Here is a 115,343-nt window from a genome sequence, read left to right as displayed (position 1 = left end):
AGGGCCTGCAACAGGAACTGGAGCGGGCTCTCAACGATCATGAACTGATCAAGATCAAGGTGGCGAGTCCAGACAGAGACCGGCGCCAGGAGGCGGTCGCCGCCCTGTGCGAGGCGTCCGGTGCCGAACTGGTACAGACCATCGGCAAAATTGCCGTGATCATGCGCCGCGCCTCCAAACCGAACCCTAAGCTGTCCAACCTTCAGCGTTACAGGCAAGCCTAAGCCCAAAGCCTATTCGCGGACCCTGAGGCTCAAAAAAAAGCCGGCCCGGTTCTACCGGGCCGGCTTTTTTAACTGACAGACCTACAGGTGTTCGACCGTCTCAATCTCATATTCTACGGTGCCGGACGGAACCCGAATGGCCACCACATCGCCTTCGCTCTTGCCAATCAGGGCGCGAGCAATAGGTGACGACACCGAGAGCTTGCCTGCCTTGATATCGGCCTCATCTTCGCCGCAGATCTGGTAAGTTACCTGCTCTTCGGTGTCAAGGTTATACAGCTTTACGGTAACCCCGAAGATGACTTTGCCCGTGTTTTCGATGTTGTTCACATCGATAACCTGGGCCGCTGACAGCTTGGACTCGATTTCCTGGATCCGGCCTTCGATAAAGCTCTGCTGTTCGCGGGCGGCATGATACTCAGCGTTTTCCTTCAGATCGCCGTGTTCGCGGGCATCCGAAATCGCCTGAATCACCCGCGGACGCTCTACGGATTTCAGCTGTTTGAGCTCATTGCGCAGGCTGGCTTCGCCATCGACGGTCATGGGTACTCTGGTGGTCATAACGTTCACTTTCCTGCGTGCAGTTCCTGGAGCCGGCGTACCGTGCGTTCAGGACCGAATTTAATGGCTCGACAGAAGGCCTCGCCTCCTGCCAGCGTGGTGGTATAGGTCACTTTGTGACGAAGCGCCGACTGGCGGATCTGGGACGAATCCGAGATCGCCTTGCGGCCTTCTGTGGTATTGATAATCAACTGGACCTGCCCGTTCTTGATGTCATCCACAATATGCGGACGCCCTTCCCGGACCTTGTTCACCCGCTCTACTTCAATGCCTTCTGCCTTAAGGGCTTTGGCAGTTCCTGTGGTGGCGACCAAACGGAAGCCAGCGGCAATCAGGTCTCGCCCAAGGCGCATTGCACCAGCCTTGTCGACATCCCTCACCGAAATGAACGCGGTACCGGTCTCAGGCAAACGCTCTCCAGCAGCCAGGGCGGCCTTGGCGAAGGCTTCGTCAAAGCTGTCGCCCAGGCCCATCACTTCACCGGTGGACTTCATCTCGGGCCCAAGGATGGGATCGACCGCCGGGAACTTGCCAAACGGGAAAACAGATTCCTTCACCGCATAGTAAGACGGAATAATCTCCTGGGTGAAGCCCTGTTCCGCCAGGGAGGTCCCGGCCATACACCGCGCGGCTATCTTGGCCAGAGAGACGCCGATGGCCTTGGACACAAAAGGCACGGTACGGGAGGCCCGCGGGTTCACTTCGATCACATAGACCTTGTCATCCTGCCAGGCGAGCTGGACGTTCATCAAGCCGACCACATCCAGTTCCAGGGCCATCTTGCGGACAATTTCACGCATTTCGTCCTGGACCTTTTGCGATAAGGAGTATGGTGGCAGTGAGCAGGCCGAGTCACCGGAGTGGACGCCCGCCTGTTCGATGTGCTGCATGATGCCGCCGATGACCACATCCTTGCCATCACAGATGGCGTCGATATCCACCTCGATGGCGGCGTTCAGGAAGTGATCCAGCAGGACCGGGCTGTCGTTGGAAACCAGCACCGCGTTGCGCATGTAGCGCACCAGCTCTTCCTCGTTGTAGACGATTTCCATGGCACGGCCACCCAGCACGTAGGAGGGCCGCACCACCAGCGGGTAACCGATCTCACGGGCGGCCACAATGCCCTCTTCATGGCTACGGACGGTGGCATTTTCCGGCTGCAGCAGATTCAGCCGCGTGATCATCTGCTGGAAGCGCTCGCGGTCCTCGGCACGGTCGATGGCATCGGGACTGGTGCCGATAATGGGCACACCGGCCGCCTCCAGGCCCCGGGCCAGTTTCAGCGGGGTCTGGCCGCCGTACTGGACGATGACGCCCTGGGGCTTTTCGACATGGATGATCTCCAGCACGTCCTCAAGGGTGATGGGCTCGAAGTAAAGCCTGTCGGAGGTATCGTAATCGGTGGAAACCGTTTCCGGATTGCAGTTGATCATGATGGTTTCGTAGCCGTCCTCGCGCATGGCAAAGGCGGCATGAACACAGCAGTAATCAAACTCGATACCCTGACCGATCCGGTTGGGGCCACCGCCAATCACCACAATCTTGTCGCGGTCGGAAGGCGCGGCCTCACACTCTTCTTCATAGGTTGAGTACATATAGGCGGTCGACGACGCAAACTCGGCGGCGCAGGTATCCACCCGCTTGTAAACCGGACGGATACCCAACTCGTGGCGAAGCTTACGCAGGCTTGCCTCCGAGATACCCAGCAGTTTTGCCAGCCGGCCATCCGCAAAACCCTTGCGCTTGAGACGGAACAGGGTGGCATGGTCGATATCGGCCTTGCCCGCAGACTTCAGGACCGCCTCTTCCCGGATCAGGTCTTCGATCTGGACCAGGTACCAGGGATCGACCTTGGTATGCTGGAACACCTCATCCACGGTCATGCCGTGGCGGAAGGCGTCGCCGATGTACCAGATGCGCTCGGCGCCCGGCACGTTGAGTTCCTGGATCAGCGTTTCGCGGCCATCCTCGGTACTCAGGTCAACCTTTTCCTCAAACCCTTCAGACCCCACCTCAAGGCCACGGAGCGCCTTTTGCAATGACTCCTGGAACGTACGGCCAATAGCCATGACTTCGCCAACCGATTTCATCTGGGTGGTGAGGCGGGCATCTGCCTGGGGGAACTTCTCAAAGGTGAAGCGGGGGATCTTGGTGACCACATAGTCAATGCTCGGCTCGAACGAAGCCGGGGTGGTGCCGCCGGTAATATCGTTCTGCAGTTCGTCCAGGGTATAACCCACTGCCAGCTTGGCTGCCACCTTGGCAATGGGGAAGCCGGTCGCCTTGGAGGCCAGGGCCGAGGAGCGGGAAACCCTCGGATTCATCTCGATCACGACCATGCGCCCGGTCTCGGGATTGATGCCAAACTGGACGTTGGAGCCGCCGGTTTCAACCCCGATTTCACGCAGAACCGCCAGCGAGGCGTTCCGCATGATCTGGTATTCCTTGTCGGTCAGGGTCTGGGCTGGCGCTACCGTAATGGAATCACCGGTATGCACGCCCATGGCGTCGAAGTTTTCGATGGCGCAGACAATGATGCAATTGTCCTTGTGGTCCCGCACCACCTCCATCTCGTATTCTTTCCAGCCGATGAGTGACTCGTCGATCAGCAGCTCTTTGGTGGGCGATAGGTCGAGGCCACGGGTACAGATTTCCTCGAACTCGTCCCGGTTATAGGCGATACCGCCCCCGGAACCGCCCATCGTGAACGATGGACGGATGATACAGGGGAAGCCAATGCTGTCGAGAACCTGGAAGGCCTCTTCCATGGAATGCGCCATGGCGGCGCGGGGGCAATCCAGGCCAATGGATTTCATGGCCTTGTCAAAACGTTCACGGTCTTCCGCTTTATCAATGGTGTCCGCATTGGCACCGATCATTTCGACCCCGTGCTCGGCCAGAACCCCATGCTTTTCCAGATCCAGGGCACAATTCAGTGCTGTCTGGCCACCCATGGTAGGCAGCAGGGCATCGGGCTTCTCGCGCTCGATGATCTTGGCGACGGTTTTCCAGGTGATCGGCTCGATATAGGTGGCATCGGCCATGGCCGGGTCGGTCATTATGGTCGCCGGGTTGGAGTTCACCAGGATGACCCGAAAGCCTTCCTCGCGCAGGGCCTTGCAGGCCTGGGCGCCGGAATAGTCGAACTCACACGCCTGGCCAATGACGATGGGGCCGGCACCCAGGATCAGGATGCTTTTGATGTCGGTACGTTTTGGCATTTCGTTGTAAACCTGTCAGCAACTATTAAGTTCGTGCAGCGTAAAGACCATGCTGCGACGTAATCGGACCGTGTTCAGGTGAGCGGTCAGGCCACTCGCTCTTCCATCAGCTGGATGAACTGATCAAACAGAGGCGCCACATCGTTGGGTCCCGGGCTCGCTTCCGGGTGGCCCTGGAAGCTGAAAGCCGGCTTGTCAGTGCGACGGATACCTTGCAGCGTGCCGTCAAACAGGGACTTGTGCGTAGCCGCGAGATTGGCGGGCAGCGTAGCCTCATCCACCGCAAAGCCGTGGTTCTGACTGGTAATCATCACGGTACCGTCCGCCATGTTCTGGACCGGGTGGTTGGCGCCGTGGTGGCCATGCCCCATCTTCACCGTCCGGGCGCCACTGGCCAGGGCCAGCAACTGGTGACCCAGGCATATCCCGAACACGGGGATATCGGTCTCCAGCACATCCTGGATGGCCTTGATGGCATAGTCACAGGGTTCAGGATCGCCCGGCCCGTTGGACAGAAAAATCCCGTCAGGGGACATGGCCAGCACATCGGACGCTGGCGTCCTGGCGGGCACAATGGTCACGTCGCAGCCGCGGGCCGTCAGCATCCGAAGGATATTGAGCTTGATTCCGTAATCCCAGGCGACGACCTTGAACCGGCTTTCGCCCTGGTTGGCATAGCCTGAATCAAGGTCCCACTCGGCCTGGCGCCAGTACCATGTTTCCTTGGCGCTGGCTTCCTGGGCCAGGTCCATTCCCTTGATACCAGGAAAGGACTGCGCCACTTCGATGGCCCGCTCCGGGGTTATGTCCGCGCCTGCGATAATGGCACCGGCCTGGGCGCCCTTGTCCCGCAGAAGACGGGTCAGGCGGCGGGTGTCAATGCCGGCGATACCGATCACGTTGCTGTCTCGCAGGTACTGATCCAGTGTCCGGGTGCTGCGCCAGTTACTGGCCATCAGGGGCAGATCCCGGATGACCAGTCCGGCGGCCTGAATACGGTCGGACTCGACATCTTCTTCGTTAATGCCGGTGTTGCCAATATGAGGATAAGTCAGTGTGACGATCTGTCGACAATAGGACGGGTCGGTCAGAATTTCCTGATAGCCGGTCATGGCGGTGTTGAAGACAACCTCGCCACTGGTCTCTCCGTCAGCGCCAATTGCGATACCGTGGAAGAGGCTTCCGTCTGCAAGTGCAAGTATTGCTGGGGTACTCAAGGCTTGTATCCTCATCAAGTGGCGTATCGTCAGTTCCGAATCAGGCCTGCCGGCAAACGACAGACTCGAGTCACGACCTGGAAACGTAAGGGAACTCAAGCGCAAATTCAGGTCGCAAAAAAGCGAGAGGGAGTTTTTCACTCCGTCCCGCTTTGGTGTTGCCAGCTTTTCAGGCTACGCTTGGTGCAGTTAAACCGCCTTATTGTAAAAAATATGGGCGGTCGTGTCCATGGCAAATGATGGCTAGGGGCCGACTGAGCGCAGCTCCGACCCCCAAACAGGCGTTTACCTGAGTGCCAGCACATCCTGCATGTCATAAAGCCCAGCCGGCTTTTCTGCCAACCATTCCGCGGCTCGCATGGCGCCCTTGGCGAAGGTCATGCGACTGCTGGCCTTGTGGGTAATCTCGATACGCTCGCCAATGCCTGCGAACAGAACCGTGTGATCGCCAACCACATCGCCCGCCCTGACCGTCTCAAAGCCGATCTCGGTTCGTGAGCGTTCGCCGGTGAACCCTTCCCGTCCGTAAACTGCGCAATCATTCAGGTCCCGCCCAAGGGCTTCGGCAACCACTTCACCCATGCGCAGCGCTGTGCCAGAGGGCGCATCCTTCTTGTGACGATGGTGGGTCTCAATGATTTCAACATCGTAGTCGTCCCCCAACACACGGGCGGCCGTCTTGAGCAGGTTGAGGGCCACATTCACCCCCACACTCATGTTGGGTGCGAAAACCACCGGTACAGTCTCTGCTGCCTGGGCCACCTGGGCCTTTTCGGCCCCGGTAAGGCCGGTGGTGCCGATAACCATCTGCTTGCCATGGGCCTGACAGACGGCAAGGTTTGCCAGGGTCAGATCCGGAAACGTGAAGTCAACCAGCACATCAAAGTCGTCCAGCACGTCGTCCAGGCGGCCGGCAACAGCCACGTCGAGCCGACCAACACCCGCCATCTCGCCTGCATCAACCCCAAGCAAAGAGCTTTCGGGATGCACGATAGCCGCTCCCAGGGCAAGGCCCTCGGCGTCCTGCACCGCCTCAATCAAAACCTTGCCCATCCGGCCAGCTGCCCCGGTAATCGCGACCCGTATCATGGCTTTCCTCAGAATTTCATTTCGTCGAAGAAACTTTTAACACCCGCGAACCAGGAGGATTTCTTGGGTCCATGGTCACTGCCATTAGTGCCAGTCAGGGTATCCTGAAGCTCCTCAAGCAGCTCTTTCTGGTGCTTCGTGAGGTTGACCGGCGTCTCCACTACAACCCGGCACAGAAGATCACCGGCAGGGCCTCCTCGAACCGGACTCACACCCTTGTTGCGCAGACGGAAGAGTTTGCCGGTCTGGGTCTCGGGCGGAATCTTGAGCTTGACCCTGCCGTCGAGCGTGGGTACCTCCAGTTCGCCTCCGAGGGCGGCATCCACGATGCTGATCGGCACTTCACAATAGAGATTGCGGCCGTCACGGGTGAAGATTGAATGTTCACGAACAGCGATCTGGACGTACAGATCCCCTGGGGGCCCGCCCTCGATACCCATCTCGCCCTCACCGGACAAGCGGATCCGGTCACCGGTGTCCACCCCTGGCGGCACCTTCACTGACAGGGTCTTCTGTTCTTCAACGCGGCCGGCACCACGGCATACCTTGCATGGGTTCTTGATTACCTTGCCGGCACCGCGGCAGGTCGGACACGCCTGCTGGACAGTAAAGAAGCCCTGCTGCATGCGCACCTGGCCCATGCCGTTACAGGTACCGCAGGCCTCCGGACGGGAACCCTTCTCGGCGCCGGAGCCGTCGCAGGCCTCACATGCTACATGACCCGGAACCCGGATCTTGACCGTGGTGCCCTTGACGGCTTCTTCCAGGTCCAGCTCCAGGGTGTAGCGCAGGTCTGCGCCACGGGTATTGCGGCCGCGGCCACCACCGCCGCCAAAGATGTCACCAAAAACATCCCCAAAGATATCTGAGAAACTACCAGCGCCACCGCCAAAGCCACCTGCCCCTGCCTGTCCGTCAACGCCAGCATGACCAAACTGGTCGTAGGCGCCGCGCTTGTTCGCGTCGCACAGCACTTCGTAGGCTTCGCTGGCTTCCTTGAACTTGTTATCGGAGTCGGCATCATCCGGATTACGATCAGGGTGATACTTCATCGCAAGCTTGCGATAGGCTCGTTTGATCTCTTTTTCATCAGCATCCCGGGCAACCCCGAGGATCTCGTAATAATCGCGCTTGGCCATACTAAAAACCCTGTTTCGGCCCCTATTTAGAGAGACTCACAACCTGTTATCTGTATACGGAAAAAACGCGAGGAGCCTGACCCCCCGCGTTTTAATTACCGATCACAACCTGCGCTTTTAGCGCTTGTCTTCGTCTTTTACTTCTTCAAACTCGGCATCTACCGCATCGTCGCCGGTTTTGCCAGTCGGCTCTTCGGAAGCCTGCTCACCAGCTTCTGGCTGCTCAGCATACATCTTCTGGGCAAGTTCTGATGACAGCTCGGTCACTTTTTGGGTCTTTGCCTCAATATCTTCCTTGTCGGTGCCCTTGAGCGCTTCTTCAAGCTCCTTGACCGCTTCCTCTATCGACTCCTTCTCGCTTTCACTGACTTTATCGCCAGCTTCGCTCAGTGTCTTGCGAACCGCATGAACCATGGCATCGCCCTGGTTACGGGTCTGCACCAGCTCTTCGAACTTGCGATCCTCCTCGGCGTTAGCCTCGGCATCCTGAACCATTTTTTCGATTTCCTCATCGTTCAGGCCGGAAGATGCCTTGATCACGATGGACTGCTCCTTGCCGGTCGCCTTGTCCTTGGCGGACACATGGAGAATACCGTTGGCATCGATATCGAAGGTTACCTCGATCTGAGGCACACCACGTTGTGCCGGCGGTATGTCCGCCAGGTCGAAACGGCCGAGCGACTTGTTCTGGGCCGCCTGCTTGCGCTCACCCTGGACCACGTGAATGGTGACCGCGGTCTGGTTGTCTTCCGCTGTTGAGAAAGTCTGCCCCTTCTTGGTCGGGATAGTCGTGTTCTTCTCGATCAGCGGCGTCGCCACGCCACCCATGGTTTCGATGCCCAGGGTGAGAGGCGTAACGTCCAGCAGCAGAACGTCTTTCACGTCCCCTGACATGACCGCTGCCTGGATGGCCGCACCCACGGCAACCGCTTCGTCCGGGTTAACGTCTTTACGGGCTTCCTTGCCGAAGAAGTTCTTTACTTTTTCCTGTACCAGCGGCATACGAGTCTGGCCGCCGACAAGAATGACTTCGTCAATGTCCGCGCTCTTGACGCCAGAGTCAGCAAGGGCCACCTTGCATGGCTCAAGACTGCGGTCAACCAGGTCTTCCACCAGCGACTCGAGCTTGGCCCGGGTCAGCTTGACGTTCATGTGCTTGGGACCGCTGGCATCTGCCGTTACATAAGGCAGGTTCACGTCGGTCTGCTGGCTGCTGGAAAGCTCGATCTTGGCTTTCTCGGCCGCTTCCTTCAGACGCTGCATTGCCAGAGAGTCGCCTCGCAGGTCGATACCACTGTCTTTCTTGAACTGATCGGCAAGATATTCGATCAACTTCATGTCGAAGTCTTCACCACCGAGGAACGTATCGCCGTTAGTAGCCAGCACTTCAAACTGGTGCTCACCATCAACATCGGCGATCTCGATGATGGAGATATCGAAGGTACCACCACCGAGGTCGTAAACTGCGACGGTGCGATCACCGGTCTTCTTGTCCATACCATAAGCAAGGGCGGCGGCTGTCGGCTCGTTGATGATGCGCTTGACATCAAGGCCCGCAATTTTACCAGCGTCCTTGGTGGCCTGGCGCTGGGAGTCGTTAAAGTAGGCCGGCACGGTAATAACCGCTTCGGTCACTTTCTCGCCCAGGTAGTCTTCGGCGGTCTTCTTCATTTTCTTGAGGATTTCCGCAGAAACCTGGGGCGGAGCCATTTTCTCGCCCTTCACTTCCACCCAGGCATCGCCATTATCTGCCTTGGCGATCTTGTAAGGCACCATCTTGATGTCTTTCTGAACCACACTGTCATCGAAGCGCCGGCCGATCAGACGCTTGATGGCATACAGGGTGTTGTGGGGATTGGTAACAGCCTGACGCTTTGCCGACTGGCCAACTAGGGTCTCGCCATCTTCGGTGTAGGCAACGATGGAAGGGGTCGTGCGATCACCTTCGGCGTTTTCAATCACCTTGACCTTGTCACCATCCATGATGGCTACACAGGAGTTGGTCGTCCCCAGGTCAATACCAATAATCTTGCTCATTGATTCGCTCCAATTCGGTTGTTCAATTCGGTTCTGGCTAGGTCCACTTCGTGGCACGGCTTTCAGGTCCGACTCGCCATTTGCTTGTTACTGCCTATATTGGCGCCACGCCGTCGTTTTCAAGCCTGTTCGTCGATTTTTGGTGTATTGCCCGCTTTCGCGACAACCACCATGGCCGGACGCACCAGCCTCTGGTTCAATGTGTAGCCCTTCTGTACCACCGCCACCACCGTGTTTGGCTCGGCATCAGGTGCAGGCACCATCGACATGGCCTCATGCATCTGCGGATCGAAGGGCTCGCCGATCGGGTTGAGCTGAGCGACGTTAAATTTGCTCAGTGTGCTCATGAACAGACTCAGGGTCATCTCCACGCCTTCGCGAATAGTGGCGGCAAGCTCGCCTTCATTGGCATGGCCCTCGGTGCTCTCAACCGCTTTTTCAAGGCTGTCTGCCACTGGCAGCAGTTCCTTTACAAACTTCTCAAGGGCAAACTTGTGAGCCTTTTCCACATCGATCTCAGCCCGTCGGCGCACATTCTGCATTTCAGCCTGGGACCTCAGCACCTGTTCCTGAAGCTCCTTGACGCGGCCACCCAGGGCAATCACTTCATCATCCCTGGTCTTTTCGCTCTCGTCCCGCTCTTCCGCCGCCTCGGGGTTTCGATCATTCAACTCGTCGTCATTATGTTCGTTGCGATGTTCATCAGCGCTCATGCACTACTCCTGCTTGTTCACGGACGGCCCGGGTAACGGCTCAGGCCAGATTCAGTAACCTGCTGAGCGATATGGGGCCGCTTGGTGGGGTTTCAACCGCTGGCAAAAGACATTGGCAAAGATTGCAAACCTGCATACCACTGTATATATTCACATGTACTGTATTAATGAACAGGCTTCTGACCCGAAAACCCCGGCATTCATCGGGCCGCAGCTAGCAGCCATAAGGAGGACACCCATGCTCACCCAGTTGACCGTATCCAACTTCGCCATCGCCGAGCGGGTAGAGTTGCAGTTTGGCCCGGGAATGACTGCCCTCACCGGTGAAACCGGCGCTGGCAAGTCCATTGTGCTGGACGCGCTGGGCCTGGTTATGGGAGGTCGCGCTGACGCTGGCGCCGTGCGCCATGGCGCAAAACGGGCCGACATTACGGCTACCTTTGACGTGTCCCGCATACCCGAGGCCAGCCAGTGGCTGGGTCACCACGAGCTCGATGATGAGAGTGACTGCATCCTGCGACGGGTCATCAGCAAAGATGGTCGCTCACGGGCATATATTAATGGCCAACCCTGCCCGCTGACTCATTTGCGTGACCTCGGCGGCATGCTGATGGATGTGCACAGCCAGCATCAGCATCAGTCACTGCTCCATAAGGACACGCACCGCAAACTGCTGGATGAGTTCGCCGGTGTGGAGGAGCTTGCCCGAAAAACCCGGGCCCACTGGAAACAATGGCATAACACCCGCATCCGCCTGACAGAGCGACAGCAGAACGCTGATGAAAACGAAGCAAAGCTGCAATTGTTACGGTACCAGGTGGAGGAATTCGACCGGATCGCGCTTCAGCCCGACGAACAGCTCCAGCTTGAGCAGGAGCAGGAACAGCTGAGCCACGCTGAAGATGTCATGCAGCGCAGCCAGCAGGCAGCGCTGCTTTGCACAGAAGACGACACCAGCGCAGCTGGCCTTCTGCGCCAGGCGCTGACCCAGCTGGAGCAATTGCCGGTAGAGGTACCCGCGCTGGCGGATACGCTGCAGATGCTTAATGAGGCCTATATCCAGGTCACAGAAGCAGGAGGCAACCTCCGTCACTTCGCCGAAGACTACGAGGCCGACCCCCAGCGGCTGGTTGAAGTGGAGGAACGCCTTAGCGCGATCTATCAGCTCGCCCGCAAGCATCGTATAGCGCCAGAGGAACTGCCTGAGCTGCATCAGCGTCTCGCCGACGAGCTGGCCTCAATGGATGAAGGCGAGGGCAGCGTGGAGCAAATGGAGACGGAGCTTGAGAAGCAGTTTGAGCTCTACAACACCTGCGCCCGGGAGCTCTCTGAAGCGCGGGCAAAGGCAGCGGCGGATCTCGACCAGCGCATAGCATCTGAACTCAAGCAGCTCAGCATGCCTGCCGTGCAGTTTATTACCAACCTGAACAGCAACGAAACCAGCGAGCCCTCAGCCAACGGCCATGAGGACATCGAGTTTCTGGTCAGCGCCAACCCCGGTCAGCCAGCAAGGCCGCTGGCCAAGGTCGCCTCCGGAGGTGAGCTGTCACGCATCAGTCTTGCCATTCAGGTGGTCGTTGCCCAGACCTCGACCACGCCCACACTGGTCTTTGACGAAGTAGACGTGGGAATCGGCGGCGGCACCGCAGAAGTGGTGGGTCGGTTGCTGCGAACTCTTGGATCAGACGGCCAGGTTCTGTGTGTTACCCACCTGCCCCAAGTAGCTGCCCAATGTCATCAACACCTGTTTGTCAGCAAATTCACTGAATCAGATGCCACTTATTCGAAGATTGAAGCGCTGGACGATGGCGGCAGGATCAGTGAGGTGGCACGCATGTTGGGCGGCGTGGACATGACCGAACAGACCCTGGCCCATGCTCGGGAAATGTTCAGCAAGGGCCAGGCGACGCACCACTGACGGTTTATCAGACCGAATCACATTCCCCTCTCGACCCTGAGAGTTTTTGGGGCAGACCTGTGGTCTGCCCTTTTTTTGATTCGTATTTTCTGGTTTCCGCGGCCCTGCCAGCGACACAGGCAGGAGCCTTGCCCGACCCGGCTTTCGAGCCCGACCGGTTCCTGAAGGACTCAGGACTTGAGGGGCTTAACGTAAAGGATCAGGCTGTGGTCAACGATTTCGTAACCATGCTCTTTGGCGATCTTCTGCTGACGCTCTTCAATAACAGAATCAACGAACTCGATGACTTCGCCGGTCTGGGTGCACACCATATGGTCATGATGATCGTCTCCGGCCATCTCAAACACCGCATGCCCGCCCTCAAAATTGTGCCGCAGCACCAGGCCTGCAGTCTCGAATTGCGTGAGGACCCGATAGACCGTTGCCAGGCCCACATCATCGCCCTGGTCCAATAACTTCTTGTAGACATCTTCTGCGCTCAGATGATGGTCGGCTGAGCTTTCGAGGATATTGAAGATCTTCACCCTCGGCAGCGTGACCTTGAGCCCGACCTTGCGCAATTCGGCGTTTTCAGATGACATGATGCTATTCGCTCTTTGGTGTACCATCAGCTTCCGGTATTATGAAGCTACTCGTTAGCGGCCAAGCCGTACCACACCTGCGTCAGCAGGCGATTTCAAGATAGAGGATTTCCCCCACCGATGCAAAAACTTGCGGTTTTACTGCTCGTTACCTTTTTCGCCGGCTGCTCATTCCCTGGCGTTTACAAAATCAACGTGCAGCAGGGCAATATTCTCTCGGAAGAGGAACTGACTCAGCTGGAAGAAGGCATGACCAGAAGCCAGGTTCGCTCTGTACTCGGCTCTCCAATCATGCTGAACCCGGCGGACACCTCTCGTGAATACTACATCTACACCTTCCAGGAAAGCGGCGGCGAAATTCTTGAGCAGCGGGTTGTGGTGTACTACGACGCTGATCAGTATTCACACTACGAAGCGCAGTTATTGGAAGAAACACCGGCCTACTGATCAGCTGGCTTTCTTTTTCACCCGATTCAGCCTTGCCTGTTTCGGGTCAATCAGAAGCGGCCGATACAACTCGACCCTGTCCCCTTCCCTCAGTGCATGGGTCTCAGGTGTCTTGATGACCTTGCCAAAGATACCCATATCGATGGCGCTCGGATCAATTTCGGGGAAGACATCGGTAATACCTGACTGCAGGACCGCGGCCTTGGCGGTTGTTCCCTCCGCCACATCCAGCGCAATTATCTGCTGCTTGGCCGGCGTGGCATAGGCCACCTCCACTTTCATGATCAGACCCCTTCACGACGATAAAGATCGTCGGCCCTGCGACAAAACGCATCGACCATGGTGTTCGCTGCCTGGCTGAAAATGGGACCAAAAGTCATTCGGGAGAGCGCCCCGGAGAATTCGAACTCCAGCGTCAGGATGACTTTGCAGGCGTTGGCCTCCAGCGGCTGGAAATTCCAGCGGCCCCGTAAATCCTGGAACGGGCCGTCCACCAGCCGCATATCAATGGCACTGGGCACAACCAGTTCATTGCGGGTCGTCAGCCGGTGACGGATGCCGCCCCGTGCCACCTCAAGCGAGGCCGTCAACTCAAGCTCACCTAAATGGTGCACCTCCGCGTGGGCACACCAGGGCAGGAATTCCGGGTAACGGGGAATATCGTTCACCAAGGCAAACATCCGCTCGGCAGAGTGCATGACCAGAGCGCTTTTATCTATCTGATGAGGCATGGGCTAACGCGGTTCCTGAAAATGGCGAGCTGGACCCACCAAGACTTTGTCATACGCTATGGTAACGGATTTCGGGCTGATCCGAAGCCCCGGGCGCCTGGCTTTCATTGCCGGCTTCCGGTTCCGGCGTGGCGTCCGGGGTATCCGGCGTCGCCTCATCCGGGGCCGGGTCATCGACAGTACCGTGATCTGGTGGCAGGGGCGGCCCTTCCAGCGGCTCCTCCAGTTGCTGCAGGTTATCCGGTAGAGGGCGGTGGCCACGCTTGGCGCTAGGACTCTGATTTCTGTCCAGGCCAAGCCCCGGGAGCTCGGAGGAGTCCAGTGAGTCAATAAAATCCATCTCACACCAGACGGCTTTTTCGCTACCCTCACACAGGCTACTGAGGGAGGTCCAGGCATAGTGCGCGCCAATATAGACCACTACCAGGGGCAATATCAGCTTGAGCACCCAGAACCAGACGCTCGCGATGAAACGTGGCGCCCGCCCGATCAGGCTGAGTGCGCGATAGGACGTCAGCTTCCACGCCACCAGAACCGTCAGTGCGACACTGACTCCCGGTATCAGCAAGCCGCTGGCAAGCAGTTCGACCCACCGGAAGACCGTTCCGCCCTGGAAGGTGACATCAGACCAGATACTGAATGAAAACAGCGTGCCCAGTCCGGCCAGCCACGCTCCGGAACCAATAATGATGACAGACCACCCCCGGGGAGCGCCCGTCCACTCCTGGAACCAGCCGACCACCGGTTCGAACAATGCAAGGGAGGTGGTCCAGGCCACAAGCAAGATGGCAATAAAGGCAGCGGTGACCACAAACTGGCTTGCCGGCGCGTCCGCCAGGCTCGCAGGCAGGGCCAAGAACACCAGGGCGAAGCCCTGTTCGGAAGCCGTTCCGCCGGTTCGGAACACCAGGGCATAAATGACCAGCCCGGCAAGGATCGCAATCAGAGTATCCATCAGCACCACGGCGAAGACCGACCGTTTCAGAGGGGCAATCGATGGCATATAGGCACCAAAGGCCACCCAGACGCCCATACCCAACCCGAGGGTGTAAAACGCATGGGCAAGAGCCAGCTGAAGGCTCTGCCAGGTCATCTGCTCGGGCCGCAGGCCCAACATGTAATCAGCGGCACGGTGCAATTCACCAAAATGGTAGCTGTAGGCCAGCAGGGCGAGCAGAAGCAGAAGAAATGTGGGCACCACAACCCGAAACGCGCGCTCAAGCCCAACAACTACCCCTTGCAGAGACACGGCCATCACAAGCCCCAGAAACGCCAACTGCCAGGTCATCAGGTCGCGGTAATTGGAAGGATTTTCGACCAGTTCCCCCAGGGTCTGGGCGACACTGAGTTCCGACGCGCCCACGAATCGGCCAAGCGCGCCAAAAAACACATAAGCCAGGCAGATAGCGCCTATGACCCCAGTGAAGGAAAGCACCAGAAAACTGGCCAATACACTGAACCGGCCCAGCCAGGCCCACTGACGGGACAGGCCATTGGAATGGGCCAGGCCATCCACCGCCAACACCACCCCATGGCGGGCGTGGCGTCCCAGGGCGGTCTCTGTCAGCATAAGCGGCAAGGTCACCAGAAGCAGGCAGGCCAGGTACAGGAGCACAAAAAGGCCGCCACCGTTTTCACCAGCCAGGGGCGGGAACTTCCACAGGTTGCTGAGCCCTACCGTTGCGCCCGTAGCAGCCCAGAAGAAGGTAGACCGCCGTGCCCAGGACCCGATAGGCGTTTCGTAAGGAATTGGCATCCATTATCCCGACATGGTTGAAGCTCGCATTGTAGCCCAAAGGCACAACCCGGTTAATTGACCGCGTGTTCGTTTTCGTGACCGGCTTGCCGCACCTGCGGTACAATCTCGTTTTCACAACGCTAACCCCGATTCACCGGTGCCCCAGCAATAATACACACGGGGGTACTCAAGGGGTTACCTCCGATTTTGTTCCAGACCAGGCTTTTATGAGCAAGAAAAAACCGGGCACGCAAAGCAGCACCATTGCACTAAATAAAAAAGCCAAGCATGAGTACCATATCGAGGAACGCTTCGAGGCGGGCCTTGTTCTGCTCGGCTGGGAAGTCAAATCCCTTCGTGCGGGCAAAGGGCAGCTTACCGATGCGTACGTATTGCTGAAAGACGGGGAAGTATTTCTTCTTGGCGCCCACTTCATGCCATTGAACACCGCCTCAACCCACGTTATCGCAGACCCCACTCGCACCCGGAAACTGCTTTTGCATGAGAAAGAAATAGCCAAGCTCAACAGCCAGGTGAACCAGGCTGGCTATACCTGTGTACCGCTTGCGCTGTACTGGAAAAAGAATAAGGTTAAGTGCGAGATCGCGCTGGTCAAAGGCAAGAAACAGTTCGACAAGCGGGCCACCGAAAAAGAACGTGACTGGAACCGCCAGAAGCAGCGGATTCTCCGCGAAAATACCGTAGCAAGCTGAATCTAATCCATAAAATGTGTAGCAAACACAACCTCTTCTCCACACTGAAAGACCGGCCTATACTAGCCGCTCTCTAGTGGGTGGGGGCCGCGTTTTCCTGCCGTATCTGTAGTATTTAAACGCAAGACTCATCCTCTCGTTGATGGATTGACTGGAGGAAGCAATGAACGCTGTAGGCACACCTATGTCAGCGGTGGACAGGTCCTGGCTGCGGATGGAATGTACCGAGAACCCCATGATGATTGCGGCGGTTCTGGTATTTGATAAACCCATCGTAATCGCCAGACTGAAGAGAGTATTGAACGAGCGCTTCCTGCGCTTTCGCCGGTTCCGTCAGTGCGTGGTCCATCGGGGCGACAAGACCGAATGGGTCGACGACCCGCTGTTTGATCTGGACAACCACGTCCACGTTACCGCCCTTCCCAACAGCGGCGGCAAAGACGACCTCCAGAACCTGGTCAGCGACCTGAACAGCACGCCACTGCACAGTGGCCGCCCCCTCTGGCAATTGCATTACATCGACCGGTATGACGGCGGTTGCGCGCTGGTCGTACGTATACATCACTGCATTGCCGATGGCATCTCCCTGGTGCGGGTGCTGCTGTCCCTTACCGACGAGTCTCCGGAAGAAGCCAAGGTTCACCAGTTGAACCCGGTGGCACCGCTGCCATGCCCCCAGGAGAGCGGCCTGCGCCATTCCATCAGAAAAGTTATGGAGCACGGCCAGACTGCACTGGAGCAGACCCAACTGTTTACCACCTCGCTGCTCAGGGAGCCTGGCTACCCCCTCAAGCTGGCCAAGACCGCGGGCAAGATTGCCATCGATTGTGCCAAGTTAGGGCTCAGCCCGGAAGAACCCGCGACCGGACTCAAGCAGAGCCTGACTGGTCGCAAGCAGGTCGCCTGGGCCGACCCCCTGGATCTGGCCGATGTGAAGGTATGCTCGAAGATCCTCGGCGGGACAATCAACGATGTCCTGATGGCGACCGCCACCGGCGCCCTGCACCGGCATTTCCGTCACACCGGGGAGCCCATTCCCGAACGTGGTCTACGGGTAGCGGTACCCTTCAACCTTCGCCCCCTACGCCAGCCCGTCGGCTCCCTGGGCAACAAATTTGGCCTGGTACTTCTTACCCTGCCAGTCGACGTCGACTGCCCGATCATGAGGTTCCGCCAGGTTCAGGAGCACATGAATCGCCTGAAGCGCTCCTACCAGGCCCAGGTCACCTACAGCCTGCTGGACCTGTTCGGCCGCGGGCCCGATGTGCTGGAGCGCCGTGCCCTCAGCCTGCTGAGCAAAAAAGCGTCAGCGGTGCTCACCAATGTGCCCGGGCCAAAGAAACCTGTTTATCTGGCAGGTGCGCGGCTCAGGCAGCCCATGTTCTGGGTGCCACAAACTGGCGACATTGGCATCGGCATGAGTATTTTCAGCTATGTAGACACCGTGCAGTTCGGCATTACAGTAGATCGAGGCATTGCTGCGGACCCCGAGGCCATCATGGGCCATTTCAGGGAGAGCTTTTACGAACTGCGAGACCAGGCCCTGCTATGCCAGGCTGATCAAGCCGCAAACCGGGAAGCCGTATAGGTTGAGGGCTCCGGCAGGGCCAGACATAAGGGTTTCTGCGCACCGGCATGGCACAAAAGAAAACACCTGAAGCCTTGAAGTTCGCGGTTCCGGACGCATATACTTAAGCATAAGGGGGACGACATGGCTTCGACGCTGGTTGCGAACCCTTGGGTGCATGTCGAGATGGCAGCGAATCTCGTTAATCCAAAGCTGCAATTAATAGTCGCAAACGACGAAAACTACTCACTAGCAGCGTAAGCTGCTAGTCGTCCTGACCGAGGCACCTGTAACTCGGAAGCTACATCTCAGGACGTCATCGCTTACAGGTTGCTCTGTTAGTCAGAGTTCACTGACTAACAGCTAAGATTTAAAGAACTCGCCTCTTACACCCTGACCTTCGGGTCGTTTGAGGTTAAATTAATAGAAGGACGCTAAGCATGTAGATCTCAAGGCAGAGTACTGGCGGACGCGGGTTCAATTCCCGCCGTCTCCACCAAACAAAGATCCAAAGCCGCCCAAGGGCGGCTTTTTTCATGCCTAAAATCATACTTATAGCCGATTTTCCGTCCTAGAAGGTCCTAACTAATCCGTTGACATCCGGGGGCACCTGGGGGCAGCATTAGGGGCACATGCCTCATAGCGAAGACTAGTTGCCCCCATGCCTCTGACAGATACTGCAATTCGGAACGCCAAATCTGCCACCAAGACACAGAAACTCTTCGATGGCGGGGGGCTTTATCTCGAGGTAACGCCCAAAGGTGGCAAGTATTGGCGCCTCAAGTACCGATTCAGCGGAAAGGAAAAGAGGCTTTCTCTTGGGGTATATCCCGAGATCACTCTCAAGGACGCCCGATTACGCCGAGATGACGCCAGGAAACTGCTGGCTAACCAGGTTGATCCCAGCGAGAATCGCAAAGCCCAGAAAGCTGCCCGACAGGAACGGTCAGCCAACAGCTTTGAGACCATTGCCAGAGAATGGTTTAAAAACAAATCTCAAACCTGGGTACCCTCCCATGGCAATCGCATTATCCGCCGGCTGGAAAATGACATATTCCCTTGGCTTGGTGGAAAGCCTGTCGCAGATATCAAAGCCCCGGAACTCCTATCAGTAATCCGGCGCATCGAAGAACGCGGAGCCAATGAGACTGCACATCGAGCACTAAGTGAGTGCGGCCAGATCTTTCGATATGCGGTGGCCACTGGAAGGGCTGAAAGAGATCCCTCGGGTGATCTGCGGGGAGCGCTGACACCAGTCAAAAAGAAACACTTCGCCTCTGTTACAGAGCCTGAAAAGGTAGCTGAGGTATTACGAATGCTGGATGGCTACCATGGCACCCTAGCGGTCAGGTGCGCTCTGCGTTTAGCCCCACTGGTTTTTGTAAGACCCGGCGAGCTTAGGTATGCCAAATGGGACGATATCGATCTGGGGCAAGCAGAATGGCGCTACACCGTGACAAAGACAGAGACGCAGCACATTGTCCCGTTATCTACTCAGGCTGTTGAGATCTTGGAGGAGCTCCAACCACTTACTGGTGGTGGAGTATACGTTTTCCCGAGTGCACGTTCACCCAAAGGTGATCGCCCAATGAGCGACAATGCCATTTTGTCCGCGATGCGAAGAATGGACATTGGTAAAGAGGAAATGAGTGGACACGGTTTCCGAGCCATGGCTCGCACAATCCTTGATGAAGTTTTGGGCTTCCGTCCCGACTACATCGAGCACCAATTGGCTCATGCAGTCCGAGACCCGAATGGTCGCGCGTACAATAGGACTGCTCATCTGCCGGAGCGCAAGAAAATGATGCAGGCATGGGCCGATTACCTTGAGCAAATCAAATATCCGAAGAAACCCGCCTGACCATCGTTTTCCCATACAAGCCGCACCAGTATTTTTCATTGCCGTAAACCATCTATGGTCGCCGCTGTCCCGGAGACGATTAACAAGGACTTGGCCCTGCTCATACCTACATAGAACACCTCTCGGTTAACCCCAGAATCAAGGCCGTCTAATCCCCATAAAATGACAACTGGTGACTCCAACCCCTTAAACCGCTGTACCGTCTCAATCAGGATACTACTATCAATGCGATGCCCTTCCTCTGACCATGAGGCCCCTCGCGGCAAGGGCAAGTTCCGTAAGCAACCGTAATAGTTAAATTTGTTCTGGGCATCACCAATCAAGACCGTGATTTCATGCGGTGCAACGTGCTGTCGATCAATCAGGTCAACAATTTTTGAGTGAATCCTTCGAGCCTGAGCTGTGTGATTCGGAGCAGTATCAAGCTCCAAGTCGGAACCTTCAAGCTCTGGGGGATCAACCGAAACGCCCCGGTAATGAGCATAAGCTGCACGATGAATTGCAGAGGTATTACGGCAATTTTTAGTCAACGTAATCGGTGGAGTTTCGATGGGAAATGTTCCAGCTCTAGAATAAATATTCTGGTTCTCATCGTAGAAGACATAAAATGGACTCGCATCTGTATCCGACAACAGAAGTTCGAGCGGCAACCAATACTCTTCACCAAAATCCTGGCCCTCATCACATACGATCGCCTCATAGCGCTCAGGTACTTCATCAAGAGCAAATGACAATGCCACCGGCAGCTGCACATCAAAAAAGCCTGTCCCGGGATAGTTCACTTTTGCCTCATGTTTTAGTTGTCTTCCCGAGACTTTCTCTGCACGTTCAACCCAATGATGGCAAAGCTGATGAAATCCCATAACATCGAGGTTCTCGATATCGCGGCACAGATCTGCGAGGTGATCGGCCAATTGTCGGTTGTAACAGGTAAGTAACGTCCTAAAGCCTTCAGAAGCGAGGCGCCGACCCTTTTCCAATGCCAAAACCGTCTTACCAGTACCCGCACCACCTCGGATTGCTACCCGCCGATGAGACTGAAGCAGGTCCAAAGTTCTGATTTGCTCATTTGTAAGCTTGATCCGTTGCTGCTCAAGCTCATTAAGCTGCGAAGAAACCAGGGGAGATACTGTAAAGGACCTGGCAAATACTTTTTCGATAAGGTCAATACCTGGCTGCCCAATCGGCTTGTTACCACTGGACTCGGCGCCCCAATATGAGAATACTTCATCAACCCATTCCCCTGGATTCCGCAGCGCCGCCTCAGTACCAATTAGGCTTGCCGGCATGTCAGGCCTAGAAAGCGGTTTCGAATCACCAATGTCAGGAAAATATATCGCATGCCCCCGAAGAACTTTGTTCAGATTGTAACCCCGCGATGACGGATGCTCTTTGAGCTTGGAGAATATGGAGTATTTGGCTCTGAGAGCTTGCTGGACAGGATCCTTTATTAGATGCTTCTGACGGTGACGGTCAACCGAGTACCAGGCATCTGAGCCTGCCTCATAAGATATGCCGCCGCCTTTCACCTCAATACAAAGATAACCAAGTTGGGGATGGCAGATGATAAAATCACACTCCCCATCTCGTGCTCTATCCCGCTCATGCTTCAGAATCCACCCAACTTGAAAAAGGACTGTATAGGAGGGATTTAAGCTATCCCGAAATGACCGATAGACCTTAACCTCTGCTTTTGACGGGAGTTCATCCAGTTGAGCGTCTGACAGTTCAGGAATCATCGTTGCCATCTTCAGCCTCCAAAATCTGCATTTGGTGAATGTTGGCAAGCACGTTCCGGGTTGGCTGGGGCTTCCCCTCAAAATGAACGGTTAAAGACCTCACCTTTCCTCGCTTTTTGACCTCGGTAATTTCACCAACGCCCATAGTCGAGTGTTTAATTCGAGCCCCCACTACGAATCCAGCGGAAGGGTCTTCTACTTCATCAACAGTTGCCTCTCGCCAGTTTCCGTCGAACATAAATGAAGTCACTTGAGAAGCAGGATTTTGAATAGGGTGTACCCGAATGTTATCGGGGTCAGAGACGAACTCGACCACGTAGAGCCAATACCCATCGCCATACTTTTGGGCATTGTTAAACTGTAAACGTGAGAGTCCGACCCCGGCCTGATTCCATTCACCATTTACACCTTTCACTTCGATCAGCCGGCTCTCACCTGTCTCAGGCTCAATGCTTTCGATATCGTGACCTGGATGAGTTTGGGGCATTTGGTCGGGTATCCGTCCCCGATTTTCCTCATACTCACAAACTGCTTGTCGTGCTGCAGCTTCCACCGCAAGGTTATGCTCCCTGTCGCCACTATCTTCAGAAGAACCTTCTTCCTGGGGATCTTTCATCCTCACATAAGACAACAGTCGCTTATCCCATTGCTCTTTAAACTTAGGGCGACGTTTATGCCGCTTTGCCTTCACACCGTCATTTTTGCCAAACCCTCCCGAAACAGTTCCAGATAGGTCGTCGGTTTCATCCTCCTCCACATCCTTGTCGTTTTCATTGGCGCCCTTCGCCTTTAGCGGAGCAGTTGGCTTAATCGACACATCATCAAGTTTACCTTCTGCAGCCTCATCACTATTGGGAGCATCGGCGTCGCCTTCTTGATCCACTGTTCCTTTTGGCAAATCTTCGGTTTGTTCATTTTCATTACCGGCATGCCCCAACTCATCAAGTTGTTGAGTGCCAAGATCATAGCTTTCAAATTCATCATCTGTGACAAGTTCAGGAACACCAAAACTTGTCAGATGGGCATCCGCATCCTCAGGAGACATCTTCAATAGAGAATGGAACATAAGCGTAAGTTTTGTAACATCCGTTCCAGGTTCATCTGGCATCAAGTGATGCAACAGAGAAGTAAGAACAGGAGCCCAACTAGCCTCGCCAAGGGGCCTGGTGACTAAGAGCTCGCTCTTGGTGTAATCAAAAAATGCCTCTGCGGAACAGACTGGTGCCTGAATCTCCCGTTGATCTATTACAGCTAATGCCTGCACGTGAATATTATCTACGCTATATACACGGAGATTGGAAAATGCTGCTGTAACGCGCTCCTGGACACCTTTTGGCTTATCGTGCAAAAGCCTTCGAATGGTTCTTGCCCTTTGGTTTAGGGTTCCACTTACCTCCTCTTCCAGAGAGGTCTCTCCCGCTATCTGATCTAAGCGCAAACTGCATGCTTTACTCAAAGCCTCAACACGGAGCATTTGGGCCAATCCCCATAGCTCGGGATCTAGCTTACATAGCGCACAGTTAAGCTCTTCATCAAAGAACTTCGACAACCACTCACTGTCATGCAGCAATATTTCATCGGGATATGCGAAGCGATCTTCGAGATTGAGGATTGACGGGGCCTCCCGGAGTGTCACCAAGCTCTCTTCTTCAACTGCGCCATCGGAAAGTGCTTCAGCGATGCCTCCCATGCACAACTCATATACCCTTCGATCAGCACCGACCAATGGTTTTGATCGCTGATAGAACTCGTCGATGATTTCAAGAACGATTTCAACGAGATCATTACTACCAGGCGAATCTTTTACCCCGATAACCTCGAAAAAATTCGTAAAACTCTCTAGCTTCGGAGGAACCCTATAAGCAAATCTACCCAACTGCTGCTGGGACCAATAGACCTTTGTGGGTTTGACGAAATCCTTGAGTTGCTCCACGTATATGCACCGAGTTCCCTTGAGTTTGGAAACTTCCGGGTCATCTTTTGCGCGCTCGCTCAATATTCGATAAGTGGTCTCGTGCGGTGCAATACCTTTATCGATGCAGTGGTGGAGGTGCGATATCACTAGATCTGTAGGTGGTCTCTGCTTTATGCCTAAGTCGTCTAGTAAGCTCGTACTCAATCGGGCTGTATTTCGATAATCCAAAATATTAGCTTGGCTTTCGAAACCTTCGGACCGAAATGGTGCATACAACTCGCTCGGGTAATACCAATTTTCTTCATCGCCCTTCGCAGGTAAGCAGCGAACACCCCTAAGTTCCGAGAGTGCTGTCGAAAGACTTTCTCTGTCCACTTGCTTTACGGCGATCTCACCCAAAGTATAGAAAGCCTCTGAACTCAACTTTTTAACATCTTCATTTGGAACATATGTTTCTGAGAGGCTTCTCAGTCGATCGACTATGTGCATCGGAGCAGGGTCATGCAAGACACCAAGCGCATCAACAAATACTCGGACCGATTGTGCTGCCGGGAGCTTCGAAAAATCCAGCCATAGGTGTTCTGCTCTACCCAGTACCTCTTCTAACTGATCTTTTCTCTCATAAACGCTACCCGGCATGGCCCATCCACCATCTTGAGTTGGCAGGATCGGCAAGCTGCGCAAAGTCTTTAATGTGCTCGGGTCATTCAAAAGTCCTGGATGGTTTGATAGCTCGCGGATGAGAACATCATACCTTCCCTCATCTAGGGGGCCAGAAGGACCAAAGAACGAAGGTAGTACCGTCTCAACGAAGGAGTTAATCGTCTGCGTCTCGACACCTAATTTTTCAGAAACAAACTGCCTGGCGGACGGGCTTAAAATAGAGATATCCAAAAGAGCCCCACTTCCTGTCGGATCTTTAAAATCACCCGGCAGGAGTGCTTTCGATGCCTGAATAAGCCCTTGGCTGGAATACCAGAGGGGGAGTTTCCGCAGGACCGCATACACCTTGTCACTGCTGGGGCGAACCTCATCGAGATCAGCGAGAAAAGTGTAGAAATCACGGAGAGCGACGGGCTCAGTATTTAACACATCCTCTCCCCTATGAAGAGAGACTTGGGAACCAAGGTGGTTTGATATCGATTCAAGCTCTAGTCTATCGATTAGACGGCTCAATTTCGGATATCGGGCAATTTTACTCGAGGCAATTGCCAACTTGGGGAATAAGGTCGTTGGACGAATCGCATCTATTGAGCGAGGAGACTGATAGGCTTCCGCTAAAGAAACGATGGAAAGACCCTCGGTCACCAAGCACTTAAGGCTTTTCAGCTGGTTGAGAACCTTGTTACCAAAATATGGACGAGAACTTTTAACCGGTTCAGGCAACAGCTCTTCTAAGATGTCCCATAGAGGCACCCAAAACTCTTGAAGCATTTTCTCTTCAGTTTTAGAAGCTCCATCTGTGACTATCTCTAGACTATTGGAAAGAAGTCCCACGAGACGATCAAGACTGAGAATCGGAGCGCCAACCTTGCCCAGGGTATTTCGGTAGGGCGATAAGCACGGCGCAATAAGATTGATGCCCAAAAAATTCAACGCGGACACCTGGCTTTCGCTAGGAGTCGCCCCTTTTGGCAAATAAACCTGATGGGGAATACGCAGCTGGCCGTTAGTATCGATTGCAACTTGGCTCTGCGAAACACTCGCTTTCAAACGTTCCCAGAAATGATCAAAACAGGCAGGGTGATCCGAGCCGCTATGACCCATTTCAGCTGCCTGATGAACAATCCTCCAGAGCTTTTCCTCGCCAATAAGCTGACCTAAAGCCTCTGGATCCTTAGCTAACGCCCCGGCCGCAGCTTCGATGAGCATTTCGTTCCAGTATCGGTAATGCTGATTACCTGAAAAGATGAGCGACTTCCGGTCAGGCTCCGGGAAAAAGTCAGCGTTTATATGGAGCGGCAACCCAGTGGCCTGCTCCGTGGGCAAGAAAGCATAAAGCAGGCCGGTTTGCAGGGATTCTGGCTCAAGCTTCAAGGCAATGGCGAACTTAGAGCTGCGGTCATAGGTCTTCAGCAACTCGTATTCAGTGGCCAGCCTTGCTGCAGCTTCCTCGGCATCTCCTCGAATGATGTGCCAGCTTTCAGTCGTATTCTCAGGGGTATAAGTAAGAACCAAAGAAGATTCGTCAGGTCGCGCAAGCTCGCAGCATAGAAGCAGCCTGCCATTTCGACGAACTTCGGCTTTTCTAATATGCCGTAGAAAGAGCAGACTTTTTCGCAATACCGAGATGAATTCTTCCTGAAGCTGATCGATATCCTTGGATCGTACAGCCGTAGCTCCAATTCCCTTGCGCGCTATCGAGTTCGGATCTGTCGCCCATGGAAGTAAGAATTTAGTCCCCTCTTCTGTAGTTACTTCAGTAGACAAAAATTTGCCTTTCTCCGGTATTAGCTGGAGCTTTAGCCCCGAGGAATAAATTTCCGGATGGTCAGTAATTTGATAAGCGGATACAAATCCTATTCCGAACCTTCCAATATTCTCACTCTTAGCAAGCTTTCCCCCACTGCCTACATCCGCAATCCGATGAAAATCGCAGCTATAACCCTCGTCCTCCATCATCCAGCATTCTGGAGTCATTTCTCCACAATAGGTAAATGCTCCGCTATTCCACACAACGAGGGCATTGTCTGTAATATCAAATATAACTGCTTCGGCTTTTGCATCATCGGCATTTTGAATAAGCTCCAGCGCCATGATGTCGTAGCCTTGTAGCCCAGCAAGATGACCTCGTATATTGCCAAGCAGATTGGCGGTGTAATCACCCTCGGTAACGCCGGAACTCTTTCGTTCGCCGCTTTTTGTTGTGTCCTCCATGTCCTTTCCCTTTTTCACTGCGACCTAATTCGAATCAACTATTTTGATATGCCTTGTCCACCAAAAGTCGAGCCTTTTCCCAATCTTCTGGTGTTCGGACATTGACCTCAAGATTTCCGGTTCCCCAGTGACCGATGTGAGTGACATTCCGACTGAAAGAGCTTTCTTCCCCAAGCTCCCCAGGAAGCTTCAAATACATCTGAAGCCGTGGGTCCTTACCCGGTTGCACGACAATAGAAACAAAGTTACGAATGCGTTTGAAGGCGGTGTAGAGCTTTAACTCCTTGCGTTGGACTTCGTCCCCCAACTGCTCAACGTATTGGCAGGCATTCTCGTATAGTCCCAGAAGAGACTCAGGAGCTTCAGTAAGACGCTCTTGCTGACTCTTATCCTTAGTGTTGGCTTTGAGAGGTTTCTTGATGGTGGTTGAGTCTGTGGGTGAAATTGTCTGATTTGCAGTTTGTGCATTCACCAGCTCCAGCAGCAACAGCTCGTTACCAAAATATCGGTAGCGCATGAGTTCAATATTGCGATTGATCTGCTGGACGGCATGTTCGTCGTAACGGTTAAAATCTGAGGCGATGCAAATCAATCGGGTACCACCCCATTCGATCGATTCGGCTGCTGATTTGCCAATTTTTTCCATCACGAGCCATTTGAATTCGGCCTGGTGGTCCAGAAGCCAGTCCAGATAAAACAATCCTTGGTTGATTACGTTTTCGTTGATGTGGCGTTTGTATTCGACGATAACCGGGCAACCGTTTTCATCCAGTCCGAGTGAGTCAATCCGGCCTTTGTGGGTTTTTCCGGTGCCGTATTCGCTTGCTAAAAAGCGGACACCGATAAGAGCATCCATATTGGCTTCGACATGGCGCTGAAGGTCCTTTTCCAGTTGGGCGCTCTTGCCATTGAGCTCTGTTGCCATATCTTCAGTTAACTGAAAAAGCTTGATGTCGCTCATATCATCCTTTCCAATTTGGATCGCATTCCGCTTGGTTTTTAGGCCGTGCGTAATCCTCGGTTCTCATCTAAAACACTCTTACCAACGCCCTCAAGAGAAAGAGCCAAAATCTCAAGCCGATGAAACGTACCGTTAGCTGAATACTAGATCCATATCCTCATCACTTTTCTCTCGGATCTTCCAGTCAATAAGCGACCAAAGGTCTCTGAGAAAATCTTGATCCTGCTTGGAAAGGTGCTCATACACTCTCTGCCACCAAAATCGCCATTCCATGGATCGATAATCCAAAGGCATCGCATTGGCAAATCGTATCAGCTGTCCATGGAAGTCGTTAAAGTTCGTCGGGCGTAAATCTGCAGCTATATGCTCACAAAAATGAGTAGTTATATGCTGCTCGACACGAGAAGGTACTTTGTAGACCTCCTCCCAAACGTCTATTTTTGGCTTCACATCTGGCGGCGCTGATTGGAAAGAAACGTATGCCTCAGCCAAAGGTTCTGCCCAATACCCGGTTATTAGCTCCGCTTTCTTTTTAGGGGTAACAAAAACCTCTGCGTATCGGTAGCAGCATTCTTGGGCTGGCGGCAATGGATAGAATGCTCTGCGCCTATTCCCATCTTTGTCTCTCAATAGATCTTTGGCGCCTTTAGCTTTGGAGTTACAGATATGGCATGTGGGAACAAAGTTACCAGGATGGACACTATAAATTGGGTACTTGTCCTTACATAGAACGTGGTCATAGTCGGCGCGCCACTGTTCCTCGTCACTTAGGTGAACTCTATTTTGTGATAGAAGAGCCGTGCCACAAAGAGGACAAAGCTCGCTATTACTATTCGCGCATTTAAACTGTTGGTAGTGACTCTCTATAGAGCTGTTTGCTTGGAGCTTGGTATCAGCAAGATCCTTTGTGCGCGTGAACAAGTGTGTAGTGAGAGATTTCATCGCTTCGAAAACAATGTCCGACTCCAATATCGGTAGCGCTGTTTTCGTATCGTCGAAAAAGACCTGGATGTCCTGAGTATTATTTATGGTATCGAACAGGTTCTGACGATCTTGCGAAACCTTTGGTAAACTCTTCCATAATTGATGAAACCACTCCCGCGTTGGACGGTTACTCCAACACACACTGGGGGCGCCGGCATGCGCTCTGAACAGAGTTTCTGAAAAATTTTCACTCGTAATGCTAGCGCGAAGAAAATAGAGAAGCTCCGAATTTAAAAACTCGAACACTGCACATCTTGGCGTAGTTTGGTGAAGTGGGAAGAGCATTTAGTTCTGTAGCTTCCTTAGCAGATAGGCCTTTTCCATCGAATCTCCTAAGTTTTCTTCGATCCATTGACGAGCGAATGCAACTCCTTGGGCATTGTCATCCTTTGGCAATTGTTTTCTGACTTCTTTAACAACAGTTTGTGACATTAGCGATCGGAGCCCGTAAAAATTCTTAATGAGTAAATCAAACGATGCGCCATAGGTTTGGCATGAAGCCGGTTCCATGGATATCAGATTGTCCTCAGCACGCTCGAAGAAGAAGACGTTTTCTTGTTTTAGCGAGGAAACCATAAATGGAGAGTGAGTAGATAAAAAAAGCTGAGGTAGCTTTTCATGCTCATCCGTTTCAAGAATAGCCTTGGTGAGGTGGTGATGGAAATATGTTCTCCATGATGGGTTTAAATGTGTTTCTGGCTCATCAAAAAGCATAAGACTCTGGGAGCGGCCGAATACCATTGCCGCTGCCAGTACCTGCATCAGTTGCGCTTCGCCATCCGAGAGATCGTCAAAACACACTTCCCGCCCATTGCCGTCCGTGAGTATGAGTGAACTCACATTGAATGGAAGCCGGGTTTTGAGCGGCTTTTTCACGGTTCCGAGGAAGGTATCGTTTAAAAGCTTTTTGCGAGTTGGACCTGGCCAGTTTTTGACGCCAAGCTGCTGCAGTTTAAAAAATCTCAGAAATAGAGTCAGGGGATTGCCGTAGTTGGCGTCCCGTAGCTTTTCTAAAAGCTCGGGATCCTGTAGGTCCAACCTTATTTCTCCCGAGAGAAAATCCAATCCGTAAGATTCAAACTGTTCCTCGCTGCTCTTCTTCCCGATAGGAGAAACATTGTTATCACCGGCTATACGGATAAGTAACTGAACATCCCGGATCGCATCTTGTTCAGTTATGCCTGAGTGAAAATCGTATTGAAGAATGGCTTTTGAAGGCAGCTTGAACGCTAGTGCTTGGAAGATTTCGCTTACGGTGTCAGGTTGCAGTACCGAGAGACTTAAAATTAGTAAACCTGCATTATCGTAATCGAGGTACACGAAATTGCTAGCAGGGGAATTAACCTCAATTATGTCAATATAGCCGCCTTGCTCAAACGCAGCACCAGATGGTGCGCTAAAAATATGAGGATGCTTATTTACATAATACTCATTGATGTCCGCACGCATTTGCTCGTCTATATCAGCAGAGATCTCTTTCTGTCTCTTTGCACTGATTCTACGAACTTCAAATTGCTGAACAGCATTCTTCATGAAGCTGCGTTGAAGGTTCTCATTTAATCCAGACGCATACCCGACTACTCTGGGTATCGGGATCTTTGACTTATCGCCGAACTCTATCCAATCATTTCTCCTGTACCAGGAAGCAAAAACATTTCCCGCCGGGTCTATCGAAGCACTTAGCTCGACCTTGTGAAGATCGTCAGGAATTTCAAGAGGACGAACTTTTGGGTGAGGGTCATACCGGAAATCCCACTCATAGTGAACTGTGACACCAAAACCCATTCCTTTTTTCGCTAAGAATTCTTCGCGGTACCAGCGCTCAAGATAGGCAAAAGTCTCGCTTATCAGCTCTAGGAGTTGAGATTTCCCGGACCCATTAAGGCCAATCAACGCATAAACGTTATCGGTCGTCTGGCTAAAATCGAAGCTTTGATCTTTTAGTCCTTTGTACTGGCCAGCTAAAGTGATCGATATCAGCCGCATAAGGTCAACTCCATGACCCTCTGCGGCACTTTGTGTTCAGTCATTACGATGGAAATAGATAACCCGGGTGCCAAGATCACGTGCAGCCTCTCTTTTCTTTGTTGGTTCCGCTCTTCGTCCGCTTTACCTTGATACTTTCCAGCAACGCCTGTGCACTGTTCCCCCCAGTGACCAGATCCGGGTTGTCCTTGCGCCATTGCTCGCTCAGTTCGCCCCGGAAAGCTTTGCCCAGAATAGACTGGGTGAGGTTGTTGACACGGGCCAGAGCATTGTTGACCTGTTGTTCGATGCGGTCGGCGTGGGCGAAAAGCTGGCCTACTCGGGCAACGACTTCGGTTTGTTCGCTTTTTGTCGGTAGAGGCGTAACTAAGCGTTTCACATCCGCTAGATTAATCCCTCGCTGGGCTACCCCTCTGGTTTTTTCTGCCAGTGCTCTGTAGCCACCGGGAGATTGAAGCAGCAATGCGACGTACTCAGGTAATATATTTTTCCTGACCGGGACCATCGCAACTTCCCTGCTGATATTGAGTGGGTGAGCTGCTAAACCTCTAGGAATAACCGCGGCATTTCCTACGGTGCCCCGAATCGCAAGAACTACTTCACCTCCACTAAGACGTGTCCTGGCGTATTTCTCCTCAATCGAAGGGAGCACCTTTTTTAGTGAACCGGTTTCTATTCGAAGAGGTTTCACGTCACCGCATCGAATTGTGGGTATGCCCTCGTCTTGAGCGTCCCCCGTTTGAACAATTCCGTAAGGGATTCCTCTGGCACTTTCAATAAGCTGTTCAAGCGCATAGAGTTTCCAGTCAGCCCAGTCTGGGCTTTCAAACATTTCGTTGGCGAGATCTATTTCATCTTTAGTGGGTGGCTGAATCTTTGCGAGTTTCTTGTCTCTGGCAATTTCTAAGTCTAAGGTTTGATAATAATCGTGATCGTCAGCACTAAAGTCCTCCGTTAAACGCCCACTCACAGCCGCAGCTAGCACAGACTGACGGAAGCGTTTGAGGATTTGGGGGATGCGTTCGAGTCGAGCTTTGGTGTTTTCCACCTGGGCCAGCAGGGTGTCGAGTTTGTCGGCAATGATTTTTTGTTCTTCAGTCGGGGCTACGACGATTGGCAACGTCAGGAACCGCGTTTGGGTCATATTCAACCCACTTTCACTAATGCCGGTTTTTCGATCATTGAGCTCTTTCTGAGCAAATGAAGTTCGTAACCAAGATTCAATAAATTGAGGGGAAATCCTTTCGTGAGGAAAGCGTAGCCGATACATTTTTCCAGAAATCATTAACTTCGGGCGGACTTTATTCACAAGACAGATTACACCGCACCTTGCTCTTGGCCCAGCATTGGTCACGAGCAGGTCACCAGCTTTTACTTCAATTCTCGGTTTGGGTTCTTTTCCTTCAGGAAGCCGTTTATTTTCATCTTCTAAGAAATATCCATCCTGAATCGCTGTGGTCTTTAATACCCCCCATTCCCCTTGTTCGGCCGGAACTTTGTCGCACTGGGGACTCCAGCCTTGATGTACCAACTTGCCATCAGATTGGGGAGCAAGAATGCTTTCGATGTCCGTTAAGCACCACTCAGGAGGCAACTCGAAATGATCCATATCAATTTACACCGAATTTGTGTTCTGCCTGAACATGGAGGCTATCAGCCTCTTCGTCAGCCCCCAATTCCCGCATAAGTGCATCCAGCTCTCCCAAAGCCAGCACCAGTTCTCTCATAGCCTCACCCGCCAGCACACTCGGTTCTGGCAGATTGGCGGCATCTACGCTGTCACTGTCTTTGAGCCAGGAAATGTCCAGTGAGTCTCCCTTGTGTTCGGCAATCCACTGGCGGCTAAAGCTGCGCCAGCGGCTATGGGTCAGACGTGGGTCAATGCCTTCGTTCTCCTCGCTGTGTTCGGGCAGTTCGATGTCTTTGGAATGGAAGCTGTATTCGCCTTCTTTACGGGCACTGTCGCCTTTGGGGCTTTCGCCATAAACTACCTCAAACGGCTTCAGGTGTTGGTCGCCAAAGGGTGTGCGTTTGCCGAAGCTGGGCATGTTCGTGCGTAGGTCGTAGACCCAGACGTCTTCGGTGCTGTTCTCTTCCTGGTATTTGTCTGTGGCGCTGCCCTTGGTGAAGAACAGCACGTTGGTTTTCACGCCCTGGGCGTAGAAGATGCCGGTGGGCAAGCGCAAGATGGTGTGCAGGTTGCACTTGTTCATCAGGTCCCGGCGAACCTCAGTGCCCACGCCGGTTTCGAACAGGACGTTATCCGGCAGTACCACGGCAGCGCGGCCACCGGGTTTGAGATTGCGGTAAATGTGCTGCAAGAAGGCCAGCTGTTTGTTGCTGGTTTTGTGAGTGAGGTCGTCTCGGGTGATGCTGGCGTCACCACCTTTGCTGGTTCCGAAGGGCGGGTTGGCAAGGATCACGTCGGCTTTAGCCAGCCCGGCGCCAGTCTGCCCCAGAGCATTGCCCAGATGAACCACCCCTTCTTCATCGCCTTCCATGCCATGCAGCAGGCAGTTCATCAGCGCCAAGCGGCGGGTGCCAGGTACCAGTTCGATGCCAGTGTAAGCTCGGGTAGACTGAAAAGCCTTCTGTTCGGCGGTCAGATCATAAAGTTCGTCGGTCTGATTTTTGATGTATTCGTGGGCAGCAATCAGGAAGCCTGCCGTGCCGGCGGCCGGGTCCTGGATGCGTTCGCCGGGATGAGGTTTCAGGCACCGTACCATCGTGTTGATCAGGGCGCGTGGCGTGAAATACTGGCCAGCGCCAGACTTGGTTTCATTGGCGTTCTTCTCCAGCAGGCCCTCGTACAGGTCCCCTAGGCCGTCTTTCTGGGCACTGAACCAATCGATCTGATCCAGGGTCTTAATCATCTGTTCCAGGTGGCGCGGCTCCCGCAGGCGGGTCTGGGCATCGGCGTAGATGGCGCTGATCAGCGGGTCGTCGTGTACCATGGTGCCTTCGCCGTCCTTGCCGGTGGACAGACTCAGCAGGATGCGTTTGTAGTCGTTTAACAGGTTGATGCCGGACTTGCCGTTCAGGTCGGTCCAGCGGCAGCCTTCGGGCAATGGATGCCTTACCAGAGTGCCGAAATCCTTGTTCTCGTGGACCATTTTGATGAACAGCAGCAATACCAGTTCGGTGACGTAGTCCGAATAATTGATGCCGTCGTCCCGCAGGACGTCGCAGAGGTTCCAGAGTTTTTGGACGATGTCGTTGTTGGTCATGGGTTCCAATAATTTAGGTAGATTGAAAGTTCAAATTTGCTTGGTTGTTTAGGCACTTTGGCGAGGCCACATCGCTTCATTCAGTTCATCCAGCACAGTATCCAACTGCTTCCCCAATATTTTGTCCATCTGTCGGGCGCCGCCGTCGTCAGCGAAGCGGTGGTTGACGAACTCCCTATCGATAATGACTTCGTGCACGAGTTGTTTGGCTAGCCGATCGAGCCATCTGCGCTGGTTCACGTTCCAGTTGTGCTGCGTGTAAATCCTGTCCATGGCTTCGGCGACTCGCTGTTCGAAGGAGATCAGCGGCTCACCGAGGGCAGCGCGACGGATGTAACCGATGATGCTGGCGGCAATGTCCTTATTGGTCTGGTTGCGAACCGCGGTCTGTAATCTGGCCTCGGAGTAACCGTTGTTATCCAGGAGTAGTCGCACTTCCCGAAGCTGTTCTCGGGTAAGATCCCGGGGTCTATTGACCACCACGGCCAAGGCGGCAGACTGGTTGAGCTGTTCCTTAATGAATCGGTTGAACTCGTCCAGGTAGTCTTCCGGCCGTTCGTGAATGCCATAGGTTTGCGTTCTTCTTTCGAACTCATCCTCGTCGTTGGAAATCAACGGCATGTATTCGGTACCCGCGAGCTGTTTCACTTCGGCCAGCTGATTCAGAAGCCCGCTGTGCTGGCGAATGAATTCAGAGGCATGGCGAGGGCCCAGCTTGTGGAGGTGCTGATGAAGGGATTTCGGCTCAACCCCCCAGACCTGCTGTAGTTCGTCCAGTTTCTGTTTAAGTGCAGGGCGGCCTTCGGCCTTCTTGTCAGCCTTACGAAGAACCCGCATCAGTTTCTGGCTGAGCTGACTGAGGACCACATCAGCCTGGCTCTCATCTTGCTGCTCGCCCGGGCTGTTGAGAGCTTTTTCCAGCTGGTCCTCGTCCGTAAGTTCTTCCACTAGTTTTTCCAAGGTGATGTTGGGGTCTCTCACCAGGGGCTTCATGGTGCTCACATCCTGAAGGGCGGCGTAGATATCCACCGGATCGTAAATGCGGAATACGGTCTTGCCGATTTCATCACAGCGGCGGGTGGCGCGGCCGATCATCTGCTCATAAAGGATACGTGATCGTACCCGGCGCATGAAGACAAGGTTACAGATAGGGGGCACGTCGATACCGGTGGTGAGCAGATCCACGGTAATAGCAATGCTCGGATAACGCTCGTTTTTATAGCGCCGAATAAGCTGGTTTACTTTGTCACTCTGCCCGGTGATCTTGGCGACGGCGGCTTCGTTGTAGCTCCCGTTGTAGAGATCCTTGAATGCATCATCCAGCAGACGTTTGACCATGTCGGCGTGCAGATCGGTGGCGCAGAAGATCATGGTTTTCTCGTCGCCTAGTGGATCGAGCTCGTGCACCAGTTGCTCGCAGATCACGCGATTAAAATTCTCGTTAATCACACGGCGGTTAAAGGCGTCCACTTCGAAGTTCAGCTCGTCTTCCAGTTCGGTGGTATCGACCTCACCAGTCTGGGTATTGATCACTTCCACCGGTTTGCCCTTCTCGAACTGGATACCATTCCGGGTGAGCAGGGTTTCGTAGCGGATGGGTGGTTCATGGTCGATCAGCCAGTCATCTGCCACCGCCTCCCTGTAGGAGTAGGTGTAAACCGGTTTTCCGAAGATTTCGCTGGTGTGCTTGGCCGGGGTGGCGGTAAGGCCGATTTTGACCGCATCGAAGTAGTCCAGGACCCGGCGATAACTAGAGATGTATTGACTGGTGTCCCGGGTGGCCAGCTCGCCTTCGGTCATCTCCTGGTCGAGGGTGTAGCCCCGATGAGCTTCATCAATGATGATGCAGTCGAACTGATCGATGGGCGGCGGCTCATCACTCATAAAGATTCGTTTCACCATGGCCTGTACCGTGGCCACCTGCACCCGGGTTTCCGCTTCGGTGGCCATGTCGCCCAGCTCTGCAACGTTGTAGATCTTGCTGAGGGTATGGCTCTGCTCAAGCGGCGCTTCGTTAAAGGCATCAATGGCTTGCTGGCCAAGGGCAGTCCGGTCTACCAGGAACAGGATGCGTCGGAAGCGTTCCGTTTTCAGGAACCGGTACATCAAGCCAATGACAGTGCGAGTTTTGCCGGTCCCGGTAGCCATAGCAAGGAGTGCGGACCGTATACCCTGCGCCAGCGCATTTTCAGTAGCGAGAATGGCTTTTTGCTGGTAATCCCTTAGTTTCAGGTATCCGAAGGGTTCGTTCTTCAGCAGCTTTTCAGCATTGTCCTTATCCCGCTCCAACAGGTCCAGCAGGCCTCCGGGGGTATGAAAACCCGGTAACGCCCGGCGGGTGTTGCTGGCCTCCCGCACATCCCGGAACCAAGTGCCAGATTGCTCTGCCAGCTGCGGTATATAGGGCCGTCCGTTGCAGGAGTACACAAAGGGCACCAGGAAGTGACCATCGTCATCCGTCGGCCAGGCGATAGTGCGCCCGGTGAGTTCCCAGGCTCCGACCAGGGGTGCTTGAACCTTCAGGCCTTTGCTGTAGCGCTCGGCCTGTCGAATTTTGCCGGCGACATTGGTGTTTTCTTTCTTGGCTTCCACCACAGCAATCGGCGTGAGGCCCGCAAACAGCACGTAATCCGCACGCCCCTTTTCGCCTTTGGCGTTGGTGGGCCACTCAGCAATGGCCCGGTTGGTGCCTTTTTCGGGCCTTGCTCCTTTCTGGTAGGTGATTTCCTGACTGTCTGCTTCCCAGCCGGCCTCGACTAGTTGCTGGTCGATCAGAATGCGGGTCAGCTCTTCGTTCAGGACGAGGGTATCGCTGGCGGCCCTGGTCTGTTTGGCTACCTGCTGGCGCTGAGCGCTGACGGTTTGCTCGCCTTGGTTGGATAGCTGCTGTTGCAGGAATTTGATCTTATCTTCGTACGCCCGCTGTTGCTCCGACAGCGCTCGTTCGTGCTGACGGGCTTGTTCGGATAGGGCGCGGGATTCCTCATCCATGGCATGTGCCAGCGCTTCGAACTCGGCCTTCTCTTTCTCGATCAGCTGGCTGAGCTGCTGGCTGCTGTCCAGCTCCTTATTGGTTTGGTGGAGTTCATGGCGGAGTTTTTCGATGTCAGCCTGCAGTTGGCGTAACTGGGCGCTGGGATCGGCAGGAGGGATGAATGGGCCGGGTTTGAAGTTGGGACCAGCTTTGCCGAAGGAGCGGTGAAACCAGATCGCCAGTTCCCGGGCCAATTTCAGGCCGTCAATTGCTTCTTTATGTCGTGTACGGAACTGGTGGGTGGCCTTGTTACCCTCGACTCTTAGGGTATGGAACAGTTCTTTTACCTGTGGCTCAAGGCGTAGCTCCCTGTTCAGGCGATAAATAAGATCAGCCTGACTGGTTTGTTCGTCAAACTCGATTCCTGAGATAGCGGCTAGGTGCTGTGCTAATGCCTCGCCAAGTTGGCGAAGCTTGATCAGTGTGGTGTTGGGATCGCCAGAGAAAGCCCGTTCGGCACTTTCCGCTAGCTCAACGAACAAAGGGTCGTGCTCTTGGAGAAAAGAAAAATTTGTTGCTGCCGACCGATCCATACTACTCGACATCCCTAATTCATCCGCTACCGGCATCTGTGCTCCCTGCGCAATGTCTACGCTGGGTAAACCACAAATCCACTCCAATTAAATTCGTTAGGCTCCAATGTACTGTATGAGCCTATATAATCCAAAGAGATCCAACACATTTCCTTAATTGGTGTGAGATGGCAGAAGACGTTGAACAACAAAAGTTGCGTCGGGAAAGGCGATATCCAAAGGTGCTAGCTGACGAGGTGCAGCAGGCTCTGCGAGGCACAGACCATCTGGGACATGAAAAGACCATGGAGCTTCTCAAGCTTTATAGGAAAGGTAAGATGCGGCTGGTCGCGAATATAGGTCTTGATGGACAACTGAATAAAGGTGATTGTTATTTCAAAGACATACCTCCTGAACATTTTGACGCCATTCGCCAACTAGATATTGCATTCGAGAAGCTACACAAGTTCAACCATGGAGGAGCCGGAGATTACGCAGCTGCAGATGTTGAGCGATATATGAATTCTGAGATCGCACGCCGGCCTCGAAAACGAGAAAGTGCCACACCTAACGACGAAATTGCAGCCTACCTACGCAGACGCAACTATCTAACCGCTGAACTCAAAAAGCCAATTATTCTTGATGCGATGGCGCGTTTTGATGTGGGAGAGCGAAAAGTCATGTATGCAGCAAAAGAGCATGGACTGACAAGAAGCAAAAAAAGCACTGCACGTTAACCGCTACGTGCAATTCTGTTGATCAGACTCCGAAACGTGGTCCCAAACACGTCAAAGGAGTCTGAAAATGACCAAGAGAATCCTCCGATTACCCTCCGTAAAAAGCCTTACCGGCCTGTCTCGAAGCACGATCTACCTAAGAATATCCCAAGGTAAATTCCCGCAACCTATCGCGTTAGGTGGAAGAACGGTTGGTTGGATCGAAGAGGAGATCGATAACTGGCTTGACGAGGCAATCGACCAAAGAGAAAGGCTGAATTCAGGCAATGACAGGAGGGCCAAGTAATGAGTGATTGCGCCCCCTTCCTCGATGCCATCCGTGCAACCGGACTCAATCCCCCACCTCACATCAAGAGTGGCCGCATATACCGCTTCCCCGGCCTGGGCAAATCACGCACTAATCGAGCGGGATGGTGCCGACTTTCTGAATGCGGCTTCTTCGGTAGCTTTGGCGACTGGTCCGCCGGTTTCAAAGAAACATGGAGAGCTCATTCAGAGCCAATGCTCCCTCCGAGACAACGGAAAAAGATCACGGAAAAGATCCACCGAGAAAGATTGGCGGAGCTGGAGAATAAAAGGAGGCTGCAACATCACGCTGCTTTGCTTGCAAGAGATATCTGGAGCACAGCGACAACCGAGGTACCCTATTTTCCGTACCTGATAGCCAAGGGAATCGGCCAGCACAACGCCAAAGTATACCGGCACACTTTGGTCCTACCCATAACTGACCTTTCGGGCTCGATAACGAGTTTGCAGTTCATCGCTGCCGATGGTTCAAAACGCCTTCTGGCGCAAGGGCGGAAGCATGGTTGCTTTATTCCCGTAGCTGGTCGTCTTGATACAGGCAAAACAGTTGTCATCTGCGAGGGATGGGCCACGGGATGCACTCTCGCTGAGCACAAGCCTGGTCTGACCGTCATCGCAGGAATTGATGCCGGAAATCTCGCACCGGTCGCCCTAGGGATCAAAAAACTCTATCCAGAGACTCGACTAATCATCGCTGGCGACGATGACCGACTCACGACAGGTAACCCCGGCGTCACCAAAGCAAAGGCTGCTGCAATTGCATCCGGAGCTCTGCTTGCACTTCCCGAGTGGCCAGAAGCTGCACCCGATCATCTGACTGACTTCAACGATCTTGCATTATTTCTGATGGGAGCAGAACTATGAATGTTGGATTGATAAACGCGAAGCCTCCAGAAATTGATGATTGGCCAGACCTAATTCCATTGAGCGCACCCAGTTTACCTGGGCTCGATCCCAAGCTTTTGCCCGACTGGGCCGGAGAATATGCCCGTGCGGTTGCTGCCGAAACCGAGACCTCGCCTGAACTTGCTGTCGGTATGATCCTGGCAGCTTGCTCTACCGCGGCAGCTCGCTCTGTCCGGGTTGAGTTGAATGAGGGTCACACCGAACCCTGCAACATATGGATCGTCGCCGCCCTTCCACCTGGAAATCGAAAGAGCGCGGTTCAGGCTGCGGCAACTGCACCACTAGTGAATTGGGAGCAGTCCCAAGCCTCCGCTCTGAATGATGAGATCAAGCGACTCAGTAGTGAACGCATGACAATAGAGGCACGGGCAAAAGAATTGCGAGGTAAGGCTGCCAAAGAAAAAGGCGAAAACAGGGCGCGAGAATTGGCTCAAGAAGTGGCGGATATTGAGGCCAATATCCCGGAAGTGCCCAAACCTCCGCAGATCTGGACCGCCGATGTCACGCCGGAGCGGTTAGGCTCCTTGCTTGCAGAGCAAGATGAATGCATGGCTTGGTTGTCGTCTGAAGGTGGAATATTCGAACTTTTAAATGGGCGCTATTCGAATGGCATTCCCAACCTTGATCTGGTCCTGAAATCACACAGTGGTGACGCTGATCGGGTTGACCGAGGAAGTAGGCCGGCAGTTTTTTTGAAGAATCCTTTGCTCACCATTGGCCTGAGCCCCCAACCGGATGTTCTGCGGGGTCTATCTTCAAAGCCCGGATTTAGAGGGCGGGGGCTATTGGGCAGATTCCTCTATCTTTTGCCTCCATCGCTATTGGGCTATCGAAAGTTGACCCCTAACCCTGTCCCAAAGCACCTGACCGAAAACTATGAGGCAGGCATCCACGCAATGCTTAACTGGAAGCCGGCAACAGGTAGGGAAGAAGTCACTGTCCCACATGACCTGCATTTGAGCAGTGCAGCAAGGACCGAGCATCATGCTTTTGCCATTTACATCGAAGGGCAAATGCGCCCCGGAGGTAAGTTGGAGAACTTCACTGACTGGGCTGGCAAGGCACCGGGAGCGGCTTTACGCCTCGCCGGTGTGCTGCACGCAATCAGACATGCCCATGGTGCCCCTTGGATGGCGGACATCCCCAAAGAGACCATGGATTCCGCACTGAGCATCATGGCCACCATCACCCAACATAGCCTTGCAGCACTGGATCTGATGGGGGCCGATCCAAACACGGGAGAAGCCAGATTCGTTTGGGACTGGATATGCCGGGCTCGACGCAATCGATTCACCCTGCGCGATGCTTTTGAGGCTCTGAAAGGCACCTTTAATCGCGTCAAAAATCTTCGACCCGCAATCGAGGTTTTGGAAGAACGGGGTTACATCAAAGTTATCGAGATTCCGAGCGAAGGACCTGGCCGCCGGCCATCACCTTTGATCTGCGTACGACCAGACATTGTGGAGACATGGCGATGAGTTGGCGGGAGATACTCGGAGCCACTTCATCCCCAAATGGCAGTTTCACCTCGCAGAATTCGCACAATAAGCAAAAATCATCTTATCCGGGTAATTGTGCGAATAATGCGAATATTGCGCTGGGGACTAAAGACGGGGCGAAGCAGCTAAAAGAAGCTCTGGCAGATGCGTGTGAGGATCCAACAGTTAAGCTCCATGAAATTGCAGCCGCAGTTACACTTGCAGATAGTGAGAGTTGGCGTAAGGGTGAAATCGGTGACGCAGCTCTGAAAGCGTTCACGGATTCGCTATCGGAAAGGGTTGAGATAAACCGTGGTGCCCGTCCCAGGCATTACACCCAGACTGCCTTATGCAAACACTGTGGCCCAATTTGGCTATGGTTTGATGATTATGTGCTTGGCTGCACTTGGTGCTGGAATAGGTGCTCGGGACGACCGATACCTCGACCGGACAATGTGCACTGCCAAGACTGCAGGCATTTTCGACGAATTGACCACCCCAAGCTTGGCCATTGTGCCGCACATCAGCCAGAACCTCCTGCAGGGTTATGGGATGCCGATAATCGAACATGCCAGTTCTTCATACCCCGAGCGACTTAAAAAACCTAAAAAGTTCGCTATTGATTTCGAAAAAAAGGAGCAAACGATGGGCGGAATATTTAGCGGGAGAAAGCCCTCCAAAACTGCAAAGCCGTTTCCGGAACAATTCATCAGCCTGGATGTTCGCAACCTCCAAGCAGAACAGCTCCTTGAGCCCGGGCAGGCTTATAACCTGCATCAGTACAAACAAGGCGTGAAGCTTGGAATATTTTCGGTAGGCACACATCGGGATCATCTGGAGATCAAATTCACTCCGCGCTACCAACAGACTTACGAGTTTACATCCCAGTTTATCGATATCGCCTGGACAGCTTGCCATTTTGGTGGCCACCGCCCGTGGTTTCTCTGCCCAAGTGACAGGTGTGGCAGACGGGTCGCCATTCTATATGGGCCGCAACCGTTGTACTGCCGGCAGTGCTGGAGGATCGCTTACGAGAGCCAACGAGAGAACCAGGTTCAGAGACTTCTCCGGCGATTGAGGTCTATCGAAGCCAGTTGCGATCAACAACTTAGTAGGTATGGCACCCAAGCTCTACAGCGCCCAAAAGGAATGCACCATCGCACCTTTCATCTGCTGGAAAATAAGCATCAGCGTATGCGAAGCCACCTTACCCGAGTCCAAGTAGAGGAGCTGATCAAACTGGAGCAATCATTGCCCGACTGGGTGTGAGACCAGGCCAAGATGATAAACTCAACAGTTACTTCTGGTTCGGGCCCTGATTTCTGTCGCCTGGGTGGAATTTGCTCTGACATGCCTCAGTCCAATACCAATTTCATGTGTTGAAACTCTATCAGTCTGGCCGGCCAGGTTTGATAACTTTTATGCTATTTTGGGTAAATAAATCGGCGTCACACGCCTAAACATTGGGGGCATATTTGGGGGCACAAAGCCCTATATAATTATTATTTGCCAATTTATTCAATAGCATAGAATTGAAATTCGGTTGTCGCCGTCTCCACCAAACAACTGCAAGAAAGCCCCTGATTCAGGGGCTTTTTTCGTTTCTGAGGCGTTCTTTTCTGGCTCACTCCTGGTTGTACTCAAGAACGTGTCACAGTCCCTGAGACGCCTACTGGTCACTATCCGGCTCAAGAAACCGCGTCCCTCCCGAACCTGAGTTCAGCTGCCCTATGTTTGTCGGCGCGCCGGTCTCATCCAGCTCCACCACACCGATACCGGCATCGTTCCAGAGCCGCTCGCCGGCATTACGCCCCTCAGGCTCCCTTGGCGTGATGCGCATGCGGCGGCGCTTGGTTAGCCAGTTGAGAGGTGACCAGGGTGCATAGAGCCAGCGGTTGAGACGGTCCAGCCATTCCAGAAGCGAACGGGGAAATTCGTTCTTGATGCCGCTGCTGGTGATTTGCCAGATTCTGGGGCGGTCCGGTTTGTGACGGAGGCGAACGTCGTAGGCGAAGGAATAGTGGACATCCCCGGAGAGAATCACGAAGGTTTCCGGCGTTCGTGAGTGGCCGAAGATGTTCAGCAGCACGTTGGCGGCGCCCCGGTGAGCCATCCAGTTTTCCGCATCCACCGTCAGGGGTTTGCCAAAAAAAGTGAACACCCGCTGGATGACTTCGATGAGTTTGACGCCAAACATGGGTGCTGGGGAAACAACAATTACAGCGTCTTCCCCCATGACATCCTGCTGGAAATCGCTCAAGGCTTCCCAGTCGAGCAGGCCCGAGGGTCTGGCCCGGTTGACTTCGCTCCGCCAGCGTCGGGTACGGGTGTCCAGCACCACAAGCCGGGGCCTGGTCTGCAGGCTGTAGTGCCAGTGCTTGAAGTCCAGCAGGCTATCGATAAGCTGATCCTGCAAGAACTGATCGAGCACAGCCCCCTGCTCTGCTGAAGACGTCACCGCCTGGACAGAGTCCATAATGTCATCAAACCCATCGGGATTATTACCCCAGCCCTGGCACAGCAAATAGCCGATTAGAGCGTTGCCGACGATGCGTCGCGAGAAGGGGTGCTCATAGGTGGTGGCCTCCCAGAGCGCGGACAGATTCCAGTCGTCGGTAACGTCGTGGTCATCGAAGATCATGTAGGTGGGCAGGTGAGCCAGCGCCCGGGCAACCCTTGGTAACCCGACCACAAAGTCGTCGATGAACCCCTGTTGCCGCTGGTAGGTTAGTGCGTCACCCGGTTTCAGCGCCGGCTGCTCAGCGCTGCCAAGGGTCCAGCACACGGGCGACCAGACCAGAAGGTACATGGCAATAACTTCGTTGAGAGAGATGAGGTGATTGTGGGCGCTGGCGGTGGTGAACACCGGCTTGCGGACGCCGCCAAAGAAACGCTCCAGCAGAGCCTCATTACTGCGTATATCCGGCAGCAGCTTTTCCCGATGAAAGTAGGTATCGGAGCTGTCACGCAGCGCCCTGCTGTCGGCCACAGAGCTTCCGCTGATCACTTCCTCATACAGGCCCAGGCGGTCGATCAGACCGTGTATTGAGCGGAGCATCGGGCCTGCAACGTCATCGCAGTAAACCTGGTCTCCGGTCAGCAGCAATAGGGCCGGACGCATTGTGACATCTGCCTGGGCTTCAAGCAGGGTTGCATCCACCCTCACCAGACCGTCGGCCGCTGCGGAATGGGGCCGGCGACATGAGCCATGAAGAAGGCGGTCCACCCGATCCTTGATAACGAAATCGGGACGGTGAGCGCCGGGGAGGCAAAGGTGTGGCGCCCAGTCCCGGATCCAGGCTTCGTGGCCCGCCTCCTGGCCAGCCGGTCCAGAATCGGATACGCCAAGGTCATACCCAATACGGCTATTTACCGGCAAGGTCAGGTTCAGGCCGGCATCGATCAGGTACAGGTAGGCCGAGGCTCCGACTCGTACCCGGGTGATCTGCTTCTCCGTCATCAGCTGATCAAACAAGGGTTCGTCCGATCCCTCTCGAAACAACCGTAACCTCAGAGACAGCGGGCAGGACCCCACCATCCACAGCGTCACCCTCTCAGCTGTGCAATGCCTGAGAATCGGCCCGGCCAGCACCAGCGGCAGTGACCGCTTTTCCATTCAAGCCTCCTTGCCACCTTTAAGTGTTACTTGTAAATTAAAGATGTATTAAATATGATTGTTATGGAGTCCGCACTCTGCGGACTTATGGTTCACTCGAAAAAGGCCTGCCTGGGGAGCGCACGCACCATGACAACAGACCTGGCTTCACACATCGCGCAATTGATACTGGCAGCTGGTTTTATCATCGCGTTTGCCCGGGCGCTACCGGGAGCATCTCATAAGCAGGGTTGCGAATGCTGCCTCAATCACAGTTTTGAGATAGAAACTCCGCTCGTCTGACCTCAGGGGTCTGCCTTGTCAAAGAAAGCTCGCCAGCCCTTTGCCAGCCTTTATTTCTTTCCTGTGGCTGCGGCCTATGGGGCCCTGGCGCTGCCCTGGTCGGTATTGGCACAATTCGGTCTGGTCGCAGGCCCACCGGGACTGCAGGGTTCCCTTGGTCATGCCCATGAGATGCTCTTCGGCTTTGCAATGGCGGTGGTGGCAGGCTATGTGCTGGGCCCTCAGCCAAGGCGGTGGATAGCCCTGACCCTTGGCCTCTGGATTGCCAGTCGTATCAGCTTCCTGGGCTGGCCGACCAGCTTTATGGCGGCGCTGGCCAATATCGCTTTCGCCAGTCTGCTCGCCTATCGGGTTATCCCCCGGTTTGCCCGTTCGGCCAAGAAATGGCGCAACAAGGCAGTAGCACCGGTGATTCTCGGGCTCTGCATTGCAGCCGCCCTCTTTATGGGCCTGTATCAGGCGGCTATGCCAGGCCCCCTGTATGGGGTGCTGCTAGAAGCCATTCTGCTTCTGAGCACGCTTATGTTTTTCATGGGAGGGCGAATACTAGCGCCGGCCGTAGCCGGACACATGCTCAAGCAGAATCGCGAGCTTGAGGCACGGGTCCAGCCTCGCCTGGAAGGCACCGTGCTGATCCTGATGGCGTCGGTTCTGGTTCTGAATGTGCTTCTCTGGCCACCCTTGCGGATGCTTATCGGGGTTCTGCTCATCCTCGCTGCCGGTACTGCACTGGCGCGACTGCTGCGCTGGCCTCTGAAACACTGCCTCGACCGCCCGGACCTGCTGGCCCTGATGCTCGGATACCTCTGGTTAATCATTGGCTGGTTGCTGATCGCCCTGGCCTTAATGGCAGACATACTTCCTGCGTCTACCGCTATTCATGGCCTGACCGTCGGCGCATTGGGAACACTGACGCTGACCGTGATGGCCCGCACCCGTGCCCAACGCGTTCGGAAAGACACTTCCCTGCCCGCGCTTATGTATGTGGCCGTTGGGCTGATCAGTATCGCTGCACTGGCGAGACTGGCTGCTGGGACTGTGGCACCGGGTCTGACATTCCACCTGCTGGCCGCCGGCAGCTGGAGCCTTGGTTTTTTTATACTGCTTGGGTTTTTAGTCCATTTGAAGCGTGCCTAGCGTTGCAAACGGCCGTAACCCAACTCAAAACAAACTCATGTTATCGAGACCGGCCGTAACAAATTTGGTCTTCGGGTGTCAGGGTCGCTACCAGTGCGATTTATGGCCGCAACCTATTGGGGAGGGGCTTGCGCCGGGCTCGTAATGGTTATTGGTCAGGCACGATTCTAGAAGAGGTCCACTCAGCTCCCCTGCCGAGCCCCCTGAACCAGTGCATGAAGCTCTCACATTCAAGGGGTCTTGCAATCAGGTAACCCTGAACTTCATCGCAACCCAGCGACTGCAGGATATCCCAGGCTTCGACCGATTCCACGCCTTCAGCAACGACACTGTAGCCCAGCTCCTGAGCCATGGTGATCATGGAGCGGACCAGGGTATGGCTTCGCTGACGACGACCGAGCTCGCTAATGAAAGAGCGGTCGATCTTCACCACCTGGGCCGGAATTGACTGGAGATAGGCAAGGCTGCTGTAACCGGTTCCGAAATCGTCTATGGCGATCCGGATACCCCGCTTTATCAGGTCTTCAAGCTGCTTCCGGGCTTTCAGACCATTGCTGATCAGCCCGCTCTCGGTCAGCTCCAGCTCAACGGCGCTGAGCGGCAACTGTTCTGTGTCCAGGTAGCCAAGCAACCGTTCAATAAAGTCTTCCTCTTCAAGGTTGGCGGCCGCGATATTGATCGATATGCGCAAGCTCAGTCCCTGCTGACGCCAGAAGGCCGCCTGCTTTATGACGCTGGCCATGACCCAGTCAGTAAGGTCACGGGCGAGGGATGTATTTTCCACTAGGGGAATAAATTCTGCCGGCGACACATTGCCCAGTTCAGGATGCTGCCAGCGCAGCAGGGCTTCAGCGCCAATGGCTCGGGCGGTGCTCATGTCCACCCGCGGCTGAAAGGCCAAATACAGCTGGTCTTCGGACGTAAGAGCAGCTCTGAAAGCTGCGATCAGGCCGAACCTGCGCTTGTATAGGCTATCGGATGACGGGCAATAGAAGCCTGCCCCCTGTTCCTTGTCACGGGCGTCACGGCAGGCGCTGTGGGCGTGTCGTAAGACAGTGTCCGGCTGGGACCGGCCCAACTGGATGGCCGCCACCCCGACGACCGGCCGAAGCATGAAAGGCGCCTCACCGTTGACCGTGACGCCCATCAGGGCCTGGCGCAGGCCTGTGGCACGCTGCAACACCTCAGTTCTGTCGCCGGTTTCAATATGAGCAAACTGGCAGGGACCTATATGATAGAGGATTGCCTGGCGCCCCAACTGGTTACGGATCTCCCTGGCGGCGGTGCGGGAGAGGGCTTCAAGATAGGCCGGGCCCATCACCCGCTGCAGGGCATTGACCTGCTCAAGGTCGACCAGCTCGGTGCTGAGAACATGACGGTGGCCTTCAGGGTAGTCCTGGGATAGGTCCGATAGGTCCTCAACAAATCTCAGGTAATTGGGCAGCCCCGTGGCCGGATCAACGCGTCCAACCGCATGCTGAAGGTCGATCTGTGCCATGACCATGGCAGCAAGGTCTTTGAGAATGGACTTTTCCTGATCCGTTACCTGCCGGGGCTGAGTACCCAGCACGCACATGGCGCCGAGGGTGTAGCCGTCACTGGTCACCAATGGCGCCCCGGCATAAAAGCGAATACCTGATTCTGCGAGATGGCTGTCACGGTATTGGGTGGAATCAAGGAGGTCAGTGACCACCAGAACGGCCCCGGTATCGGCCACCTCGCCGCAGCAGGCCTTGAAACGGGGGATTTCCCAGTGGTCTACTCCCACTCTGGACTTGAACCACTGGCGGTCATGGTCGGTCAGGGAGACAGCGGCTATGGGCAGGTCAAACAGCAGACTGGCCATTCGGGTGATACGGTCAAAGCTCTCGCTGGGAGGCGTATCCAGGAGGTTTAGCTGTCTCAGCACCGAGAGACGCGCTTCTTCTTTATCAATCATATGTCTTCTTTCTTTATATTTCGGACAGCCTGCGATTTGCATGCTTAGATACGCGGATAATGAGTCAAAGAGGCTAAAAAAATAATTTATAATATTGCTGATCGGAATAGCTTTTAATTATTTCGAATTCAAGGCGATGTCCCAAAACGGTTACACCCATTACCAGAGTTGGTCTCTATTTGTCGGCATTCCATAAACTTTCTTCAGCCTGGTCTTTCCGGCTCGGCATAGTGGCAGCGCTTGCCCTGGTAATGACTGTTTTGTGGCTGGTTCTGCGAGAACTGGGTATGCCGGCGAGCCTGTCTCCGGATGCCCTGTCAGCCTGGCTGAACGGCCAGGGTGTGTGGGGCCCGGTCTTCCTGTTCCTGATGATGGTACTGGCAGTTGTGGTGGGGCCCATACCGACCCTGCCAGTCAGTGCGGCCGCGGGCCTGGCCTTTGGCGTCCTCACCGGCACTCTGCTGGCGGCAAGCGGGGCACTGACCGGCGCCATGATTGCGTTTTACGCAGCCAGGTTGCTGGGCCGCGAGGTCCTGGCTAAAAAGCTGTCTGGTAATCCTGTCTTCGCCTCTGACGGGTCGCAACGTTTTCTGTTCTGGACGGTCTTTCTGACCCGGCTGATTCCACTTTTTTCCTTCGCCCTGATCAGCTATGCCGCCGGCGTTACCGCTATCCATGCCTGGCGGTTCGCGGCGGCCACCTTGGTCGGAATGCTCCCCATGACCTTTGTATTTGCAGGTCTGGGCACAACCTTCGAGCTGAACCCCTGGTTGACCATGGCGGCCGCGGTGGTCATTCTCGCGATAATGTCTCTGCTGCCCTGGTACCTCACCCGCAGGCCGGACTCGACTATCTCCCGATGGCTGAAACTGGGCCCGAAGCGTTGAGGGAGCATAGATCCGCTGCAGTAGACGTCTGTTGCCATTCACGCCTCCCCGGGGTTGAGACTGCTTGGACTCGTCGCCTTTGCGTTCTGTTACGGTCGGAGTAATGTGGAACTAACGTTGATCAACACGAGACTGACCGTTTACCAAGAAACTAGCCGGTACCACCGGCGGGAGAGAAAGACAATGAAGAACGTGTGCGTCGTTATGGGTGTGGGGCCAGGTAATGGCGAGGCCTATGTGCGGCGATTCAGCGATGGCGGCTTTCAGGTTGCGATGCTGGCGCGCAGCAAGGACTATCTGGAGGAACTTGAGCAATCGATTGACAGTGCTCACGCCTTCCCCTGCGATATGACCCAGCCGGAGCAGATCGAATCGGTGCTGTCAGCGATAGAGCGCAAGCTCGGAACCGTGTCTGTCGTTCTGTATAACGCCGGAGGAGGCGTATTCAAAAGCGTTGAAGAGGCCAGTCTTGACGATTTTGAGGCCAACTGGCGCATCAACGTTCTGGGTCTGGCGGCGGCCGCCAAAGCGGTCCTGCCCCAGCTGCGTCAGCATGATCATGCCAGCATTATTATCACCAGCGCCTCAGCGGCAACCCGTGGCAGGGCCAACACGGCACCTTTTGCTTCGGCCAAGGCGGCCCAGCGTAGTCTGGCCCAGTCACTGGCACGCCAGCTCGGCCCGGAAAAAATCCACGTGGCAAACGTGGTTATCGATGGTGTCGTCGACCTGCCCCGCACCCGCGAAATGCTGCCAGACAAGCCCGACGATTTCTTCGTCAAACCGGATGCGGTGGCGGATGCCGCCTGGCATCTCAGCCAGCAGCACCCCTCTGCCTGGACCTTTGAACTGGATGTCCGACCGTTCGGGGAGAACTGGTAGACCGCACCTAGACTGGATTGGTAGCCAGGATTTTCTTCAGGAAATCCTTCGTGCGGGGATCTTTCGGATGGTAGAAAATCTCACTGGGCGGCCCCTGCTCCACGATCCGGCCGCCATCGATAAAGATGACCCTGTCGGCCACATCCCGGGCGAACGACATCTCATGGGTGACCACCATCATGGTCTGCCGTTCTGAGGCCAGCTGTTTCATCAGACCCAGCACCTCTTCCACCCATTCCGGGTCCAGGGAGGAGGTGGGTTCATCAAACAGGATCACTTCGGCACCGGCCGCCATGGCCCTGCCAATGCCAACCCGTTGTTGCTGCCCGCCGGACATCGACGCCGGATAGGCATCGGCCTTATCTGCCAGGCCGATCTGTTCGAGTATTTCCCGGGCTCTCCGGTAGGCCTTCTCCTTTGGCCAGCGGTCCACCACCAGCAGGCGCTCGGCAATATTCTGCAGCGCGGTTTTATTGGCAAACAGCGCGTAGTTCTGGAATACAAACGCCGTGCGCCGGCGCATGGAAAGAATCTCTTTCCGGGTGGCCCGATTCACATCCACCGTCAGGTCGCCCACGGTCATGGTGCCGGCGGTTGGCTGCTCCAGGAAATTGATGCAGCGCAGCAGAGTGGATTTACCGGTGCCCGACGGCCCGATGATCACGACGATCTCGCCCTTCTCAATGGCCAGATCGATGCTCTCAAGCACTACGGTCTCACCAAAATGTTTGCTCAGCGACTCCAGCTTGATCATCGGCTATAGGCCTTGTTCAGGCGGAATTCCAGGTAATTCTGGAGTTTGGACAGAATCTCAACCACCACCCAGTACATGATGGCAGCGACAATAAACGCCTCAAAATACAGGAAGCTGCCGGCGGCCTCTTTCTGGGTCGCGCCCATCAGTTCCGTGACCCCGAGGGTGAACGCCAGGGAGGTTGCCTTGATCATATCGATGAAATAATTCATCAGGGTCGGCAATGCCACCCGGGTGGCCTGGGGCAGAACGATACGACGCATCAACTGGCCGTTGGTCATGCCGATGGACAGAGCCGCCTCGGTCTGGCTGCGGTCGACCCCGACAATAGCCGCACGGATGGACTCGGCCATGTAAGCGGAAAAGTGCATGGTCAGCCCCATGATAGTGGCCGTGATGCCATCAATCACCGTCAGGGCGCTGACCAGCTGGGGCAGACCATAGTAGAACAGGAACAGCTGAACCAGCAGGGGCGTGCCCCGGAAGAACGAGATAAATACGATGGTCAGTTGGTTGAGCACCGGAATGCGCAGCACCCGCACTACCGCAAACAGGCAGGCGAGAATCAGCGCAAGCACCATGCCGATGCCCGCCAGCTGCAGTGTGAGAGGCAGGTACCTGAGCAGAACAGGTACCAGCCCGATCATGTACTCGAAGTTCAGCACGTCCATAGCGAGCAGGCCTCGTTGTGCCCCTCAGGGACGGGTGATGTCGGTGCCGAACCATTTTTCTGATATGGACTTCAGGGTGCCCTCGTCGCGCAGGGCGGCCATTGCCTTGTTCACCTCATCCCGCAGGGCACGCCCGTCTTCAGTGTCGCGGAACGGGTAGGCATTGGTGATCTTGGAAAATGGCTCGCCAGCCAGCTCAAGTGGCAGGGGCTTTTCCTTGATGATCTGGGCGGCACTCACCCGGTCCATGACGAAGGCATCGACGCGACCCAGGGCAGTGTCGCGTTCGAGGTTGCTTTCATAGGTCTTGATGTCGATCTCATCGGCGTAGGGAAGCTCCCGCAGCAAGGCCTCGAAATTCGAGCCCAGGTTGACCGCGACGGTCTTGCCTTTCAGGTCTTCGACGCCCTGGATCTCATCGTTGCCCTCACGCACCACCACCTGGGCGCCGTCGTAGACGTAGGGCTCGCTGAACAGATAGGCTTTCTTGCGGTCCTCGGTGATGGTGATCTGGTTAGCCACGGTATCGATGCGGCCGGATTCCAGCATGCCGAACAGTCCGGAGAAGTTGGCGGTTTCATACTGGATCTCGCGGCCCATTTCCTTACCGATCGCGTCCATGATGTCCACGTCGAAGCCTTTGAGCTGATCCTGCTCCACAAACGTGAAGGGAAAGTACTGGCCCGACATGCCGACTCTCACCGGATCGTCCTGGGCATGCAGAGGGGCGCCTGCGAGCAGGGAAAGGGCGAACAATGTGCCTATCAGTAGTGTTTTCATAAGAGTCCTTCCTTGATGTTCCGTCTCTAAAGCATAGACGGGGGTTGGCAATGGGCAATCGAGCCCGTCATAAAGCTCTGCCGGCTGCACGTGGTCCGGCAGGTCGGTACCATCTGCTCTGTCAGTACTTTAAGGCCTGTCGGAGTCTGCTTATAGGGGTTCCTAGTTCCGAACAGCATCCCGCAAGTATGCCCCACACTCCTCTCCTGAAAGCGGCCTTGCGTAGAGAAACCCCTGTCCGGCATTGCAGCCCAGAGCCTGGAGTGGTTGCTCCTGTTCTTTCGTTTCAATTCCCTCGGCCAGGACATCGAGACCCAGACTGTGCCCCATCTGGATAATGGCTTTGGCGATCGCCGCGCTTTCCTGATCGCCTGGCAGCCCGCGGGTGAACGACTGATCGATCTTTAGCCGATGAAGCGGAAACTGCTTGAGGTAACTCAGGCTCGAGTAGCCGGTCCCGAAATCGTCTATGGCAAGGGTAACCCCCAGGGAACGGAGTATATTGAGCTTGCTCAGAACCTGATCAATACCCTGCATGACCACGCTTTCGGTGACTTCCAGTTCCAGCAGTTCAGGTAGAAGCCCTGTACGCAACAGTACGTCGTTTACCCGCTCGCAGAAATCACTCTGGCGAAACTGATGGGCAGAAATGTTGACCGCCATAGTGCCCATTACCAGGCCTTCGGAGACCCAGCGGGCATGCTGACTGCAGGCTGACTCCATGACCCAGTTTCCGACTGGCGTGATCAGGCCGCACTCCTCTGCAATCGGGATGAACTGGCCGGGGGATAGAACACCGCGGATTGGATGCCGCCACCTTACCAGGGCCTCCAGCCCCACCACTTGCCCTGTGTCGAGGTCAAGTTGCGGCTGATACTCGATAAACAGCTCATTGCGTTCGATGGCATAGTGCAGATCACTTTTGAGGGTCAGGTGATCCAGCCCCTGCAAATTCATTTCCGGAGAGTAGAACTGATAACGGCTACGCCCCAGCTCCTTTGCCACGTACATAGCGGCATCTGCATTACGTAGCAGAGTCTCCGCGTTGTCACCATCAAGGGGATAACAGGCAATCCCTATACTGATGCCCAGAATGATTTCGGTTCCCTTTACCAGAAAAGGGGCGGTAATGGCATTAAGAACCTTGTCGGCAATGTGAGCCGCATCCTCGGCGTCCTCGATACCTGACAGAGCCATAATGAACTCGTCGCCCCCTTGTCGGCTTACCGTGTCTTCAGCACGCACACAACTGGCAAGCCGCTTTGCCACTTCACGAAGAATCTCATCACCCAGGCCATGGCCAAAGACATCATTGACGTGCTTGAAACGGTCGAGATCGAGAAAGAGCAGCGCCACCTGCTGGTCATGGCGCTCAGCGTGGGACAGGGCCACATCTAACCGATCGGTTAGAAGCACGCGATTTGGCAGGTCCGTCAGGGAATCGTGGAGAGCCATGTAGCTGAGCTGCTCATTTGCCCGCTGGCGCTCGGTCGCAGCGCCGAGGGTGTTAGCAACCCCCTGCAGAAAGCCGACATCATCGGTCGAGAATTTCCGGGCCGTGCAGGAATAAGCACCCAACACTCCGACAGGTCTGTCGATGCCACCGATCAGAACCTCTGCGCCGCTGATAACCCCATGGGTAGTCAGTAGTTCGGATGGCGCGAACCGTTGGTCCGCAGAGATATCATCCATGATCACCGGCTCGTGGGACGCAAGGACCCGGTACGTTTGCGATTGCTCTGCCGGTCCGGACATCTGGCGACCCATCCATTCCGGGCCCCAACCAATGCCCGCCTTCAGCAGCGGTGCTTTCTGAGGTCCTTCCAGAAGCAGGACATTGCTGAACTCCACCTTCAGACCTTTGGCAACCGTTGCGGCGGCCTCCTCATACACCTCGTCCAGACTGGCAGCAGACAGGGCAGACCGTCCAAGCGCGGCCACCAGTAACTGTTGCTGAGCCCTGGCCTGCAGGCCCAATTCCGCGTGCTTGCGTTCCGAAATATCCTGAACCGTTCCGAAAAGGCCCACGACCCTGCCGTTGTCATCCTTCTTTGGCACGACCACTATCTGGACGTAGGTTTCTTTGCGATCCCTTTTCCTGGTTCGCAGATCAAATGTCTGAGCCTTGCCTGACGCAGTCACGAGAGCGATCCGTTCTTTCAGGAGCTCGACGCTTTCTGGGTCGTAGAAACTGGCCCGCTCACGAAAGCTCTGGGGAGGCCCGAGCCTGCGGTCTCTTCCGAGTATCCCGTAGACGACCGGCGACCAGAAGGTTTCCTCAGTGGCCACGTTGTATTCCCAGTCACCGATTCTGCCAACGCGCTGGGCCTCATCCAGACGCTCCTGAGTTCGCTTCAGATCGTCAATATCCGTGCAGGTGCCGAACCATTTAACGATGTTGCCCTCGGCATCTCGCATGGGAAGGGCTCGGCCGAGCATCCAGTGATAAACCCCGTCCCACCGTCGGAGCCGGTACTCAATCTCATAGGGTTCCCCGGTGCCGGTTGCATGCAGCCATCGCTCAGCGGCCAGCCCACGGTCGCCCGGATGGAAGGCGGGGTTCCACCCGTGGCCGATACTCTCTTCAAGGGTCAGTCCGGTGTATTCCAGCCAGTGTTGGTTGAAGTCCACATGCCAGCCGTCCGGGCGGGTCACCCATACAATCTGCGGCATGGATTCGACCAGAGCCCGGAATTCAGCCTCGCTTGAGCGCAGCGCATTCTGGACACGATTGCGCTCTGTTACATCGTGGACGGCTACTAGTGCGGCCCGCCGGCCCTTGAACTCAAAAAAATGCGACCTGATCTCGACATCGATCAACCGGCCGTCACGGGTGAAGTGCCGCGAGCTGATCACCTCGTTCAGGCCCCCGGTAGTGCTGGCTACGCTTTCAGACAGCCTCGGAAAGTCTTCTGCCGGACGAATGTCCTTCAGGGTCATCCGCATGAACGTTTCCCGGCTGTACCCGTAATGCCTGATTGCAGCCTCGTTCACATCAAGAAACGCCAGAGTTTCAAGATCAAAAATCCACATCGGGTTGGGGTTGGCTTCAAAGAGTTCCCGATGACGAACTTCGCTTTCCCGGAGTTTCTTGATTTTGGCGGCAGCTGATGCGCGGGTAGCCGCACTCCGTGCAGAGTCTGAAGCCTGACCCGGCTTCGGGCCTTCGCCCACGGGAGGGCCAAGACGCCCTTTGGCCAGCATGCCCCCGACGAAACCAGCCAGAGCGGCAACGAGTTCGCGCGCGCCCATCCTAACGACGATCCCAAGAATTGACGACGGAACAGGTTTTCGACAATTCGGATGCCAGGCGCCCGGTAGCAACCAGGCTCAACCAGATAGCACGCGTCAGGAAGCTTGAGACGGACATTTGCATCATCTCCTGGGGTTCCCTTTTCCTTAAGGCTTCAGAGAGAGGTTATCATAGGGCTCCATATGGCTCTGGCAGATATGAAAAGAAATTCCACCTTCTCTCTGATTGAAGACATTCCGCAAGGTCAAGCCGCTGGGCAACCGGGTAGTTCAGTAGCAATATTCCTGGTGCTCCAGGTTCCATTAACCAGCGTTTCAATGTCAGCGAGGATGGCGGGGGCATCTGTAACACGGGCCAGCCAGCTCAAGGGAATACCGCTCTCACCACCCACCCCATGCAGTACCGCCATTACCGGCCCGATGATCCAGGCCCGGCCGCAGGAGTCGCCGCCACACTGGATATTGGCGCGAACAGCCTCGGTATAGCTGTCGGCATGGCTGAGGATATGAAAGATCACCGGCATGGCTTCGTGCAGGTAACAGGTGCGGCCATAGGTATCGCCTGCGGCCGGAGCATCAAGGGCGGGACCGGAGCGTGCCCGGGCCAGGCTTTCAGGGTCGGCAGCCTCTTTGGCACCGGCATCCAGAGCCGCCGATAGTGGCTCGCCCCGGAATACCTGATCCAGAAGCTGCGCTGCACAACGGGCCCAAGCCACAGCCTCATCATTTTGATTGGTTACCCTGACCGCAGCCTCGGTGATCTCCAGTAAGTCGGTCTGGCCGCAATAGCGGGCGACCAGGGGCGGCAATTTGGACACGGCCGGCAACTGCATGTCGTCAGCACCGCTTTCAGGAACCAGGTGGCGGTCGATGGTTTCGGCAAGAAGCACACCGGCCTCCTGCACCTCATATTCGGTATAGGTAAGGCTGATGGCCTTACGAACCGGCTCAGCCAGCTGGTCGCCACTCAGGCGCCGGGTATAGGGCAAAACCTTTTGCACCAGCACCCGTTTCTGTTGATCGGTCAGGTCGGCCGTGGTTGTCGACTGGGCCTGTGCAATGGCGTTTTGTTCGATGGCGTTCAGGTTGTCCAGCGTCAGCCGGGTGGGGTTATCAATGTAACCCTGCCACTGGCCACCAGGCCCGAAGAAGGCGCGAAAACGCCGCTGGTAGTCGCGGGTATCGAGGCGGCCCTCGCAGGCCAGCAGGCTGTCGGCAAACACTCGTGTGGCAGCGCCGTAATGACTGACATCGCCCGAGCGTTTGCCGTCATGGGCAAAGTAACCAAACCCGCCCTTGAAATAATCGGGCTTCGGCGGCAGGAACTCCGGTGACCGGCCCCCAACCTCATGGATACGCTGGCTGTCGTATAGCCAGTGCAAGCCAAGACTGGCTGCGTCCGCGACCCAGCCTCCGGCCAGGGCGGCGATCACCGCAGGTTTTCTTTCGGTGGGCAGATTGCTGGCCATAAGAATTTCTATTTGGCGCTGTCAAAATTGCGGGTGAATATTGACGATACGTGCTCGGCGTCAGGGACGTCTATTCCGATCTAACGGTGTCGAGCCGGCGTCCCTGTGTTGCATATCTGTACGGAAGTGCCACCCTTATAGTTTTGCTTATGAACCAAAAGTAACCGTCGAAGTCTGTCGGGGGCGGCCTTCTTCTATGCGGCGGGCCCCCAGGCGCAGCGCACAGAATCAACCGGGAGTTAGCCTGTTTGGACCCTTATACTCACGAAAAAGCCAACGTAGCCATTCTGGCCATCAACCAGACCCTGTTCATAGTGGCAGCTGTTACGGTTATGACCCTCAGCGGCGTGGTGGGTAAATGGCTCAGTCCTGACCCGGCCCTCGCGACCCTGCCCATCGCCATCATGATGTTCGGAACCGTGCTTACGACGCTGCCTGCCTCGCTATTTATGAAGCGGGTGGGTCGCCGCAGGGGCTTTATTACTGGCGCAGGCTTTGGCGGCGTTGGCGGGGGGCTGTTGAGTTTTGTTGCCATCGGGGTGGAATCGTTCTGGCTGTTCTGCCTGGGCAGCCTGCTGCTCGGGCTTTACCAGAGTTTCGCCATGTACTATCGCTTCGCCGCCGCCGACGTCGCCAGCCCCGCCTTCCGCAGCCGGGCCATATCCCTGGTGTTGGCGGGCGGCGTGGCAGCGGCCTTTCTGGGACCCTGGAACGCAAGCGCAACCCAGTGGATTGCCAGCGTCCCATCGGGCGGGCCTTACCTGATGATTGCGCTTCTGGCCCTGCTGGCAATTGCTCTTTTAAGCCAACTGAAGGTGCCGGCCAGCGGTGAGCCCAAACCCGGCGAACCTTCCCGCCCCATGACCGCGATTGCTGCGCAACCACGCTTCCAGGTTGCCCTGGTGGCGGCTGCCATCGGTTATGCCGTGATGATGCTGTTGATGGCCGCCACCCCACTTGCAATGCGTGACAAGGGGCTTGGCGTGGAGCAGGTGACGTTCATTATGCAATGGCATGTATTGGCCATGTTCGTGCCCTCGTTTTTTACCGGTAGCCTGATCGCCCGCGCCGGCATTGGCGCCATTCTCTTCGCTGGGTGTCTGCTATTGGTAGCCACGGTGGTTGCGGCAACGCATGGGAGTACGCTCACTCACTTCTGGCTTGCACTGGTACTACTGGGAATCAGCTGGAATTTCCTGTTCATCGGCGGCAGCATCCTGTTATCGACAGTTCACACCGAAGCTGAGCGTGGCAAGGTGCAGGGCATCAATGACCTGGTTATCTTTTCACTGGTGGCGTTGGGTACGCTGCTCTCCGGCTCACTACTGTATTACCTGGGCTGGGAGATGCTGAACCTGACCATGCTGGCACCAATAACAGTTCTGGGCTTCGCCATCCTCTGGCTCTGGCTGAGCGCCAATTTCATGTCTGCCAGGGTGGACAACCCCTGAGCTCAGAATTCCTGACTCTTTAAAGGCCCGGTGTATTGCTGCCTGAAAGGCTGGATCAGCATCCGGTCCAGCCGTAGATCCTGCCTGGTGCGGAAATCTTCGATACCAATGGTCATGCCCAGATGATCCTTCTTCGGCTGGTCCCGGTAGGTGCCAAACAGCCGGTCCCACCAGGGCAGATTGAAGCCAAAATTACTGTTGGTTTCCCGCCGGATTACCGAGTGATGCACCCGGTGCATTTCCGGTGTCACCACCAACAGCCGCAAGCGCCTGTCGAGCCAGCGGGGCAAAAGGACATTGCCGTGATTGAACATGGAGGTAGCATTCAGCAGCACTTCGAAGATCACCACGGCCACGGCGGGCGCGCCGAGTACCAGAACCACGGCGAGCTTGATCGCCATTGAAAGGACAATCTCGAACGGATGAAAGCGCAGGCCAGTGGTAACGTCGAACTCCAGATCCGCATGATGCATCCGATGCAGACGCCAGAGCCAGGGAACAGCATGAAACAACCGGTGCTGGAAATAGATGGCAAGGTCCAGCACCAGTACAGCAATCACCACGGAAAGCCAGGCCGGCATGGCAACCAGATTAAGCACACCCCAGCCACTTTCTGATGCCACGAAAGCGGTACCCACCGCTGCTACAGGAAACACCAGCCGCACGGCCACCGTATCCAGTACCACGATCGCCAGGTTACTGGGCCACCGGGTCAGGCGACCAATACGCTGGGGACGGCGGGCTGCCACAAGCTCCCATACCACCATAAGAACCAGCACCGAGAGAAAAAAGCCGATCCGGATCAGGGGTTCATTAGCGAGCATTGTGTTGGTCAAAGCTGTTCCTCTGATTAATGCACGGGCAGTCCGGCGGCTTTCCACTCGGGAAAGCCTTCATCAAAACGCCTGACCTGATAACCCAACTTCCGCAGACACTGAACGGCCTGGTGTGAAAGTACACAATAGGGTCCCCGGCAGTAAGCGACGATTTGCCGGTCTTTGGGCAAGTGGTCAAGCATGGATTCGAGCTGCTCCAAAGGAATATTGACGGCTTCGGGCAAGTGCCCGGCTGCGAACTCGTCTACCGGACGCACGTCAAGCAGGGCAATCTCCCCCTTTTTCAGGCCTTTGAGCAGGTCATCCCGCGAAATAGCCTCCATTGGACCTTCGGGGTCATTATCAGCAAAGAGCCGGCCGACAACGCGTTCCATTTCCGCCAGGTTGGTCTCGGCCACCTGTCGCATCAGACCCAGCAGGGTGACGATACGCTGGTCGGTGAGCCGGTAAATCATCTGTTTGCCGGAGCGGGTCGCCGTCACGAGACCGGCTCTACGCAACTGCTGCAAATGTGCGGAGGTATTGCCGACGGTCAGGTCGGTACTGCTGGCGAGCGTTTCAACTGAAGCTTCACCCTGGATAATGCGCTCCAGCAGGGCAAGGCGCTGACCACTGCCAAAGGCCTTACCAACTTGAGCCAGGGTATCGAACAGATCCTGTCGGGATGTCATTACTGCGTTAATCTCCTGCGAATGGGTCAAACCAGCCGTTTGACCGTTTCCGGCAGGGCGGTCGCAAAGGGGCCGCTTTGCCGGGCTTCAAAGTCACTTACGGGGGTCGTCTTCAGGGTTGATATATTCAATACCCCAGGGCCCGGTGCCATGAAGCTGAATGATGGTCTCTTCGTCCCCGGTATAGCCGAACATGGGTTCCCCCGGCGCCATGACTGCCAGACTTCCGGTGGTCAGTTCCTGGGTTTCGTCTTTATCAAAGGCTTTGCCATGACCGAAATTCAGGGTGCCTTGCAGCACTGTGACCCGCTCATAAGCTGGGTGAATGTGAGGGTCCAGCGTGTAATCCGCGGGCAGTTTCAGCCTGAAGGTGAACGGGGCCTCCTCTGAAAGGTCACCTTCGATCACGGCGATTTTTGCCTCACCTGACATGGAGCCAACGGGACCCCACTCAAGTTCATCGGGCGTGATCATGGTATGGCCGTCGCCCTTATAAGGCGTATCAGCCGCTATAACTGCAAACGGTATAGCCACAGTGAGAAGCGAGCCGACGATTGTTTTTGTCAGATTCATGGTGCTCTCCTGATTGTTGACATCCGGAAGACCACGTGAATTCCACGATGTGCCGTACATTGATTTATACCATCTGCCAATGTCGTTTTATTGACAACTGCCGACAACTGCCGATGCTCTTTTATTCTAAACAATAATAGAATGTTGGCAAGACCTGAAAAAACCGCTGGCAAGAGGTGTAACCATGAACGCACTGATTATCATCAACGACCCGCCTTACGGCACTGAACGGCTCTATAACGGACTGCGGCTGGCCCACGCCCTGCTCAAAAAAGAGTGCGATTTAACCGTCTTCCTGATGGGCGACGCCGTAGCCGGGGCAAAATCAGGGCAAAAAACCCCGGATGGTTTCTACAATACCGAGCGAATGCTCAAACGCGTCGCCATAAAGGGCAAAGTCCTTCTGTGCGGAACCTGTATGGACGCCCGCGGCCTTACTGAGGAAGAAGTGGTCGACGGCGCCGAACGCAGCACCATGGATGCGCTGGCGGAGGCGACTGTGGATGCGGACAAGGTTTTAGTGTTCTGACTACCGTATCGCGATGGCATGATTGATGTGTGTCACCCTTTTGCAGAGCTTATGGGTCCACACTACGCGGATATTCGCCTCTCAGGAAAGGAGATCCGCCAATGGCCCGCTCAGATACCCCCAAAACACCATATTCGAGACTCAAAGCCCATATCGACGCACTGGAGGCCCAGGGCGTCGAAGTCACCCCTGATGGTTCCTCCCAGCACCTGCACAATGGTATTGATACGCCGCTGCCACCGGCGGACCTGCACGGTGCCTATGTCAATCATCGCCCGCTGCCCACCGAGGGCATAACGGACCGGCGCGCCTGGATTGTCGGTAGTGGTATCGCCGGCCTGTCCGCCGCTTTCTTTCTGATCCGCGACGGCCATATGCCGGCTGGCAATATCACCTTCCTGGAAGAGCAGGCCATTGAGGGCGGCTCCCTTGATGGCGCCGGTAACGCCGAGGACGGTTACATCGTGCGCGGCGGCCGGGAAATGGAAATGACTTACCAGAATTTCTGGGATGTGTTCTCGGAGATACCGGCTCTGGAGTTGCCGGAACCTTTTACCGTGCTGGATGAATACCGCATCGTAAACGATGCTGACAAGAACTGGTCAAAGGCACGGCTGCTGGAGAAGCAGGGCCAGATCAGGGACTTTTCGACCATGGAACTGACCAAGCGCCAGCAACTGGAAGTGGTCAGGCTTCTGCTGGCGCGCAAGGAGGACCTGGACGACATCACGGTAGAGGAATGGTTCAGCGAAGGGTTTCTGAACAGCAACTTCTACACTTTCTGGCGCACCATGTTCGCCTTCCAGAACTGGCATTCCGTGCTGGAAATGAAGCTCTACATGCACCGTTTCCTGCACCTGATGGACGGGCTTAACGACATGACCTCGCTCGTCTTTCCGAAATACAATCAATACGATGCTTTCGTGCGCCCGCTGATGAACTGGCTGAAAAACCAGGGTGTTAACATCCGGTACGACTCGATTGTCGAAAACCTGGAGATGGAAACTTCTGGTGACACCCGAACGGTCACGGCCATCCAGTGCCATGGTGGTGAGGGGGATAAAACCTTTAACGTTGGTGAGCGCGACCTGGTGTTCATCACCACCGGCTCCATGACCGAAGACACCGCTTACGGCGATGACGACACGGCGCCGCAACTGAAAGAAAGCGATGAGGCGGGGCCAGGCTCCGGCTGGCAGTTGTGGAAAAACCTGGCGCAGCAATCGGACGTGTTTGGCCGGCCTGAGAAGTTTTGCGGCAACATCCCCGGCTCAACCTGGGAGTCCGTCACCCTGACCTGCAGGCCCTCCCCTTTGATGGACAAGCTCAGAGAGCTGTCGGTCAACGATCCTTATTCCGGTTTCACGGCAACGGGGGGCATCATCACCTTTACCGATTCAGCCTGGCTGATGAGCTTCACCTGCAACCGTCAGCCACACTTCCCGGATCAGCCTGATGACGTGATTGTTCTGTGGACCTACGCCCTGCTGATGGACAAGCCCGGTGATTACGTCAAAAAGCCGATGCCCGAATGCACCGGCAAAGAGGTGCTGGCGGAGATGTGCTATCACCTGGGCCTGATTGATCAGCTCGACGAGGTGATGGCCGCCACTAAAACCCGAATTGCACTGATGCCCTACATCACCGCTCAGTTTATGCCGCGCGCAAAAGGTGATCGGCCCTGGGTCGTGCCACAAGGCTGCACCAACCTGGCCTGCATGGGCCAGTTTGTAGAGACCCACAACGATGTGGTGTTCACCTTGGAAAGTTCGGTGCGCACAGCCCGGGTCGGGGTCTACAGCCTGCTGGGTATCAAAAAACAGGTGCCGGACATCTATCCCGGCCAGTACGATATTCGCCGGCTGCTGCGGGCGACCCGTACGCTGAATAACGACGAGGCGTTTCTGGGCGAAGGGTTCCTGCGTCGCATTCTCGGTGGCACCTATTTCGGACATATCTTGCCGCTGGGCCCTGATGAGAAGGCCGAGGAGCTGAGCCGGCCCGGATTGTTTGAGCAGCAGGTCCAGGCGCTTAGGGGTCTTGTTGAAGACAATCACACACTGGAAGAAGCCAGGGACTGGGTTCAGGGTGTATTGAGCAAGTTGCGAGGGCGTCGCTGACGCCAGGTATTAGAAGCCGCCTCCCAGGCTCTGGGTGGCGGCTCCACTATTCCGCCATAACCATCCAGTTATAACCGCCCTACAAATCTCCCCTCTGTAACAACTTCGGCCGCTGTATGTCTTGTCTCTGCGTGGCAATAAATTGTCTGGGTTCTGTAACACCCGCTGATGTGGTGTGTCCATGCGGGTGTGCAACAGAAAACAAAGACAAGACCAGGGCGCAAGGGAGAACAGTTAAACATGACTCGACACTACTGGATGGGTGGTAACCGTTCCTACGAGCAAGACAGGTTTTATGAAGCGTCCCTGGACAAGTCACTTTGGCAGCCCGGAGACAGTTCCTCAGAATGGGATGCATGCTGGTACACCGGCATGCCCGACCCGGAATATTTCAGACACGTTGGTCCCACCCGGAAAATCAATCACATCCCTGGCAATGCTGCCCTCACGGTAAAAAGTCGTCTATACCAGAGCCTGCTAACGCTCAGGGAACGGGTAAGCCTGTTGGACGGTAACGACTCAGGCCTTACTGATCGCCTGCAGTTTTTCCCGCGGGTATTTTCCATGCCGGAGGACTATCACCGATTCCAGCAGGAGGCGTTTGAGGACCCGGGTCAGCGCTGGATACTGAAACCCAAGAATGCAGCCCGGGGCAAAGGTATACAGCTGGTTCGGGATCCGGCACATATCCCTCTGGAACCATCCTGGATGGTGCAGGAGTACATTGAAAACCCCCACACCATGCACGGGCGAAAATACGTACTGCGCCTGTACGTCGCCATTTCTTCCGTGACCCCCCTGCGGGTCTATCTCTACCGTCAGGGCTTTGCAAAGCTTGCCTCGGCTCCCTACGACGAGGCTAACGCTGACAACCCCTATAGCTACCTGACCAACCCTGATGTCAACGCCCAGAACCTGGAGGCCGAGGTACCGGTCGAGTTCGTGGATCTGGACCGGTACCGGGCATGGTTTCGGGAGCAGGGTCATGACGACGTTGCCCTGTTTGCACGGATTGAGGATCTTGTCGCCCTCACCTGCGTTTCGGCCCTGGAAGACATGCGGGAGCGGGCCAGAGTCGTAGGTGCTGACACCCGGGGATGTTACGAGTTGCTGGGTATCGACTGCCTGGTGGACAGTGACCTCAAGCCCTGGATCCTGGAGTGCAACCTCAGCCCCTCCCTGGATGTGTGTACCGGACCTGAGAGCGGTGGCGACATAGAGGAAGGCGTAAAGGGAACACTGGTTAAAGACCTGATCAGCCTCGTGGGATTGAATGGTGGGCCTGTCAAAGAAGCAGGTTCGCCCGAACAGCAGGTGATCGCCGAAACAGAACATGAGCTGGCAAGGGCGGGCAATTTCAAACGCCTGTTGCCCTCGGAGAAACAGGCAGACTACCTACCTTTCTACACCCTGCCTCGCCTGGAGGACTGGGTCATCGCGCACTCGCTATCCGGCGCCACCCTCGCCCAGCCTGTGCTCCGGCGCAGATACGCCGAGGATATGATCAGTGAAGATCGTGTCTATGTTTACGATACCCGGCTCGGTCACCTGAATGCCCTGAACGAATCAGGCTCGCTGATCTGGCTCATGGCCACCGATGGCCACCGATGGCCACGGGCCGGATGATATTGCCATGGCACTGGCCGAGGCCAGCACAGGCGGGACTGGTACGGAGGCAGATAGCTGGACGATCCGTCGGGATGTGTGGAACTCCCTTGCGGACTGGGCTAACCGGCGCCTGCTGGTGCAGAAAGCTGCGACCGGGGCTTGGCGGCCTGACGACGTGATCAATCCCGCAGGAAAGTCCCACCAGGGCACAACCATGGCGTTTTCATTTGCCCTGGAATGCGGTGCTTTTAACGGCGAGTTTTTCACCGACAGTCTGGCGGTAATCAGTCGCATCCGGTCCCTGCTTCTGCCCATGGAAGCAAAGTCTCAAGGGGCTTTCAGCTCACGGCTGGAAGTGGTCCGCGACACGCCGGGCTATACCCTGATCATGGACGGCCGAGTCATCCAGTCCCGACTCGGCCTTTCCCGGGTGGCCCCGGCGGTCATGGCCTGCCTCACGCTTAACGCGGCCGACGAGGGAGACATCATTGTCGATGCCGGCCTTGTGACGCATCCGTCTGATCCAGGTACCGCCATTCTCGTTACCAGCATCAACCCCGAACTGGGAGATCTGCCAGCACTGAGAATGGCAGACAGGCTTGAAACCAGCTTTGGACGCGCAGGCCGCATTCAAGGCGAAACAGCCGCTCTCTATGGCCTGGGTCTGCCGGCGCAGGCGCCGTACGAAGCACAGGGCGCCAATTCAAAAGCGAGGTTGGGCCAACATCACCTTCAGGATGGCCGAAAAGTCTGGCTGCAACCGGCTTCTCTGGGACTTGTCCGCCAAAGCTATCAGGTTAATACGGTGATTATCCCGACCTCAGACGCACTTGATGAGAAAAACGGCATTCGACCGGTCTCGGTAAGCGAGGCTCTATGTCATTTAATTTCAGGGTGCTCACGCTATGACGGGCTGCCTCTGGACACAGCAGGGTTCAACAGGCTTGCCAACTGGCTCGACAGTGCCGAGCGATATCTTCTGGATATCAACAACCTGGATGCCGCCCTGGAGGTTCTGGCGGCCAATCCCCTGACAAAGCAGATGAGTTACCAGCAAAACGGCTGAAAGCCGGCTTGGTCATGAAGTTCAGCAGTTGCTGACGGGTTTATCGTCAGCAACCGGGTGGCCGGCGTCTTTCCAGACGTCGGTCTCCCGGCACCAGAGTCCGGGCAGGTATGCCCGGCATCTAACCGAAAAATGGAGAGAAAAGATCATGCATAAAGATGACAGCAAAGATCAGTTATTACACAAGCTTGCCAAAGGGATCGCCTACACAGGACCGGTTCTGGCAATGGTCGTCGGTGCGTCTGCACTGCAGGCCAATCCTGACACACACACAACCCCTGCCACAGATACCAATATTGAAAACGAGTATCTGATTCTGGCAACAGGTGAGGGAGAAGGAGAAGAGGAAGGTGAAGGCGAAAGCGAAGGTGAAGGTGAAGCCGAGAGCTGAGGTACCGTTGAAGTAAAAGGCAGTGGCCCGGACAGGGGATTGATTCGGCAATGGGTCATCCCTTGTACCGGGGCCCGATAGTATTCGAACCTGACGCTGATGTTTCTATACATGACCTACCCAGACAACGCGGGTGAAGAAAAATGTCTAACTCAAATTCTGAATCCAGCCATTACGAAAGTCTCGTTGCCGAGAATACCCTTGCTGTATCCCAGTTGGTGGACTTGCTCGTTGTGTTGCCTGATGTCTTGTATAAAAAAAGTTTCGGGACAAATAAGCAGCATGTTATTGGCAAGCATGTACGTCACATTATCGACCATTACATAGCCTTTCTGGCTGCTGTGCACGGGCAATCGACCGAGGCCCTTGACTACGAGAACCGGCGACGGGACGAACGTCTGGAACTGGACAATCATGCCGCAGGCAACCGGCTTATTGCCATCGCCAGCGCTCTGAATCGCATCACTGATGTCCCCGAAACAGCCCTGCCCATGGTGCACATAAGCGAAGACGAGAAATGTTCAGTGGCCACCAGCATCAAGCGGGAACTCGCTTTTCTGGCCAGCCATACCATCCACCATATGGCCATTATTGCAATGCTGGCTGAGCGAGGTGGCGTAGAGGTCAGTGAGAATTTTGGTGTGCACCCTTCGACACTGAGACACCAGCGCAAGCTACTTATGAGCGCAAGAAAGTGCGCCTGAATAATATTTTGCAAACTTCCGGAGAACGGGAGGGACAACAGGACCTGAGCGGGTTGTAGCAAACACCTCGTTGTAACAATTACAGGGAATCGGTGTCACTGCTTTGTAGGCCTCGGTTCGGTCTAATAATTCCAACTCAAAGACACGTGAGGTTACTGAAATGGCAACTGATCTATATCGAAAGGAACTCATGGGGAAGCTTTCCCGTGGTCTCATGGTGTCGGTTCCGCTCATGACCGTGGTCGCCATGGCCGGACTTAGCTCAGTATCGGTAAATGGCCTTGGCCTGATCCCCTCCGCCGAAGCAGCCCAGGGTGAGGCGGAAGGCGAAGCAAAAGGGGAGGCCCAGGGCGAAGCCGAAGCGAAAGGAGAAGGAGAAGCAGAAGGAGAGGCTGAAGGTGAAGCCGAGGGCGGAGGGACGTCGGAAGCAATGAAGGAGGCCGTGCGTCGCCCTGAGGGCTATGAGCCTTATGACGGCGATCCTGATTCACTGGCCGAGAAAGGCAAAGCCCTGTTCAGCGACACCTCGCTGTCCTCAAACGGACTGTCCTGTGCCACCTGCCATACCGGCGAGGCCGGTTATGCCGAAACCTTCGAGAACGACTACCCCCATTCCGTGGCGATGGCAAAAAGCGATTTTGGCATGGACGAGGTCCACCTGGATGAAATGGTCCAGATCTGCATGGTGGCGCCCATGGCCGCTGAACCGCTGGACTGGCAATCAGAAGAACTTGCCGCGTTGACTGAATACATGCGTATTGAACAGGAAAAATTCAGGAGTAACTAGAACCAAGACTTTGGCGGGTGTTGCTGGAGATTGCTCTGCAAGACCCGCCATTCTCTAGTCTCTGCGTTGTTGTTGCACGCTAGCCCTTTGGGTGGAGGAGACCTCCGCCCCTTTTTTGATTTCCTCTTCCACCAGCCATAGTCGATCCTGCCCCCAACAGCTCACCTTGCCGTAGCGGAAGCTGGGGACTCCCCAGAGCCCGTTTTCGTACATGGCCTTCCTGTTCAACTCAGCCCAGTCACGCCAGCTCTGGTCTGCCAGAAAGCGTTTGGCTTTCTGCCAGTCCAGGCCAGCACGTTCGACGATGGTACGAAGCCCTGCGTCGGTTTCGGAGCGGATACCTTCAGCATTGACCGCCTGGGCATAGGACCGCATATAGTCGATTTCACGGCCGATGCTCCGGGCATAATCAAACAGCGCATAACATCGTTCCACCCCGGCACCCAGCGGATCTGCGACGGACCCGTAGGGTAGACCGAGCTTTCGGGCCTCCCGTTTGGTGTCCTGGAAGATATACCACTTCTTGGTATCGGGCACCGACTGGCCACGCATGAGCATGGGCAGGACCGGACGTAGCTGGAGCGGGATATTCCAGGCCTTGGCCAGCATGACAGCCCGCTCAAGACCCAGATAGGAATAGGGGCTGCGAATGGAAAAGAACACTTCCAGTGCCTGGTCGCGGGCTAAATGGGAGGCTTCAAGCGCCCTCGCATCAAGGCCGAGCCTGGCCCAGGTTCTATCCCACAGAGGCACCGTGGTTGCATCACGGGCTCGCCCCTCGCGGATCAGCAGACCCTCCAGATGATCAAGCCGGTCGACTCCCCAGAACCACTCCCCCCTGAAATGGACCATACCACCCTGGTAATGGCCCAACTCAACCAGGCGCTGCTCGTTGTGCTCTAACCTCTGCTCCAGCTTTAGGGTGGAGTCTTCGCCTGTGCTGGCAGGAGCCTCTGTCCGTCCGTGCCAGAGTGCTTTCAGATGATCGGTGGCCTGCTGCAGATAGTCAGCGCTTTGTTCAGCCGCCAGAAGCTGGTTCCGACAGGCCGTCAGCTCTGCTTCGGTTGGCGGTTGCGCCCTGGTGGGGCCCGCCAGACCGTAAAGTTCTGCCAGCCTGCCGGCATCTTCAATCGCCCACTCAAGCCACATGCGGGGCTCCGGGAACATCTCCCCTGGCTGTCGCCATATGGTATGAAAGCGAAACTGAATCTCAAACCGGCGGGTCAGGTCCGGCAGGGCCTGCAAAAGCACCATACTGAACGGATCCCGGGGGTTGATAAAGACCTCTGCCACATCCACCTGCCCTTTGGGCAACGCCTTCAGCCGAAAAAATTCCTGGCGACAGCGCCGTGTCACAGGGCTGGCAATCAGGCGCGCGACCCATGGCATGAGATCTGCTTTTTCCGGCTTTCTCATGGAACTCACCTTTCTGTTTTTTTAATGTAAATCAAAGGATGCGTGATTTATTAACACAGAACGCCGCCTTTTGGCGGTGTTCTGTTGTAAAAAACAGTCAAAGGAAAGTTCAGACTCCGCCGGGGTCCGGAGGACTCGGCGCCTGGGGATTTTCCGCGGCAGCCTGCAGGTGTTCGGCCGGGACACGGTCAGCACCCCAACTGCGGTAGACGTGATCCATCACCCGTTGCAGCTCGTCGCTCGACACTCTTGCCAGTTCGCCCTGTTCCAGGGGGTCAAAGTGGAAGATGTAGAGCCGCGACGCGAACTGTTCAAATGGCAGGGACGCTTCCCCGAAGCGCTCACCGGTGCCAGAGGTTCTGACCACCACGCTATCGCCCCAGTTCTGGCCACTGTCATTGTTGGGATTATAAAAATAGACCCGCATCACGTCTTGGGGATCGAGCGCTACCCGCAGAATGGTGATGGCGTGCCAGCCGATAAATCGGGCCGCACTGTCGGTAATGGCAACCCCCGCCGGCTGGGGATGAATCAGCGGCTGGCTGCGATTGAAAAACGGGTGGTAGCAGGCATAGAAATGCCTCAGGAAACCTTCCAGATCGGTCAGCTTGCCGGTCGCCACATCCACATTGATGCTGAAGCCACGGCCCGCCCACCAACCGTGGAACTCAGGATTCACCCAGCGATGGGGATCGCCTTCTCGACCGATACAACGGCGGCCCATCTCCGCATAGATACGGTCAAGATGGGGCACAACCAGCAGCGAGACCGGGTCCAGGTCCACAGAAAGTTCGGAGGCGACCCCTGTCAGGCTTGCCATTGATGAGATCGGCTGGCCCTCGAAGTGGATGACGATCTCATCGTCCCTGGCGGCCCACACCACCATCTGCAGCAGGTAATCCGGGTCATTGTAGGCCCACATGGACAGCGCCCGCGCCGACTGGCAGGTGGGATTGTTGCCCTGGCCGACACCCAGAGGCTGGCCCAGCATGCAGAGCACGCCTTCCATCAGCCTCGCTTCAGGCAACGGATTGTCGCCGTAGACCAGGCGCAGGCGCTCTTTGGACCAGGCTGATAGCGGCAGGTGAATCTGACGCCACAGGGCCGGTGCAACCGGCGGCTGGTAAAGAATGCCCCGCTCCAGGGTCAGGGATATACCGTAAATGGCCTGGGCAGTCTCCGGATAAACGCTGGCCCGGATCAATGCCCGTACCAGGTCGTCGTAACACATCAGGCAATCCCGCCCTGTGCTCGACAGGCCCAGGGCTTCAGATAGCAGGTGATCGCTGTGGTCCAGCAGATAACGCATCAGCACAGCGTGATAGGGCGAAACCAGTCCGGTGTCATGCATGGCCCTGGCAAAACCGGAAGCCTCATACTGCAGGGCGCCGGTGTCCATGGACTCCAGCCGCTCATAGTAAACTGCTACCCCCGGGTCCTCCCGGCAGGCCTGGGTGGTGCCATAGAGGCTGCTGATCAGACGGTCCGCGCCCTGGCCACTTGAGCCCAGGTCGATATCGGGGTTGGCCCGGCATATGGCAATCTGAGTGATCATCTGCTTGACGCTGCCCACCTGAATGGGCCGCTGCTGGACGATTCGCCAGATTTCATCAACCAGTTGGTCGATGATGTGTTCGTAGCCGATCCGCTCAGCGAGGTGACGAAAAAGCGCCCGGGTCACCAGGGCAAGACGCCCCTGGGTTTCGCGCTCTGCTTCGCTCATTGTCCCGAACAGAAGGTCAAGATTCATCGCCATTACCTGGGTCAGGTAATGGTGTGCCTGCTCGGAGGACACGCTGGGGTGCTCATAGGCCCCTTTCGCAACAGCCAGCAAACGCAGTTCGCTGATGGCCTCAATGATGACCGTGTCTGTTTCAGAGCTTTTGAGAGAATAGGAACTCAATGCGGGCAAAAGTATTTCGGGGTAAGCCCAGTCGGACCCCAGGAAGACACCGGCGGCTTCCATTTGCGGGGCACGCTGTTCTATGACCGCAGCGCCACCTTCCAGCAGAATTACCTTGCGAACAGCATCGAACAGACGCCGCAGCTTGGTGGCCTTGGCCAGGGTGGACTCTGCCAGGGCGGCTATCGCTTCATCCATTCTGGCTGTCAGGCTGGCCAGTTTTCCGGTGTTAGTGTCTTGGTTCGGTTCTGGATGACTCAAGCTGACTCCTTGTATCGGGAGGTGACGCCCGGTATCGGACGCCCCCTCCGTTAATTATACATAGAAATCGAGGTCTTCCTGACGCTTAAGCAGATCCCTCATGGTATGGGGATCATCCCCGAAGAAGTAAATCAGCCCCCAATGGGTGCCGAACGCGGTGCGTTTTGTAACCGTTTCTTCGAGCGGCGCGGTGAGCTCGTGGGACTCGAAGTATTCATGGTCCTCGGTCTCTGAGGGGATTTCCAGTTTGCTGACCACGCGGCGACGGGGATACACGCCGAAGCAACCTGCCACGCCCTTGGCATCGACCACTTCCTTGGGGAAGAACGCAGTGATTTCTTCTTCCGTAGTCTTCGGGTCGAAAGTCAGAATCATGCCCTGATAGGCGTTGAAGCCGTATGCGCGCTCAAGAAGTTCGAACACCTTGAAACCGGGTGGACGATAGGCCACTTCGCCAAAGTACATCTCGCCATCACTGGTCACGAAGTACTCTGGATGGATAAAACCAAATTCGATGTCAAACGTCTTGATCAGCTTCTCGATCTGGACCCGGATCTGATCGCGATATTTCTCAAGTTCAGGCGTTGCGGGTACAAACACAGAGTAACCCAGGGTCACATACTCGGAGATGTTCAAAAAGCGGATCTTGCCGTTATGAATCCAGGCTTCTACCGCAAATTCCCAACCGTCCAGGTGGGACTCCATGAGAACCGGGAACTCTTCGTCCGGAATGGTATCGACTTCATCGGGTGTACGGATGACCCGGTGACCAAGGCAACCGGCCTTGTCAAAGGCTTTCAGGTGAATCGGGTCATTGGGGTCGCCGTCCAGCTTGAGCAGGGTCTGATTGACCCGCTTGAGGAACCGCACCACGTCCTGCTTGTCATGGGCTTCCTCGAAAATGCCGACACGGATGCCGCCAAGCTGGGCACGGCGCTTCATCAGTGCCTTGTCCCGCAGCAACATGGCCTGACCGAACAGGCGCGGGTTGTCCAGCAGTACCGAGTTGATCGCGCCGGCCCACTCTACCGTTTCCTCAAACAACGGGATCGCCACATCAACACCCATGTCCTGCAGGGTTTGTGCAATCTCCAGGGAGCGGTCGTTCAGGCGTTCAAAGTTCCAGGGTACGTAAGGAATATTGTGTTCTGTACAATAGGCTTCAGCCCAATCCGGGGCTACCACTACATAGCGTCGATCGAATTTGTCTGCCGACTCAATGGCGTTCAGACTCCAACCCAGCAGAGCTACATAGCCCTTCTCCGGGTTACGAACATTATTGTCTCGATTGCTCATGCGCGTTACCTCCTGTTTACATGTATTTACCAAACTACACCTTTCCGGCGCCATAGAGAAACGGCACGGCCCGATCCTGAGACGCCAAAAACGCCAGAGCCCGCGTAACGCAGGCTCTGGAGAGAATTTAGATGTTTTATTCTATTTTCAAATAAAGCACTTATTCAGGTGTCCGAATTTGCATTTAACGCAGGACGCTTCAGTTTCAGGGTACTGAGCGTGCGCTCGCGGATCTGGCGCAGGAGCGCTTCATTATCCACCAGGGATTGCCCATAAGCAGGCACCATCACCTTCATGCGATCCTGCCAGTCGCCCTGTTTCATACGATCACTGAAGCACCTTTCGATCACATCAATCATCGCATGTGCTGCTGTTGAAGCACCCGGGGAGGCCCCGAGCAGTGCCGCCAGCGACCCGTCTTTGGCCGCCACGATCTCGGTGCCAAATTCCAGTTTGCCGCTACCGTCAGGGGTGGTCTTGATGATCTGTACCCGCTGACCGGCCATCTGGAGCTTCCAGTCATCCTCCTGGGCATCCGGGAAGAAGTTCTTGAGCGCCTCGACCCGGTCACTGTGCGACTGGAACACTTCGCCGATCAGGTACCGGGTCAGGTCCATGTTGGTCCGACTGACGGACAGCATGGAGCGTATATTGCTCGACTTGACTGAACCGAACAGGTCGAACATGGAGCCCTGCTTGAGGAAGCGCGTGGTGAAGCCGGCGTAGGGCCCAAACAGGAGAGCCGGCGTACCATCGATGATACGGGTATCGAGATGGGGCACCGACATGGGCGGCGCCCCGGTAGGCGCCTTGCCGTATACTTTGGAGTTGTGCTGCTTGACGATTTCCGGCTTCTGGCATACCAGCCACTGACCGCTTACCGGAAAACCGCCATAGCCACGGGCTTCCTCAATGCCGGATTTCTGCAGCAGCGGCAGGGCCCCGCCGCCTGCGCCCAGGAATACAAAGCCGGTTTCAAGCTTTTTGGTTTCGCCGGTGCTCTCGTCCCGGACCCGCACCTTCCAGCGACCATTATCCCGCTGGGCCAGGGAACGAACCGGGTGCCCCAGCATCAGCTCGAAATTGGGCTGGGATTGCAGATATTCCACCATATGACGGGTCAGGGAACCGAAGTCTACATCCGAACCGTGCTCTACCCGGGTGGCCGCTACTTCCTGCATCGGATCACGATGTTTGACCACCAGCGGCATCCAGTCCTGCAACTCATGGGGCGATTCTGTGTACTTCATTTCCCGGAACAGATGGTGGGCGCTCAGCCTTTCAAACCGGCGTTTGAGAAAGGCTACATTCTCCTTGCCCCACACGAAACTCTGATGTGGCGTCGAATTAATGAACTCTTCTGGCTCCGGCAGCATGCCCTGCTCTACCAGATACGACCACAGCTGAAGCGAGGTTTCGAAGGACGCGTTGATCTTGAGCGCCCGCTCGATTTCCACATCACCGTCTTCGGTTTCCGGGGTGTAGTTCAGCTCACAGTAACCGGCATGGCCGGTCCCGGCGTTGTTCCAGCCGTCGGTGCTTTCATGGGCAACGTGATCGAGACGTTCAACCATGATGATGTCCAGGGACGGGTCTAGCTGCCTGAGCATCACGCCGAGCGTAGCGCTCATGACACCACCCCCGACCAGCACTACATCTGCCTGTCTTGCAGTCATTTGCTTTTCACCTTAGCAAGTTTGAAACCGGTATAAGCACGAAGTGACGCAATTATTGCGTTTTTCGGGCCGACAATAAATTGTGCATGCCTCTGAACTACGGACAGAAATGGCATCTGGCCTGCCCCGGCTCCCAGCGAGACTCAACCTGCGAATCAAAAGATCATTGGGGTGCTTCTCCGCCGTCACCTGACCGATTAGACTCCCTGCGCGCACCCTGCGCCCCTATCGGATGGTCAAGATGTCGATATTCGAGTTTGTTCTTGTTGGGCTTGCCCTGGCCGCACTCCTCGGCGTCGTGTTTGAGGAGGTCACCCACGTCAATAAGGCGAAGGTTACGCTCTTTTTCGGCACACTGGCCTGGATACTGCTGTTCATCGCCAGTGCTGACGAGTCCGAAACTACCCTTATTGCCGAAGGACTGGCGGAGAGCATTACCGAGATTGCCGGCCTGTGGCTGTTTCTAGTTGCTGCGATGACCTTCGTGGCCTACCTGAACAAAAAAGGCATGATTGAAAACGTGATCTATCTTGTCCTGCCACGGCAGATCACTGAGCGCCAGTTGCTGCTGTTTACAGGGCTGTTTTGCTTTATCTTCTCGTCCCTTGCCGACAATATCACTGCAACTTTGGTCTCAGCCACACTGATTTTGTCACTGAATCTGGAGCCGAGAAAACAGATCCGGTTCATCACCCTGGTCATATTCGCCGTCAACTCGGGTGGGGTGGCGCTCATCACCGGCGATGTGACGACCCTGATGATCTTCCTGGCGGGCAAGGTGGAGATCCTCACCCTGCTCAGCCTGTCGCTGCCGGCTTTTGCAGGGGTGCTGGCGCTGATCCTGCTGTTGTCCAGGGGCATGACCGGCTCGGTCAGTCTGAACCATGTCTTGAGCCCGGTACGCAGGGTCGATGTGGTCATTAGTGTGCTTTTCCTGCTGACCATCATTGCCACCATTGCCGGCAATGTCGTGTTCAGCATTCCGCCTGTCTTGATGTTCCTGTTTGGCCTGTCCATGATGTTCCTGGTTTCGCGCTTCATGAGCGATGACAACGACCTGGACCCAATTCTGGAATACGTGCGCGCCATTGAGTTTGAGACCCTGCTGTTCTTCCTCGGCATACTTCTACTGGTGGGCATGCTCAAGGAAATCCAGGCGCTCAGCTCACTGGTGACTGTCTACGACGTACTGCCGCCTCTGGCTGCCAATTACATGATGGGAATATTCTCGGCATTCATCGACAATGTGCCGCTGACCGCAGCGCTGTTAAAGGCCGGCATCATCATGGCCCCGGAGCAATGGATGGCGCTGACCTACGCGGTGGGGGTTGGCGGATCGCTGCTGGTGATTGGATCGGCTGCCGGCATTGTGGCCATGAGCCGGATACCCGGGTTGACGTTTGTCAGTTACCTGCGATATTTCGCATTTCTGCTCACCGCATACACTCTGGGCTACGCAGGGGTCTTCCTGCTGGGCCTGGCAATCAACTGAGGTTCTGATATGACATTGGCATTTCTTGCGATTCTGGGTGGGCTAGTGCTGCTGGTCTGGAGTGCTGACCGCTTCGTGGATGGCGCCGCCGCAACCGCACAGCACGCGGGCATGCCGCCGTTGCTCATTGGTATGGTGATCATCGGTTTTGGTACTTCGGCGCCAGAAATGGTGGTGTCGGCGATGGCCTCCCTGGACGGCAACCCGGGCCTGGCCCTGGGCAACGCCTACGGTTCCAACATAGCCAACATCGCTCTGGTTATCGGTCTTGTGGCGGTGATCAGTCCGATTCAGGTGCATTCACAGGTGATTCGCAAGGAACTCCCGCTGCTGTTCGGCCTGTGCCTGCTGGCTGGCTGGCAGCTGATGGACGGCTCCCTGTCCCGTAACGATGGCTGGGTGCTGCTGGCGGTGTTTGCGGTGGTCATGGGCTGGTCCATATTCCAGGGCATGCGCCAGGGCCCTGACGCCCTTGCAGGCGATGTCACCGCCGAGCTGTCCTCAGCTCCGATGGCCCTGGGCCGCGCCCTGGTGTGGCTGGTGGTGGGACTGGTACTGCTGGTGGTGAGTTCGCGCATCCTGGTCTGGGGAGCGGTGACGGTGGCCCAGAGCCTGGGAGTCAGCGACCTGGTCATCGGCCTCACCGTCGTCGCCATCGGCACGTCATTGCCGGAGCTGGCCTCGTCATTGATGGCCATTAAGAAAGGCGAGCATGACCTGGCCCTGGGGAACGTCCTGGGCTCCGGGATATTCAATACCCTGGCAGTCGTCGGCATTGCAGCCACCATCATGCCCATGGAAGTGGACCCGGTGGTACTGAGCCGAGACTGGCTGCTCATGACCGGGTTGACCGTGGCGCTGTTCATCATGGGCTGGGGCTTCAGGAAGGGTCGCCAGGGACGCATCAATCGTGTCGAGGGCGCAGCCCTGCTGACCGTGTTCGTAGCCTATACCGGCTATCTGATTTCCACCGTCATGGCCTGACGCAAAAGCCGTCCCGCCATGCTTGACGCAGCGATTACGAGGGCAGACAGATGAAACTGATGATTCTGGGCGCCACGGGTGTCGTGGGCAGCAGGGTACTTGAGCAGGCGCTGGCGTCTGACAAGTTCGAGACAATCGTTGCGCCCACAAGACGACCTCTGGCTGATCCGCGCAAGGCGCACAATCCGGTCATCCCGTTCACGCTGCCGCTGCCCGGGGCGGACTGGTGGGCAGTTGACGGCGTAATATGCTGCCTGGGAACGACCCTTAAACAGGCCGGTTCAAAGACCGGTTTCTATAGCGTCGACCATGACCTGGTGGTGGCCTGCGCTGGCATGGCACGGGAAGCAGGGGCTTCTGGCTTTGCCCTTAACTCGTCACTGGGCGCCAGCCCGAAAAGTCTGAGTTTCTATCTTCAAACCAAGGGCAAAACAGAATCGGCCATAGCGGGGATGGGCTTTCAACGTTTCGTGGTCGTTCGGCCCTCGCTTATCGATGCCAAACGTGAACAGCCACGGCTCGGGGAATCTCTCGGGCTGATGGCCGGCCGCCTGCTTTCTCCCATCACGCCAAGGCGCTACCGTCCGGTCAGCGCAGACGCTATTGCAGCAACCTTGTTGCGTGAGATTGGAGGGCCGCCCGGAGAAATCGTCATTGCGTCCGAGGATATTTCCAGCTGCGCGACCTGAATGAGTCTGTAATGTCGGCCGGTCAGTCGGGCTGAAAGTTCAGGGCCACTGAGTTCAGGCAGAAACGCTGCCCTGTGGGCGGCGGCCCGTCCGGGAACACATGCCCAAGATGGCTGTCACAGCGGGCACAGCGGACTTCGGTCCTGGCCATGCCGAGACTGTTGTCTTCCAGAGAGGCCACATGCCGGGGATCATAAGGCTGGAAGAAACTGGGCCAGCCGGTACCGGAATCAAATTTGGCATCCGACCGGAACAAAGGCAACTCGCAGAGACGGCAGAAATAGGTACCGTCCTGCTTGTTGTCCAGCAGGGTTCCGCAGAATGGCCGTTCGGTGCCGTGGTCAAGCAGAACGCGCTTCTCTTCGGCGCTGAGCCCGGAGGCCAGCTTTTCGATGTCTTCCTTGCCCAAAGGCGTAATGTCGTACCCTGACTCTGACATGGTCATGCATAATCTCCTTTATCCGCCGGGGCGTCTGAAACGGTCCCTTTCAGATGTTCAGGAAAGCCGTTGCGAAGCTTGTCCACTTTCGGTGCTGCAACCGCCCGTACATAGGGTTGCATCGGGTTCCGGGCTGCGAAATTCTGATGGTAGTCTTCAGCCGGATAAAAGGCTTCCAGCGGCTCCAGGGTCGTGACGATGGGATCCGGGTAAACTCCCGCCTCATTGAGCTGGGAGATGTAATCCTCGGCCACCGCTTTTTGCTCTTCTGACTCATAAAAGACCACGGACCGATACTGGGTGCCCCGGTCGTTGCCCTGACGGTTGAGCTGGGTCGGGTCGTGGGCGACGGAAAAAAAGACCCTCAGAAGCTCACCAAAGCTAACGGTTTCCGAACGATAACGTACCTCGATCACCTCGGCGTGACCGGTCCGGCCGCTGCAGACGTCTTCATAATTGGCGGTGGCGGGGCTGCCACCGGCATACCCTGCAACGACGCTGGTGACGCCCTCCATAGCCAGGAACACCGCCTCTAGGCACCAGAAACAGCCGCCCCCAAGTATAACTCTCTGCTCACCCTGGTCGGCGGGCAGATCCCGTCGTGGTTCAGGAAAACGGTTCTTCGGCACGTTGAGGCCGGGAATACGGCAGGAATCACTCATATCATCCTCGCTGGTTCTATCTGTTTGGCGCCTATGCTCAATGCCATGATGGGGCTTAATTCCGGGATTTGCGAGCGGTCGATGCACCAACGCCGAGCCAGTTTCATCTCGGCCCCCCTAAGGCCGTGACCCGCGCCGGCGGGCAAGGCCCGTCAGAACAATACAACGCCTGCCAGGGCGCTGGCCGGCGCCAGTATCCACACCGGCACCCGCCATAAGGCCAGCCCGGCCCAGAGCGCTAGCGTCAGTGCAAGACCAGTGCCGGAGTGTATCGCTGAAACCCAGACCGGGTCATACAGGGCTGACAGCAGCAGCCCTACCACCCCGGCGTTCACCCCGGCCAGGGCCGCCCTGGCATGGGGATGGCGGCGCAGGTATGCCCACAGCGGAAGGCCCGCGAATACCAGCAGGCTCCCAGGCAGGAAGACAGCTAGGGTTGCTACCAGGGCCCCTGCCAGGCCGCCCTCGATGGCACCCAGAAAGGCACTGAAAGTAAACAGGGGGCCGGGTACCGCCTGCGCCGCCCCGTAGCCGGCCAGAAACGTATCCGCCGGCATCTGACCCGAAGCCACGAAACCTTCCTGCAGCCAGGGCAGGACCACATGCCCGCCACCGAACACCAGGGCCCCGGAGCGGTACATTTCCCCCGCCAGCCACAGCAGCCCGGTATCATCCCGGGGCAACAGAGCGAGGACCAGAAGAACGGCAAACAGGCCAGCAAATAACCAGGGCCAGCGACCCTGGATTCTGAGGTTCAGCTCAGCCCCGGTTTCGGACCCGGGCCGATGGACCATCATGCCGATCGCGCCGGCGGCAATTAGGGCGACAATCTGGATCCAGGCCTCGCCCACCACTAGCAAGACGATCGCCACTGCCAATGCCAGGCTCAGGCGGGTGGCGTCCGGGCACAGGGTCTTGCCCATCTGCCACACAGCCTGTGCAACCACCGCAACCACGAACAGTTTGAGTCCTGCAATCCAGCCGCTGGCGCCGGCGTCTGGCCAAAGGTTGAAACCGAACGCAAAGGCGGTCATGAGGAGAGCCGAGGGCAAGGTAAAACCGAGCCAGGCGGCAAAGGCGCCGCCATAACCCCGCTGCAGGAAGCCAAGCGTTAGCCCCACCTGACTGGACGCAGGCCCCGGGAGCAACTGACACAGGGCAACGATTTCGCCGTAAGCGGCATCTGATAACCAGCGCCTGCGCTTTACAAATTCGTCATGGAAATACCCCAGATGAGCGGCAGGGCCTCCGAACGATGTCAGGCCCAGGCGCAGAAACACCTGAAACACCGACCAAAATGACTGGGTTTTGTCGTCCCTGGGTTTTGTCATTCTGCTCTCCGTAAAATTAATCTTGATTCATTGGTCGTTGCGTGAATGTCATAGAACGCCATACTTGTGCGACACTCTTGGCTTATAGACATGAACGTCGCTGCCCGAACCAGGGCTTCATTCACGGACCCAGCAGGCGTCTGCGAGCAGGCAGATGTCAGGATCAACCATGACTGCCCGCGCTTATTCCCAAGACCCTGATGATGAACTCCTGCATTATCGCCTCAGTCTCCGGCTAGGCGCTGTCCATGCCCGCCAGCGGCTGGGTATCGAACGGGATACCGAAGCCCGGGTGTTCGGCAGGGACCACCACTCGTTTCATCTGGAAAATATCTATTCGGCCCCAGGGTTCATTCGCACCTGCCTTCGGCTTGTGGGCATGCTGAAGCGAGGCCAGAATAACAGCCGGCGCCTGCGAACTGTAGATCACCAGCTTCGCTTACCGGGCCTGCCGCCGGCCTTTGAAGGATTCCGCCTGCTCCATCTGACCGACCTCCATGTTGACATGGACCCGGAGAACCTACAGGCAGTAATCGACCAGATCACGCCCTTACAATATGACCTCTGCGTGTTGACAGGAGATTACCGGCGCCTGACCTGGGGCCCGATCGAGGAAGCCCAGGCCGGAATGGCGCGTTTGCGCAAGGCCATCAAGGGTGCGCCTCTGGCCGTTCTCGGCAACCATGACAGCATTCGTATGGTGCCGGGGCTGGAGGATATGGGCTACCGGGTTTTGCTGAATGAACACCTGCGCATCGAACGCGGCAATGAGTATCTCTACATCGCCGGGGTCGACGATCCGCATTTCTACAAGGTCCACAATCTCCAGCGGGCCGCTGACGACATACCTGCGGACGGGACTTCGATTCTGCTCAGTCACAGCCCGGAGATATGGCGCGAGGCGGTTCATGCAGGCTTCGATGCGTTTCTGTGCGGCCACACCCACGGTGGCCAAATCTGCCTGCCCGGGGGATTCCCGCTGACCCTGGATGCTGATTGTCCCCGGGCGCTGGGACGTGGCCACTGGCAGCGGGGTAAAATGCAGGGCTACACCTCGCCGGGAGCCGGCACCTCGGTTGTCAACGTGCGCCTGAACTGCCCCCCGGAGGTCACCATGCACACTCTGACACGAGCCGGCTGATCCACTGCCTGAAAGAGGTTGGCCGGCGAGCGGTGCCCGGAATTCAAAAATTCAGTGGGGCTGGTGCCGGATCCCAAGCCGGTAAAGAAGCGGTGATATCCATATGTGGGCCAGCATGAAAAGCGCCGGTACAATAAACACCGGCAGCCAGCCCAACCCCAGCCAGAAGGCCGCGACAAGCATTGGCAATAGGGATTCGGGCAACTGGTCCAGACTGGTTGCCCGGGCGCTGGAGGCCAGACCGGCCCGACGCTTGATGAAACTGCTTAGCAGATCCCCCGTCAGGGCGGCCAGGCCAAATACCAACCCGAAAACCAGTCCTTGGCCCAAAATTTCCGAGGCTATACCAGCCCCGGCAATACCGCCTAGGAATCCTCGCCAGGTCTTGCTGGCCCCCAACAGGGGCCGCCCGTCCCAGGCCAGGCGGCCGCCATCAATAGGCGCATTCCAGCGGTCCTTTAGCAGACGCCTGGCCAGTACTGGCGCGCCATTGGCTACCACCAGTAGGGTCAGCAGGGTCAATGCAATGGTTATGGAGCCTGGCCCCATGCCGGGCTCGGCCAGTCTAGAGCCTTCCACAGAATCCCTCTTCCGCAGTCCGGCTAATGGCCACCGATGCCTCCAGAGGTCAGTTTAAGAGGATTAAGCAGGTCTTCGAGCTGCTCGCGGGTCAGGTCACAGCGCTCATCGGCCACATCGATAATGGGCCGGCCAGTAGCATAGGCCTCCTTGGCAATCTCAGCTGCCAGGGCATAGCCGATTTCCGGGTTAAGCGCTGTCACCAGCACCGGGTTCTTGTCCACCGCCTCGTTCAGACGTTCCGAGTTCACCGAAAAGCCTGTGATGGCCTTGTCCGCCAGCATGAGCGCGGCGTTACTCAAAAGTGCGCCCATATCCAGAAGGTTGGCAGCGACCAGCGGTAGCATGACGTTCAGCTGGAAATTGCCCGACTGGCCGGCGATGGCAACAGCGGCATCCAGCCCCATGACCTGGGCACTGACCATGGCAACCGATTCGGGAATCACCGGATTGACCTTGCCGGGCATGATGCTACTGCCTGGCTGCAAAGCCGGCAGGCTGATTTCCGCAAGCCCGTGGATGGGCCCACTGTTCATCCAGCGCAGGTCATTGGCGATCTTTGTGAGCACAATGGCCACGCCACGCAGCTGCGCAGACATGGCAACCGAAGCGTCAACCGCACTGAGCCCAACGAATTTGTGGGGCAGGCTGCGGAAGTGGTAACCGGTGTCTTCGTTCAGGGCGGTTATGAATTTGTCCGCGAAGTCCTTGTGGGCATTGATGCCGGTACCAACGGCAGTTCCACCCTGGGGAATGGCAAGCAGGCCGTCGCAGGCCGCCACAATGCGCTGCTCAGCAGCAATGAGCTGTTCCCGCCAGGTCCGAAGCTCCTGGCCAAGGGTAACAGGCATGGCGTCCATCAGGTGGGTACGCCCCGTCTTGACCTGATCAGAAAACAGCGCCTCACGCTCGTAAATTTTGCCCTGAAGATGGGACAGAGCCGGCTGCAGCACCTGGTAGGCCTGGGTGATGGCGCTGATATGGATCGCGGTGGGAATTACATCGTTTGAGCTCTGGCTCATGTTGACGTGATCGTTGGCGTTGACCTCCTCGCCGTCCTGACTGGCGAGTCTGGCAATCACCTCGTTGACATTCATGTTGGTGCTGGTGCCGGAACCGGTCTGATAGCGGTCGATGGGAAACTGGTCCCGGTGCTCGCCATCAAGCAGGGCGTCGCAGGCAGTAACAATGGCCTTGCGGGGCCCCTTGTCCAGCAGACCGAGATGGCCGTTGGCAATGGCGGCAGCCCGTTTGACCCGGACCACAGCGTCAATAAATGCCGGTGGCATAGGCAAACCGCTGACAGGAAAATTCTCTACCGCCCGCTGTGTCTGCGCGCCCCAGAGAGCCTGGGCAGGAACCCGGACCTCGCCCAGACTGTCCTTTTCTATTCGATCGTCTTTCATCACGTCCTCCATGTCGTAGCCATGCGTGGTGCCATTACTGAACAGTACGAAATCAAAAGCAGATTGTCTCTGGCGAGAGGCGTTCAATGAGCCATCAATGACTGTCCTTCAGCCTCACGTGATCACAGATGCCGGTTATATTCTCGAATTTGAGAATCAGGGTATGCACGGTGTGCGTGTGGGTATCGTGCAGGTAGAACTTGAATCGCTGCTGGGGCTCGCCCTGCAGGAAAGCGTCGTACTCTTTGACGAGTTCCCGCACATCACCACCTGCGTCCTTTGACCAGGTGGCGTTATACGGACCCAGCACGGCACCGCCGGACAAGCAGATGGTGACTTCGTGGTTGGTTAACCCGGTCTCGGATGTGGGCATGGTCAGACTCCCTGTTTGAGAATGTTTCCGGTGTCACTTACTTCCCTGAAGTGTAGCCCTGAACCAAGGCACCTCGCGACCCCGTAGCCACGGAATTGCGCAACCGTCATGTTGATGTCCGCCGGTAGAGCGGTTTACCGGCAAGCTGGGTAACAGGGCCGGCGGAAACGAGACTGGAGATGAGGGCCCGCAAGCGGTTAGGCTTGACTGGCTTGTTCAGGACCGGCACCGCGTATGCCTTCAGCTGCTGACGGCAGGCGTCACTGCGATCCGCAGTCACGATGGCGGCGGGCAGCTGCCAGCCACAGACCTGCCGAAGGTCATTGATTGCCTGCCAGCCGGTGAGATTATTGTCCAGATGGTAGTCAGCCAGCACGGCCTGGGGTGCAAACCCGCCACGGCACAGGCCCGCCGCCTCCATCCCACTACGGGCGGTCACCACCTCGCAGCCCCACAGGTTGAGCAGGGCCTCCATGCTTTCCCGTATGGCAGGCTCATTGTCAATCACCAGTATTCTTGCACCAGCCAGGGACCCGGTGCTGGTGGCGGGATGCGACTTGCTGTCTTCAGCCAGGTTCGATGATAACGGCAGACTTATTGAGAACCGCGACCCCCTGCCCGGCCGTGAAACCACGCTTACCTTGTGTCCGAGCATACGGGCCATACGCTCCACTATAGCCAGCCCCAGGCCAACCCCGGTGCGCTCTCCCGCTTCCGGAGCCAACAATTGATGGAACTCGGCAAAGATGGCCTCCAGCTTGTCCTCGGCAATACCGATGCCGCTGTCCCAAACCTCCAGTTGCAACTGTTTGCGCCGCACGCGCATGGCCAGGAGCACACCCCCCGAGCGGGTGTAGCGGAAGGCGTTGCTCAGCAGGTTGCGAAGAATCCGGGTCAGCATGCGGGCGTCGGTATAAACCATGGCCGGCACCAGGCGGCTACGGAACTTCAGGGCGGCCTGGCGGGCAACAGGCTCGAACTCTTCCGACAGCCCTGCCACCAAAGAGTGCACAGCTACCGGGGCCAAGTCCGGGTTCATGGCGTCCTGGTCCAGCTTGGAAATGTCCAGCAGATCCGCCAACAGATCCTCAGCACCTTCCAGGGCCCGATGGACCCGGTCAATCAACCGTGATTCGCGCTCCGGTAACGGACTGTCCTGAAGCGTGGAAACAAGCAGTCTGGCTGCATTGAGGGGTTGCAGAAGGTCATGACTGGCGGCCGCGAGGTACTTGTCTTTACTGCGCGTGGCCTCCTTGGCAGCCTCCACGGCAATCACCAGCTCTCGCTCGACCTTTTCCCGCTCCTCAATCTGGTATCGCAAACCTACATTGGCATTCTGCAGTGCCTCGGTTCGCTCATCGACCCGCTGTTCCAGCGCAGCATTCATCTGTTCCAGTTTCTGACGGGCCTGGTAGCGTTCGGTTATGTCAGCCACGAAAGCCTCTACCACTTCCGCGCCCAGGTCCGGGCGGCGCAAAAGCGTGACAGCCACATACACTGCCTTGCCATCGGCACGCAGAAAGCGGGTTTCGTAGGCACTGAGGTGACCTTTGTCCAGTAACTCGTGACGCAACCGGTCAAACTCATGGCCACTGCAGAACAGCTGTTCGCGAAGTCTGGTCACAGCGCCGGTAAGGGCCTCGGCACTGCTGTAGCCACAGATACGGGCAAGCGCCGGGTTCACCGACAGGAAGCCACCCTTCAGGTCACCCTGGAAAATGCCGTGGAGTGCGTTCTCAAACAGCCATTTGTAACGGTTGCGTTCCTTTTCGATTTCCTCGATGCGATCCTGCAAAGCTGGATAGTAATTCTTCCGTACCGAATGGCTGCCCAGCCCAAGCAAGTCACCAATGTCGTACCCTATATTCTCGCTACCGTTCTCACTTCTGCCGGCGGGGACCTCAGAGCGCTTCTTCATAAACCACTTCGACATCCCGCTGGGAGGACCGACGGGGATTGGTGACGATGCAGGGGTCCTGCATGGCAAAATTGGACAGGGACGGGATATCGGACACCGTCACTCCCAGTTTGGCCAGCTTGGCCTCGAGACCAACGGTCCGCTTGAGCAGAATCACCCGCTCCATGAGACGCTTCTTGACCGTGGCCATGCTCATGCCCCGGGTATCGATGTCCATGGCTTGCGCCACCCGCTTGAAACGCTCGTCCGCCGAAGTGAAATTATAGGCGATTACGTGTTCCAGCAGCATGGCGTTGCAGAGACCATGGGGCAGATCGAGGAAGCCGCCAAGGCTGTGTGACATGGCGTGCACTGCCCCTAGAATGGCATTGGAGAACGCCAGCCCCGCCTGCATCGAAGCCAGCATGATGTGTTCCCGCAGCTGGCTGTCGGCCGGGTTGAGTACCAGCGGTTCCAGATACCGGTTGATCAGCCGGATGGCCTCCAGGGCGTGGGTATCGGTAAGCGGTCCGCTACCGGTGGACACATAGGCCTCAATGGCGTGTACAAGGGCATCCACCCCGGTACAGGCGGTGAGAAACTGATCCACGGTCTCGGTAACTTCCGGATCAATCAGAGACACGTCCGGCACCACTGCCTTGCTGATAATGGAAAACTTGAAGCGCCGTGCCGGGTCCGAAATGATCGCGAACTGGGATACGTCAGCGGAGGTGCCCGCGGTGGTGGGGATCAGGATCAGCGGCGGTGAAGGCATTCGGATCGTGTCAACGCCCTCAAACTCGAGTATGTTGCGCCCGTGGGCGCTGACGATGCCAATGCCCTTGGCACAGTCCATGGGGCTGCCGCCGCCGATGGCCACAATCACATCACATTCGTTGGATTTGTAGATCTCGGCCCCGGCCATGACCTCCGCCACTTTCGGGTTCGAGGAGACCCCTGTGAAGGTGACGTATTGAAGGCCGCCTTCGGTCAGCAGGGCTTCGATTTCGCTCACCCAGCCGGCAGCTGCCACGCCGGGGTCGGACACCAGCAAAACCTTGCGGGCGCCGAAATTGCTGGCGAAATTGGCCACGGCCTTACGGGAGCCGGCACCAAAGACGATCTCGGGGGATACAAATTTGCGTAGAGCAGAGATGTCGTAACTCATGAGCGCTCTCGGTCATTTTATTGTTGTAAACGCGCCCTGTTCCCTGGCAAAAACTCCTGAATAAGAAAGCTTACTCCAACGGGCCGGCTTAACACATGTCTGATTTAGCAATGATCCTGATAGAACCTGAGTAATGAAGCCAGCAGAAAGGCCTGGCGACTGGCGCTGCGGAAACCGTGCCCTTCCTCCGGGAAGTAGTGGTATGCCGGAGCCTGCCCCGAGGCCTTCAGGGCCGCAACCATGGTGTCGGTCTGGGCCGGCACCACGACCTGGTCCTGACCACCCTGGTAGAAGATTACCGGCGCCGTGATACGGTGGGCCTGCAGCACCGGCGTACGCTGTTGCCAACGGTCCCGGTGCTGATCGGGATCGCCCAGCAGCCAGTCCAGGTAGCCGGATTCGAAACGGTGCGTCTGGCTTCTCAGCCGGGCCGGATCGCTGACGCCGAAAAGGCTAGCGCCAGCTTTGAATACGCCGGTTTCCATCATGGCCATCAGCACGGTAAAGCCACCGGCGCTGCGGCCCTGGATGAACGCGCGCCGATGATCGGCCAGCCCGTGCCCCTTCAGGTAGGCGACCGCCGCACACATGTCCTCTACGTCTGCTTCTCCCCAGTTACCAGCCAACGCCAACCGGAACTCGCGACCGAAACCGGTACTGCCCCGGTAGTTGACGTCCAGCACCGCCAGACCATGCTGGACCCAGAACTGGACCTGGGGATCAAACACCGGGTAAGCCGCTGAGCTTGGGCCGCCGTGCACCCGGATAATGACGGGCGGGAGGTCGGGGCTGGTTAAGCCATTGTCGTGGCCGGGATCGTGCCTGACTGGCCGATAGAAAAAGCCGGTAATACCCATGCCGTTGGCAGCGGTGAATCGGAGCAGCTCGGGAGAAACACACCCGCCGGCACCAAGAGGCTGCTCGCCGCCGGCAAGTAATGTCACCGCGCCGGTTGCAGGGTCAATATCGAGAACGCTGTCCAGGGCGTCCGGGCGTTTCCCTATACAGAGAATCCGGCCGGCCTTCTGCTGTAAGGCGCGAAAATCCACGAACCGCTCTGCCAAGCGATGTTCGCCGGAGCCATCGCAAAGCCAGAGTTCAGCCGTGCCTTGATGATAGATCACCCGGGCCCAGGCCTTGCCCGGTAAGGCGACCGAGTGGGATTCCTGCAGTTGCCAGGGCGCATTGGCATGATCGGCCTGGCGGTTGGTCAGAGCCTGCCACTGAATGCTGTCAGCCTCGGCAGAAACATCATAGGGCTGCCACCAGCCCTGGTGGTCGGACAGCGCGACCAGCCTGTCCTCCACAAAGAGCGGTTGCTGCACCGACGCGGGCCTGGGGGTATCCATCGGGCACGGCGATGCCAGGGTACCGCCCTGATTGACCTGCGCCCGCCAGAGCCGGCTGAAAAGCCACGGCATATCAGGCAGTGACCAGGTGACCCACGACAGCTGGCAGCCGTTTTGCGAAAGCACCGGAGCGCCATAGAAATCCTCACCGCTGGCCAGAACGCCGACCCGACCGGTTTCGGGATCAATGGCCACCAGTTGCTGGGCCTCGACCTGCCCATGCTTGAGGCGTTCGCACACAGCCAGGATCCGACACCGGACCGGGTCCCATACCAGGCCGCCGAAGCGGGCATCCGGCTCGCAGGTCAGCCGACTCCGGGCACCGGTATTACAATCCACTTGCTGGATCTGCTGGTCGGCGGACTCCACCACAAAGGCCCTGGGGCCATCAAGACACAGAGCACCGCCGCCATAACCGTTGATGCCGCTGCGAATGCTGAAGTCCGGTGCAGTTACCTGCAAAGGAGCGCCGTTACGCAGGCACCAGAGCTGGTTGGCCGATTCTGCCGGGTCGTATTCCAGCCAGGCCACCTGGCCCCGGGATACCCGCAGGTTGTCGCGCTGGCGCAAAGCACCGGCGGCCTGTTCTGGCGTCAGGGGGGAGATGCCGTTAACCCCGGAAAAAAAGACGGGAGTTGCGAACGTTCCTGTAGCTGAGGTCTTCCAGGCCTGCGGTGGCGTGGTCCGCTGCTCGCCGGGCTGCCAGTATGCGGTCGTGGTGAACGGACTTGTCGCAGACCGGGTCGGCGTTATCAGCATTGCCGGTCAGCAGGTAGGCCTGGCATCGGCAGCCACCGAAGTCCTTGCCCTTCTCGTCACAGGAGCGGCAGGGCTCAGGCATCCAGCTGTCGCCCCGGTAGTGGTTGAATCCGGGGCTGTCATACCAGATGGACTTGAGCGACATCTCCCGGGTATTGGGGAACTCGATGGGCAGAATGCGGGCGCTGTGGCAAGGCAGCGCTGTGCCGTCCGGCGCTACGGTCAGGAACAGGCTGCCCCAGCCGTTCATGCAGGCCTTGGGGCGCTCCTCGTAGTAATCCGGTGTCACAAAGATCAGCTTCATGGCCGAACCGGCGTCGGCAAGGCGCTGGCGATAGAGGTTCACCTCACGCTCGGCGGCTTCCAGCTGGCTCGCCGATGGCATCAGTCCCTCCCGATTGTGGAAAGCCCAGCCGTAGTACTGGCAGGTGGCCAGTTCAACATAGTCCGCCCCGAGCTGATCGCAGAGCGCGATGATGTCATTCATCTGATGAATGTTATGTCGATGGATAACGAAATTCAGCACCATGGGGTAGCCCGCCGCCTTTACGGCCCGGGCCATGGCAAGCTTCTGCTCGAAAGCTTTGCGGGAACCGGCAACGGCGTTGTTGAGCTCCGGGTCGGAGGCCTGGAAGCTGACCTGGATATGATCCAGCCCGGCGTCCCGGAAGGCCTCAACCTTGGTTTCGTTGAGGCCAATACCAGAGGTAATGAGGTTGGTGTAATAACCCAGGTGCCGGGCCTCGGAAATCAGTTCCGGCAGGTCCGGCCGAACCAGGGGCTCACCACCGGAAAAGCCCAGCTGCGCCGCACCCAGGGCCCGGCCCTGGCGCAGGACACTGACCCATTCCTCAGTACTGAGTTCGTTCTGGCTGTCGGCGAAGTCCAGGGGGTTGGAGCAATAGGGGCACTGCAGCGGGCACCGGTAGGTAACCTCCGCCAGCAGCCACAGCGGTGGTCCCGGAATGGGCCGGTCGGCGGTCATGGTGGTGTCTGAAGCCTGAGTCATAGCATCGTAATCCAGTGCTGCTGGCGGGCATCTTCCAGGAACTCCTGTACGTCCCCGTCAAGGGCGCCGGCATCGGGAAAACGCTCTTCCAGGCGTGCGACGATTGCTGACACCGTCCGCTCACCATCGATTTCGGACAGGATCGCGGCCGCACTGTCATTGAGCTTCACCATGCCCTCCGGGTAAAGCAGCACGTGGGCCTTCTGGACCGGCTCCCACTGGAAGCGGAAGCCCGGGCGCAGGCGGGGCACCTGGTCCATCACAGCTCCAGCCCCCGGTGATACACCTGTTGATCGGTGACGGTGTGGTACGGCGGCGTCTGGTGCACATACGCCATAGTCAGGGCATCCAACATAGACCATAGAATATCCAGTTTGAACTGCAGGATCTCAAGGGCACGGGTCTGCTCGGGGACTGTCTGAAACTCGGCCAGGGTAATGCTGAGGCCATGTTCCACGTCCCGCCGGGCCTCGGAAAGCCGCTTGCGGAAATAGGTATAACCGTGGCTGTCGATCCACGGGTAGTGCTGGGGCCAGCTGTCCAGCCGTGACTGGTGTATCTCGGGCGCAAACAGTTCAGTCAGGGAAGAGCAGGCCGCTTCCTGCCAGCTGGCACGGCGGGCAAAGTTGACGTAGGCATCAACGGCAAACCGGACCCCCGGCAACACATGACGCTGGTCGATGACCTCTTCCCGACTCAGCCCCACCGCTTCGGCAAGGGCGAGCCAGGCCTCGATGCCGCCCTCATCGTCATTGTCGCCGTCGTGGTCCAGCACCCGCTGAAGCCAGAGCCTGCGGACAGACGCATCCGGACAGTTGGCCATGATGGCGGCATCCTTGCGCGGAATGCTGATCTGGTAGTAATAACGGTTGGCAACCCAGCCCTGTATCTGCTGCCGGGTGCATTGGCCGCCATACATCGCCTTATGGTAGGGGTGGTGGATGTGGTAGAACTCGCCCTTGGCCCTGAGAGCCTGCTCGAACTCCACCTGATTCATTGGCGCTGCGGGCGTCATCGGGCCTCCGACAGGTCGAAATGCATACCGTCCCAGGCGACGTCGATGCCATGCTCAGCCAGGATCGCGCGCTCCTCAGAATCCTCATCCAGAATCGGGTTGGTATTGTTGATGTGAATCAGAACCTTGTGTCGGGCGGGCAGACTGTCCAGCAGCTCGATCATGCCACCGGGACCGTTCTGGGCCAGGTGCCCCATCTGCTGGCCGGTCTTGGTGCCAACACCCCGGCGCATCATCTCGTCGTCGTCCCAGACGGTGCCGTCTACAAGCAGTACATCTGCCCGGCCCAGCCAGCTGCGGATATTCTCGTCCGGCTGGCCCAGACCCGGGGCATACAGAACCCGGTTACCCGTGCGTGTGTCTTCAATAAAAAGACCGACATTATCGCCTGGGTGGGTCCTGTCTCTTCTTGGGGAGTATGGCGGCGCATTACTCAGAAGGGGTATCGCCGTCAGCTTCAGGGAGGGTGCGCAGGCAATGGTGAAACTCTGCTCATCGGAACAGGGCAGCTCCCGCCACCTAAGGCCTCCGTTCCAGTGTTCAAGCATGGGGAAAAGCGGAAACCCGGTGCTGAGGTCCTCGTGGACCTGGGCCGTGCACCAGACGTCAAGGGGACAGCCTTCGCGCAGAGACAGTAAACCGGTGGTGTGATCCACCTGGCTATCCATCAGGATAATGTCACTGATACCGGTATCACGGATCTGCCTGCCCGGCTGCATGGGGTCGAACGAGGCCAGCTGGGCACGTATGTCAGGGGACGCATTGCACAGGATCCAGTTTTCACCATCTTCACTGATGGCAATGGAGGACTGAGTGCGCGGACGAGCATTGATCGCCCCCCGGCGCATGGCGTCACAGTTGGCGCAATTGCAATTCCATTGGGGAAAACCTCCGCCAGCGGCAGAGCCCAGTACGTGAATTTGCATGGAGTGTCTCCGGAACGAAAACGGCCAGCAGTCCCTTGAGGCGCTGGCCGTCGGTTTCAGCGGTTGGCGAAGTACATGGTGACTTCGAAACCGATCCGCAGATCTTCATACGCTGGTTTGGTCCACATAATGCTCTCCTCTCTGGTGTAAGACTCTTCTGGTGCAAAGACTCTGTCGTTACCAACGAACTGGTAACGTACAACCCATACTAGAGGCAGTTCTACTGCGGCTACATGGTACTTTGGAACAAATTTTGGAGGCCTTCCGGACTCCATCAGAGCTTCAGGTGCCCGTCACCGGGCCCGGCATTTTGTTCCGACCATTCCTCCCTGCCTATATCGAGAGTACCCAGTTACGGCACTGCTTCCAAGGCCTTGGACCGGTTCAGGCCAAAATCGTTCGTGCGAACCAAAAAAAACGGCCCTCGAAGAGGGCCGAAAATGGCAGGAAGACCCAACCCTTCAGGCAGGATGCATGACACCCCCTGCTGAAGCCCCGCCGAAGCGGGTCATCAAGCGCACCTGGCGCCTCTTTCAGCTTACCTACCAGCCGGCCCGAGGGCCGGAACCACCTATAACAATAGCTGTAACACACAAGGACCTTAACAACAGGACCGACGAACCTGCGGACCTAGAAGAAGCCCAGCGGGTTGATGTCGTAGCTCACCAGCATGTTCTTGGTCTGCTGGTAATGGTCAAGAGCCATCTTGTGATTCTCACGACCGACACCGGACTTCTTGTAGCCACCAAACGCGGCATGGGCCGGGTAATGGTGATAGCAGTTGGTCCAGACCCGTCCGGCCTGGATAGCGCGGCCCATGCGGTAGGCCCTGTTGATATCGCGTGTCCAGAGCCCGGCGCCCAGGCCAAATTCGGTATCGTTGGCGATCGCCAGTGCCTCGGCTTCGTCCTTGAAGGTTGTCACACCCACGACCGGACCGAAGATTTCCTCCTGGAAGGTGCGCATGTCGTTCTTGCCCTTGAGCAGGGTCGGCTGGATGTAGAAGCCGTTGGCATACTCGCCGCTCATCTCCTCACGACCGCCACCGGTCAGCACTTCGGCGCCTTCCTGCCGGCCTATTTCCAGGTAGGACATGATCTTGTCGAACTGCTCCTTGCTGGCCTGAGCCCCCACCTGAACGTCGGTGTCGAGGGGGTTACCCCGGGTAATCGACTTGGTGCGCTCGATAACCATGGCCATGAACTCGTCATACATGTCTTCCTGCACCAGGGCCCGGGACGGACAGGTACAGACTTCACCCTGGTTGAAGAACGCCAGCACCAGCCCTTCCACACACTTGCTGATGAATTCCGGCTCGGCCTTCATGACATCCGAAAAGTAGATGTTCGGCGACTTGCCACCCAGCTCCACCGTCGACGGAATGATGTTCTCGGCGGCACACTTGAGAATGTACGAGCCCACCGGAGTCGAGCCGGTGAAGGCAATCTTGGCGATGCGCTTGCTGGTAGCCAGCGCCTGGCCGGCTTCGACGCCGTAGCCATTAACAATATTGACCACGCCCGGGGGCAACAGGTCACCGATCAGCTCCATCAGCACCAGAATACTTGCGGGCGTCTGCTCCGCCGGCTTCATCACGGTGCAGTTACCAGCGGCCAGGCAGGGGGCCAGTTTCCATACTGCCATCAGGACGGGGAAGTTCCAGGGGATGATCTGGCCGACAACACCCAGGGGCTCGTGGTAATGATAGGCAACGGTGTTGTTGTCGATGGCACTGGAGGTGTCTTCCTGGGCACGGATACAGCCTGCGAAGTAACGGAAGTGGTCCACCGCCAGAGGAATATCGGCGTTGATGGTTTCACGGACCGCCTTGCCGTTATCCCAGGTTTCCGCAACCGCCAGCATCTCGATATTCTGCTCGATCCGATCGGCAATCCTGAGCAGGATGTTTGAGCGCTCCGTGGTTGATGTCTTGCCCCAGGCGGGTGCTGCCTTATGTGCGGCATCAAGGGCCAGATCCACGTCTTCCGCGCTGGAGCGCGGAATTTCACAGATGACATTGCCGGTCACCGGAGTGATGTTGTCGAAATACTGACCTTTGACGGGGGCAACCCACTCACCGCCGATGTAGTTCTCATAACGGGTCTTGAAGGAAACGACTGAGCCTTCCTTGCCGGGATTTGCGTAGATCATGTTATTGGCCTCTTGTTCTGTTTGACGCAGTACACGCCGTTTTCTTGCTCACCGGTTAACTGTAGACCCCGAAAGCCATCTTCGAAATGATCCCTTCGGTGAGTAAAACTCATTATTTGGTATTAGATGGATCGCCAGGTTGTGAAAAGGCAATTCCAGGACGGGACATCATCATAAAAAAGGCCGCCCTTGGGCGGCCTTCGTCAGGCTCATTCAGGTACTAACGGGCCGCTACCCGGTCTTTCGGCAATTTGAAGGTCCAGACGGTACCACCCTGGTTGAAGTCCTTGACCACCTTGGCCACTTCACCCCCCCAGAGAGGTACCGCACCGCCCCAGCCAGTGGAAATGGACACGTACTGCTCACCGTCCATTTCCCAGGTCACGGGCGTACCCACAACACCGGTACCGGTATTGAACTTGTAGAGCTCCTCGCCGGTCTTGGCGTCAAATGCTTTCAGGTAGCCTTCCGGCGTACCCGTAAAGACCAGGTTGCCTGCGGTGGCAAGGACGCCGCCCCAGAGCGGAGCCGGATTGTTGTAACGCCAGACCTCCTCTCCGGTTTTCGGATCCATGGCGCGCAGCACGCCGATGAAGTCGTCATTAGCCGGTTTGATGGTAAAGCCAGCCCCCAGATAAGCCGCCCCTTTTTTGTAGGATACCGGCTCGTTCCAGATGTCCATCGACCACTCATTGGAAGGCACGTAGAACAGGCCGGTGTCCTGGCTGTAGGCCATGGGCATCCAGTTCTTGCCGCCGAGGAATGCCGGGAAAGCCACCACCGTTTCACCTTTTCCTTCGGCTCCATCTGCCGGGTTACCCGGACGGCCATTCTCCGTGTTGTAAATGGGGCTGCCGTCCTCATTCAGGCCTTTGGCCCAGGTGATCTTGTCCACGAACGGGAAGCCACGAATGAACTTGCCATCCTCGCGGTTCAGAACGTAAAAGAACCCGTTACGATCCGCCGTTGCAGCCGCCTTGACGGTTTTACCGTTTTCTTCGTAATCAAAGGAAATGAGCTCATTGACGCCGTCATAGTCCCAGCCGTCATTGGGCGTGGTCTGGAAGTGCCACTTGATGCTGCCGTCTTTCGGGTCGATCGCCAGGCGTGAAGCCGAAAACAGATTGTCACCCGGGCGCAGGTGGGAGTTCCAGGGTGCCGGGTTACCGGTTCCGAAGAATATCGAGTCGGTGTCCGGGTCGTAGGTGCCGCCCAGCCAGGTCGCAGCGCCACCCGTCTTCCACATATCACCAGGCCAGGTCTTGCCGGCCTCGCCGCCGGAGATACCATTCTCTATCTTCTCACCGCCCCGGTAGACGTACCCCATGTGCCCTTCCACGGTCGGACGGGTCCACAGCAGATCACCGGTGTGCGGATCCCGGGCTTCCACGGTACCTACGATGCCAAACTCACCGCCGGATACGCCGGTGATCAGCCTGCCGTTGACAATAAGGGGCGCTGCCGTCATGGAATAGCCGGCCTGATAATCAGCTACTGTCTTGATCCAGACGGGTTTGCCAGTATCTTTGTTCAGGGCTACCAGCTTGGCGTCCAGGGTCCCGAAAATAACCTTGTCTCCGTACAGGGCCGCGCCGCGATTTACCACATCACAGCAGGGCATGATGCCGTCTGGCAGGCGGGCATCGTACTGCCAAATCTCCTCGCCGGTACGTGCATCAACAGCATAAATACGAGAGTAGGAGGCCGTTACGTACATAACGCCATCCTTGATCATGGGTTGGGATTCCTGGCCCCGCTGCTTTTCGCCACCAAAAGAGAACGCCCATGCCGGCTGCAGATACCGGATATTATCCGGGTTCAGGTCTGTCATCGGACTGAACCGCTGGCCCTGAACACCCATACCGTAGCTGACAATATCCTCAACGGTATTATGGTCGTTCATGATGTCTTCGTCGGTGACCGCGTGGGCCCCCAGGGATACAGCCAGCGCCAGTGCACTGGCGGCAAACTGTTTACCGAACGGATTCGTTCTCATGGTTGCGCTCTCCAGAATCTCTCGTTGTCAGTGTGTGCAGTGAACCGGGAACTCTTCCCGCTCCTGCCACACATTCTTGGCTTCGGGCGCCAACGCAACAATTAATCGCCCGAACAGGTTTTCTCATCACTTGGTAGTACGACCGATACAAAGAAGCCCGCACATTGGCGGGCTTGGTCAGATGTATCAGGACAGGCTATTCCGCACTCTCTTCAGGGCCCAGGATTTCGTCATAGTATCCCGGACGGCTGTAGGATAGGCCGTGGCCGGCGTACAGCTCGGCCATTTCTCCGGACCGGACCATGCCGTCGACAATCGCCTCAACCGCATAACTCAGGGCTCGGTGGGTATGACGAACGGCAACGCCGACGTCCCACACCTGCTTGGTCATGCCGGGGAAACCATTTCCGGCCTTGGAAAATCCGCTACCGGCGTGGGTCTCCAACTGGTGCTCAATTTCCGCTCGCATACCCATAACGCCCGCAACCTCACCCTGGCCCATAGCCTGGAATGCTTGAACGATGTTGGGGTAATGATGAACCTGGTTCCGCAGCCGCCCCCCGAAAGCAGACGTGAGATAAGTGGCAGGAAGCGTATCGACCTCCACGCCAATGGGGTGGTACTGGAACACGGCAACGGTTTCCACCCCATCCAGCCGGTTCGTGTCGAAGGCGATCTGCCACCGCTCCTGCTGGTAGGGACCGACGAACACCACCTGTTCGTTGATCATCTCGCCGGTGGAATCCCGCATGTATTTGAACGTGCTGTCGTAGGGTACCCGCGTCATGATGTCCGCTATGCGGGTTTTCGCCAGGTAATGCCCCTTCCAGATGTGGTTGCGCAGGTCATCGCCCAGGTTTTCATCGGGGATAATCCAGTAGGGGCGAAACTCCACACCCAGCCCTTCGGCAATACGGCGGCCCAGATCGGCATCCACGCCTTTGGCCTCGCCCTCCTCCTCGTAGGAATAGGGCGGAAAATCCTTGTACATACCGACGTTCAGGTAGCCGGACTCCTGCACAATATCCAGGGTCCGGTCCGGAATCAGGGAACGGGTCTCCTGAGACTGGACCAGCCCTGCAAAACACGACAGAAGCACGAATAAAGGCCAGGCCAAGACATAGGTTAACTTCATCAAATCACCTCTCGAAAAAAGCTGCCGTCAACAGGCGAAGTGCACTTGATCATTGCGGTGGCGAAACCGATTCGATGTAGGTCTTGATGGCCCAGATGGCAGTCTGGTCCAGATTTTCCCTGAATGACGGCATACCGCGCTCGGTACCATTCATGACGCGACCTATGAAATATTCATCGTCCCATTCCGTGAGCTCTCGCAGGTCCGGCGTCAGCCCGCCAGACATGGCTTCAATGCCGTGGCAGACGGCGCAGTTACCGGCGTAGCCGCTCTTGCCAACGTTGATGGCCTCAGCGTAGTTGTCACCGTGCTCGTTGCCTTCGCGGAAGGGATTGACCATCAGCGCGTCCTTGCCAAGATCAGGCAGTTCTCCCGTGTCCACTTCCTGGGGCGTGACGTCGCCGTGTGACATGGCAAAACCCGCGATCGATAGGAGGCTGGCCGCAACCAGGGCCTTGAGTGAGAAAGAAACTGACATCTTGACGTACCTCTGTTTGAGTCCCCGTACGCTGGCCGTTTGTTGTAGGTGCTGCGCCAGCTACCTCGATCAAGTCTAGAAACTGCCCCCACCAATCAGAATGCCACTTTCGCGCCTTCGTTCTAGTTCCTTGGTAGTAGGTTCCGGGGCGCTCAGGAGGAAGGAGCGGAAGAATAGTTCTTTAGTACCGTCGGTTTCGTACTTTCTGAATATTTCGACAGTCGTATCGCTTCTCTAAGCTGCTGTGAATAACAACAACAGCGCAGCGAGGGCACGGCACTATGGATCTCAAAGGCAGGCTGCTGTTTGCTTCAACCCTCTGTGGCTGGCTGCTTACGCCGATGTCAGCTGCAGCTCTGGATGTGAAGATCGGTTACATACACTGGGTGCCCGACCAGGGCCCGGTGCTGTCCAATGTGACACCCGAACCGGAAGATGCGGGATTGCGGGGCGCTGAACTGGGCATCGCGGACAATAACGCCACCGGCCGGTTCCTGGATCAGAACTATAGCCTGGAGTCCGCCATGGCCAGTGATCAGGACGCTGCCATGGCCGCCCTTGACGACATGCTGGAAGCCGGCATTGAACTGTTCGTGACCCGCGTTCCGGCGGACACCGTCAGGGCGATGGCCAAACAGGCCGGCGACAAGGCCCTGATGTTCAATGCCGGTGCCTCTGACGACGACCTGCGGATCAGCGAATGTCAGCCCAACGTCCTGCACACCATTCCATCCTACGCCATGCTCACCGACGCCCTCGCCCAATGGCTGACCATGCGCCGCTGGAAAGAGGTCTTACTGATTACCGGCCCCACCGACCAGGACAAGGCCTGGGCCGAGGCCTTCCGCCGGGCCAGCAAGCGTTTCGGCCTGGAGATCATGGCCGACAAGGCTTGGACCTTCGATTCGGATCTTCGTCGCACGGCCTCCAAGGAGCTGCCCGCCTTCACCCAGGCCGGGGATTACGACGCCGTGGTGGTCGCCGATGTACGGGGTGATTTCGGCGAATACGTGCCCTTCAATACCTGGCTGCCACGGCCGGTGGTGGGCACCCAGGGCATGGGCCCGGAAGCCTGGCACCGGGTCATTGAGGCCTGGGGTGCCGCGCAGCTTCAGAACCGCTTCCGGGAACTGGCCGGCCGTGAAATGAACAGTGAAGATTACGCCGCCTGGGCCGCCGTTCGCAGCGTTGGCACCGCCGTCACCGCCCTCAGCAACGCCGGCCATTCGGCCGTTCGTGAGCACCTGTTTTCCGAGGATTTCCAGCTTGCGGCGTTCAAGGGTCGTAAGCTGACTTACCGTCCCTGGAACGGACAGCTGCGCCAGCCCATCCCTCTGGTTCACCCCCAGGGACTGGTGGCTACACCGCCGCTGGAGGGCTTCCTGCATCCGGAGTCCGAGCTGGACACCCTGGGCTACGACAAGCCGGAAAGTGACTGCCGGATCAATTAGCCCACCGACTGAAGAACAAAAAAGGAACCCTGCCCATGATAAACCTTTTCAAAATCGCCGCCCTGGCAGCGGCCGTTGGCCTGTCCAGCCCGGCCCTGGCAGGTCTGGCTTACGTCTCCAACGAGAAAGACAACACCCTCTCCGTTATCGACACAGACACCCTTGAGGTGGTGGATACCATTGAGGTCGGCGCCCGGCCCAGGGGTATCCTGCTGTCCAAGGACCATACCAAACTGTATATCTGCGCCAGCGACGACGACACCGTCCAGGTAATGGACCTGGCCACCCGCAAGATCATTGATACCCTGCCCTCCGGCGAAGACCCGGAGCAATTTGCCCTGCACCCCAACAACCGACACCTGTATATCGCCAATGAAGACGATGCCATCGTGACGGTGGTGGATGTACAAACCAAGGACGTGCTGGCCCAGATCGATGTCGGCGTGGAACCGGAAGGCATGGCGGTCAGCCCGGACGGCAAATGGGCGGTGAACACCAGTGAAACCTCCAGCATGCTGCACTGGATCAACACCGAAACCTTCGAGATCGAGAAGAACACCGTGGTCGGCCAGCGCCCCCGTCACGTGGAGTTCACCAAAGACAGCAAGATTGCCTGGGCCTCGGCCGAGATCGGCGGCACCGTGCACATCTTCGATGTGGATACCATTGAGGAGATCAAGCAGATCGACTTCCAGATCAAGGGTGTACCCCAGGACCGGGTACAGCCGGTCGGCATCCAGCTCACGTCTGATGGCAAGCATGCCTTCGTGGCCCTCGGCCCCTCCAACCACGTGGCGGTGGTGGATACGCAAACCTATGAAGTGCTGGAGTACCTGTTGGTAGGGGCCAGGGTCTGGCAGCTGGCTCTGGACAAGGACGAGAAGTTTCTCTATACCACTAATGGCGTTTCCGGTGATGTCTCAGTCATTGATGTGGAGGAACTGAAGGTGATCAAGTCCATAAAAGTGGGCCGCTACCCCTGGGGTGTGGTTATTGACCCCACTTCATGACCATTGAAGCCCGCCAGATCAGTTTCCAGTATGGCAGAACACCGGTCCTACGGGAGGTCAGCTTCACGCTGACCTCCGGTCGTTTCCACGCCCTGCTCGGCCCCAACGGCGCTGGCAAGTCCACCCTATTTGGCCTGATGACCCGGCTGCTGGCACTGCAGACGGGCGAGCTGTTAATGGAGGGCCGGTCCCTACGCAGGCAACCGGCCGATGCCATGCGACAGATCGGGGTGGTGTTCCAGCAGAATGCCCTGGACCTCGACCTGACCGTACGCCAGAACCTGTTCTATCATGCTGCCCTCCACGGTATGTCCCGCAAGCAGGCCCGCATGCGGAGCGACCAGGAACTGGAGCGATTTACCCTGACCGATCGCGCCAATGACCCGGTGCGGCTGCTCAACGGAGGCCACCGCCGACGGGTGGAAATTGCCCGGGCCCTGATGCACCAGCCGAAACTGCTGCTACTGGACGAACCAACCGTTGGCCTCGATGTAGCCAGCCGGGCCGGCCTCAATCGCCACGTACGAACCCTGTGCGAACAGGACAACCTGACCGTACTCTGGGCCACCCATCTGATCGAAGAGGTGCAGCCGGAGGACCGGGTCCTGATACTGCATGAAGGAAAGCTGCTGGCCGACGGCGCGGGGCACGACATCTGCGAAGCCGAGGGCCAGCCCGGACTGGCGGAAACCTTCCATGCCCTGACCGGAGCCGGACAAACATGAAGCCCGCCCATTACTGGCACTGCTTTGTTGGCATTCAGGCCCGGGAGTGGCTGCGGTTCTGGCAACAGCGCACCCGCTTCTTCAGTGCCCTGGTGCGCCCGCTGCTGTGGCTGGTGGTATTTGCCGCCGGCTTTCGGGCGGTACTGGGGGTGTCCATCATTCCCCCATACCAGACCTATATCACCTACGAGACCTACATCGCCCCGGGACTGTGCGGCATGATCGTGCTGTTCAACAGTATGCAGGGGGCGCTGTCCATGGTGTACGACCGGGAACTGGGCAGCATGCGGGTGCTGCTGATGAGTCCTTTGCCCCGGCCGTTTCTGCTGGTGACCAAACTGCTGTCCATGGGGGTGGTGTCGATCGGGCAGGTCTATGTGTTTCTGCTGGTGGCCCGGCTGATGGATGTGGAACCGCCGGCCTGGGGGTATCTTGCAGTGTTGCCGGCACTGCTACTGGCGTCCTTGATGCTCGGTGCCCTGGGGCTTCTGATTGCCACCTGGGTCAAGCAGCTGGAAAACTTCGCGGGGGTCATGAACTTCGTCATCTTCCCCATGTTCTTCCTCTCCTCGGCGCTGTACCCGCTCTGGAAAATGCAGGAGGCCAGTCCCTGGTTGTACTGGATCTGTCAGTTCAATCCCTTCACCCACGCGGTGGAGGCTATCCGCTTTTCGCTGTATCTGGAGTGGAACGGACAGGCCTTCGGCATCACCGCAGCGGTGACGCTGGTATTGGCAGCCATGGCCACAGCGGGTTTCCGGCCCCAGCGTACCCGGATCCTGTCAACGGGAGGCGCTGCCTGAGTGTGGCGGCATCACCTCGTTCGGGCCGTGCGAGGGCCAGGGCAAGGAAGCTGTCTATGGAAAGCATCCGAGGCAAAATGATGCAGTGACGCGAACCTGGAAGGGCCCAAGAATAGTACTTTAGTGCCTCTTCTTTTATGCGATCGTCGCATTCACCTGGCATGAGACTTAACGTGTAATGACACCATCATAATAATAAGCTAAGGCTCCGCGATGTTTAGCTGCTCGCCACCAAGACTGAGGCCTGATCCATGCTGATCACTCAAGCAAACCCGCCGGCTTCAAAAACCGATAGCGCAGACGCCACTCCCGCCGCCAAATCCGAAGCTGATGATCAGGTGAACAAGCCCATGGAGCCGGTGTACAAGATTCTGGTTGCTGATGACCACCCCCTGTTTCGGGAAGCCATCACCAGTGTCATTGCTTCGGGCTTTGCCGGCAGCGAGGTCATTGAAACAGCAGACCTGGACAGCGCCCTGGCCCTGACCCGCGAGCATGAGGACCTGGACCTGATCCTGCTCGACCTGAACATGCCGGGAATGCATGGCCTGAACGGACTCATTTCCCTGCGCAATGAAGCACCGACGATTCCGGTGGTCATTGTCTCTGCGGAGGAAGACAAGCAGATAGTTCTGCAGGCGATTACCTACGGCGCCATCGGTTTTATCACCAAATCTTCGCCCCGGGCACAGATGACCGAAGCCATCCAGCACATACTCAATGGCAACGTGTACCTGCCCTCTGACATTATCCGTACCGGTAGAGAACCCCAGCGTCGTCACCGCCAGGACGACAACCCGGTATCGCCCGAACTGCTGGGCTCCCTCACCCGCCGCCAGCTGCTGGTCCTGGAGCGCATGTCCAAGGGCGAGTCGAACAAGCAGATCGCCTACAACCTCAACATTGCCGAAACCACGGTCAAAGCCCACGTCTCTGCCATTCTGCGCAAGCTGAACGTGCATAACAGGGTACAGGCCATACTGTCCGCCAGCGACGTGGATTTCAGCCAGTACCTGAAACGTTGATCTGAAAATTAAGTAGTTTCGCCGATCCGAAGGCCATTATTCGCCGGGCTAACGTCCCTGCAGCAGGTGGTTCATGGCACTGCGCAGCTTTAGAGGTTTGACCGGCTTGTTCATCAGCAGATAACCCCGGTTACGGATGTGCTGCTTCAGGTCGTTGCTGTAGTTGGCGGTAATCATCAGCACAGGCACCGGCGTGGTGCGCAAGCGGTTGACCTCCGTCACCACATCGACCCCGTTTTCATCATTGTCCAGGTGATAGTCCGCCAGGATCACGTCCACGTCAGCACCGGTTAGATCCACTTTGGCACTCAGGTCCTCCAGCGATACCGCCGTAAGCACCTGACAGCCCCAACCCTCCAGAAGCGTCGCCATGCCCTGGCAAATGGCCAGGTCGTTATCCACAACCCAGACCAGTGCCCCCTCAAGATCACCGGTACTACCCTGAAGCATCCGCTCAGCCTGGGGTTTTCTGGGTTCAAGCTTGCCCAGCGGAACTTCCACACTGAACACCGAGCCCCTGCCTTCTTCTGACGACACCGTTACCCGATGCTCCAGCATCCGGGCGATCTTGTCGACGATCGCCAGACCCAGACCCAGACCTTTGTCCGGTGGTGACCCCGCCGGCCGTATGCGTTTGAATTCCTGGAATATCTCCGTCAGCTTGTCGCCAGGGATACCCGGCCCGGTGTCCCATACCTGCAACAGCAGGGCGTCGCCCCGGCGCCGACACCCCAGCAGAATCCGGCCACTGCCGGTGTAACGGATGGCGTTGGTCAGAAAGTTACGGAGAATACGCGCCAGCAGTTGCGAGTCCGACCGGACCACCGCCGACGACGGCACGAAAGCCAGCTCCAGCCCTTCGGCCGTGGCCATCTGGCGGAATTCACGGGCAATGTTGTTGAGCAGGTCGCGCAGGTCAAACGCGGTGACATCCGGCTTGATCACACCGGCGTCCAGCTTGGAAATATCCACCAGGGTGCCCAGCAGGTTCTCAACATCGTCAAGGGAGGTGCTCACCGACCTTACAAGCCCCTCCGCCCGCGGGCCGAAGGAATGTTCCAGCAGGGCACTGGTGAACAGCCGGGCCGCATTCAGAGGCTGTAGCAGGTCGTGGCTGACCGCCGCCAGGAATTTTGTCTTCGACAGATTCGCCCGCTCTGCCTCCAGCTTGGCGTCCCGCAGTCGCGACTCGACCGCGGCCCGCTCGTTGATTTCCTGGCGGAGCTGGTTGTTGAGCCCGGTCAGCGCGGACGTGCGCTCCTTGACCCGGCGCTCAAGGTTGTCGTACGCCTGCTGCAGGGCCAACGCGGTACGCCGGCGGTCGGTGATGTCGCGAATCATCACAAAGAAGCCGACGACGACGCCGTAGCTATCGAGGTTGGGTACATAGGAACGCAGCATGTAGCGCTGCTCGCCACGGCTGTTGGATTCCTCAAACTCAAAGGTGACGCTCTGGCCAGACAGGGCTTCCCGCACATGGGGTAGCAGGCGCTGATAGAGCTCCTCCGAGTGAATCTGCGCCAGGGTCCGGCCCAGCAGGGGCGCCCGGTCCGTGCTGTACCAGGCTTCATAGACTTTGTTGCAGAACTGGACGCTGAGGTCCGCGCCCACGTAGGCAATCAGGGCGGGCACGTGGTCGGTGACCACCCGGATCCAGCGCTCGCTTTCTTTAAGCGTTTCGGCGTAACGGTAGCGCTCGGTGATATCCGTGTAGGTATTGACAAAACCACCGTCAGGCATCAGATGGGTCTTGATCTCAATAACCGTGCCATCCACCCGCCGGTGTACTTCATCCAGGGCGCGATCGCCACCCTGCACCCTTGTTGCCGGCGTGAGCAATGGCACCTCGGAGGACGCCATCAGGTCGTCAAAGGGAATCAGTCCTGAAACCTGATGGGCAGCCAGGCCGATCAGGCTTAGGAACCGGTGATTCCAGACCTCCGGGTAGCCCGCCCGGTTAACCAGCACCACCCCCTGGGACAGGTTGTCCACGGTGGCCTGGAGGAGGCGGCTTTTTTCCGCCAGGGCCTCCTCACGGCGTGCCATCTCGCTGTTCTTGACGTCAGTAATGTCCGAATAGAGCACCACCAGTCCGCCTTCGCGGGTGGACCTTTCGGTCATCTGAACCCAGCGCTGGTTCGAAAGCAGATAGACCGTCCCCTCTGAATCCGGATCAGTATGTTCCTCGACGATCAGTCCCGAGGTCATTGCCAGCGTTTTTACCTCTGCCACTGAAGTGCCGGGCAGAATGTCGACGCCCGCGCCCCGCCAGTAACTGCGAAAACGGCTGTTGGCCTGGATAAGGCGGTGCTGATGGTCAAACAGTACAAAGCCATCAGCAATGCTCTCGATGGCATCACTCAGGCGCTGGCGAGTGGTTTCGGCCTCAACCCGGGCTCGGCTCAGGGCCTTGTTGCTGGCTTTGAGATCATCCATGGCCACGTTCAGGGCTTCGGTGCGCTCACGGACCTGCTCCGCCAGAATGACCGAATGCTCGAAAGCGGAATAGGGTTCAGGCTTGTGGGATGTGCTGGATTCTACCCGGGTAATGAGGGCATCGCGTATCCGGCGCAGGCGACTGTTCTCGCCCTCAAGCTCTGCAATCCTCTGATCTCTGGGGTCGCTCGGCTCACCAGCCTCACTCGGAACCGGCATCAGGCTGACCAATGACCACCCCCGTGAACGTTTGGTTGATGTGCATGCCCTCGAACTGCTCGCCGTAGGTATTGAAGCCGATGACCTTGTGAGCCTTCAGGAAGTCCGAGGTTTCTTCGGCTATACCCGTCAGTTCGGCCTCCCGCCGGCGCAGAAAACAGTCACAGCCAATCGTGACCAGCGGTGGCCCTACCGCAGCTTCGGCCTCTTCCAGCTGTCGCCGCAGGTTTTCCAGAAGCGGTCCCGGCCGCATGGCGGTCATTACGATGCCGGTCTCGACCGCACAGTAAAATGTGAGGCTCTTGTCGGCATTCACTCTCTGAACCGAGCGAAGGAAATAGTGATGACCTATGCGTACCGCCATAGGGCGAAGCGCAAAGATGGTACGGTCAAGCTCATCGACACCCACGCCCGCGACCCGAGCATAGGCATCAGCAGCGGGCTCGGCGTTAAGTTCGTAGACCGTGCGGCTGTCGCTGTCGGCGGCGGTGACGACAAGTTTGTCGCTCAGCTCGACCATGTGGTGTGTGGAGAAAACGCGGAAATCCAGCGAGGTATTAACCAGCAGCACCGTTGCCGCCCGGTCGTGAAAGCGCCCCTTGTGAAACACATGGGTATTGGCCAGGCGTTCGTCGTCCCCCGCTGATCCCCCGAAATGGGGGATGGTGCCTAGGGCGGAGTTCAGAGTTGCCAATACCAGCTCTTCGCGGCTGGACAGCCCGTCAAGCAGGGTAATGGCGAAGGTGTTGCCCTTGACCGGGGCAAGGCGCGAGTTCCGGCAGGTGACCAGCAGTTCCTCGATCAGATCCTGGGCATCCTGCAGACTGAAACTTTCCAGTTCGCTGATCAGCCCACAGCCGACCGAGAAATAGCGTCGGTCAAAGCCTATGGCGGTGATACAGCCACGACCATAGCCGTTGGGGGTGATTTCACCGGCCGATGTGCAGCCGCTGACATCAACGCCGGAAAACACGTGGTCGAGAGCAATGGCAAGACGCCCGAGATCGTATTCTGCCGAGCAGAAAAACAGCACGGAGCCGAGATGTTCGTGGTTCAGTTGGCTGGCGAGATTGGTGGCTGCCAGCGTGGGGTCACGGACATCCGAGCTCGCTACACGTACAGCAGGGAAAAGGGTCGCAGGCTTTTTCAACTCCGGCTCCGGAAAGGAAGGGTGTCGATTAGATTCTACGACTTCTGGGCGCTGGGCCAATGCGACTTCAGTGCTTTTGATCGGGGCGCCGAAACGGACATAAGCCATTGATAGCCAAGCCTCCCTTATCGAAACCTGTTCGGAACCACATCAGGCACAGGCATGAAACAGCACTTTAGTGCTAAGGCCGGCCCGTGGATGGACCGGCCCTGGCGCCTATGCTGATGGATCTGACGGTTCTGATGACCTCTGCAGTACCCTCAGAAAGTCACCACCGCGCCCAGCGCAATGGTATCTGCATCGACGGTTTTGGCATCGGCGCTGTTGGTTTCCTCGTACATGTTGTACTCAGCGACCAGCTTGAAGTTGCTATTGACGTCATGAAAAACCGCAACCGATGTGCTCTCGGACTCAAAGTCGCCGGTATCAAGGGCGTCGGTCTCGCCGTAGGACAGGACCAGCCGGTTGGCGCCCAGGGTGTAGGAGCCCTGCACCAGGTAACCATCAGACTCTTCCTCCACGGCCGGCGCATTGACGATCAACACCGGGTTGTTGCCATCGGAGGTGTAACCTGAAGCCGACAGGCTCAATCCGGCCACAGCCGCTTTCAGGCCATACCCGATGGCGGTGGAGTCGACACTTTCGGTGGCACTTTCGGATTCCTGGGAACGGCCGTTCACCCAACCGGTGAGGGTTACGCCCCCCAGGTCAGCGCTATACAGAGCCTCGGCCTCGAAGCGCGGCGACGATTGCTCGGAACCCGGGCCGGTGGTGTTGGCCGGCTCGAAGATGCCCACAGCCAGCTTGAATCCGCCCATATCGGGCGTGCGGTAGGTGATCTGGGCGGACGGTGTGGGATATTCGTAGCCGGCCCTGATGTTGCCGAATGATACACCACCGGCCAGCCCGGGCGAGCCAAAGCCCATCAGGATCTCGTCCAGGAAGATGTTGGAGCGGGAGTAAAGACCGAAATCCTTGCCAATGAGGACCTGGCCGAAGTCGCCGTCGACTGTAGCGTAGAACTGACGCACATCGATCTGGGTGTCAGTGGCCGAGCCCTGGCCTTCGCCGAGGGAATCGTTGATGGTTGCCCAGAAGGAGGAACGGCCACCGATGGTCAGCTCACCCATTTCCTTGCTGAAATTGAACCCGATGTAGTTGGGCAGAAACCCCATCTTGACGTCTGAGCTGGTGAGGTCGCTCACCTTGTCGTCGCGGTTGATATAGAAGGCGTTGAAATAGCCGTCCACCGTAAACGACGTACCTTCGCTGTTGTACACCTCCACCGCTGCATGGGCCTGGGATCCGACCACCGACAGGGCAGAAAGCGCAAGGGCAAGTCCCGGCAACCTGAATTTATTGTTATTCATAATTCCCCCGAATGTTTAAAAGCGTTAGTGGGGAAGGTCTGGTTCACGTGCCCTCCCACGGGACCGCTGCATCTGGTCCAGCCTTTATGATCCGGCAAGCAGGGAACGGGGGGAATGCGCCTAGGGAGCAGGTTCACTGCGTATTTAGGAGGCCATGGAAACGACACTTTGGGATTAAGACCAGGACGGCAAAAAGGGCTTGTAGGCTCTGATTGATACTGAAAGCTTAGGAGGAGAACTGTGTCAGGGCCTCGACACAGTGACAAAGGAAGGGGTCCGGGTCCGGCATGACGGCTTCATCTGCCACGACTCCGAACTGGACCTGTCCGGCATAGCTTACGATACTGATGCCCAGCCCGATATCACCGGCCTGGGGCACCCAGAACATCTGCTCGGTGATGCGGCAGCCAGCGAGATAGCGGGGCTCGGCGGTTCCTGGCACATTGGATACCACAGCGCTGGCCTTTCTGCAGAAAAGATCCGTCAGTGGTTCACACCAGGCGGCAGGCAAAAAGCCGGCCGCTCCGGTCAGCCCCCAGGCAATGGCTGGCTGCCAGCTCTTCTTGAGGCGCCGGGTTTCATGCTTGACCCGGTAAAGCCGTTCCAGAGGGCTGGCGCCATCCACCGGCAAAGGCACGAACACGGTGCCAAAATAATTGCCCAGCATGCCCGGCGTCGGTTGTATGCCCTCCGGCAACTGCCTGCGAATATCCACCGGTACGGCAGCGTGCAGGACAAGCTCATCCAGTTCAGTGTCCTGATCTTCGAGGCATCGCCTCAGAGCACCAGTAACACAGGCCAGAAGCACATCGTTGATGGTACATCCCGTGCGATGGGCAACCTCGCGAAAGTCTGACAGCGGCACAACAGCAGACCAGCGGCAAACCCGACGCCCCAGCAGGCCGGCTTTTAGGTGGGTCCTGTTATCTTCAGGCTCAACCAGAAACTGGCTTGTTTCATTGGCCGCCTTGAGGCCCGTGTGGGCCAGCCTCTGTACCCGATCCTTTACTGATCCGTTGCCCAGACGGGCAGGGTCATCAGTATCTTCGAGATTGCCAACGTCACCGCTGACCTTGACATCCTCGTGCAGAGCGGCAAGCCAAGACTCGGCAGCTTCGCGCCAACGGGCCGGGTCTGTACGTTCCCGTGCGCCATAGAGCACTGGGGGCTGTTGCGGCGAGCGGGTGCAGATGCGGTCAAAGACTCCCATCAGGGAGAGACCGTCGGCATAACAGTGATGAAGTCGCAAAACCAGTGCCGGTCCGCCGACCGCGTTCGGCAGAAACCAGAACTTCCAGCGTGGCCGGTAGTCTGGCAGTGGCTGGTTCAGGCGGGCAGAGACCCAGTCTTTGAACTGGGCCTCATTCAGGGCCGCGGGCTCGACCTGGATGTGATGATAAAGTTCGAAGGTGGGATCCGGCTCCCACCACCAGCCTGAGGTATTCCTGACCGGCATGCATGTGAATCGCTCCCAGGCCAGCCAGTAGGTCTCAAGGAACTGCCACAGGCGCTCGGTAGTCAGCTCCTCCACCCGCATCAATACAGTCATGGTCATGGGGTTGTTGGCGCGCTCGAGCGCAAGCCAGGCTGCATCCGCTGGCAATAAAAAACGCGATTCCTGTTGACTCAAGCCCTGGCTACCCCGGATGGCTGGCGAATGTTACAAAAAATACTGACCGTGCATTGTGCCAGACAAGGGGATACCCCTCCACAACGGGCGCGTTACAAAAATCTACAACGGATAACACCTTCATCTCTATACTGATTTATAGACAACATACAAGATCAGTCGCAAAACCGGCGAGTCAGAACTGGCCGTAGCGAGGCCAGAAAGGCGTATCTGGCGCCAATACATCTTAGGCACATCGACGCTAACTTGATCCAGTCTCTTACGAAGGATTTTCGGGGTCCCGCGAGAACCCGGTCATAAAGTTGAACTTACTACCTTTGCAAGAGCTTCAGTAATCCCCAGAGTATTAATAAGAAGACCGTCGCCGTATTGGCAGGAGAATGGTTATGAAAGCAAGCCATGTTCGCAAGCTGATCAAGCCCATAGACAGTGCTTACTCGGAAATGTTTTCTGGCCGTGTCTACCGTATTGGCCGCGGTGCCGTTTCTGTGCGCAACCACAGTGGCAATGCAGAGCAGACTGTTATCGGTGTGCACGGGTTTCTTGAGAATCACTGCTATTTTACCCAGGCCTATGATTCACCCAGCACTGAACTTATCCTGCTGACCTGCAGCAACTACCACATTCCGGTCAATGGCGTGTCCCTCGAGTCTGCCCCCTGGGAGAGAGCGATAAAGCCCCTGCCCGCTACCATTGAGTACGACGCCTGCATACTTAACCAGGCTCTGGAAAACCTGCCAAGTACCGACAACATCCGGATCCACGGGCATTCACGGGGTGGCGCGGTGATACTTCAGGCAGTGTCCGCACGACCGGAGCTCTACACCAACGTCGAGATCGTGCTTGAGGCGCCGGTTCTGCCCCAGGGCAAGCTGCACGCTCTTGTGACCACCATGCTGGAGCCCGTCAGCCACGGCATGTGGCCGTGGATCATCCGATTGATCAACAGCGCACCCTCGTCCGCTTACGGGCAGACATTCTTCGGAAAGATGAATCCACGCAAGAAGCAGCTTCTGGGCAAGCTGTTCTCGGCCACACAGGATCACCTCACCATCGTCCGCAATCTGGAAAACCTGATGGAATGGATGGAGCGCACCGACGCCAGCATCTATGAGCAGGTTCGCCACGGCACCTTCCTGATTCCCAGGGTCGACCGGATCCTGGATCGTACGTGCATGCTGGCCAGTGCCCGCCAGAGCCCGACCACCATGCGTATTGTAGAAACAGAAGCCCCCAGCCACTTCATCACCCTGGACAGCAATGAATGGATCCCGGGCTTTGATTCTCTGGGCATCGCTGAGCAGGGCTGACCGGCCCGTACTGCCAAAACCCGTCAGCCTCCGTTAAACTGGGACGCCTTGAAAGGACCGCCAGCAGGAGGCAAGCCCCACCATGTATCGCGAGCGATTGGTCGCCACCCCTGTCACATCCGACAATGCCCGCCAACTCCAGCATCAGTTGCTTGCCTACCACGACTTCCGCCAGTATAGGGCCGACCATTCCCTGGCGCCCGCGCTGGCAGCCCTGGGCGAATGGCAGGCCGAGCGACTCAAGGCGACCCACGAAGATCTCTACGAACACCCGGCTTATCGTCCGGGCCTGGTCTTTCTTCTGACAGACCTCTACGCCCCGGCGGGAATGACCCGTCGGGATGACAATGTTGATCGTGTCTTTCCTAAAATCGTCAAATGGTTACCTGACCATCTCCTGGACACTCTGGCCGGGCTGGTGGAGCTGAATCACGTCACCCAGCGGCTGGATCTTGATCTGATCGAACAGCTCGACCTGATGGGGCTGGAACCGGATCGGATGGACAAGGACGCCTATTGCGAAGCGTTTCGAGCGGGCGACAGCGGTCAGCGCCGTCGCCAGATAGCATTGGTTGAGCAGGTGGGCGGTCAACTGGACCGGTATGTACGTAACCGGTCCCTGGGCTGGTTACTGTCCATGAGCCGGGGCCCGGCAGAAATGGCCGAGCTGGAGGATCTGCATTCCTTCATCCACAGGGGCTACCGCGCCTTCCGGGCCATGGACAGGGTGGACGCACTGATTGATGAGGTTGTGGCCAGGGAAACCCAGGTACTTGAACAGATACTCGCAGCACACCCGGACCCTTTCAAGCTGACGGCCAGTCCTCCCAGAACCAGCTGATCCTTCTGATTAGCCGGACCCTGATCATGCCGGACCGGTAAGCTGATCCAGCTGGCTGTGGATTTCTTTCTCGATACGGGATTTGAACGGGCGCAGCATCAAACCCAGCTCAAGGCGAACGTGCAGAGAGTCGGGCAGGACATCCAGGTGACCCTTGACCCCGCTGCGCTTGAAGCGCATAACGTCGCCCTCCCACTCATAATCCACATCAAACTGACGGGAGAGGTCCCTGGCCAGGGTTTCAGCTGCCTCCCTGGCATGATCATGATCAAGGCTATGGGAACGGTGAACATCAATTGTGGACATGGTGAGCCTCTGCCGGAAGTGTTTAACTCCCAGTTTATGGAAACCGCAGCCGGACGCAAGGCCTGCCAGTTGGGCCTAAAACACCCTGAAATCCGGGCGATTGCGAACAAGTGGCTTGTAGCTAGCCCGCGGACCATTAGAATACAGGGTTCAGACTCGTACAGGATCCAGCAATGACTCAAGAGCGCGCGCCGTCCGACCAACCCCAGCCAGCCACGGAAGACACCACCCACTTCGGCTTCCGTAACGTCGCCCGCAGCCAGAAAGCCGGGCAGGTAGCCGAGGTATTCCACTCGGTGGCCGGCAAGTACGACATGATGAACGACCTCATGTCCATGGGCGTGCACCGTCTCTGGAAGCGCTTCACTATTGAGGTGAGCGGCGTCCGTCCGGGCCAACGGGTACTCGACATTGCCGGCGGCACCGGCGATCTCACCATGAAGTTCTCCGACCTCGTGGGCCCTGGTGGTCAGGTGGTACTGGCAGACATCAACGCTTCCATGCTGCAGGTGGGCCGCAGCCGCCTGATGGACCGGGGTTACGCAGGTAATATCGAATACGTGCAGGCGGATGCCGAGCACCTGCCCTTTCCGGACAACAGTTTCAATGCCGTCAGCATCGCCTTCGGCCTGCGCAACGTAACCGACAAGGACCAGGCTCTGCGGGATATGACCCGTGTCCTGAAGCCCGGCGGCAAACTGCTGGTACTGGAGTTCTCGAAACCCGCCAACCCGTTGCTGAGCAAGGCCTACGACTTCTACTCCTTTAATGCCCTGCCATTGATGGGACAACTGGTGGCCGGAGACTCCGGCAGCTACCAGTACCTTGCGGAGTCCATTCGCATGCACCCGGATCAGGACACCCTCAAGGGCATGATGGAAGCCGCCGGGCTGGTGCATTGCAAATACCACAACATGACCGGGGGCGTGGTGGCCCTGCACACCGGAATCAAGCCCTGATGTTCCCAGGGCCTACCCTGCGGGCTGCGGTGACGGGCGCCATTGAGAGCGCCATCAACCGCGCCCTGGAGCTGGACCCTGCCGGCCGTGAGGCTCTCCTGGAGGCACTGGCAGGGAGCGTCCAGTTTCGTATCAGCGGGCCCGGCACGCATCACCTGACCCTGCAGCGTCAGGGGGAGCAGGTTCGTGTTGGCAGTGAGCCTTTAGTGGACGCAGCCCTTGAAATCTCCGGCCCACCCCTGGCGTTTGCGGCTCTGGCGGCTGGCGATGAGAGCGTCTTCAGCCAGGGCCGGGTGGCCGTATCCGGTGATATGGCGATGGCACACCAGTTCCAGCGCGCTCTCGCCAGACTCCGGCCGGACTGGGAAGCCGCCCTCGCCCGACGCATAGGTGACGTACCTGCCCACTTTATCGGTCAACGTTTGAGAGAGGCCGTGAACTGGACCCGCAGGGCATCGGCGACGCTCAATGCCAACCTTGAGGAATACATCCACGAGGAGAGTGCCCATTTGCCCGGGCGCCGGGAGCTGGAAGCCACTTTCAGCGATATTGATCAGCTCTCCCTGAGGACAGAACGCCTGGAAGCCCGGGTGAAGCGCCTGCAGGAACGGGCGAACCCAGCGGATAAACAACCCCCTGACCCGGAGCCATCGTGACTCGCCTGTACCGTCTGTTTCGTATCATGTGGGTCTTTTGCCGCTACCGGCTCGACAGCCTGATCCCCCGGGACGAGCTACCCGCAGCTCTGAAATTTCTGTTGCTGTTCGCGCCCTGGCATTTTTTCACCCAGCCCAAGCTGGACCGGGGCGATCGCCTGCGGCTGGCTCTGGAAGAGCTGGGGCCGGTCTTCGTCAAGTTCGGCCAGATCCTGTCGACGCGGCGCGATCTGTTGCCAGACGATATGGCGGCATCCCTGCGGCACCTTCAGGACCGGGTACCGCCCTTTCCCGGGACCCAGGCCCAGGCAATCATTGAGAAATCCCTGGGCGCCCCAGTCGGGGAACTGTTCAATGCCTTCGACCAGAGCCCCATGGCGTCAGCTTCGGTCGCTCAGGTTCACGCCGCCACCTTGCGCGACGGACGCAAGGTCGTGGTCAAGGTTATCCGACCTGGCATCGAGCGCACCATTCAGCAGGACATCGCCCTCATGTACCTGATGGCGCACGGGCTTCAGCGCTACTGGTCAGAAGGTCCCCGCCTGCGCCCGGTGGAGGTCGTCGCGGATTACGACACAACCATCCATGATGAGCTGGACATGATGCGGGAGGGCGCCAACGCCAGCCAACTAAGACGGAATTTCGAGGGCTCGACCCTGATCTATATTCCCGCCATCGACTGGGACTACACCCGCAAGCAGGTTCTCGTGATGGAACGGGTCAGCGGCATCCCCATCGGCGACGTGCCGGCGCTCCGGGCGGCAGGGGTGGACATGAAGGTGCTGGCAGAAAAAGGCGTCGAGATCTTCTTTACCCAGGTTTTTCGTGACAGTTTCTTCCACGCCGACATGCACCCGGGCAATATCTTCGTCGATGCCAGCAATCCGGCCGATCCACGATATATCGCCATCGACTTTGGCATAGTCGGCACCCTGGCACCGGATGACCAGAGCTATCTGGCACGCAACCTTCTGGCCTTTTTCCGGCGCGACTACCGCCAGGTGGCCCAGCTTCATATCCAGTCCGGGTGGGTGCCCGCCCATACCAGGGTCAATGAGTTTGAGGCCGCTATCCGTACCGTGTGCGAGCCCATTTTCGAACGGCCCCTGCGGGATATCTCGTTTGGCCAGTTCCTCCTGCGCCTGTTCCAGACCGCCCGCCGTTTCGAGATGGAAGTGCAGCCACAACTGGTACTACTGCAAAAAACCCTGCTTAACGTTGAAGGCCTCGGGCGGCAGCTATACCCGGATCTTGACCTGTGGAGCACAGCCCAGCCCTTCCTGGAGAAATGGATGCGCCAGCGGGTTGGTCCTGCGGGACTTTTCAAAACCCTGCAGTCGCACCTGCCGGCCTGGCTGGAACAGTCCCCGGAGATGCCTCAACTGGTACACGACGCGCTAGTGCAGATACGGAGCACAAACCCTGCGATCGCTGACAACACGGCAACCCTCGAGCGCATGAAACAGCAGCAGGCCCACTCTGACCGGCGCTGGCGTAGGCTGGCGCTGGCTGCGCTGCTACTCGGTGGCGCCTGGCTCAGCACTCGGGATGACCTGACCACGCTCGCGGTGCAAATGCCCTGGTACGGCTGGGCCATGGCAGGCCTTGGCGTATGGTTCGTGTTGCGTAGTACACGTTGAGCCGGTTACGAGGCACAATAGCCCCTCACTTTATTTTTCAGGGTTCACTGAAATGCAAGATTCAGCCTCTAATGTAGCGTCTCAGGAATGGCTTGACGCCGTTCGCTGGGACGCCAATGGCCTGGTTCCGGCAATCGCCCAGGATGCGACGACCGGCGATGTTCTGATGATGGCCTGGATGAACAAGGAGGCGCTGCAGCTAAGCGCACAGGAAGGTCACGCGGTTTATTGGTCACGTTCCCGTGCGCAGCTTTGGCGCAAGGGCGAGTCTTCCGGGCATCAGCAGGTCATTCGTGAAATCCGTCTGGACTGTGACGCTGACGTGGTACTCCTCAAGGTGGAACAAAAGGGAGGCATTGCCTGTCATACTGGACGCCGCAGCTGTTTTTACCGGCGCCTGGAGAGCGGCAGCTGGACCGTTACAGATCCGGTCCTGAAGAATCCGGCCCTGATCTACGGCAATGGCGGAGGACATGGTCATGAGTGACGTTTTATCGCGCCTGGCTGAAGTACTGGAAGCCCGGAAGTCCGCTGATCCGGAAAGTTCTTATGTGGCGAGCCTCCACGCCAGGGGTCTGAACAAGATCCTTGAGAAGGTAGGGGAAGAGTGTACTGAAACTCTGATCGCGGCCAAGGACGCTGAGCACAGTGGGGTCACGGACGAATTGATTAGTGAGACCGCGGATCTCTGGTTTCACTGCATGGTGATGCTGTCGAATCTTGGGGCAGGCCCTGAAGACGTCATGGACGAGCTGGCAAGACGCTTTGACCTATCCGGGCTGGAAGAGAAAGCGTCTCGGGCGCAGAAGTAATACTCCTGGTGGATTCTCGGATTCCGGCCAGAGCTGGCGTACAATAAAATGAATTCCGACATTAACGTTGATGAGGAACCCTTATGGGTATCAGTATCTGGCAATTACTAATCGTGCTCGGCATAGTGATTCTGCTATTCGGAACCAAGAAGCTGCGCAACATAGGCACGGATCTCGGTGGTGCCATCCGCGGATTCAAGAAGTCCATGGATGACGACGAGCCAGCCAAAGGTGACAAGAATGAAAACCTTGAGAGCAAGGCCGACGCCCAAGCCTATACCGCACAGGAAGCCCGGACTGAAAAGGCCGAAGAAAAGACCCGCAGCTGAGTATGGCCTGAATGTTCGATATCGGCTTTCTTGAGCTTCTGATCTGCGGCGTTATTGCGCTGCTTGTACTGGGCCCGGAACGACTGCCTACGGCAGCTCGTACGGCGGGACGCTGGGTAAGAAAAACCCGACACATGGTAAGCCAGTTTACTTCCGAGCTTGACCGCCAGTTGAAGGCCGAAGAACTTCGGGAGCAGCTTAAAAAAGCCGGAGATGTGGGGCTTGAAGACGTTGAGAGAAATGTGCGCAGCGCTCTGGATGAAGCCAAAAAGTACGAACACCTCAAGATCGATAATAAGGCCCGGGTATCCCGTCC

Annotated in this window: 96 protein-coding genes and 1 other RNA gene (2 of these 97 cut by a window edge); 41 read left to right on the top strand and 56 right to left on the bottom strand. The window is 56.9% G+C overall.

Annotated elements, in window-relative coordinates:
* Positions 1-224: the 3' portion of a ribosome assembly RNA-binding protein YhbY gene (gene yhbY / locus G7W63_RS11620; RefSeq protein ID WP_166257750.1), read on the top strand. 91 nt of this gene lie to the left of the window's left edge; 224 of the gene's 315 nt are visible here — the last part of the coding sequence; its start codon lies beyond the left edge, outside the window; the stop codon is at positions 222-224.
* An 81-nt stretch (positions 225-305) separates the two neighbouring features.
* Here yhbY and greA read toward each other — a convergent pair whose 3' ends face one another.
* From greA to grpE, 7 genes are all read right to left on the bottom strand, one after another.
* Positions 306-785 (bottom strand): transcription elongation factor GreA, encoded by a 480-nt coding sequence (gene greA, locus G7W63_RS11615; protein WP_166257747.1) that lies wholly within the window; start codon positions 783-785, stop codon positions 306-308.
* A 5-nt stretch (positions 786-790) separates the two neighbouring features.
* A complete protein-coding gene (gene carB / locus G7W63_RS11610) occupies positions 791-4,006 on the bottom strand; it encodes a carbamoyl-phosphate synthase large subunit (RefSeq protein ID WP_166257744.1) in 3,216 nt (1,071 codons plus the stop codon).
* An 86-nt stretch (positions 4,007-4,092) separates the two neighbouring features.
* Positions 4,093-5,223, bottom strand: coding sequence for a glutamine-hydrolyzing carbamoyl-phosphate synthase small subunit (gene carA, locus G7W63_RS11605; RefSeq protein ID WP_207308937.1), 1,131 nt, complete (start codon positions 5,221-5,223; stop codon positions 4,093-4,095).
* Positions 5,224-5,508: 285 nt separating this feature from the next.
* A complete protein-coding gene (dapB, locus tag G7W63_RS11600; RefSeq protein ID WP_242634396.1) occupies positions 5,509-6,312 on the bottom strand; it encodes a 4-hydroxy-tetrahydrodipicolinate reductase in 804 nt (267 codons plus the stop codon).
* An 8-nt stretch (positions 6,313-6,320) separates the two neighbouring features.
* Complete coding sequence (dnaJ, locus tag G7W63_RS11595; RefSeq protein ID WP_166257741.1) at positions 6,321-7,451, bottom strand: molecular chaperone DnaJ; 1,131 nt, start codon at positions 7,449-7,451, stop codon at positions 6,321-6,323.
* 117 nt (positions 7,452-7,568) lie between these two features.
* Positions 7,569-9,488, bottom strand: a complete 1,920-nt coding sequence (gene dnaK, locus G7W63_RS11590) for a molecular chaperone DnaK (protein ID WP_166257738.1) — start codon at positions 9,486-9,488, stop codon at positions 7,569-7,571.
* Between the two features lie 119 nt (positions 9,489-9,607).
* Positions 9,608-10,201: a nucleotide exchange factor GrpE gene (gene grpE, locus G7W63_RS11585; RefSeq protein ID WP_166257735.1), complete on the bottom strand. Its 594-nt coding sequence runs from the start codon at positions 10,199-10,201 to the stop codon at positions 9,608-9,610.
* A gap of 238 nt (positions 10,202-10,439) precedes the next feature.
* Between grpE and recN the strand changes: the two genes are divergently transcribed.
* Positions 10,440-12,119 (top strand): DNA repair protein RecN, encoded by a 1,680-nt coding sequence (gene recN / locus G7W63_RS11580; protein WP_166257732.1) that lies wholly within the window; start codon positions 10,440-10,442, stop codon positions 12,117-12,119.
* Positions 12,120-12,289: 170 nt separating this feature from the next.
* Here the strand turns inward: recN and fur are convergent, their stop codons facing one another.
* On the bottom strand, positions 12,290-12,700 hold the full coding sequence (fur, locus tag G7W63_RS11575) for a ferric iron uptake transcriptional regulator (protein WP_166257729.1): 411 nt from the start codon (positions 12,698-12,700) through the stop codon (positions 12,290-12,292).
* A 120-nt stretch (positions 12,701-12,820) separates the two neighbouring features.
* On the opposite strand from fur, the gene G7W63_RS11570 reads away from it, so the two are divergent.
* Positions 12,821-13,147, top strand: coding sequence for an outer membrane protein assembly factor BamE (locus G7W63_RS11570; protein ID WP_166257726.1), 327 nt, complete (start codon positions 12,821-12,823; stop codon positions 13,145-13,147).
* Here G7W63_RS11570 and G7W63_RS11565 read toward each other — a convergent pair whose 3' ends face one another.
* The 3 genes from G7W63_RS11565 to G7W63_RS11555 are packed head-to-tail and all read right to left on the bottom strand — an operon-like array spanning position 13,148 to position 15,634.
* Positions 13,148-13,429 carry an RnfH family protein gene (locus G7W63_RS11565; protein WP_166257723.1) on the bottom strand — a complete coding sequence of 94 codons (282 nt, stop codon included), beginning with the start codon at positions 13,427-13,429 and terminating at the stop codon, positions 13,148-13,150.
* 2 nt (positions 13,430-13,431) lie between these two features.
* Positions 13,432-13,878 (bottom strand): type II toxin-antitoxin system RatA family toxin, encoded by a 447-nt coding sequence (locus G7W63_RS11560; protein WP_166257720.1) that lies wholly within the window; start codon positions 13,876-13,878, stop codon positions 13,432-13,434.
* A gap of 49 nt (positions 13,879-13,927) precedes the next feature.
* A complete protein-coding gene (locus tag G7W63_RS11555) occupies positions 13,928-15,634 on the bottom strand; it encodes a sodium-dependent transporter (protein ID WP_166257717.1) in 1,707 nt (568 codons plus the stop codon).
* Positions 15,635-15,843: 209 nt separating this feature from the next.
* Here G7W63_RS11555 and smpB point away from each other — a divergent pair, with 209 nt between their 5' ends.
* The 4 genes from smpB to G7W63_RS11535 all read left to right on the top strand — a co-directional run bounded on the left by smpB (position 15,844) and on the right by G7W63_RS11535 (position 19,757).
* The gene (gene smpB, locus G7W63_RS11550) at positions 15,844-16,329 is read left to right on the top strand and encodes an SsrA-binding protein SmpB (protein WP_166257714.1); all 486 of its coding nucleotides are present in this window, start codon (positions 15,844-15,846) and stop codon (positions 16,327-16,329) included.
* A gap of 163 nt (positions 16,330-16,492) precedes the next feature.
* The gene (locus tag G7W63_RS11545) at positions 16,493-17,917 is read left to right on the top strand and encodes a wax ester/triacylglycerol synthase family O-acyltransferase (RefSeq protein WP_166257711.1); all 1,425 of its coding nucleotides are present in this window, start codon (positions 16,493-16,495) and stop codon (positions 17,915-17,917) included.
* A gap of 114 nt (positions 17,918-18,031) precedes the next feature.
* Positions 18,032-18,395: a transfer-messenger RNA gene (gene ssrA, locus G7W63_RS11540) on the top strand.
* Positions 18,396-18,557: 162 nt separating this feature from the next.
* Complete coding sequence (locus G7W63_RS11535; protein ID WP_166257708.1) at positions 18,558-19,757, top strand: tyrosine-type recombinase/integrase; 1,200 nt, start codon at positions 18,558-18,560, stop codon at positions 19,755-19,757.
* A gap of 35 nt (positions 19,758-19,792) precedes the next feature.
* Here G7W63_RS11535 and G7W63_RS11530 read toward each other — a convergent pair whose 3' ends face one another.
* The 8 genes from G7W63_RS11530 to hsdR all read right to left on the bottom strand — a co-directional run bounded on the left by G7W63_RS11530 (position 19,793) and on the right by hsdR (position 37,013).
* On the bottom strand, positions 19,793-21,505 hold the full coding sequence (locus G7W63_RS11530; protein WP_166257706.1) for an ATP-binding domain-containing protein: 1,713 nt from the start codon (positions 21,503-21,505) through the stop codon (positions 19,793-19,795).
* On the bottom strand, positions 21,486-26,288 hold the full coding sequence (locus tag G7W63_RS11525; RefSeq protein WP_166257703.1) for a protein NO VEIN domain-containing protein: 4,803 nt from the start codon (positions 26,286-26,288) through the stop codon (positions 21,486-21,488). Before G7W63_RS11525 ends, G7W63_RS11530 begins: the two co-directional genes overlap by 20 nt.
* A gap of 34 nt (positions 26,289-26,322) precedes the next feature.
* Entirely contained in the window at positions 26,323-27,249 is a 927-nt protein-coding gene (locus G7W63_RS11520; protein WP_166257700.1) for a DUF5655 domain-containing protein, read from the bottom strand.
* Between the two features lie 132 nt (positions 27,250-27,381).
* Positions 27,382-28,479, bottom strand: a complete 1,098-nt coding sequence (locus G7W63_RS11515; protein ID WP_207308936.1) for a hypothetical protein — start codon at positions 28,477-28,479, stop codon at positions 27,382-27,384.
* 39 nt (positions 28,480-28,518) lie between these two features.
* The gene (locus G7W63_RS11510; RefSeq protein WP_166257694.1) at positions 28,519-30,219 is read right to left on the bottom strand and encodes an AAA family ATPase; all 1,701 of its coding nucleotides are present in this window, start codon (positions 30,217-30,219) and stop codon (positions 28,519-28,521) included.
* 76 nt (positions 30,220-30,295) lie between these two features.
* The gene (locus G7W63_RS11505) at positions 30,296-31,828 is read right to left on the bottom strand and encodes a restriction endonuclease subunit S (RefSeq protein ID WP_166257691.1); all 1,533 of its coding nucleotides are present in this window, start codon (positions 31,826-31,828) and stop codon (positions 30,296-30,298) included.
* 1 nt (position 31,829) lies between these two features.
* Positions 31,830-33,446 carry a class I SAM-dependent DNA methyltransferase gene (locus G7W63_RS11500; RefSeq protein ID WP_166257688.1) on the bottom strand — a complete coding sequence of 539 codons (1,617 nt, stop codon included), beginning with the start codon at positions 33,444-33,446 and terminating at the stop codon, positions 31,830-31,832.
* A 48-nt stretch (positions 33,447-33,494) separates the two neighbouring features.
* Complete coding sequence (gene hsdR / locus G7W63_RS11495) at positions 33,495-37,013, bottom strand: type I restriction-modification system endonuclease (protein ID WP_166257685.1); 3,519 nt, start codon at positions 37,011-37,013, stop codon at positions 33,495-33,497.
* A 167-nt stretch (positions 37,014-37,180) separates the two neighbouring features.
* On the opposite strand from hsdR, the gene G7W63_RS11490 reads away from it, so the two are divergent.
* The 5 genes from G7W63_RS11490 (at position 37,181) to G7W63_RS11470 (ending at position 41,688) form a co-directional block, all read left to right on the top strand.
* Entirely contained in the window at positions 37,181-37,729 is a 549-nt protein-coding gene (locus G7W63_RS11490) for a hypothetical protein (protein WP_166257682.1), read from the top strand.
* 67 nt (positions 37,730-37,796) lie between these two features.
* Positions 37,797-38,015: a helix-turn-helix transcriptional regulator gene (locus tag G7W63_RS11485; protein WP_166257679.1), complete on the top strand. Its 219-nt coding sequence runs from the start codon at positions 37,797-37,799 to the stop codon at positions 38,013-38,015.
* A complete protein-coding gene (locus G7W63_RS11480) occupies positions 38,015-38,899 on the top strand; it encodes a toprim domain-containing protein (RefSeq protein WP_166257676.1) in 885 nt (294 codons plus the stop codon). The genes G7W63_RS11485 and G7W63_RS11480 overlap by 1 nt, the downstream gene beginning before the upstream one ends.
* Positions 38,896-40,419: a YfjI family protein gene (locus tag G7W63_RS11475; RefSeq protein ID WP_166257673.1), complete on the top strand. Its 1,524-nt coding sequence runs from the start codon at positions 38,896-38,898 to the stop codon at positions 40,417-40,419. The genes G7W63_RS11480 and G7W63_RS11475 overlap by 4 nt, the downstream gene beginning before the upstream one ends.
* Before the next feature lie 360 nt (positions 40,420-40,779).
* Positions 40,780-41,688: a hypothetical protein gene (locus G7W63_RS11470; RefSeq protein WP_166257670.1), complete on the top strand. Its 909-nt coding sequence runs from the start codon at positions 40,780-40,782 to the stop codon at positions 41,686-41,688.
* Between the two features lie 400 nt (positions 41,689-42,088).
* Here the strand turns inward: G7W63_RS11470 and G7W63_RS11465 are convergent, their stop codons facing one another.
* On the bottom strand, positions 42,089-44,035 hold the full coding sequence (locus tag G7W63_RS11465; protein ID WP_166257667.1) for a metallophosphoesterase family protein: 1,947 nt from the start codon (positions 44,033-44,035) through the stop codon (positions 42,089-42,091).
* Between the two features lie 297 nt (positions 44,036-44,332).
* Here G7W63_RS11465 and G7W63_RS11460 point away from each other — a divergent pair, with 297 nt between their 5' ends.
* Positions 44,333-45,454 carry an NnrS family protein gene (locus tag G7W63_RS11460; RefSeq protein WP_166257664.1) on the top strand — a complete coding sequence of 374 codons (1,122 nt, stop codon included), beginning with the start codon at positions 44,333-44,335 and terminating at the stop codon, positions 45,452-45,454.
* A gap of 148 nt (positions 45,455-45,602) precedes the next feature.
* On the opposite strand, the gene G7W63_RS11455 is transcribed toward G7W63_RS11460, so the two are convergent.
* Entirely contained in the window at positions 45,603-47,393 is a 1,791-nt protein-coding gene (locus G7W63_RS11455; protein ID WP_166257661.1) for a sensor domain-containing phosphodiesterase, read from the bottom strand.
* A 251-nt stretch (positions 47,394-47,644) separates the two neighbouring features.
* Here G7W63_RS11455 and G7W63_RS11450 point away from each other — a divergent pair, with 251 nt between their 5' ends.
* Positions 47,645-48,280 carry a TVP38/TMEM64 family protein gene (locus G7W63_RS11450; protein ID WP_166258375.1) on the top strand — a complete coding sequence of 212 codons (636 nt, stop codon included), beginning with the start codon at positions 47,645-47,647 and terminating at the stop codon, positions 48,278-48,280.
* Between the two features lie 183 nt (positions 48,281-48,463).
* Positions 48,464-49,162 carry an SDR family NAD(P)-dependent oxidoreductase gene (locus G7W63_RS11445; RefSeq protein WP_166257658.1) on the top strand — a complete coding sequence of 233 codons (699 nt, stop codon included), beginning with the start codon at positions 48,464-48,466 and terminating at the stop codon, positions 49,160-49,162.
* Between the two features lie 7 nt (positions 49,163-49,169).
* Here the strand turns inward: G7W63_RS11445 and G7W63_RS11440 are convergent, their stop codons facing one another.
* From G7W63_RS11440 to G7W63_RS11420, 5 genes are all read right to left on the bottom strand, one after another.
* Positions 49,170-49,916 carry an amino acid ABC transporter ATP-binding protein gene (locus G7W63_RS11440; RefSeq protein ID WP_166257655.1) on the bottom strand — a complete coding sequence of 249 codons (747 nt, stop codon included), beginning with the start codon at positions 49,914-49,916 and terminating at the stop codon, positions 49,170-49,172.
* Positions 49,913-50,587, bottom strand: coding sequence for an amino acid ABC transporter permease (locus G7W63_RS11435; RefSeq protein ID WP_166257652.1), 675 nt, complete (start codon positions 50,585-50,587; stop codon positions 49,913-49,915). The genes G7W63_RS11440 and G7W63_RS11435 overlap by 4 nt, the downstream gene beginning before the upstream one ends.
* Before the next feature lie 24 nt (positions 50,588-50,611).
* On the bottom strand, positions 50,612-51,367 hold the full coding sequence (locus G7W63_RS11430; protein WP_166257649.1) for an amino acid ABC transporter substrate-binding protein: 756 nt from the start codon (positions 51,365-51,367) through the stop codon (positions 50,612-50,614).
* Positions 51,368-51,529: 162 nt separating this feature from the next.
* Positions 51,530-54,619 carry an EAL domain-containing protein gene (locus tag G7W63_RS11425; RefSeq protein ID WP_166257646.1) on the bottom strand — a complete coding sequence of 1,030 codons (3,090 nt, stop codon included), beginning with the start codon at positions 54,617-54,619 and terminating at the stop codon, positions 51,530-51,532.
* 245 nt (positions 54,620-54,864) lie between these two features.
* The gene (locus tag G7W63_RS11420; RefSeq protein ID WP_166257643.1) at positions 54,865-56,088 is read right to left on the bottom strand and encodes an ADP-ribosylglycohydrolase family protein; all 1,224 of its coding nucleotides are present in this window, start codon (positions 56,086-56,088) and stop codon (positions 54,865-54,867) included.
* Positions 56,089-56,336: 248 nt separating this feature from the next.
* On the opposite strand from G7W63_RS11420, the gene G7W63_RS11415 reads away from it, so the two are divergent.
* A complete protein-coding gene (locus G7W63_RS11415) occupies positions 56,337-57,539 on the top strand; it encodes an MFS transporter (protein ID WP_166257640.1) in 1,203 nt (400 codons plus the stop codon).
* Between the two features lie 2 nt (positions 57,540-57,541).
* Here G7W63_RS11415 and G7W63_RS11410 read toward each other — a convergent pair whose 3' ends face one another.
* The 3 genes from G7W63_RS11410 to G7W63_RS11400 all read right to left on the bottom strand — a co-directional run bounded on the left by G7W63_RS11410 (position 57,542) and on the right by G7W63_RS11400 (position 59,619).
* Positions 57,542-58,375, bottom strand: a complete 834-nt coding sequence (locus G7W63_RS11410; RefSeq protein WP_242634395.1) for a sterol desaturase family protein — start codon at positions 58,373-58,375, stop codon at positions 57,542-57,544.
* 14 nt (positions 58,376-58,389) lie between these two features.
* A complete protein-coding gene (locus G7W63_RS11405; RefSeq protein ID WP_166257637.1) occupies positions 58,390-59,046 on the bottom strand; it encodes an ArsR/SmtB family transcription factor in 657 nt (218 codons plus the stop codon).
* 93 nt (positions 59,047-59,139) lie between these two features.
* Positions 59,140-59,619: a cupin domain-containing protein gene (locus tag G7W63_RS11400; protein WP_166257634.1), complete on the bottom strand. Its 480-nt coding sequence runs from the start codon at positions 59,617-59,619 to the stop codon at positions 59,140-59,142.
* Between the two features lie 184 nt (positions 59,620-59,803).
* On the opposite strand from G7W63_RS11400, the gene G7W63_RS11390 reads away from it, so the two are divergent.
* The 7 genes from G7W63_RS11390 to G7W63_RS11365 all read left to right on the top strand — a co-directional run bounded on the left by G7W63_RS11390 (position 59,804) and on the right by G7W63_RS11365 (position 66,824).
* Positions 59,804-60,148 (top strand): DsrE/DsrF/TusD sulfur relay family protein, encoded by a 345-nt coding sequence (locus G7W63_RS11390; RefSeq protein ID WP_166257628.1) that lies wholly within the window; start codon positions 59,804-59,806, stop codon positions 60,146-60,148.
* A gap of 101 nt (positions 60,149-60,249) precedes the next feature.
* Positions 60,250-62,268: an oleate hydratase gene (locus tag G7W63_RS11385; protein WP_166257625.1), complete on the top strand. Its 2,019-nt coding sequence runs from the start codon at positions 60,250-60,252 to the stop codon at positions 62,266-62,268.
* Positions 62,269-62,508: 240 nt separating this feature from the next.
* Positions 62,509-63,894 carry a tubulin--tyrosine ligase family protein gene (locus G7W63_RS19990; protein WP_242634394.1) on the top strand — a complete coding sequence of 462 codons (1,386 nt, stop codon included), beginning with the start codon at positions 62,509-62,511 and terminating at the stop codon, positions 63,892-63,894.
* Positions 63,866-64,942: a hypothetical protein gene (locus G7W63_RS19985; RefSeq protein ID WP_242634393.1), complete on the top strand. Its 1,077-nt coding sequence runs from the start codon at positions 63,866-63,868 to the stop codon at positions 64,940-64,942. The genes G7W63_RS19990 and G7W63_RS19985 overlap by 29 nt, the downstream gene beginning before the upstream one ends.
* Positions 64,943-65,090: 148 nt before the next feature.
* A complete protein-coding gene (locus G7W63_RS11375; RefSeq protein WP_166257622.1) occupies positions 65,091-65,333 on the top strand; it encodes a hypothetical protein in 243 nt (80 codons plus the stop codon).
* 143 nt (positions 65,334-65,476) lie between these two features.
* Complete coding sequence (locus G7W63_RS11370; RefSeq protein WP_166257619.1) at positions 65,477-66,037, top strand: DinB family protein; 561 nt, start codon at positions 65,477-65,479, stop codon at positions 66,035-66,037.
* A gap of 160 nt (positions 66,038-66,197) precedes the next feature.
* A complete protein-coding gene (locus tag G7W63_RS11365; RefSeq protein WP_166257616.1) occupies positions 66,198-66,824 on the top strand; it encodes a c-type cytochrome in 627 nt (208 codons plus the stop codon).
* Between the two features lie 54 nt (positions 66,825-66,878).
* Here the strand turns inward: G7W63_RS11365 and G7W63_RS11360 are convergent, their stop codons facing one another.
* The 4 genes from G7W63_RS11360 to mqo form a co-directional block, all read right to left on the bottom strand.
* The gene (locus G7W63_RS11360) at positions 66,879-68,240 is read right to left on the bottom strand and encodes a DsbA family protein (protein WP_166257613.1); all 1,362 of its coding nucleotides are present in this window, start codon (positions 68,238-68,240) and stop codon (positions 66,879-66,881) included.
* Positions 68,241-68,349: 109 nt separating this feature from the next.
* Positions 68,350-70,341 carry a hypothetical protein gene (locus tag G7W63_RS11355; protein WP_166258369.1) on the bottom strand — a complete coding sequence of 664 codons (1,992 nt, stop codon included), beginning with the start codon at positions 70,339-70,341 and terminating at the stop codon, positions 68,350-68,352.
* A 117-nt stretch (positions 70,342-70,458) separates the two neighbouring features.
* On the bottom strand, positions 70,459-71,700 hold the full coding sequence (locus G7W63_RS11350) for an ATP-grasp domain-containing protein (protein WP_166257610.1): 1,242 nt from the start codon (positions 71,698-71,700) through the stop codon (positions 70,459-70,461).
* 164 nt (positions 71,701-71,864) lie between these two features.
* Positions 71,865-73,376, bottom strand: a complete 1,512-nt coding sequence (mqo, locus tag G7W63_RS11345) for a malate dehydrogenase (quinone) (protein WP_166257607.1) — start codon at positions 73,374-73,376, stop codon at positions 71,865-71,867.
* A gap of 241 nt (positions 73,377-73,617) precedes the next feature.
* On the opposite strand from mqo, the gene nhaD reads away from it, so the two are divergent.
* From nhaD to G7W63_RS11330, 3 genes are read left to right on the top strand one after another with little or no spacing between them, the layout of a single operon-like run.
* On the top strand, positions 73,618-74,868 hold the full coding sequence (nhaD, locus tag G7W63_RS11340; RefSeq protein WP_166257604.1) for a sodium:proton antiporter NhaD: 1,251 nt from the start codon (positions 73,618-73,620) through the stop codon (positions 74,866-74,868).
* Positions 74,869-74,877: 9 nt separating this feature from the next.
* Entirely contained in the window at positions 74,878-75,852 is a 975-nt protein-coding gene (locus G7W63_RS11335; RefSeq protein ID WP_166257601.1) for a calcium/sodium antiporter, read from the top strand.
* 50 nt (positions 75,853-75,902) lie between these two features.
* Positions 75,903-76,541 carry a Rossmann-fold NAD(P)-binding domain-containing protein gene (locus G7W63_RS11330; protein ID WP_166257598.1) on the top strand — a complete coding sequence of 213 codons (639 nt, stop codon included), beginning with the start codon at positions 75,903-75,905 and terminating at the stop codon, positions 76,539-76,541.
* Positions 76,542-76,563: 22 nt separating this feature from the next.
* Here G7W63_RS11330 and msrB read toward each other — a convergent pair whose 3' ends face one another.
* The 3 genes from msrB to chrA form a co-directional block, all read right to left on the bottom strand.
* Positions 76,564-76,986, bottom strand: a complete 423-nt coding sequence (msrB, locus tag G7W63_RS11325) for a peptide-methionine (R)-S-oxide reductase MsrB (RefSeq protein WP_166257595.1) — start codon at positions 76,984-76,986, stop codon at positions 76,564-76,566.
* Positions 76,983-77,642: a peptide-methionine (S)-S-oxide reductase MsrA gene (msrA, locus tag G7W63_RS11320; RefSeq protein ID WP_166257592.1), complete on the bottom strand. Its 660-nt coding sequence runs from the start codon at positions 77,640-77,642 to the stop codon at positions 76,983-76,985. Before msrA ends, msrB begins: the two co-directional genes overlap by 4 nt.
* 152 nt (positions 77,643-77,794) lie before the next feature.
* Entirely contained in the window at positions 77,795-78,973 is a 1,179-nt protein-coding gene (chrA, locus tag G7W63_RS11315) for a chromate efflux transporter (RefSeq protein WP_166257589.1), read from the bottom strand.
* A gap of 169 nt (positions 78,974-79,142) precedes the next feature.
* Here chrA and G7W63_RS11310 point away from each other — a divergent pair, with 169 nt between their 5' ends.
* The gene (locus G7W63_RS11310; protein WP_166257586.1) at positions 79,143-80,114 is read left to right on the top strand and encodes a metallophosphoesterase; all 972 of its coding nucleotides are present in this window, start codon (positions 79,143-79,145) and stop codon (positions 80,112-80,114) included.
* A gap of 51 nt (positions 80,115-80,165) precedes the next feature.
* Here G7W63_RS11310 and G7W63_RS11305 read toward each other — a convergent pair whose 3' ends face one another.
* The 15 genes from G7W63_RS11305 to pedF form a co-directional block, all read right to left on the bottom strand.
* A complete protein-coding gene (locus tag G7W63_RS11305; protein WP_242634392.1) occupies positions 80,166-80,693 on the bottom strand; it encodes a CDP-archaeol synthase in 528 nt (175 codons plus the stop codon).
* Between the two features lie 23 nt (positions 80,694-80,716).
* The gene (locus G7W63_RS11300; protein ID WP_166257583.1) at positions 80,717-82,099 is read right to left on the bottom strand and encodes a class II fumarate hydratase; all 1,383 of its coding nucleotides are present in this window, start codon (positions 82,097-82,099) and stop codon (positions 80,717-80,719) included.
* 94 nt (positions 82,100-82,193) lie between these two features.
* Positions 82,194-82,472 carry a hypothetical protein gene (locus tag G7W63_RS11295; RefSeq protein ID WP_166257580.1) on the bottom strand — a complete coding sequence of 93 codons (279 nt, stop codon included), beginning with the start codon at positions 82,470-82,472 and terminating at the stop codon, positions 82,194-82,196.
* A 106-nt stretch (positions 82,473-82,578) separates the two neighbouring features.
* On the bottom strand, positions 82,579-84,390 hold the full coding sequence (locus G7W63_RS11290; protein WP_166257577.1) for a PAS domain-containing hybrid sensor histidine kinase/response regulator: 1,812 nt from the start codon (positions 84,388-84,390) through the stop codon (positions 82,579-82,581).
* Positions 84,374-85,537, bottom strand: coding sequence for an alcohol dehydrogenase-like regulatory protein ErcA (gene ercA, locus G7W63_RS11285; RefSeq protein ID WP_166257574.1), 1,164 nt, complete (start codon positions 85,535-85,537; stop codon positions 84,374-84,376). The genes G7W63_RS11290 and ercA overlap by 17 nt, the downstream gene beginning before the upstream one ends.
* Before the next feature lie 104 nt (positions 85,538-85,641).
* Complete coding sequence (locus G7W63_RS11280; RefSeq protein WP_242634407.1) at positions 85,642-87,417, bottom strand: alpha/beta hydrolase family protein; 1,776 nt, start codon at positions 87,415-87,417, stop codon at positions 85,642-85,644.
* A 79-nt stretch (positions 87,418-87,496) separates the two neighbouring features.
* Positions 87,497-88,654, bottom strand: coding sequence for a pyrroloquinoline quinone biosynthesis protein PqqE (pqqE, locus tag G7W63_RS11275; RefSeq protein WP_242634391.1), 1,158 nt, complete (start codon positions 88,652-88,654; stop codon positions 87,497-87,499).
* Entirely contained in the window at positions 88,651-88,914 is a 264-nt protein-coding gene (pqqD, locus tag G7W63_RS11270; protein WP_166257571.1) for a pyrroloquinoline quinone biosynthesis peptide chaperone PqqD, read from the bottom strand. Before pqqD ends, pqqE begins: the two co-directional genes overlap by 4 nt.
* Positions 88,914-89,669 (bottom strand): pyrroloquinoline-quinone synthase PqqC, encoded by a 756-nt coding sequence (gene pqqC / locus G7W63_RS11265; RefSeq protein ID WP_166257569.1) that lies wholly within the window; start codon positions 89,667-89,669, stop codon positions 88,914-88,916. The genes pqqD and pqqC overlap by 1 nt, the downstream gene beginning before the upstream one ends.
* On the bottom strand, positions 89,666-90,595 hold the full coding sequence (pqqB, locus tag G7W63_RS11260) for a pyrroloquinoline quinone biosynthesis protein PqqB (RefSeq protein ID WP_166257566.1): 930 nt from the start codon (positions 90,593-90,595) through the stop codon (positions 89,666-89,668). The genes pqqC and pqqB overlap by 4 nt, the downstream gene beginning before the upstream one ends.
* A gap of 56 nt (positions 90,596-90,651) precedes the next feature.
* Entirely contained in the window at positions 90,652-90,723 is a 72-nt protein-coding gene (pqqA, locus tag G7W63_RS11255; protein ID WP_007153157.1) for a pyrroloquinoline quinone precursor peptide PqqA, read from the bottom strand.
* Between the two features lie 502 nt (positions 90,724-91,225).
* The gene (gene exaC / locus G7W63_RS11250; RefSeq protein ID WP_166257563.1) at positions 91,226-92,746 is read right to left on the bottom strand and encodes an acetaldehyde dehydrogenase ExaC; all 1,521 of its coding nucleotides are present in this window, start codon (positions 92,744-92,746) and stop codon (positions 91,226-91,228) included.
* A gap of 220 nt (positions 92,747-92,966) precedes the next feature.
* Positions 92,967-94,742 (bottom strand): methanol/ethanol family PQQ-dependent dehydrogenase, encoded by a 1,776-nt coding sequence (locus G7W63_RS11245; protein WP_166257560.1) that lies wholly within the window; start codon positions 94,740-94,742, stop codon positions 92,967-92,969.
* Positions 94,743-94,938: 196 nt separating this feature from the next.
* On the bottom strand, positions 94,939-95,877 hold the full coding sequence (locus G7W63_RS11240) for a substrate-binding periplasmic protein (RefSeq protein ID WP_166257557.1): 939 nt from the start codon (positions 95,875-95,877) through the stop codon (positions 94,939-94,941).
* A gap of 49 nt (positions 95,878-95,926) precedes the next feature.
* Positions 95,927-96,355: a cytochrome c-550 PedF gene (gene pedF / locus G7W63_RS11235; protein WP_166257554.1), complete on the bottom strand. Its 429-nt coding sequence runs from the start codon at positions 96,353-96,355 to the stop codon at positions 95,927-95,929.
* 281 nt (positions 96,356-96,636) lie between these two features.
* On the opposite strand from pedF, the gene G7W63_RS11230 reads away from it, so the two are divergent.
* The 5 genes from G7W63_RS11230 to G7W63_RS11210 all read left to right on the top strand — a co-directional run bounded on the left by G7W63_RS11230 (position 96,637) and on the right by G7W63_RS11210 (position 101,369).
* Positions 96,637-97,806 (top strand): ABC transporter substrate-binding protein, encoded by a 1,170-nt coding sequence (locus G7W63_RS11230; protein WP_166257551.1) that lies wholly within the window; start codon positions 96,637-96,639, stop codon positions 97,804-97,806.
* A gap of 35 nt (positions 97,807-97,841) precedes the next feature.
* Entirely contained in the window at positions 97,842-98,816 is a 975-nt protein-coding gene (locus G7W63_RS11225) for a YVTN family beta-propeller repeat protein (protein WP_166257548.1), read from the top strand.
* Complete coding sequence (locus G7W63_RS11220) at positions 98,813-99,541, top strand: ABC transporter ATP-binding protein (protein ID WP_166257545.1); 729 nt, start codon at positions 98,813-98,815, stop codon at positions 99,539-99,541. Before G7W63_RS11225 ends, G7W63_RS11220 begins: the two co-directional genes overlap by 4 nt.
* Positions 99,538-100,344 carry an ABC transporter permease gene (locus tag G7W63_RS11215; protein WP_166257542.1) on the top strand — a complete coding sequence of 269 codons (807 nt, stop codon included), beginning with the start codon at positions 99,538-99,540 and terminating at the stop codon, positions 100,342-100,344. Before G7W63_RS11220 ends, G7W63_RS11215 begins: the two co-directional genes overlap by 4 nt.
* Before the next feature lie 359 nt (positions 100,345-100,703).
* Positions 100,704-101,369 (top strand): response regulator, encoded by a 666-nt coding sequence (locus G7W63_RS11210; RefSeq protein WP_166258357.1) that lies wholly within the window; start codon positions 100,704-100,706, stop codon positions 101,367-101,369.
* A gap of 48 nt (positions 101,370-101,417) precedes the next feature.
* Here G7W63_RS11210 and G7W63_RS11205 read toward each other — a convergent pair whose 3' ends face one another.
* The 4 genes from G7W63_RS11205 to G7W63_RS11190 form a co-directional block, all read right to left on the bottom strand.
* On the bottom strand, positions 101,418-104,024 hold the full coding sequence (locus G7W63_RS11205) for a hybrid sensor histidine kinase/response regulator (RefSeq protein ID WP_166257539.1): 2,607 nt from the start codon (positions 104,022-104,024) through the stop codon (positions 101,418-101,420).
* On the bottom strand, positions 104,008-105,282 hold the full coding sequence (nosP, locus tag G7W63_RS11200; RefSeq protein WP_166257536.1) for a nitric oxide-sensing protein NosP: 1,275 nt from the start codon (positions 105,280-105,282) through the stop codon (positions 104,008-104,010). The genes G7W63_RS11205 and nosP overlap by 17 nt, the downstream gene beginning before the upstream one ends.
* 152 nt (positions 105,283-105,434) lie before the next feature.
* Positions 105,435-106,544 carry a porin gene (locus tag G7W63_RS11195; protein WP_166257533.1) on the bottom strand — a complete coding sequence of 370 codons (1,110 nt, stop codon included), beginning with the start codon at positions 106,542-106,544 and terminating at the stop codon, positions 105,435-105,437.
* 226 nt (positions 106,545-106,770) lie between these two features.
* Positions 106,771-108,147 (bottom strand): wax ester/triacylglycerol synthase family O-acyltransferase, encoded by a 1,377-nt coding sequence (locus G7W63_RS11190; RefSeq protein WP_341273682.1) that lies wholly within the window; start codon positions 108,145-108,147, stop codon positions 106,771-106,773.
* Between the two features lie 413 nt (positions 108,148-108,560).
* Here G7W63_RS11190 and G7W63_RS11185 point away from each other — a divergent pair, with 413 nt between their 5' ends.
* Both G7W63_RS11185 and G7W63_RS11180 read left to right on the top strand, forming a co-directional pair.
* On the top strand, positions 108,561-109,484 hold the full coding sequence (locus G7W63_RS11185) for an alpha/beta hydrolase (protein WP_166257527.1): 924 nt from the start codon (positions 108,561-108,563) through the stop codon (positions 109,482-109,484).
* 82 nt (positions 109,485-109,566) lie between these two features.
* Positions 109,567-110,325 carry a DUF8198 family protein gene (locus G7W63_RS11180; protein WP_166257525.1) on the top strand — a complete coding sequence of 253 codons (759 nt, stop codon included), beginning with the start codon at positions 109,567-109,569 and terminating at the stop codon, positions 110,323-110,325.
* A 24-nt stretch (positions 110,326-110,349) separates the two neighbouring features.
* Here the strand turns inward: G7W63_RS11180 and G7W63_RS11175 are convergent, their stop codons facing one another.
* Positions 110,350-110,631, bottom strand: coding sequence for a polyhydroxyalkanoic acid system family protein (locus G7W63_RS11175; RefSeq protein WP_166257523.1), 282 nt, complete (start codon positions 110,629-110,631; stop codon positions 110,350-110,352).
* A 173-nt stretch (positions 110,632-110,804) separates the two neighbouring features.
* Between G7W63_RS11175 and ubiE the strand changes: the two genes are divergently transcribed.
* From ubiE to tatB, 7 genes are all read left to right on the top strand, one after another.
* Positions 110,805-111,590, top strand: a complete 786-nt coding sequence (ubiE, locus tag G7W63_RS11170; RefSeq protein ID WP_166257521.1) for a bifunctional demethylmenaquinone methyltransferase/2-methoxy-6-polyprenyl-1,4-benzoquinol methylase UbiE — start codon at positions 110,805-110,807, stop codon at positions 111,588-111,590.
* Entirely contained in the window at positions 111,590-112,246 is a 657-nt protein-coding gene (locus tag G7W63_RS11165; RefSeq protein ID WP_166257519.1) for a ubiquinone biosynthesis accessory factor UbiJ, read from the top strand. Before ubiE ends, G7W63_RS11165 begins: the two co-directional genes overlap by 1 nt.
* A complete protein-coding gene (ubiB, locus tag G7W63_RS11160; protein ID WP_166257517.1) occupies positions 112,243-113,886 on the top strand; it encodes a ubiquinone biosynthesis regulatory protein kinase UbiB in 1,644 nt (547 codons plus the stop codon). The genes G7W63_RS11165 and ubiB overlap by 4 nt, the downstream gene beginning before the upstream one ends.
* A gap of 52 nt (positions 113,887-113,938) precedes the next feature.
* A complete protein-coding gene (hisI, locus tag G7W63_RS11155; protein WP_166257515.1) occupies positions 113,939-114,373 on the top strand; it encodes a phosphoribosyl-AMP cyclohydrolase in 435 nt (144 codons plus the stop codon).
* Positions 114,366-114,698: a phosphoribosyl-ATP diphosphatase gene (locus G7W63_RS11150; RefSeq protein WP_166257513.1), complete on the top strand. Its 333-nt coding sequence runs from the start codon at positions 114,366-114,368 to the stop codon at positions 114,696-114,698. Before hisI ends, G7W63_RS11150 begins: the two co-directional genes overlap by 8 nt.
* Positions 114,699-114,781: 83 nt before the next feature.
* Positions 114,782-115,027, top strand: a complete 246-nt coding sequence (gene tatA / locus G7W63_RS11145) for a twin-arginine translocase TatA/TatE family subunit (RefSeq protein WP_166257511.1) — start codon at positions 114,782-114,784, stop codon at positions 115,025-115,027.
* Between the two features lie 11 nt (positions 115,028-115,038).
* Positions 115,039-115,343: the 5' portion of a Sec-independent protein translocase protein TatB gene (tatB, locus tag G7W63_RS11140; RefSeq protein ID WP_166257509.1), read on the top strand. Its footprint extends 154 nt past the window's final position; 305 of the gene's 459 nt are visible here — the first part of the coding sequence; its start codon is at positions 115,039-115,041; its stop codon lies off the right edge, out of view.

It is taken from the genome of Marinobacter salicampi (genome assembly GCF_011074795.1).
Taxonomy (GTDB): Bacteria; Pseudomonadota; Gammaproteobacteria; order Pseudomonadales; family Oleiphilaceae; genus Marinobacter; species Marinobacter salicampi.
The sequence above is the reverse complement of the archived record's forward strand: the minus strand, read 5'-3'. Positions and strand labels throughout refer to the sequence as shown.

Bases quoted from the DNA above. Each gene is read 5' to 3' on its own strand.
- pqqD (WP_166257571.1), bottom strand. From the start codon at position 88,914: ATGGACCAGGTGCCCCGCCTGCGCCCGGGCTTCCGCTTCCAGTGGGAG.
- G7W63_RS11330 (WP_166257598.1), top strand. From the start codon at position 75,903: ATGAAACTGATGATTCTGGGCGCCACGGGTGTCGTGGGCAGCAGGGTA.
- G7W63_RS11375 (WP_166257622.1), top strand. From the start codon at position 65,091: ATGCATAAAGATGACAGCAAAGATCAGTTATTACACAAGCTTGCCAAA.
- G7W63_RS11245 (WP_166257560.1), bottom strand. From the start codon at position 94,742: ATGAGAACGAATCCGTTCGGTAAACAGTTTGCCGCCAGTGCACTGGCG.
- fur (WP_166257729.1), bottom strand. From the start codon at position 12,700: ATGTCATCTGAAAACGCCGAATTGCGCAAGGTCGGGCTCAAGGTCACG.
- msrA (WP_166257592.1), bottom strand. From the start codon at position 77,642: ATGAGTGATTCCTGCCGTATTCCCGGCCTCAACGTGCCGAAGAACCGT.
- G7W63_RS11370 (WP_166257619.1), top strand. From the start codon at position 65,477: ATGTCTAACTCAAATTCTGAATCCAGCCATTACGAAAGTCTCGTTGCC.
- G7W63_RS11475 (WP_166257673.1), top strand. From the start codon at position 38,896: ATGAATGTTGGATTGATAAACGCGAAGCCTCCAGAAATTGATGATTGG.
- dapB (WP_242634396.1), bottom strand. From the start codon at position 6,312: ATGATACGGGTCGCGATTACCGGGGCAGCTGGCCGGATGGGCAAGGTT.
- G7W63_RS11335 (WP_166257601.1), top strand. From the start codon at position 74,878: ATGACATTGGCATTTCTTGCGATTCTGGGTGGGCTAGTGCTGCTGGTC.
- G7W63_RS11290 (WP_166257577.1), bottom strand. From the start codon at position 84,390: ATGAAGAAGCGCTCTGAGGTCCCCGCCGGCAGAAGTGAGAACGGTAGC.
- G7W63_RS11505 (WP_166257691.1), bottom strand. From the start codon at position 31,828: ATGGATCATTTCGAGTTGCCTCCTGAGTGGTGCTTAACGGACATCGAA.
- G7W63_RS11565 (WP_166257723.1), bottom strand. From the start codon at position 13,429: ATGAAAGTGGAGGTGGCCTATGCCACGCCGGCCAAGCAGCAGATAATT.
- chrA (WP_166257589.1), bottom strand. From the start codon at position 78,973: ATGACAAAACCCAGGGACGACAAAACCCAGTCATTTTGGTCGGTGTTT.
- G7W63_RS11450 (WP_166258375.1), top strand. From the start codon at position 47,645: ATGACTGTTTTGTGGCTGGTTCTGCGAGAACTGGGTATGCCGGCGAGC.
- G7W63_RS11440 (WP_166257655.1), bottom strand. From the start codon at position 49,916: ATGATCAAGCTGGAGTCGCTGAGCAAACATTTTGGTGAGACCGTAGTG.
- G7W63_RS11465 (WP_166257667.1), bottom strand. From the start codon at position 44,035: ATGGAAAAGCGGTCACTGCCGCTGGTGCTGGCCGGGCCGATTCTCAGG.
- G7W63_RS11455 (WP_166257661.1), bottom strand. From the start codon at position 47,393: ATGATTGATAAAGAAGAAGCGCGTCTCTCGGTGCTGAGACAGCTAAAC.
- G7W63_RS11510 (WP_166257694.1), bottom strand. From the start codon at position 30,219: ATGCGGCTGATATCGATCACTTTAGCTGGCCAGTACAAAGGACTAAAA.
- G7W63_RS11545 (WP_166257711.1), top strand. From the start codon at position 16,493: ATGAACGCTGTAGGCACACCTATGTCAGCGGTGGACAGGTCCTGGCTG.
- G7W63_RS11425 (WP_166257646.1), bottom strand. From the start codon at position 54,619: ATGGGCGCGCGCGAACTCGTTGCCGCTCTGGCTGGTTTCGTCGGGGGC.
- nhaD (WP_166257604.1), top strand. From the start codon at position 73,618: ATGTCGATATTCGAGTTTGTTCTTGTTGGGCTTGCCCTGGCCGCACTC.
- hisI (WP_166257515.1), top strand. From the start codon at position 113,939: ATGCAAGATTCAGCCTCTAATGTAGCGTCTCAGGAATGGCTTGACGCC.
- G7W63_RS11355 (WP_166258369.1), bottom strand. From the start codon at position 70,341: ATGGATGAAGCGATAGCCGCCCTGGCAGAGTCCACCCTGGCCAAGGCC.
- smpB (WP_166257714.1), top strand. From the start codon at position 15,844: ATGAGCAAGAAAAAACCGGGCACGCAAAGCAGCACCATTGCACTAAAT.
- G7W63_RS11360 (WP_166257613.1), bottom strand. From the start codon at position 68,240: ATGAGAAAGCCGGAAAAAGCAGATCTCATGCCATGGGTCGCGCGCCTG.
- G7W63_RS11430 (WP_166257649.1), bottom strand. From the start codon at position 51,367: ATGAAAACACTACTGATAGGCACATTGTTCGCCCTTTCCCTGCTCGCA.
- G7W63_RS11185 (WP_166257527.1), top strand. From the start codon at position 108,561: ATGAAAGCAAGCCATGTTCGCAAGCTGATCAAGCCCATAGACAGTGCT.
- G7W63_RS11560 (WP_166257720.1), bottom strand. From the start codon at position 13,878: ATGCCTCATCAGATAGATAAAAGCGCTCTGGTCATGCACTCTGCCGAG.
- G7W63_RS11400 (WP_166257634.1), bottom strand. From the start codon at position 59,619: ATGAATCTGACAAAAACAATCGTCGGCTCGCTTCTCACTGTGGCTATA.
- G7W63_RS11490 (WP_166257682.1), top strand. From the start codon at position 37,181: ATGGCAGAAGACGTTGAACAACAAAAGTTGCGTCGGGAAAGGCGATAT.
- G7W63_RS11500 (WP_166257688.1), bottom strand. From the start codon at position 33,446: ATGACCAACAACGACATCGTCCAAAAACTCTGGAACCTCTGCGACGTC.
- G7W63_RS11195 (WP_166257533.1), bottom strand. From the start codon at position 106,544: ATGAATAACAATAAATTCAGGTTGCCGGGACTTGCCCTTGCGCTTTCT.
- exaC (WP_166257563.1), bottom strand. From the start codon at position 92,746: ATGATCTACGCAAATCCCGGCAAGGAAGGCTCAGTCGTTTCCTTCAAG.
- nosP (WP_166257536.1), bottom strand. From the start codon at position 105,282: ATGGCTTATGTCCGTTTCGGCGCCCCGATCAAAAGCACTGAAGTCGCA.
- G7W63_RS11445 (WP_166257658.1), top strand. From the start codon at position 48,464: ATGAAGAACGTGTGCGTCGTTATGGGTGTGGGGCCAGGTAATGGCGAG.
- G7W63_RS11150 (WP_166257513.1), top strand. From the start codon at position 114,366: ATGAGTGACGTTTTATCGCGCCTGGCTGAAGTACTGGAAGCCCGGAAG.
- G7W63_RS11420 (WP_166257643.1), bottom strand. From the start codon at position 56,088: ATGGCCAGCAATCTGCCCACCGAAAGAAAACCTGCGGTGATCGCCGCC.
- recN (WP_166257732.1), top strand. From the start codon at position 10,440: ATGCTCACCCAGTTGACCGTATCCAACTTCGCCATCGCCGAGCGGGTA.
- G7W63_RS11165 (WP_166257519.1), top strand. From the start codon at position 111,590: ATGTTCCCAGGGCCTACCCTGCGGGCTGCGGTGACGGGCGCCATTGAG.
- G7W63_RS11230 (WP_166257551.1), top strand. From the start codon at position 96,637: ATGGATCTCAAAGGCAGGCTGCTGTTTGCTTCAACCCTCTGTGGCTGG.
- G7W63_RS11480 (WP_166257676.1), top strand. From the start codon at position 38,015: ATGAGTGATTGCGCCCCCTTCCTCGATGCCATCCGTGCAACCGGACTC.
- G7W63_RS11310 (WP_166257586.1), top strand. From the start codon at position 79,143: ATGACTGCCCGCGCTTATTCCCAAGACCCTGATGATGAACTCCTGCAT.
- dnaJ (WP_166257741.1), bottom strand. From the start codon at position 7,451: ATGGCCAAGCGCGATTATTACGAGATCCTCGGGGTTGCCCGGGATGCT.
- G7W63_RS11300 (WP_166257583.1), bottom strand. From the start codon at position 82,099: ATGAAAGACGATCGAATAGAAAAGGACAGTCTGGGCGAGGTCCGGGTT.
- G7W63_RS19985 (WP_242634393.1), top strand. From the start codon at position 63,866: ATGGCCACCGATGGCCACGGGCCGGATGATATTGCCATGGCACTGGCC.
- G7W63_RS19990 (WP_242634394.1), top strand. From the start codon at position 62,509: ATGACTCGACACTACTGGATGGGTGGTAACCGTTCCTACGAGCAAGAC.
- G7W63_RS11365 (WP_166257616.1), top strand. From the start codon at position 66,198: ATGGCAACTGATCTATATCGAAAGGAACTCATGGGGAAGCTTTCCCGT.
- G7W63_RS11205 (WP_166257539.1), bottom strand. From the start codon at position 104,024: ATGCCGGTTCCGAGTGAGGCTGGTGAGCCGAGCGACCCCAGAGATCAG.
- pedF (WP_166257554.1), bottom strand. From the start codon at position 96,355: ATGTCAGTTTCTTTCTCACTCAAGGCCCTGGTTGCGGCCAGCCTCCTA.
- G7W63_RS11390 (WP_166257628.1), top strand. From the start codon at position 59,804: ATGAACGCACTGATTATCATCAACGACCCGCCTTACGGCACTGAACGG.
- G7W63_RS11530 (WP_166257706.1), bottom strand. From the start codon at position 21,505: ATGGCAACGATGATTCCTGAACTGTCAGACGCTCAACTGGATGAACTC.
- G7W63_RS11520 (WP_166257700.1), bottom strand. From the start codon at position 27,249: ATGAGCGACATCAAGCTTTTTCAGTTAACTGAAGATATGGCAACAGAG.
- G7W63_RS11175 (WP_166257523.1), bottom strand. From the start codon at position 110,631: ATGTCCACAATTGATGTTCACCGTTCCCATAGCCTTGATCATGATCAT.
- G7W63_RS11295 (WP_166257580.1), bottom strand. From the start codon at position 82,472: ATGCCCACATCCGAGACCGGGTTAACCAACCACGAAGTCACCATCTGC.
- tatA (WP_166257511.1), top strand. From the start codon at position 114,782: ATGGGTATCAGTATCTGGCAATTACTAATCGTGCTCGGCATAGTGATT.
- G7W63_RS11570 (WP_166257726.1), top strand. From the start codon at position 12,821: ATGCAAAAACTTGCGGTTTTACTGCTCGTTACCTTTTTCGCCGGCTGC.
- G7W63_RS11525 (WP_166257703.1), bottom strand. From the start codon at position 26,288: ATGGAGGACACAACAAAAAGCGGCGAACGAAAGAGTTCCGGCGTTACC.
- grpE (WP_166257735.1), bottom strand. From the start codon at position 10,201: ATGAGCGCTGATGAACATCGCAACGAACATAATGACGACGAGTTGAAT.
- carB (WP_166257744.1), bottom strand. From the start codon at position 4,006: ATGCCAAAACGTACCGACATCAAAAGCATCCTGATCCTGGGTGCCGGC.
- G7W63_RS11240 (WP_166257557.1), bottom strand. From the start codon at position 95,877: ATGAAGTTAACCTATGTCTTGGCCTGGCCTTTATTCGTGCTTCTGTCG.
- G7W63_RS11220 (WP_166257545.1), top strand. From the start codon at position 98,813: ATGACCATTGAAGCCCGCCAGATCAGTTTCCAGTATGGCAGAACACCG.
- G7W63_RS11405 (WP_166257637.1), bottom strand. From the start codon at position 59,046: ATGACATCCCGACAGGATCTGTTCGATACCCTGGCTCAAGTTGGTAAG.
- msrB (WP_166257595.1), bottom strand. From the start codon at position 76,986: ATGACCATGTCAGAGTCAGGGTACGACATTACGCCTTTGGGCAAGGAA.
- hsdR (WP_166257685.1), bottom strand. From the start codon at position 37,013: ATGGATCGGTCGGCAGCAACAAATTTTTCTTTTCTCCAAGAGCACGAC.
- G7W63_RS11485 (WP_166257679.1), top strand. From the start codon at position 37,797: ATGACCAAGAGAATCCTCCGATTACCCTCCGTAAAAAGCCTTACCGGC.
- pqqB (WP_166257566.1), bottom strand. From the start codon at position 90,595: ATGCAAATTCACGTACTGGGCTCTGCCGCTGGCGGAGGTTTTCCCCAA.
- G7W63_RS11555 (WP_166257717.1), bottom strand. From the start codon at position 15,634: ATGCCAATTCCTTACGAAACGCCTATCGGGTCCTGGGCACGGCGGTCT.
- greA (WP_166257747.1), bottom strand. From the start codon at position 785: ATGACCACCAGAGTACCCATGACCGTCGATGGCGAAGCCAGCCTGCGC.
- ercA (WP_166257574.1), bottom strand. From the start codon at position 85,537: ATGAGTTACGACATCTCTGCTCTACGCAAATTTGTATCCCCCGAGATC.
- G7W63_RS11435 (WP_166257652.1), bottom strand. From the start codon at position 50,587: ATGGACGTGCTGAACTTCGAGTACATGATCGGGCTGGTACCTGTTCTG.
- ubiE (WP_166257521.1), top strand. From the start codon at position 110,805: ATGACTCAAGAGCGCGCGCCGTCCGACCAACCCCAGCCAGCCACGGAA.
- mqo (WP_166257607.1), bottom strand. From the start codon at position 73,376: ATGACTGCAAGACAGGCAGATGTAGTGCTGGTCGGGGGTGGTGTCATG.
- pqqC (WP_166257569.1), bottom strand. From the start codon at position 89,669: ATGACGCCCGCAGCGCCAATGAATCAGGTGGAGTTCGAGCAGGCTCTC.
- G7W63_RS11535 (WP_166257708.1), top strand. From the start codon at position 18,558: ATGCCTCTGACAGATACTGCAATTCGGAACGCCAAATCTGCCACCAAG.
- G7W63_RS11215 (WP_166257542.1), top strand. From the start codon at position 99,538: ATGAAGCCCGCCCATTACTGGCACTGCTTTGTTGGCATTCAGGCCCGG.
- G7W63_RS11385 (WP_166257625.1), top strand. From the start codon at position 60,250: ATGGCCCGCTCAGATACCCCCAAAACACCATATTCGAGACTCAAAGCC.
- G7W63_RS11350 (WP_166257610.1), bottom strand. From the start codon at position 71,700: ATGAGCAATCGAGACAATAATGTTCGTAACCCGGAGAAGGGCTATGTA.
- pqqE (WP_242634391.1), bottom strand. From the start codon at position 88,654: ATGACTCAGGCTTCAGACACCACCATGACCGCCGACCGGCCCATTCCG.
- G7W63_RS11180 (WP_166257525.1), top strand. From the start codon at position 109,567: ATGTATCGCGAGCGATTGGTCGCCACCCCTGTCACATCCGACAATGCC.
- dnaK (WP_166257738.1), bottom strand. From the start codon at position 9,488: ATGAGCAAGATTATTGGTATTGACCTGGGGACGACCAACTCCTGTGTA.
- G7W63_RS11225 (WP_166257548.1), top strand. From the start codon at position 97,842: ATGATAAACCTTTTCAAAATCGCCGCCCTGGCAGCGGCCGTTGGCCTG.